Raw genomic sequence first — 114,389 nt, 5'->3', positions numbered from 1 at the left:
CGTTGATGGCGTTGTCGTCAATTCGGGTCTGGGTCAGTAGCGCCAGCAGCAGGTCGAGGACCTTGCGCTGGTTTTTCGCCGGGGCTTCGATGACGAACGTCGTGTCGGCATTGCTGGTGTAGGCGTTCCACTCGCCACCCAGGACCTGCATGCGCTCTTCCAGGCCCCCTTCGCCGGTGGCGTCGATGCCGCTGAACAGCAAGTGTTCAAGCAGGTGCGGCAGCTCCTTGTCGGCGCAGCTGAAATCATCGATGCCGACGCCGACCACCAGACGAATCGCCACATGCCCGTGCTCGGTGCCGGGCTTGAGCAGCAATTGCAGACCGTTGGGCAGCGTGTAGCCCTCGACCTGAAAGCGATCCAGAGCAAATGAAGGGAATGAGCCAAGCAACAGACAGGCGAACAACAGACAGCGCATAACGGGTTTCCATACGGCCAGCGTAAGTTCAACAGACTTCAGGCAACTGTGGACGTTCAGGGTGAATGAGTGATGTCAACGAAATCGTCGACCGCCAGGGCGCCGGTGTCGGCAGTTTCCAGCACCACATAGGCGCTGCTGCAAAACAGCGAATTGAGACGCTTCATGTCGGCAATCAACTCCAGGTGCAACGAGCTGGTTTCGATACTCTGCACGATCTTACGTTGCAATCGACTGACGTGAGCATGGGCCAGACGGCGCTCCTGCGCGCGAAAGCGACGTTTCTCACGCAGTAACAGGCGGGCACTTTCCTTATCGGCACTGAGGAACACCGACAACCCCAGGCGCAGGTTGGAGATCAACTGACTGTGCAACCCCGCCAACTCTTCCAGGCCGACCTCGGAAAAAGACCGGCGCTGCGAGGTTTTCTGCTGCTGAACCTTGCGCAGCATGCGCTCGATGAGGTCGCTGGCCAGTTTAAGGTTGATCGCCAGCTCGATGATTTCCGCCCAGCGCCGGCTGTCCTGCTCGCTGAGGTCTTCGCGGGGCATTTGCGCCAGATAGAGCTTGATCGCACCGTAGAGCGATTCCACATCATCGGTCAGGCGCCGCATTTCCTGGGTAATGGCGGTTTGCTTGCCGTTCAGCACGTCGAGCATGGCCTCGAGCATAGTGTCGATCAGGTCACCGATGCGCAGGGTTTCCCGGGCGGCATTGGCCAGCGCCAGGCTGGGCGTGACCAGCGCTGTTGGATCAAGATGCCGCGGTTTGGCGGTGCCGTTGATCTCCGGCCGCTCCGGCAACAGCCACGCGCAGAGCCTGGCCATCGGTCCGACGCTGGGCAGCAGGATCAGGCAGCGCGCGGTGTTGTAGAGCAGGTGAAAGCCGATGACCATTTCCTGAGGGCTGAAGTCCAGGCTGTCGATCCAGTGCACCAACGGGTCGAGCACCGGAATGATCAGCAACAGGCCGATCAGTTTGTAGAGCAGGCTGCCCAATGCCACTTGGCGGCCGGCGGCGTTCTGCATGCTGGTGCTGAGGAAGGCAAGGATGCCGCTGCCGATGTTGGCGCCGATCACCAGCCCGATGGCCACGGGCAGGCTGATCATCGCGGCACCAGCCAGGGTCGCCGTCAGCAAGACGGCGGCCAGGCTGGAGTAGGAAACCATCGCAAACAACGCGCCGACCAGCGCATCCAGCAAGATGTCGCCGGTGAGCGAGGCGAAAATCACTTTCACGCCTTGGGCCTGGGTAATCGGCGCAGCAGCCTCAACGATCAGTTGCAGCGCCAGGATGATCAGCCCGAGGCCGAGACTGACGCGACCCATCTGCCCCAGTCGGGTCTGTTTGCGCGACAGGAAGAAAATCACCCCAAGAAAGATCAGCAGCGGTGACAACCATGACAGGTCGAAGGTCAGCACCCGCGCCATCAGCGCGGTACCGACGTCGGCCCCGAGCATGGTCGCCAGGGCCGGGGTCAGCGCCATCAGGCCCTGACCGACAAAGGAGGTGACGAGCATGGCGGTGGCGTTGCTGCTCTGGACCATCGCCGTGACGACGATCCCGGAGACGAACGCCAGCCAGCGCTTGGACATGTTCCGGCCAATCACATGGCGCAAGTTGGAACCGTAGACCCGCAGGATGCCGGTTCGGACGATGTGCGTGCCCCAAATCAACAAGGCCACGGCAGATAACAAATTGAGCAGGGTGAGCATGCAGACCCCCTGTGGTGGTAGCGCCCCAAAGGGGCAAGTTGACGGTGCCGCGCGTTCATCTACGTTCTGTACTTAAGCTGTAGTTGGCTAACGGCCTGCGCGCCAGCATCGCATAGCTAAAGAAGCGATTGAAACAAAACTGTCATGAAAACAGCTTGATGCAGAGGTGAAAAAGCCCCTGCCACTCAGGTGAAAAGGTGCACGAACACAAACCCTGTGGCGAGCTTGCTCCCGCGGGGCTGCGCAGCAGCCTCATTGAGGGAGAGTTCAAGCGCTGAAGTGATCCGCACCTACGCTAACATCGATCAGATACTTCGCTGTCTTCGGGTTGCGCTCGTCGCAACGTGCGTAGCATTTGACGTTTAGGGCAAGACTGTATTTTTGAGGGACGAGCAGCATCACGACTACAACTTGATCGAACAACAAATTCTGAAAATCACTTCTCTCGATCGCATCATTAAAACTGAGCCAGGCATGGCGTTCATTATCTCGCGGTATCCACCCTGAGCTTTTCAGCATCTCCTGTAAATGGATGAGTAAGGGGATCAACTGATCGAAAGACAGAATTTCCAACATCGGTGAAGTTGTAAGCGTCGATACTTTCCCTTTGTCGTACCCTACAGCGCCAAACTTCGTTGGCGGTAGGGTGAAGTCGTGTTGAGGGTCATCAAACTTGACAACCACCGGGCTGCTAATCCAGGTTGAGTCTACTTCTGGCGGTTCGCTTGGGTATATAGCGGTTTTTCGTTCGACTGGGAATGTGGAGTCTTTAACGAGTGCTGCGTACGGCTTACCGATATGAAGGGCCAACCTATCAATTGGGATGTGAAAAGAGGTCAGACAAATGAACAGCATAAAAAATGCTGCTCTTTGCAAACAGCGACGCCACCTTCTGGAGCGACATTTCATTCGCTGTAGTAATCCGAACCGACACTGACATCAATTAGATACTTCGCCGTTTTCGGGTCGCGCTCATTACAGCGGGCGTAGCATTTGACGTTAAGCGCAAGACTGTACTTGTGAGGTATAAGGAGCATCACAATAACAACCTGGTCGAACAATTTACTCTGAAGCGCATTTCTGTCAGTTTCATTTGTGGTTACCAACCAAGCATAATCACTGCCGTTTCGCGGTGTCCAACCCGCTTCTTTCAACGTGGTCTGCATTTTGTCTAGCAGGGGCAAGAGTTCCTCAAAAGCCAAAGTCTCGAGCATTGGAGAGGTGGTAACAGTTGCAACTTTACTCTTGTTGTACGTCACTGCACCAAATTTGGTTGGTGGCAAGGTGAAGCCATGCTCAGGATCATCAAACCGAATGACAACAGGACTGCTGATCCAGGTTGAGCTTGGATGGGGTGGTTCACTGGGGTAAACGGCTGTCTTTGCCTGTACTGAGAATGTTGAGTCTCGCACCACCTCCTCGTACGGTTTACCAACGTGAACGCTAAGCACATCTACGCTTCTACCGGAGTAGGCTGCATAAGCAACGAGAGCAGCAGCGGTGCCAACCACTAACAATCGAATACGCTTTGAGAGCATCCTCATCTGACGCCCCCGCCTTGGGATATCTCTCTTATCGATTGCTCCAACTGGTTATGTGTTAGGGGGTCTTTAAGCAAACGATCAAATTGCGTTGCAGCTCGAAGAACAAAAGCCATACGTTGGTCTTTGTCCGCCAAATCAGAGAACGGATTGCGACCAAATGTGACTTGACGATAGTCAGGAGTCTTACATTGACTGGCTAGAGTAAGTTGAATCTCTTCAGAAACTCCAGTGAACAAGCCAGTTACCACGGACACAACATCACCGGCTTGAGTGCCTTGCATAAGTCTTGCGAAGTGGTTCACGTCATACATGGCTGGCTGAAGAATGTTTAGCTGCTCATGAGCAGCCATAAGCTCGACGCTCGTAGCAATATCTCCGGCCTCGATTGCCTTGAATGTATCGGATACCTCCGTCCGGAATGCACCGAATTCAACTCTATCTGCAATAGGCCAAAGTACTTCATTTTTAAGGCTGCTGCGGTCAGGCAGGCATTTCTCCATTTCCTTGAACCCTCGCACCATGAAAAACCGGTGCAATGGATAAACATCCAGGAAAAGAGCAGTGTTTCCAAGCGCAAGCATTTCGTGAACGTATTGCAATTCTTCTTGAAGAAACGCAATCGCGTCGCCTGACAGTGGATCACTCGTCAGGGGGACCGAATTCTGCTGCTTGGCCTGATCCCATTGTGTCCAAAGCTCAGGATCCGAACGCAATTTGTTCACCACTACGCGTTCATACAAATCCTTTGACTGACTGTTTTTTAACTTTCGGTAAGCTTTTTTCTCCGCTTCGATTCTCTGGTCTAGCGTGGAGGCATGGATCAACCCACACCCCACCTGCTTCGAAGCAAACGCCGCCAACCCCGCCCACTGAAACCGGTTATCCGCCAGCCACAACTGCGCATAGGCCGCGTTGATCTTGCGGTTGCGCACTTGCGGGTCGGCAATCAGTACGCCACCCGGTGCGACCCATTCTTCGGCTTCTTTCTGAAACCTGCGCCAGAGGCAGTTACAGGTTAGCAACGGCACTTCGACGCGGGTTTTCGGGTTGGGGCCGCCCGTGGTGGTTTCGCGTTTGCAGGCGGGTAGTTCGCAGGTGCTGTCCCAGAGTTTTTTCATGTCCAGATCGTCTGGAGCGATGCATTGGCCGGTCATTTGATTCTTCCTTGAGGCTTCAGACGGTCCAGCGGACGACGGCGAGGTCGGGCTGTAAGGTGGCGACGCTTTGGGTCATGCCCAGGGCGTTGGTCTGGCCTTTGACGATGCGGCCTTCGGCGGTTTCGATTTCGTAGTCTTGTGCGGCGATCGGTTCGCTATTGCCGGCGCTGACGGCTTTGAATTCGACCAAGGGTTGGCCGATGATCGGCAGGGGCGGAATGAATGGCTCGGGGGTGTGACTGCTGCCGATGATGACGTTGCCGGAGCCGCCGACCACCACGCCGCCATGGCTGGCGGTGCTGTCGAGGGTCATGGCGTTCAGGCCGTTGATGAACACCGTTGAAGAGAATCCACCGCTGAGTGCCTGACCGCAGGTGCATTTGTCGCTGACCCGAGCGGCGGCGAGATCGTTGAAAAAGACATCGGGTGAGCCGCTGGCAATCGGGTTGGTGCCGTGGCCGGGGAGGGGCAGGTGGCCGGGTCCGTGAGGCGTGCAGCCGGTTTTCCAGACATATGCATTCCTTGTCATTGTCGTTTGAAGCGAGCGGGGGACGCTAACCACCCAAGCACGATGCGTCAACCTCTGGAATGGACTGTCGGCTAATTCTTCAATTTCTCCGGCCCGATTCACGCGTTCGTTTAGTGACACCCTGGGTTACTTCTCGGAGGCTACAACGCCTTGCGCCGTTGCCTACGGTTACGCCAGAATCCGCCGGCTTGTGCGCCTTGCCCTGGCCTCTATCGTTTCCCTGCCACTACCTATCAGTGGTCGGGTTTAGTGGCCTGAGGTGTTTTCAGTAAGGTGCAGAAGCGCTGTCAGTCAGATTTTTTGTCTGAACCTGATGGTGGCTGTGCGCAGGGCGCTTCGGCGCGCCGGCAATGCTGATTCTCCCCGGTCTACTAACCTGCGCACGGCCGCCACCCTTCTTTTAGTAGAGAACGGTAAGCGGCCCCATTTAGGAGTAAATCAGCTTATGTTCAAGGTAACGCCCAACCCACCGGACACCGATCCGGTCCCCCACGACTTCCCACCGCGCAAACCCAGCAGCATTTTCTTCATAGACCCCAAGGTCGATAACGAAACCTTGCTCGGGCACGCCTGCGAACCGTTGGCGTCAGCCAGCGTAATGGCCAGTGATTTCGCAGGGTTTCTGGATGGCCCACAGCGCAGCACTCTGCTGGGGATTCAGCAAAGCATCATGTTGGGGGAATTGGCGGTGAATCGAGTGCTGGATAACCTCGATCCGCCAGGGTAATCACAGAGCAAAAAAAATGTGGGAGCGAGCTTGCTCCCACAGGTTTTATGCTGACCGGGGTTACTGACCCGGAATGTCCTTGCGCAGCTTCACCGGATCCTGCTGTTTGCGCTTTTTCGCCATCGCGGTACGCATCTTGATGTTGATCGCTTCCACCGCCAGCGAGAACGCCATGGCGAAGTAGACGTAGCCTTTTGGCACGTGAACGTCGAGGGATTCAGCAATCAGCACGGTGCCGACGATCAACAGGAACGACAGCGCCAGCATTTTCAGCGACGGGTGCTTGTCGATGAACTCGCTGATGGTGCCGGAAGCCCACATCATCACCAGCACGGCAACGATGATCGCCGCGACCATGACGGGTACGTGGGACACCATGCCCACGGCGGTGATGACCGAGTCCAGCGAGAACACGATGTCGATGATCGCGATCTGAATGATGGTGTAGAGGAAGTTGCCGCCCTTGCCACCCGGCTCCTCGTTGGTTTCATCTTCACCTTCCAGCGCGTGATACATCTCTTGCGAGCTCTTCCACAGCAGGAACAGACCACCGAAGAACAGGATCAGGTCACGCCCGGAAATGCCTTGGCCGAACACTTCGAACAGGTCCGCAGTGAGGCGCATGACCCAGGTGATCGACAGCAACAACAGAATCCGCGTGACCATGGCCAGCGCCAAACCGAAAATCCGGGTGCGCTTTTGCATGTGCTTGGGCATGCGGCTGACCAGGATCGAAATCATGATGATGTTATCGATACCCAGGACGATTTCCAGGGCGGTCAGGGTAAAGAAGGCAACCCAGATTTCAGGGTTGGTCAGCCATTCCATGTGTATTCCTTTGTGGAAGTGTTAAACCACGAAGGGCCCGGCTTCAAACAACAAAGCCTGGACCCTTCATGGTGAGTCTTGGGCTTACAGAGTGCTGAACAACGGAAAAATCCCCATCAGCAAGGCGGCGATCAGTATGCATACGCAAACCAGCACCGCCCATTTCAGGGTGAAACGCTGGTGATCACCGAAGTCGATGCCGGCCAGGGCCACCAACAGGTAGGTCGATGGTACCAGCGGGCTCAACAGGTGAACGGGTTGACCGACGATCGAGGCACGCGCCATTTCAACCGCAGTTATACCGTAATGGCTGGCGGCTTCTGCCAGCACCGGTAACACGCCGTAATAAAATGCATCGTTCGACATGAAGAACGTGAACGGCATGCTCACCAGTGCGGTGATCACCGCCAGGTACGGGCCGAGGAAGTCCGGGATGACCGCCAACAGGCTTTTCGACATCGCATCGACCATGCCGGTGCCCGACAGGATACCGGTGAAGATACCGGCCGCGAAGATCAAACCGACCACTGCCAGCACGCTACCGGCGTGGGCCGCGACGCGGTCCTTCTGCTGTTGCAGGCACGGGTAGTTGACGATCATCGCGATACTGAACGCCACCATGAACAGCACCGGCAGCGGCAACAGACCGGCAACCAGGGTGCACATCAGGACCAGGGTCAGGGCGCCGTTGAACCAGATCAACTTCGGACGACGGGCATCCGGGAATTGCGAAACGCTGATTTCACTGTGGTCGATTTCATCGCCCACCAGATGCAACTCACCCAGGCGCGCACGCTCACGCTTGCCATAGAAGTAGGCAATCATGAGGATGGCCAGCACCCCGAAAGCCATCGCCGGAATCATGGGTACGAAGATGTCGGACGGGTCCACATGCAGTGCACTGGCCGCACGCGCGGTCGGGCCGCCCCATGGCGTCATGTTCATCACGCCGCCGGCGAGGATAATCAGGCCGGCCATGATCCGCGGGCTCATGCCGATGCGGCTGTAGAGCGGCAGCATGGCGGCCACGCAGATCATGTAAGTGGTCGCGCCGTCACCATCGAGGGAGACGACAAGCGCCAGTACGGCGGTGCCGATCGACACTTTCAACGGGTCGCCCTTGACCAGTTTGAGGATCTTGCGCACCGCCGGGTCGAACAGGCCGGAATCGATCATCAAGGCGAAGTACAAAATGGCGAACATCAGCATCACACCGGTCGGTGCGAGTTTGGTGATGCCTTCGAGCATCATCGGACCGATCTTCGGCGCAAAACCACCGAACAGCGCGAACAGGATCGGGATGATGATCAGAGCGATCAGCGCGGACAGGCGCTTGGTCATGATCAGGAACATGAACGTAATGACCATGGCAAAGCCAAGGAAAGTCAGCATGGGAATACTCCAGGCATAGCGCGGCTAGGGAATGGGCGAACCGGGTGGGTCAGCGCAGAACGGGAAGCACGAGACGTATGGGCGGAGTGACAGCGAAGCGGCGGGTAGCAGAGGACATCAGGATCACCATTGTTGTTGTTAATTGGGCTGTGCGAGCGATCAAACACTGGCATTGGCCGACCGGTCTGTTGCCGGTAGTGGGGGCGATCCTAATCGGGGAAGCTTTCACCCAGCTTTCGCGGATGAACGCATTGACCAGATGTGTAACCGGTCGTGCGCTATCAATTCAGAGGGCCTTTGCATGACATCGCCCACTGTCATTGTTCGATTTGCCGACGGGTCAGCAGCGGGATCGTGACCCCATGGGTCCATCTGGATGAACATTTGCCCGGCGAAGCCGAGGAACAATTGCGCCGCCTGCTCACACAAGGCACGCGCCTGAGCAAGGGGGCTGGCGTCGAAGTAGCCCTGGGCGTGGTAGCCCTTGATCCGCTGCCTTTGAAACCCTCTGAACCGAGTCGAACCGACGTTGCTTCCCACAGGTCACACACCCTATGGATAGGAAGAATGGAGCACGGCCATGAAAAATGCCGAAACCCCGGTGGTGAAAGTGGTGCTTTATGGCGCCATGAGTAGCCTGGGCAGTGCGCTGATGGCTGAAATGCTGCGGCGCCAACATGAAGTAATCGCAATTCTCGATGACCTGACGGCGCTCGCGCCGCGCCCCGGATTGCGCACCAAGACCGGCGATGTGTTCGATGCCAAGCGAGTCAAGCAGAGCGTCGCCGGGTGTTCGGCGGTGATCTGTCTGCTGAATGCACCCGGGTTGCCGATGAACAGCGAGCACGTGGAAAAATCCATCGTGCCCGGCCCGGTCGAGCAAGTGCTGGCGGTGGATGCTCTGATCGATGGCATGCAAGCCACGGGGATTGCCCGACTGTTTCTGGTGGGCGATTTCGAGGTACTGGACGATCCGGAAATAGAAGATCGACTGCAACGCCACGCCGCCGAAGAAATCCGTGAGGCCCTGCAAAGTAGCACCTTGCACTGGACGCTGGTGAATGCGCCGCGCGGAGTGGCCGGGCTGACCATCGAGCATTTCAGCCACGTCAGCAGCAGCCTGGAGCCGGGCCTGGCCGAACCGCTTGACCGGTTGAGCCGGGTGGCCGTGGGGATTGCCGATGAGTTGCGGTTGAACCTGCATGTCGGTGAACACGTGACCTTCGTCGCGACTGAGGCTATACAGCGATAGGCGGCAACGGCAGGCCGTTCAATGATTGCGCACTGCTGGCCTGCTCAGCCATCAGCCAGTCCACAAACTGTTGAATCAGCGCACCACGCCGTTTCCGCTGGGGCAGGACCGCGTAATAGCCGAGCCTGGAAATGACCGTTTCCGCAATCGGTCGACACAACAAACCCTGCGCCAGCAAGTTATCCACAAGGTGCCTCCATCCAATCGCCACACCTTGGCCGCCAATCGCAGCCTGGATCAGCAACGTGTAATTGTCGAAGCGCAATTGCCCGGGCGCGGGTGCCGAAGCGATCCCCAGCTCACGAAACATACCGCTCCAGTCGAACCAGTTGCTGCTGTTTTCGCCTCGAAGGTGCAGCAGCGGGAACTCAAGCAATGACTGAGGGGGCAAGGGCAGGGGACGATCCTTAAGCAGCAGCGGGCTGCACACCGGAAAGACTTCTTCACTGAACAGCCAATAGCTTTCGCCCTGCTTGAATCGCCCATCACCAAACAACACCGCCACATCAATATCGGTGCGCAGCATATTGAGGCTGCGTTCGCTGGTGACCAGGCTGACATCCACTTGAGGATTGGCGGCATGAAAGCGGTGCAACCGCGGCATCAGCCAATACGCGGCGAAGGCGAAATCGGTGGCGACCTGCAACACTTCATGTTGGTGCTGGGCACTGATCGCGCTTAATCCTGCGTCGATGTTCTGCAATCCGAGCTGAACCTGCTCAAACAGGATCGTCCCGGCCTCGGTCAGTTCGATGCCGCGATAGATCCGGTCGAACAGCCGCGTCCCGAGTTGTTCTTCCAACCGCTTGATCTGCTGGCTGATGGCCGGTTGCGTGGTGCCGAGCTCCACTGCTGCAGCCGTGAAACTGCGCTGACGGGCCGCCGCTTCAAAGGCGCGAAGCAAATCCAGAGACAAATCACCCAGGGCGTCATACATAAGCTGTGCTTATCCTAGTCATTGCCGCGTGTGGGCTTTACCACAAGTTGCATGGGCTACATGCTCGATCACAGCACTCTCGCATAAATATTCACTATGGAATGCCGCGATCACATGAAGCGCAAGAATATTCTTTTCATCATGGCCGATCAGATGGCCGCGCCAATGTTGCCGTTTTACGGTCCTTCGCCCATCAAACTGCCCAATCTCAGCCGCCTCGCCGCCGAAGGCGTGGTGTTCGACGCCGCTTATTGCAACAGCCCACTGTGCGCACCGTCGCGTTTTACCCTGGTCAGCGGTCAGTTGCCGAGCAAGATTGGCGCCTACGACAACGCGGCCGATTTCCCCGCCGATGTACCGACTTATGCCCATTACCTGCGCCGACTCGGCTACCGCACCGCGCTGTCGGGCAAAATGCATTTCTGCGGCCCGGATCAGTTGCACGGCTATGAAGAACGCCTGACCAGCGACATCTACCCGGCCGATTACGGCTGGTCGGTGAACTGGGACGAGCCGGACGTGCGTCCAACCTGGTTTCATAACATGTCTTCGGTACTGCAGGCCGGGCCATGTGTACGCACCAATCAGCTGGATTTCGACGAAGAAGTGGTGTTCAAGGCCCAACAATATTTGTTCGATCACATCCGTGAGGATGGCGATCAGCCGTTCTGCCTGACCGTGTCGATGACCCACCCACACGACCCGTACACCATTCCCAAGGCTTTCTGGGATATGTACGACGACGCCGACATCCCATTGCCTGAGACGCCGGCTCAGTCCGAACTCGATCCGCACTCCCAGCGTTTGCTCAAAGTTTATGACCTGTGGGACAAACCACTGCCTGTGGATAAGATTCGCGATGCACGCCGGGCGTACTTCGGTGCATGCAGCTATATCGACAGCAACGTCGGCAAACTCCTGCAAACACTCGAAGAAACCGGCTTGATCGACGACACCATCATTGTGTTCTCCGGTGACCACGGCGACATGCTCGGCGAGCGTGGCCTCTGGTACAAAATGCACTGGTACGAAATGGCCGCCCGCGTGCCGCTGTTGATCAGTGCGCCGGGGCAATTCGGGGCTGGTCGGGTCAGCGCGGCGGTCTCCACTGCCGACCTGTTGCCGACCTTCGTCGAACTGGCCGGCGGGTCGCTGGAGCCTGGGTTGCCGCTGGATGGCCGCTCACTGGTCTCGCACCTGCAAGGGCAGGGCGGTCATGACGAGGTCTTCGGCGAGTACATGGCTGAAGGCACCATCAGTCCGTTGATGATGATTCGTCGCGGCGCCTACAAATTCATCTACAGCGAAGACGACCCTTGCCTACTCTTCGATGTACACAACGACCCGCGCGAACTGGAAGAACTCAGCCAATTGCCACAACATCGGTCGCTTTTCGATGAGTTTCTCGCCCAAGCCCGGGCCAAATGGGACATCCCGGCCATCCACCAACAGGTGCTCGCCAGCCAACGGCGCCGACGTTTTGTCGCCGAGGCATTAACCATCGGCAAGCTGAAGAGCTGGGATCACCAGCCGCTGGTGGACGCCAGTCAGCAGTACATGCGCAACCACATCGACCTCGACGATCTGGAGCGTAAAGCACGTTATCCACAACCCTGCCAAAACCAATAATGTTAAGGGGAATGCCATGCGTAGGTTATCCACAGCACTGACAGCCGGGCTTCTGGCTCTGGGCAGTGCATCGGCGTATGCCGATCAGAGTTGCGAGACGGTGAAAATGGCCGACCCTGGCTGGAGCGACATTGCCGCGACCAACGCCATCACCGGGTTTCTGCTGGACGGCATGGGCTACAAGGCCAAGGTCGACACGCTTGCCGTGCCGATCATCTTTGGCGGCTTGAAAGATGGCCAGGTCGACGTGTTTCTCGGCAACTGGATGCCGGCACAGCAGGGTTTCTACGACAAGTTCGTGGCCACCGGTGACGTCACTCAATTGGCGAAAAACCTCGAGGGCACCGAGTTCACCCTCGCGGTCCCGGATTACGTCTGGGATGCGGGTGTGCATAACTTTTCCGACCTGAACAAGTACGCCGACAAGTTCGACAAGAAAATCTACGGCATCGGCTCCGGCGCTCCCGCCAACATCTCCTTGCAGGACATCATCAAGAAGAACGACTTCGACATGGGCCAGTGGAAATTGGTCGAGTCCAGTGAGCAGGCGATGCTGGCGGAAGTGTCTCGCTCGGTGAAAAGACAGAAGTTCGTGACCTTCCTCGGCTGGACCCCGCACCCGATGAACGTGCAACTGAAAATGCATTACCTCAAGGGCGGCGAGAAGTACTTCGGCGACACCGGCAGCGTCCACACCCTGACTCGCAATGGTTATACACAGGCCTGCCCAAACGTCGGCAAACTGCTCACCAACCTGAGCTTCACCCAGGCCATGGAGAACAGCATCATGGCCGAGGTGGCGAACAAAAAGGTCAGCAATGCTGATGCGGCCAAGGCGTGGATCAAGGCTAATCCGGCGGTGCTGGATAAGTGGCTGGACGGGGTGAAGACCGTGGATGGGAAGGACGCGTTGGGGGCGGTGAAAGCCAAACTCTGAAGCTGCGCCGCCGATCGTTCCCACGCTCTGAAGTAGGAACGATCGGCGATCAGTGCCTCGTCCTGCTACCCTTGCGCAACATCCCACCCGAGAGGACCCATGGCCTTTCTAAACCGCCATTCGCTCTTGCCTTTCCTCAACTGGTTGCCTCGGCAAACCCGCGCCAGCGTCGGTCGAGACCTGATTGTCGGCCTCAGCGGCGCGATTCTTGCACTGCCACAATCCATTGCCTACGCGCTGATCGCCGGTCTCCCACCTGAATACGGTCTGTACGCAGCGATTATCCCGGTGCTGATCGCGTGTCTCTGGGGTTCTTCGTGGCACTTGATCTGCGGTCCTACGGCGGCGATTTCTATCGTCTTGTACGCCAGCGTCAGTCCTCTGGCCGTTCCTGCGTCAGAGGACTACGTCACCCTGATCCTGTTGCTGACGCTGCTTGCCGGCATTTTCCAGTGGCTGCTCGGTTTGCTGCGCTTCGGGGCCTTGGTCAATTTCGTCTCGCACTCGGTGGTGTTGGGTTTCACCCTCGGCGCGGCGGTGGTGATTGCCATCGGCCAACTGCCGAATCTGTTGGGGCTGGAATTGCCCAACCAGGCAACAGCGTTGAACAGTTTGCTGATGCTCTTCAGTCATCTTGGCGAAGTGGATAAACCGTCGCTAGTGCTGGGCCTGGCGACGGTCGTCGTGGGCGTGATCCTGAAATGGCTCCTGCCACGCTGGCCGACGCTGTTGATCACCCTGGTGCTGAGCGGGTTGCTGGTCTGGCTCTGGCCATCGATGTTCGGTCATGTGAAGTTGGTCAGCGCATTTGTCGGCCGACTGCCGCCCTTCAGCCCGCTGCCGCTGGATCTGGAGCTGATTCTGCGCTTGCTACCCAGCGCGGTGGCGGTGGGCATGCTCGGACTGGTCACCAGTCTGTCGATTGCCCGATCCTTGTCGGCTCGCTCCCAGCAGTTGCTCGACGCCAACCAAGAGGTCCGTGCCCAGGGTTTATCGAACATAGTCGGTGCGTTTTTTTCCGGATCGCTGTCAGCCGGTTCCTTCACCCGCTCGGGCTTGAGCTACGAAGCAGGCGCCTGCTCGCCGATGGCCGGCGTTTTTTCGGCGGTGTGGGTGGCGCTATTCGCCATCTTCGGCGCGAAATTGATTGCGCATATTCCAATCCCGGCCATGGCCGGCGGCATTTTGTTGATCGCCTGGGGGCTGGTGGATCATCGCGGCATTCGCGCGTTGTTACGGGTCAGCCGCGCCGAGTTCCTGGTCATGGCGCTGACCTGTGTCGCCACGCTGCTGCTGGAATTGCAGACGGCGATCTACGCCGGGGTGCTGGCTTCGCTGTTCTTCTACCTCAAACGCACCTCGCAACCGCGAGTCCAGCATTGGCGGGATGGGGATGAAGACGTTCTGCGGGTTGGCGGTTCGATCTTTTTCGGCGCCAGCCATTACCTGCAAGTACGCCTGCAACGGATGCACGGCGCGCGCGTGGTGATCGAAGCGCAGCAAATCAACTTCATCGACTATTCAGGCGTGGAGATGCTGCACCAGGAAGCGCGGCGACTATTGCGCCAGGATCGCAGCCTGACCCTGCGGCGTGCACGGCCGCAGGTGGTGGAAGAGTTGCGCAAGCTTGAAGGCGCGGAGAAATGCCCGATCCGGTTTGAGGATTAAAGCGCGAGTTGCCGACGCAACTCGGCCAGCACCGGCGCCGTGTCCGGGCGCACACCGCGCCAAAGGAAGAACGCCTCAGCCGCTTGTTCGGCGAGCATCCCCAAGCCATCCATCGACACCGCCGCGCCCTGTTCACTGGCCCAACGGCAGAACGACGTCGGCTCTTTGCCGTACATCATGTCGTAGCACACCGTTTTGCCCGGCTCGATCAAACTGCGGGCAATCGGCGGTACATCCCCTGACAGACTGGCGGACGTCGCGTTGATGATCAGGTCCACTGACTCCTTCAACCAATCGAAACCACTGGCCGACACCGGCCCCAGGTCTGCGAACAATTCCGCCAACAGTTCGGCTTTTTCTACCGTGCGGTTGGCGATAATGACCGACGCGGGTTGCTCGGCCAGCAACGGCTCCAGCGCACCGCGCACCGCGCCGCCAGCACCGAGCAGCAGGATGCGTTTGCCTTTGAGGCTGAAACCGGCATTGACCGTCAGGTCTCGCACCAGTCCGGCGCCATCGGTGTTGTCGCCCAGCAGGCTGCCATCCGCGAGTTTGCTCAGGGTGTTCACCGCACCGGCGCGTTGCGCCCGCGCCGTCAGACTGTTCGCCAGACGATAGGCCTCTTCCTTGAACGGCACCGTCACATTCGCCCCGCGACCTTCGAGAAAAAACGTCCGGGCGCACGTGGAAAAATCGTCGAGGGGCGCCAGCAACGTGCTGTAGTCGAGGTTTTGAGCCGTCTGCTCGGCGAACAGACGGTGGATCAGCGGCGACTTGCTGTGGCCAATCGGATTACCGAATACGACGTAACGGTCCATCAGGATTCCTCGTTCAGGCCTTGGCCAACCAATCGCGGTCTTGCAGGAAGTACTCGGTCAGCCGTGCTTCTTCGCTGCCCGGCTCGGCTTTCCAGTCGTAGCCCCAGCGTACTTGCGGCGGCAGGGACATCAGGATCGACTCGGTACGCCCGCCCGACTGCAGACCAAACAACGTGCCGCGATCGTAGACCAGGTTGAATTCAACATAGCGCCCACGGCGCAATTCCTGGAATTCACGCTGTTTGGCGGTAAACGCATCATTTTTGCGCCGCTGCATGATCGGCAGGTAGGCGTCGATGAACGCGTCACCGATGGCACGCATGAAGGCGAAACTGGTGTCAAAGCCCCACTCGTTCAAGTCATCGAAGAACAGGCCGCCGATGCCGCGCGGCTCGTGGCGATGCTTGATGTGGAAGTAGCTGTCGCACCAGGCCTTGTAACGCGAGTAGACGTCCGGGCCAAACGGCGCGCAGGCCTGCTCGGCGACGCGGTGCCAATGCACGCAGTCTTCTTCATTGCCGTAATAAGGGGTCAGGTCGAAACCACCGCCGAACCACCAGACCGGTTCTTCGCCTTCTTTTTCAGCGATGAAAAAGCGCACGTTGGCGTGGGACGTCGGCACATGCGGGTTGTGCGGGTGAATAACCAAAGAGACGCCAAGGGCTTCGAAGCCACGGCCGGCCAGTTCTGGCCGATGAGCGCTGGCGGACGGTGGGAGACCGCTGCCGAAGACGTGGGAAAAGTTCACGCCGCCCTTTTCGATGACCGCGCCGTTTTCGATCACCCGGGTGCGCCCGCCGCCACCGGCAGGCCGGGTCCAGGCGTCTTCGGCGAACTGCGTGCCGCCGTCTTCAGCTTCGAGGGCCGCGCAAATGCGGTCTTGCAGGTCGAGCAGATAGGCTTTTACGGCCTCGGTGCGGGTTGTCATGTCATCACCTTGAATCGGGCAAAGCTACACGGCGCTCCATCGGAGCGGGGGCCGGCGCAAATGGGCGCGTAGCATAACATTGCAGGTGCACCCGTCGCAGTTGACGAAGAGCACGCTTGGGAGTTCGATAGGGCGCTTCACGCTACAACTCAAGTAGCTAAGACCTAAGGAGAGTTCTGATGGCTAAGCGTATCCAGTTCCACGCCAATGGCGGCCCCGAAGTGCTCGAGTATGTTGACTACCAACCCGCCGAGCCCGGCCCGCAGCAGGTTCGCGTGACCAACAAGGCCATCGGCCTCAATTTTATCGACACCTATTACCGCAGCGGTCTCTATGCACCGCCAGCCCTGCCATCGGGCCTGGGCTCGGAAGGCGCGGGCGTGGTCGAGGCGGTGGGCAGTGAAGTCACCCGGTTCCAGGTCGGTGATCGCGTGGCGTACGGCAGCGGTCCATTGGGCGCCTACAGCGATGTTCACGTGTTGCCGGAGGCCAATCTGGTGCACCTGCCGGATGCGATCAGCTTCGAACAGGCCGCGGGCGTGATGCTCAAGGGCCTGACCGTGCAGTACCTGCTGCGTCAGACGTATGAACTCAAAGGTGGCGAAACCATCCTGTTTCACGCCGCGGCCGGTGGTGTCGGCTCCCTGGCTTGCCAATGGGCCAAGGCCTTGGGCGTGAAGTTGATCGGCACGGTCAGCTCACCAGAGAAAGCCGCACTGGCCAAGGCCAACGGCGCGTGGGCGACCATCGATTACAGCCATGAAAACGTCGCACAACGCGTACTGGAATTGACTGACGGGAAAAAAGTCCCGGTGGTGTACGACGGCGTGGGCAAGGACACTTGGCTGACTTCGCTTGATAGCGCGGCGCCTCGCGGTCTGGTGGTGAGCTTCGGCAATGCGTCGGGCGCGGTAGACGGGGTGAACCTGGGAGTTCTGTCGGCGAAGGGTTCGCTGTACGTGACCCGGCCCACACTCGCAACCTACGCCAACAATGCCGAGAACCTGCAACGTATGGCAGATGAGCTGTTCGAGATGATCATCAGCGGCAAGCTGAAAGTGGACATCAGCCAAAAATATCCATTGGCTGAAGCAGCGAAAGCGCAGACCGAGTTGTCGGCACGGCGTACGACGGGTTCGACTGTTCTGTTGCCTTGACGGACGCTTTCGCGAGCAGGCTCGCTCCCCCATTGGTTATGGGTCGATCACAAATACCCTGGGAGCGAGCTTGCTCGCGAATGGCCGCGCGGCGGTATCAATCCGGACGTAAAACCTTGCCGGTCGCCAGATCGCGGATCACGCTCGGGTTCTTGCGGCCCCCGAGGTTACCGCCCAGCACTAAATCAACCTGCCCACGGAAATATTGCTCCACGCGAATCCGTGTGCGCGCCGCCGGCCGGCCCTGTGGATTGGCCGAGGTCGACACCAGCGGCCCGATCAACGCACATAAATCGCGCACCTGCGGATGATCGCTGACCCGCAATGCCACCGTTTCATGCACCCCGGTAATCCACTCGGGCAACAGATTCTGATGCGGCACCAGCCAGGTGTTCGGTCCCGGCCAGGTGCTGGCCATCCGATCCATCCACAGCTCCGGGAAGTCTTCGAACAGGAAGTCGAACTGGCGAATGTTGTCGGCGACCAGAATCAGGCCTTTATCCACAGACCGTCCCTTGATCAGCAACAGACGATCCACCGCTTCTTCGTCCCACGGGTCGCACCCCAGGCCCCAGACAGCTTCGGTTGGGTAGGCAATCACCGCGCCTGCGCGAATGGCTCGTGCAGCTTGTTGCACACGCCAACTGTTAACCATGAAAAACTCTCCGGAATAAGGCTCTGCGCAGTTTACCGATCTTCCTTATAAAACCTAGCTCACGCGCGCAAACCAGCGCCCGCTTTCGCAGACCGCCCGGCCATCCATTTCCAGTTCCGTCAGTGCCGCCAGCACTTTCGGCAAGGCCCAACCGCTGGTGACGGACAACGCTTCACTGGTATGCGGCGCCGCGTGAAGCAACCTTAGCAAGGGATGAGTTGCCGCCACCGAGGGCGTCTCTGTGGATAACGGCAACCGTTGCCAGCCACGCAAGGCTTCGAGGATATGCTCGATGGTTTCTACCAGCACCGCACCGTCGCGGATCAGCTGATGACAACCCTTTGCGCCCGGGTGATGAATCGACCCTGGAATCGCATACACCTCGCGCCCTTGTTCCGCCGCCAGCCTCGCGGTGATCAATGAACCACTGGCGACACTCGCCTCGACCACCAGCACACCCAGGGATAAACCGCTGATGATCCGATTGCGCCGGGGAAAGTTACTGGCGGTCGGTCCGGTGTCGAGCGGGAACTCCGAAAGCACTGCGCTGCCCGAGGCGATCATGGCGTCTGCCAGTCGTCGATTACGCTGTGGATAAAAATTTTCAAGTCCCGTGCCAAGGACACCGACCGTTCGCCCGCCTACGTCTAAAGCGGCTTGATGCGCGGCGGCATCAATGCCCAAGGCCAGTCCGCTGGTAATGACAAATCCGGCGCCGGCCAGACTGCGGGAAAATGCGGCGGCGGTGTCCATACCCGGCCGCGAAGCGCGACGGCTGCCGACCATCGCCAACTGCGGTTTTTCCAGAATGCCGGGATCGCCCGCCACGAATAACAGCGGCGGCGCATCACTGATTTCCGCTAACAGTGCCGGATAGTCGGATTGGTCCCACATCAGTAGATGCTGGCCCGGACGCTCTAACCAGGCCAACGCATGGCTCGCGCCATCACGGATTTCACTGGAGCGCCTGGCCTGCGCGCAAGCGAGGGGCAAACCCAACGAACGCCAGGCACTGGCCGGCGCGCTGATAGCCTTGGACGCTGAGCCGAAGGCCTCAAGCAATTTCTTGAAACGCGCAGGACCGAGTTCCGGCAGGCGATGCAAACGTAAACGAGCTTCCAGTTCCGCAGGGGAAACCGGTGCAAAAGCAGGCAATGACATGGATCATCCTTGATCGTTATGAGCCCCGTTCAAACGGGAGTAAGCTGTGGATAACTCTGTTGGTAACTTGTGGAGCCTGCTTAAGGATTTCGCACCTTGTCCAGCACCGCCAGGGAGCGTGATGCATTGAGCACCAGCCCGTAGCTGAGCTTGTCATAGGTGCGGAAAACCATCAGCAAACCGGCGCGCTCATCCGGGATTTTCAGTGGCTGACCGGTGATCCGGTCACGCACGGTCTCGCCGGTTTTCATCACCACCAACACGTTGCCTTCGACCAGGCCATCGCGCTGGCCTTTGTTCAGCGTGACCACGTCCAGCGCGCCTATTTGGGTAACGCCGCGCGGCACGTCGATGATCAACCCGTTGATCTCGGTTTTTGGCGCACGGGGCATGAAGGTCGAGTTGATCGATCGCTCTTCTGCGCTGAACAAGCGGTCGCCGAGGCGAACTTCCTGCGTGGTGCGTTGCAGTGCCAGGGTGGCGACGTCGCCTTCGGTGGCCACAATCCCGCCGCTGCCGATGTCGTCGGCATTGATCCCCAAAAATTCTTTACTGACAGGATCGGTGTAGACCTTGCCCTGACGGAAGATGCCGTATACCGGCTGCGCCGGATTGAAGTGGCCGCGAGCGAAGATTCGGTCACCGGTGCCACTGAGCACGCGTTCGGCATCGCCGGCGACGATATAAGGTGCCTTGTCGAAGTCCTCAACCTTGTCGACGATGCGGTTGCTCAGCAGAAAGCTGTTGATCGAATGCAGCCCAATGCTCGGGATCGCATCGGCAACCGGGCTGCTGCGCACGCGTGGCGAAAGCCTGATAGTGCCCCGGGAAGCACCGCGATTGAGGGTCAGGCGCGGCTGCCCGTTGACGTAGACCAGCGACAGCGAATCGCCGGGATAGATGAGATTGGGGTTTTCGATCTGTGGATTGGCCTGCCAGAGCTCCAGCCATTTCCACGGTTCACGAAGGAATTTCCCCGATATGTCCCAGAGTGTGTCACCCGATACCACCGTGTATTGCTGTGGAAAACCTTCCCTGAGTTGCACTTGCCCGTGCGCCAAACCGGCCAAGGCCAGAAGCAGCAAGGCGAGTAGTGATTTCCTCATGCGGTGAATCCCTTTATTATGTGCATTCGCGTAGAACGCCAGAGCCCTCGTGGCTCGCTCCTGACTCTTTACCAAAAGAGAAGGAAGCTACGTTTTACAACGGTAGCCTGCATCTTCGGACCCGCCAGGCCATCGACCCGACATTACCTCACACGTGCAGCAATTAAGCTTATGGCCATTTTAGACATCCTCGAATTCCCCGATTCGCGCCTGCGCACTATCGCCAAACCCGTGGCCGTAGTGGACGACGAAGTGCGTCAGTTGGTCGATGACATGTTTGAAACAATGTATGAAGCGCCAGGCATCGGCCTCGCCGCGAGCCAGGTCAACGTGCACAAACGTATCGTCGTGATGGACCTCTCCGAAGACCGCAGCGAACCACGGGTGTTCATCAACCCCGAGTTCGAAACCCTGACCGACGAGATGGAGCAATATCAGGAAGGCTGCCTCTCGGTGCCGGGCTTCTACGAAAACGTGGACCGCCCACAGAAGATCAAGATCAAGGCACTGGACCGCGACGGCCAGCCTTACGAACTGATCGCCGAAGGCCTGCTCGCGGTGTGCATCCAGCATGAATGCGACCACCTGAACGGCAAATTGTTCGTCGACTACCTGTCCAATCTCAAACGCGACCGAATCAAGAAGAAACTGGAAAAGCTCCATCGCCAGAACGCTTGATGCCCTCCTTTCAAAGGCTTGCTGCGGCAAGCCTTTTTCTTTTGCGAGACCTTTTGAATGACTGAGCCCCTGCGCATCGTCTTTGCCGGCACCCCGGAGTTCGCCGCCGAACACCTCAAGGCCCTGCTCGACAGCCCTTACGAGATCGTCGCGGTCTACACCCAACCGGACCGTCCGGCGGGTCGCGGGCAAAAGTTGATGCCAGGTCCGGTCAAGCAATTGGCGCTCGAGAGCAACATCCCGGTGCTGCAACCGCCCACCCTGCGCAACGAAGACGCTCAGGCCGAACTGGCTGCGCTGAAGCCGGACTTGCTGGTGGTGGTTGCCTATGGCCTGATCCTGCCGCAAGTGGTGCTGGATATTCCGCGTTTGGGCTGCATCAACAGCCATGCCTCCTTGCTGCCACGCTGGCGCGGTGCGGCGCCGATTCAGCGCGCCGTCGAAGCGGGCGACAGCGAAAGCGGTGTGACCGTGATGCGTATGGAACTGGGCCTCGACACCGGGCCGATGCTGCTGAAAGTCACCACGCCGATCACCGGTGAAGACACCGGCGGCAGCCTCCACGACCGTCTGGCCGAAATGGGCCCACCGGCGGTGATTCAGGCAATCGCCGGCCTCGCTGCGGGCACTCTGGAAGGCGACGTGCAAAACGATGAGCTCGCCACTTACGCGCACAAATTGAACAAAGATGAAGCGCGCATCGACTGGAGCCGCCCGGCAGTTGAGCTGGAGCGCATGGTTCGCGCCTTCAACCCATGGCCGATCAGCCACAGCACGCTGAATGGCGAAGCATTGAAGGTGCTGGCCGCCGGCCACGCTGAAGGGCAAGGCGTTCCCGGTGAAATCCTCAGCGCCAGCAAGGACGGTTTGATCGTCGCCTGCGGTGAGCAAGCCCTGTGTCTGACTCGTCTGCAATTGCCCGGCGGCAAGGCGCTGAACTTCAGCGACTTGTTCAACAGCCGTCGTGAGAAATTCGCCGTCGGTACTGTTCTCGGTCAAGCGGCGGACGCTCAATGAATCCACGTCTGGCCGCCGCCAAGGCACTGGCTGCTGTTCTTAACGGAAAAGCCTCACTCAACAGTTCCCTGCCGACACAGATGGACAAGGTTGAAGACCGCGACCGCGGCTTCACCCAAGACCTGGCGTTCGGCACCGCTCGCTGGCAGCCACGTTTGTCGGCGCTGGCGGCCAAGTTGCTGCAGAAGCCGTTCAAGGCTGCCGACGCCGATGTCGAGGCGCTATTGCTGGTCGGCCTCTACCAGTTGCTCTACACCCGGGTTCCGGCCCATGCCGCCATCGGTGAAACCGTGGGCTGCGCCGACAAGCTGAAAAAGCCCTGGGCCAAGGCCTTGCTCAACGCCGTGCTGCGCCGCGCCCAGCGTGAAAGCGAAGCGCTGCTGGCCGAGCTGGAACACGACCCTGTGGTGCGCACGGCTCACCCGCGCTGGCTGCAAAAATCCCTGAAGGCTTTCTGGCCTGAACAGTGGGAAGCCATTTGCGCGGCGAACAACGCGCATCCGCCGATGATCCTGCGGGTCAACCGTCGTCATCACAGCCGCGATGCTTATCTCGGGTTGCTGACCGACGCCGGCATCGCCGCCACGCCGTGTGTTCACAGTCAGGACGGCATCATTCTCCAATCCCCTGCCGACGTGCGCAGCTTGCCGGGTTTCGTCGAAGGCTGGATCAGCGTGCAGGACGAAGCCGCGCAACTGGCCGCCGATCTGCTCGACCTGGCACCGGGCCAACGGGTGCTGGACGCCTGCTGCGCACCGGGCGGTAAGACCTGCCACATCCTGGAAGCCGAGCCGGCACTCGCCGGCGTGGTAGCGGTGGACCTGGAAGCCAAGCGTTTGGTGCGCGTGCGGGAAAACCTCGCACGCCTGGGCCTGAGCGCCGAACTGATCGCCGCCGACGGCCGCGACACCGCCGCCTGGTGGGACGGCAAGCCGTTCCAGCGTATTCTGCTGGACGCGCCATGCTCGGCCACTGGCGTCATCCGTCGTCATCCCGACATCAAGCTGACTCGCCAACCGGACGACATCGCTGCTCTGGCGGTGCTTCAAGGTGAACTGCTCGACGCCATGTGGATAACGTTGGAAGTCGGTGGGGTTCTGTTGTACGCCACCTGTTCGACGCTGCCGACCGAGAACACCGACGTCATTGAAGCCTTCCTCGCTCGCACGCCGGGCGCTCGTGAACTGGACCTCGCCACTGCGGCCGGTATCAAGCAACCTCATGGTCGCCAGTTGCTGGCCCAGGAAGGCGGTCACGACGGGTTCTACTATGCCAAGCTGATCAAGATCGCCGCCGCGCGCGGTTAATGGGTTTTAAGGGAGTGACTGGATGAAAATCATCATCCTCGGCGCAGGGCAAGTCGGCGGTTCGCTGGCAGAGCACTTGGCCAGCGAAGCCAACGACATCACCGTGGTCGACACCGACGGCGAACGCTTGCGCGACCTCGGCGATCGGCTGGACATCCGCACCGTGCAGGGCCGTGGCTCACTGCCGACGGTGCTGCGTCAGGCCGGCGCGGACGACGCCGACATGCTGGTGGCGGTGACCAACAGCGACGAAACCAACATGGTGGCCTGCCAGGTTGCCCACACTCTGTTCCACACGCCGACCAAAATCGCCCGGGTTCGCGAAGCCGCCTACCTGACTCGCTCCGAGCTGTTCGACAACGAAGCGATTCCGGTGGACGTGCTGATCAGCCCGGAGCAAGTGGTTACCAATTACATCAAGCGACTGATCCAGCACCCGGGCGCCTTGCAGGTGATCGACTTCGCCGAAGGCAAAGCCCAGTTGGTGGCGGTCAAGGCGTACTACGGCGGCCCGCTGGTCGGTCAGCAGTTGCGTCAGTTACGTGAGCACATGCCGAATGTCGAAACCCGCGTCGCGGCGATTTTTCGTCGCGATCGGCCAATATTGCCGCAGGGCGATACGGTGATCGAGGCAGACGACGAAGTCTTTTTCATCGCCGCCAAGGCGAATATTCGCGCAGTGATGAGCGAAATGCGCCGCCTCGATGAGAGCTACAAACGCATCGTCATCGCGGGCGGCGGGCAGATCGGTGAGCGTCTGGCCGAGGCCATCGAAAGCCGTTACCAAGTGAAGATCATCGAGATGAACCCGGCCCGCTGCCGCCATCTCTCGGACACCCTCGACAGCACCGTGGTACTGCAGGGCAGCGCTTCGGATCGGGATCTGCTGCTGGAAGAGAACATCGCCGACGCCGACCTTTTCCTGGCCCTGACCAACGACGACGAAGCCAATATCATGTCGTCGCTGCTGGCCAAGCGCCTGGGTGCAAAGAAGGTGATGACCATCATCAACAACCCGGCCTACGTCGACCTGATCCAGGGCGGCGACATCGACATCGCCATCAGCCCGCAACTGGCGACCATCGGCACCTTGCTGACCCACGTGCGCCGTGGCGATATCGTCAGCGTGCACTCATTGCGCCGGGGCGCGGCGGAAGCCATCGAGGCGATTGCCCACGGTGATGAGAAGTCGAGTAAGGTCATCGGCAAGTCCATTGAGAACATTGGCTTGCCGCCGGGCACCACCATCGGCGCAATCATCCGCGACGAAGAGGTGATCATTGCCCACGACGACACCGTGATCGCGGCGGGCGACCATGTGATCCTGTTCCTTGTGGATAAGAAGCATATTCGGGATGTGGAAAAGCTGTTCCATGTGGGACTCAGCTTTTTCTAAATGATCGTTCCCGCGCGAGTGGGAACGATCGCGGTCTAAAGAGGTGCGAAAGATGCTCGACTCTCTGGAAAAAATGCTCGCCAAGGGTGTGGATAACTCATTGCTGCGCTTCGGTCTGGGCAAGGGTTATCTGGACCTTGGCGAAAACGCCAAGGCCGCTGAGCATTTCCAGCGTTGCGTCGAATTTGATCCGAAGTATTCAGCGGCCTGGAAGCTATTGGGCAAGGCCCATCAAGGGCTGAATGATTTCGCATCCGCACGTCTGGCGTGGGAACAGGGCCTGGAAGCCGCTCGCGCCCATGGCGACAAGCAGGCCGAAAAGGAAATGACCGTGTTTCTGAAGAAGCTTGAGCGTCAGGCTCACTGATCAGAGGTATCGCAGGCCAATGCCCTCGGCATCCACCAGCACCACTTCCATGCGCACCCGCGGCGCGCCTGTGGGTAAGTCCTGCACCTGACCGTACACCACCGCGCCCTTGGGCAAGACCGACAAGCCCGGATGCTTGACGTAGACGCCTGTCGTCGAAAGGTTACGCGTCTGGCCCAGGCATTCGCCAAAGCTGTGGTGACTGATCTTGATGCGAAACGATTTGCGGTGTTCGGACATCTTCTGCGCCCTTTATTGAACGGTTGTGGATAACCCTGAATTTACGGTTATCCACAGATCATGCCAATCAACTCAGTACCAGCGTTCTTCACCCGGTGGACGCTTCTTGAAGCGCTTCATGCTCCACATATACTGACTCGGATACGCCCGCACATAGCGCTCGACCACCTGGCTCATGGCCGCGCAGGACGTCTCGGTATCGGTGCTGTACATGGCCTCTGGCGCGGCTTCGAGGATCACTTTGTAACCCGAACCGTCCGGCAGGCGTAGCGCATGCAGAAACACGCCGACCGCTTTGCCGCCCGCGAGCATGTTCGGTACGAACTTGCTGGTCAGGGCCTGAGTGGCGAAGAACGGCACGAAGATCCCGGCGGATTCGGCCGGTTCCGGGTCAGCGGGAATGCCCACGGCACCACCTTTGCGCACTTCCTTGATAACACTGAGGATGCCTTCCTTGGTGGAAGCGGCTACCCGATTGCCCAATTGCACCCGTTGCTTGCGCAGCAAATCATCCACAGCCTTCAGCTTTGGCGGACGATAAAAGATGATCGGTTTGCACTGGTTGCAATAGAAGTGGTTCAACACTTCCCAGTTGCCCAGGTGACTGGTGATGCCGACGACACCTTTGCCGGAGGCGAGGGCGTCCTTTAATACGTCCAGACCTTCGACTTCACGCACCAGGTCGATGGAGCGCTGGGCCGGCCAGATCCAGGCGCAGGCGCTTTCGGTCAGGGACTTGCCGATGTCTTTAAGGCTCTGGCCGACAAGACGCTCCCGTTCAGCCGCATCCATGTCGGGGAAGCACTTGGCGAGGTTGATCCGCACGACATCGCGGGAACGGTTGGGGGTTTTCCACATGACCCAGCCGATGGCCGAGCCCACTGCCTGCACTGCCCGCCACGGAAGCAGGGCAAACAGCCGCAGAGCGCCTACCAGCAAGGCGCCTTTCAACTTATCCACAGGTCACTCCTGATCTTGTGCTGTGCGCGAGGGGGCTATTCTAACCGCCGTTCGCCAGCGCCGCGTAGCGATCGCAATCCTGGGTGTGGTCCATGACCATGCCCGAGGCCTGCATCAGCGCGTAGCAAATGGTCGGGCCGACGAACGTGAAGCCAGCCTTTTTCAGGCCTTTGCTCATCTCCACAGCGGTCGGCGTCACGGCCGGCACTTCGCTGCGGTCCTTGAAATGATTGATCACAGGCACGCCGTCGACGAAGGACCAGAGAAACCCCACCGGATCCTCCAGCGCCAGCCAGGCCTGGGCATTGCGCCGGGCCGCATTGAGTTTCAAGCGATTGCGAATAATGCCCGGATCGAGCATCAATTCATCGATTTCGGTGTCGCTCATTTGCGCCACGCGTTGTACGTCGAAACCGAACATTACCTGACGATAGTGTTTACGTTTACGCAGCACGGTGATCCAGGAAAGGCCGGCCTGGAACCCTTCGAGCAAAAGCAACTCGAACAATCCCTGCGCATCGCGTAGCGGCGTGCCCCACTCCTGATCGTGATAAGCCATGTACAGCGGATCTTCGGAACACCAAAAGCAGCGTGGCATAAGGCTCCAGGGGGCGTGCGCAGGACCGAATCGGGTATACTCCCGCTCTTTAAATCGCAGCCCAAGAAACAGGTGAATTTCGTGAGCCAGCCTACGCCAGCCGTGCGTACCTTCCAAGACTTGATCCTCGCCCTCCAGCAATACTGGGCCGAGCAAGGTTGTGTGGTACTTCAGCCCTACGATATGGAAGTAGGCGCCGGGACTTTCCACACTGCCACGTTCCTGCGCGCCATTGGCCCGGAAACCTGGAACGCCGCTTATGTGCAGCCCAGTCGTCGCCCGACTGACGGCCGCTACGGTGAAAACCCGAACCGTCTGCAGCACTACTACCAGTTCCAGGTTGTGCTGAAGCCTAATCCGGACAACTTCCAGGAGCTGTACCTGGGCTCCCTCAAGCATGTCGGTCTGGACCCGTTGGTCCACGATATCCGCTTTGTCGAAGACAACTGGGAATCGCCAACACTGGGCGCCTGGGGTCTGGGCTGGGAAGTCTGGCTCAACGGTATGGAAGTGACGCAGTTCACTTACTTCCAGCAAGCGGGCGGCATCGAGTGCTACCCGGTGACCGGCGAGATCACTTACGGTCTTGAGCGCCTGGCCATGTACCTGCAAGGCGTGGATTCGGTCTACGACCTGGTCTGGGCTGACGGCCCGATGGGCAAAGTGACCTACGGCGACGTGTTCCACCAGAACGAAGTGGAGCAGTCGACCTACAACTTCGAACACGCCAACGTCGAGAAGCTGTTCGAACTGTTCGACTTCTACGAAAGCGAAGCCAAGCGCCTGATCGAACTCGACCAGCCGCTGCCGTTGCCGAGCTACGAAATGGTGTTGAAAGCCTCCCACACCTTCAACCTGCTGGATGCTCGCCGGGCAATCTCTGTGACCGCGCGTCAGCAATACATTCTGCGTGTCCGCACTCTGGCGCGTTCCGTTGCGCAAGCCTACCTGCTGACTCGCGCCAAGCTGGGCTTCCCGATGGCGACCCCGGACCTGCGTGACGAAGTACTGGCCAAGCTGGAGGCTGCACAATGAGTGCTCAAGATTTTCTGGTTGAACTGGGCACCGAAGAACTGCCACCCAAAGCCCTGAACACATTGGCCGACGCGTTCCTGGCCGGTATCGACAAGGGCCTGCAAGCCGCTGGCCTGAACTACGAAACCAAAACCGTCTACGCCGCGCCACGTCGTCTGGCTGTGCTGATCACCGATCTGGCGACTCAGCAGCCGGATCGCAGCATCAACCTCGACGGCCCGCCACGTCAGGCCGCGTTCGATGCCGAAGGCAACCCGACTCAAGCGGCATTGGGCTTCGCCAAGAAGTGCGGCGTCGACTTGAGTGAAATCGATCAAAGCGGCCCGAAACTGCGTTACAGCCAAAGCATCGCCGGCAAACCGACCGCGAGCCTGCTGCCAACCATCGTAGAAGATTCCCTGAACGACCTGCCGATCCCCAAGCGCATGCGCTGGGGTGCCCGCAAGGAAGAATTCGTTCGTCCGACCCAGTGGCTGGTGATGCTGCTCGGTGACCAGGTCATCGACTGCACCATCCTCGCTCAAAAATCTGGTCGCGATTCCCGTGGTCACCGCTTCCATCACCCGCAAAGCGTGCGCATCACCTCGCCGACCAACTACCTGAGCGACCTGCGTGCTGCTTACGTACTCGCCGACGCCAACGAGCGTCGCGAACTGATCAGCAACCGCGTCGAAGAGCTGGCGACGATGCAGGAAGGCACGGCGATCGTGCCGCCAGCGCTGCTCGACGAAGTGACCGCCCTGGTTGAATGGCCAGTGCCGCTGGTGTGCTCGTTCGAAGAGCGTTTCCTCGACGTGCCGCAAGAAGCCCTGATCACCACCATGCAGGACAACCAGAAGTACTTCTGCCTGCTGGATGCCGACGGCAAGTTACTGCCACGTTTCATCACCGTGGCCAACATCGAAAGCAAAGACCCGCAACAGATCATCGCCGGTAACGAGAAAGTGGTTCGCCCACGCCTGACCGACGCTGAGTTCTTCTTCAAGCAAGACAAGAAGCAGAAACTCGAAGAGTTCAACCTGCGTCTGCAGAACGTGGTGTTCCAGGAAAAACTCGGCAGCGTCTACGACAAGGCCGAGCGCGTGTCCAAACTCGCCGCATTCATCGCTCAACGCATTGGCGGTAACGCCGCGTGGGCTTCCCGTGCCGGCCTGCTGTCCAAGTGCGACCTGGCGACCGAGATGGTCGGTGAGTTCCCGGAGATGCAAGGTGTCGCCGGTTACTACTACGCCCTCAACGACGGCGAGCCGCAAGAAGTCGCTCTGGCGTTGAACGAGCAATACATGCCGCGCGGTGCCGGTGCCGAACTGCCGACCACCCTGACCGGTGCGGCCGTGGCCATCGCTGACAAGCTCGACACCCTGGTCGGCATCTTTGGCATCGGCATGCTGCCAACCGGTAGCAAAGACCCGTATGCCCTGCGCCGTGCTGCGCTGGGTGTGCTGCGGATCCTGATCGACAAGAAGCTCGACCTCGACCTGAACGACGCCGTGGCGTTCGCCGTGAATGCGTTCGGTACCAAGGTCAAGGTTGCCGGCCTCAACGATTCGGTGCTGGAGTTCATTTTTGACCGTCTGCGTGCCCGTTACGAAGACGAAGGCGTGGATGTCGGGACTTACCTGTCGGTGCGTGCCCTGAAGCCGGGTTCGGCGCTGGACTTCGATCAGCGCGTACAAGCGGTAGAAGCCTTCCGCAAATTGCCGGAAGCCGCTGCCCTGGCCGCGGTGAACAAGCGCGTTTCGAACTTGCTGAGCAAGGCCGAAGGCTCGATTCCATCGGTAGTGGAAGCCAAGTACTTCGACAACGCCAACGAGTTCTCCCTGTACTCGGCGATCCAGCAGGCTGACCAGGCTGTCCAGCCAATGGCTGCTGCCCGTCAATACAGCGAATCGCTGGCACGTCTGGCGGCCTTGCGCGAGCCAGTGGATGCCTTCTTCGAAGCCGTAATGGTCAACGCTGAAGATGCCAAGGTCCGCGCCAACCGTTATGCGTTGCTGTCGCGCCTGCGTGGGCTGTTCCTGGGCGTCGCCGACATTTCGCTGCTGGGTTGAGGGACTGCTGTTGAAACTGCTGATTCTCGATCGAGACGGGGTGATCAATTACGACTCCGACGCATACATCAAGTCGGTGGAGGAGTGGATTCCGCTCCCGGGTTCGATCGAAGCCATCGCGCAGTTGAGCAAGGCTGGCTGGACGGTAGCGGTGGCTACCAACCAGTCCGGCATCGCTCGCGGCTATTACGACATCGCCACCCTGGACGCCATGCACGAGCGCTTGCGCTCGTTGGTGGCGGAACAGGGCGGGGAAGTCGGGCTGATCGTCTATTGCCCGCACGGGCCGGACGATGGCTGCAATTGCCGCAAACCAAAACCCGGGATGTTGAAAACCATCGCCGCGCATTACAACGTATCGCTGACCAATCTTTGGTTCATCGGCGATACCCTTGGTGACCTGGAGGCCGCCAAAGCCGTCGATTCTCAACCAGTTTTGGTAAAGACCGGGAAAGGCGAAAAGACTTTTGGCAAGACCCTACCGGTAGGTACCTTGATTTTTGACGATCTGGCGGCGATTGCCGCAGAACTTATCCACAATTAGAGTGCTTTCGAATTTCCTGACCAAGGATTGATCGGGAGTGCGCTTTATATAGACGGGCAGAGCCCGCACGGTAAACGTCGCCATGTCGATACTGCAGGCCATCAGAACCTTCCTCTTTTACCTGCTGCTGGGCACCAGCTCCTTGCTCTGGTGCAGCCTGAGCTTTTTTATCGCGCCTTTTCTGCCGTTCAAGGCGCGCTATCGTTTTATCAATGTGTATTGGTGCCGCTGCGCATTGTGGCTGAGCAAAGTCTTTCTGGGCATCAGCTACGAAGTGAAGGGCGCCGAGAACGTGCCCGACCAGCCCTGCGTGATTCAGTCGAACCACCAGAGCACGTGGGAGACGTTCTTTCTCTCCGCCTACTTCGAGCCGTTGAGCCAAGTGCTCAAGCGCTCATTACTGTATGTGCCGTTCTTCGGCTGGGCCATGGCCATGCTGCGACCCATCGCCATCGACCGCGACAATCCGAAAGCCGCGCTCAAGCATGTGGCGAAGAAGGGCCATGAACTGCTGAAGGATGGCGTCTGGGTGCTGATCTTCCCAGAGGGAACGCGCGTTCCTTACGGCACCATCGGAAAGTTCTCTCGGGGTGGTACCGCTTTAGCCGTCAACGCCGCACTTCCCGTGCTGCCGATTGCGCACAATGCTGGCAAGTTCTGGCCGAAAACCGGTTGGGCGAAGAAGCAGGGGGTCATTACCGTGATGATCGGCGCCCCCATGTATGCCGAGGGTAGCGGGCCGCGAGCGATCGCCGAGCTGAATGATCGGGTCCAAGCCTGGAACGAGCAGATGCAACGTGAAATGGGCTCCCTGCCATCCGCCCCACAAACCCCGACGGCTAGCGATCAAATGGCGGTCTGATATTTTGTGGATAACCTGTGTACTGTTTGGTTGAAAAACGTTGAATTCTGTTATTAAGTTTATGATTTATATACACATTTTATAGAGCAGTAAAAAACCGAAAAAAGTGCATAAGTTTTTTAAAGACGTAAAAAAACCGGCTGCTATAGCCGGTTTTTTTATGCCTTCGATTCAGGTGTCTCCATCTTCGAACGACGGAAAATGGAGACTGAAGCAGGTGCCTTGGCCAACCACGCTGGATCAGAAGTCCAGGTTGGAAACCGCCAGGGCGTTGCTTTCGATGAAGTCACGACGAGGTTCGACCGCATCACCCATCAGGGTGTTGAAGATCTGGTCCGCGCCAATGGCGTCTTCGATGGTCACTTTGAGCATCCGGCGCTGACTTGGGTCCATGGTGGTTTCCCACAGTTGATCCGGGTTCATCTCACCCAGACCTTTGTATCGCTGGATGGTGTGACGCTTGGTGCTTTCTGCCATCAGCCATTCAAGGGCTTCCTTGAACTCGGTAACGGGCTTCTTGCGCTCGCCACGCTGGATATACGCGCCGTCGTCCAGCAAGGTGCTCAGTTGAGCGCCCAGAGAAACAACAGTCTTGTAATCGTTGCTGCCGAAGAAGTCGCGGTTGAAGGTGACGTAGTTCGACAAACCGTGGGAGATCAGTTCGACCTCAGGCAGCCAGACGTTCCGTTCACGGTCTTCACGCAGGCTGGCTTTGTAAACCAGGCCGGACTTCTCGACGGTGCGCAGGCGAACTTCGTATTGGGCCATCCAAGCCTGCATCGCAGCGTGATCGGACAGTTGCTCCAGGCTAACGGCAGGCAGGTAGATGAAGTGCTCGGTCAGCTCCAGTGGATACAGGCGCGACAGACGCTTGAGCGTCTTCATTACCAGACGGAAGTCATTCACCAGACGCTCGAGGGCATGTCCGGAAATACCCGGTGCTTCCTCGTTCAGGTGCAGGCTCGCATCTTCCAGGGCCGACTGCGTCATGTACTCTTCCATGGCGTCATCGTCTTTGATGTATTGCTCTTGCTTGCCTTTCTTAACCTTGTACAGCGGTGGCTGGGCGATGTAGATGTAGCCGCGCTCGATCAGCTCCGGTAACTGGCGGAAGAAGAAGGTCAGCAGCAGGGTACGGATGTGCGAACCGTCGACGTCAGCATCGGTCATGATGATGATGTTGTGGTAACGCAGCTTCGCGATGTTGTACTCATCGCGGCCAATGCCACAGCCTAGCGCGGTGATCAAGGTGCCCACTTCTTGCGAAGAGATCATCTTGTCGAAGCGCGCCTTCTCGACGTTCAGGATCTTGCCCTTTAGAGGCAGGATGGCTTGAGTCCGACGGTTGCGTCCCTGCTTGGCGGAGCCGCCAGCAGAGTCACCTTCCACGAGGTACAGTTCGGAAAGGGCAGGGTCTTTTTCCTGGCAGTCAGCCAGTTTGCCCGGCAGGCCGGCGATATCCAGAGCGCCTTTACGACGTGTCATCTCACGGGCTTTACGCGCCGCTTCACGAGCGCGAGCCGCATCGATCATCTTGCCGACGACCAGCTTGGCTTCGTTCGGATTTTCCAGCAGAAAGTCGGAGAAGTACTTGCCCATTTCCTGTTCGACCGCGGTCTTCACTTCGGAAGAAACCAGCTTGTCTTTGGTCTGGGAGCTGAACTTCGGATCAGGCACTTTTACCGAGATGATCGCGGTCAGGCCTTCACGGGCATCGTCACCGGTGGTCGCGACTTTGTGCTTCTTCGCCAGACCTTCGGCTTCGATGTAGGTGTTCAGGTTACGCGTCAGCGCGGAACGGAAACCCACCAGGTGAGTACCGCCATCGCGCTGCGGAATATTGTTGGTGAAGCACAACAGGTTCTCGTTGAAGCTGTCGTTCCATTGCAGCGCGATTTCCACGCCAATCCCGTCTTCACGCTGGACGTTGAAGTGGAACACCTGGTTGACCGGAGTCTTGTTGGTGTTCAGGTATTCAACAAACGCACGCAGGCCACCTTCGTACTTGAACAGCTCTTCCTTACCACTGCGCTCATCCTTGAGGACGATGCCGACACCGGAGTTGAGGAAGGAGAGTTCGCGAATCCGCTTGGCCAGGATGTCCCAGCTGAAGTGGATGTTCTTGAACGTCAGGTCGGACGGTTTGAAGTGGATCTGGGTGCCGGTGGTTTCACTCTCACCGACGATTTTCATCGGTTCTTTTGGAACACCGTGAATGTAGGTCTGTTCCCAGATTTTGCCACTGCGGCGAACGGTCAAGACCAGTTCTTCGGACAGGGCGTTCACAACCGACACGCCTACGCCGTGCAGGCCGCCGGATACTTTGTAGGAGTTGTCGTCGAATTTACCACCCGCGTGCAGCACGGTCATGATGACCTCGGCTGCCGAGACACCTTCTTCTTTGTGCACATCTACCGGGATACCACGACCGTTGTCGCGAACGGTGATGGATTCGTCCGGGTGGATGATGATGCTAATTTCGTCGCAGTGGCCGGCCAGAGCTTCGTCGATCGAGTTATCGACCACCTCGAACACCATGTGGTGCAGACCGCTGCCATCGTCGGTGTCACCAATGTACATACCGGGACGTTTGCGTACGGCATCCAGGCCTTTCAGCACTTTAATGCTCGTTGAGTCGTACGTATTTTCTTCGCTCAATGCCTTCACTCCCGATGGTCGTGGGTCTGGGTGATACGGCCCTGTTCCACGTGGAACAGAGCGACTGGCGTTTCCGTCTGCCAGCCTTCCCTCAATAATTCATGATCTACACAGGTGATAAACACCTGGCAGCGTAAGTCTTCCAGCAAGCGGCAAAGCGCGCGGCGGTGGTGCTCGTCCAGTTCGGACGGCAGGTCATCCACCAGATAAATACACTGGCCGCGTCGGGCCTGGCTTACCAAGTGCCCTTGGGCAATCCGCAATGCACAGACCACCAGCTTCTGCTGACCGCGAGACAAGATGTCTGCGGCGTTATGTGCGCCCAATCTAAGACGCAAATCAGCGCGCTGCGGTCCAGCCTGGGTATGGCCCATTTGCTGATCCCGCTGAAGGGACCCGGCGAGCACTGCACTCAGCTCTCGGTCTTTGTCCCAACCTCGGTAATAGCTGAGCGTTAAGCCCTCGAGTTCAACCAGTTCGCTCAAGGTCTGTTCAAAGACTGGTTTTAAGGCTTTGATATAAGCGCGGCGGTATTCATCAATTTCAGCACTGGACTGGCACAGTTCCCTGTCCCAAACCGCTTGCGAAACGGCGTCAAGTGTACCATGCCGCAGCCAAGAGTTTCTCTGGCGCAGGGCCTTCTGCAAGCGCTGCCAGGTGGACATGAATCGTGGTTCCACGTGGAACACACCCCAGTCGAGAAACTGCCGGCGAATCTTCGGTGCGCCTTCCAGCAATCGGAAACTATCAGGGTTGATCAACTGCAGCGGCAGGATCTCCGCCAGTTGCGCCGCGCTCCGAGCGTTCTGCCCATCGATGCGGATCTGGAACTCCCCTTGACGGTCTCGGGAGATCCCCAAGGCACTGTGTCCACCCTCGGCCAACTCCACCTGACCAAACACGGTACAGGCGAGCTGCTCGTACTGGATAACCGGTAACAGGCGGGTGCTACGAAACGAACGGGCAAGCCCCAGCAGATGAATGGCTTCCAGAACACTGGTTTTGCCGCTGCCGTTGGCGCCGTAAAGAATGTTGATTCGGGGGGAGGGGGAGAGGGTCACCGGGTGCAGATTGCGCACCGCGGTGACCGAGACGCGACTTAAGGACATCTAGCTTCTGCTGAGCATGATTACAGACGCATCGGCATGACAACGTAGGCCGAGTCGTCGTTGTCTGACTCTTGCACCAGCGCACTGCTGTTGGAGTCGGACAGGATCAGACGAACCTGCTCAGTCGTCATGACGCCCAACACGTCCAGTAGATAGCTCACATTGAAGCCGATTTCCAGGTTACCGCCGTTGTACTCGACGCCCACTTCTTCTTCCGCTTCTTCCTGTTCAGGGTTATTCGCCTGAATTTTCAGCTGACCGTTGGCCAGTTGCAGACGGATGCCGCGGTACTTCTCGTTGGACAGAATTGCGGTACGGCTGAAGGCTTCACGTAGGGCCTGACGATCACCGAGGACCAGCTTGTCACCACCTTTAGGCAGAACACGCTCGTAGTCCGGGAACTTGCCATCGACCAGTTTCGACGTGAAGGTAAACTCGCCAGTGGTTGCACGAATGTGGTGCTGACCCAGCACGATACTGACGATACCGTCAGGCTCAGTCAGCAGGCGCGCCAGCTCAAGGATACCTTTACGTGGCACGATGACCTGATGACGATCGGGTTGACCGATATCGGCCTTCATCGAGCACATGGCCAGACGGTGACCGTCGGTGGCCACGGCGCGGATGATACCTTCGGAAACTTCCAGCAGCATGCCGTTGAGGTAGTAACGCACGTCCTGTTGGGCCATGGCGAAGCTAGTGCGTTCGATCAGACGACGCAATTTGCTTTGCTCAAGGCTGCAAGTCAGCGAACCCGGACCTTCTTCGACGGTTGGGAAATCGTTAGACGGCAAGGTCGACAGGGTGAAGCGGCTACGGCCAGCCTTCACGACGAGCTTCTGCTCATCGACCTTGATGTCGATCAGTGCGTCGTTGGGCAGGCTCTTGCAGATGTCCATCAGCTTGCGCGCAGGCACGGTGATGGAACCCGGATCAGCCGGCTCTTCGAGTTGTACACGACCGACCAGTTCGACTTCCAGGTCGGTACCGGTCAGCGACAATTGCTGGCCTTCGACAACCAGCAGCACGTTGGAAAGCACCGGCAAGGTCTGTCGGCGCTCGACGACGCCTGCGACCAGTTGCAGGGGTTTCAACAGGGCTTCGCGTTGAATGGTGAAATGCATGGTCTAGTCCCTTGCCTTAATAAGCTGCGCTGGTGTTCATCAAGTGGTCAGTGTACGCAGCAGGTTCTTGTAGTCCTCGCGGATGTCCGCGTCGGATTCCTTAAGTTCGTTGATCTTGCGGCAGGCGTGCAAAACAGTCGTGTGGTCCCGGCCGCCAAACACATCACCGATTTCCGGCAAGCTATGGTTGGTCAGTTCTTTGGACAGAGCCATAGCGACCTGACGCGGACGGGCTACCGAACGCGAACGACGTTTGGACAACAAGTCGGAGATCTTGATCTTGTAGTACTCGGCGACAGTGCGCTGAATGTTATCCACAGAGACCAATTTGTCTTGCAGTGCCAACAGATCTTTCAGGGATTCGCGAATCAACTCGATGGTGATATCGCGCCCCATGAAGTGCGAGTGGGCGATCACGCGTTTGAGTGCGCCTTCCAGCTCACGAACGTTGGAACGAATACGCTGGGCAATGAAGAACGCCGCGTCATGGGGCAGATCGACCTTGGCCTGATCGGCCTTTTTCATCAGGATCGCCACGCGTGTTTCCAGCTCCGGCGGCTCGACGGCTACCGTCAAGCCCCAGCCGAAGCGGGATTTCAGGCGCTCTTCAAGACCTTCGATTTCTTTCGGGTAGCGGTCACTCGTGAGAATGACCTGCTGGCCACCTTCAAGCAGGGCGTTGAAGGTGTGGAAAAACTCTTCCTGGGAACGTTCCTTACGGGCGAAGAACTGAATGTCATCGATCAGCAACGCATCCACCGAACGGTAGAAGCGTTTAAATTCGTTGATGGCGTTCAACTGCAGGGCCTTGACCATATCGGCCACGAACCGCTCGGAATGCAAGTACACAACCTTGGCATTCGGATTCTTCTTTAATAGGTGGTTACCGACCGCGTGCATCAAGTGGGTTTTACCCAAGCCGACGCCACCATAAAGGAAGAGCGGGTTGTAACCGTGCTTGGGATTGTCTGCCACTTGCCAGGCCGCAGCCCGGGCCAGTTGGTTGGACTTGCCTTCGACGAAGTTTTCGAAGGTGAAGGTGCGGTTGAGGTAGCTGGTGTGCTTGAGCGCGCCTTCGACCTGCACCGTACGCTGTTCGGCGCGAATCGGGGCTTGTTGTGAACTGGCCCCGGCCATCGGGTCGAAGCTATCGCGCGATGGCTCTTCATTAACATCGGCAACTTTTTGCGTCGCACGCTTGGTCGGAGCGGTTACCTGGGCTGGCGCCGGTGCGTTGACAGGTGCTTGAGCGGCCTGCGCCTGTGAAGCAGCGGCGGCCAACGGAGCATTCGGGGCTGCACGTGGTGCCGAACTGCGTTTGCTGCCTATTAATAAGGACAGCGCCGGCGCCATGCCATTGCCATGCTCATCCAGCAGTTCAAGGACGCGGCCCAAGTACTTTTCGTTGACCCAGTCGAGAACAAAACGATTCGGTGCGTAGACACGCAACTCGTCGCCTTCGGCTTCGACCTGTAGTGGACGGATCCAAGTGTTGAATTGTTGGGCAGGCAGCTCATCGCGCAAAAGCTCCACGCACTGCTGCCAAAGTTCCACTGACACGGATATCCCCTAAGTTGAAAGCCGGTGAGGCAAAAACAAGCCGCCATTGTAGCCGACCAAGCCCCGACTTATCCACATGAAGGTTGTGCACCGCCCATGACGAATCAGTGATTTATACGGAAAAAAGACGACCAGTGGTCTGTGCATAAGCTCTGTGGATAACCGGACCTAAGGTCGTTGTACAAGTAGGGGGGAAACTCGGTGGATAACCACCCTGTGGATAACTACCTCTTTCACCCACAGCTTATCCGACAGCGCAGCACAGGCTTACCACTGTTTTCCACCGTAGTTGTCATTCTCTGTACATCACGATTTTAAAGGGCTGATGCCAGTTATCCACAGATATTCGTGCCCCTAGCTTTTATAAGCTTTATAGAAAAGCTTTAAATACTTTCTTTCTTAATTTCTATATCTAGCCAAGTGGCTCGGCAGGAAAAACGGCTGGAGATCTATTTGTACGGAAACGCTGGTTGGAAATTGACCTAGAGGCTTGCTTTCTCTAGAATCCCCGGTCTCTTAAAACGGGGGCCATTCCGGCCCGTTGTGGACGAACCAGGTAACACGACAATGAAACGTACTTTCCAACCAAGCACTATCAAACGCGCTCGTACTCACGGTTTCCGTGCTCGCATGGCTACCAAAAACGGTCGTGCCGTCCTGTCGCGTCGTCGCGCCAAAGGTCGTGCGCGTCTGGCAGTTTGATAATCCGGCACTGGAGGTGAGTCAGGACTTCAGTCGGGAAAAGCGTCTGCTTACTCCCCGGCATTTCAAGGCGGTCTTTGACTCCCCTACCGGCAAGGTTCCGGGGAAAAATCTCCTGCTCCTTGCGCGCAACAACGATCTCGATCACCCCCGTCTCGGGCTGGTTATCGGGAAAAAGAGCGTAAAGCTCTCCGTCGAGCGCAATCGCCTCAAACGTCTGATGCGCGAATCGTTCCGTCTGAACCAGGACTCACTGGCCGGCTGGGACATCGTTATCGTCGCGCGCAAAGGTTTGGGTGACGTAGAAAACCCCGAATTGATTCAGCATTTCGGCAAACTCTGGAAGCGTCTGGCACGTAGCACGCCGGTACCAGCAGTCAAAACCGAAACTGTAGGGGTAGACAGTCCCGATGCGTAAACTGGCACTCGTTCCGATCCAGTTTTATCGCTATGCCATTAGTCCTCTGATGGCCAGTCACTGTCGTTTCTACCCCAGTTGTTCCTGCTACGCGTATGAAGCCATAGAAAATCATGGCCTTCTGCGCGGTGGCTGGCTGGCCTTTCGTCGTTTAGGCCGCTGTCATCCGTGGAATCCCGGTGGTTATGACCCGGTTCCATCTATCCCTACCTCCCGTTCTTCTTCGATGGCCGAGTAATCATGGATATCAAACGCACGATCCTGATCGTCGCCCTGGCAATCGTGGCCTACGTTATGGTCCTTAAATGGAACCAGGACTATGGCCAGGCTGCCCTGCCGACTCAGAATGTTGCTTCCAGTACTGCCGCACCGGGCCTACCGGATACGGCGACTGGCAATAATGCTTCTGTCAGTGACGACATTCCACGCGCCGCAAGCGATACCAGCGCAACTGCACCTGCTGAAATACCAGTAGCGGCAAGCAAAGACCTCATCCAGATCAAAACGGATGTGCTCAACCTGGCAATCGATCCACAAGGCGGCGATGTTGCCCAGTTGACGCTGCCACTGTATCCACGTCGCCAGGACCATCCGGAAATTCCATTCCAGTTGTTCGATAACGGCAACGAGCGGACTTATCTGGCCCAGAGCGGTCTGATTGGTACCAACGGTCCGGACGCCAATCCTGCCGGTCGTCCGGTTTACTCCTCGGAGAAGAAGATTTACCAACTGGCTGACGGTCAGGACCAATTGGTCGCAGACCTGAAGTTCAGCAAGGACGGCGTCAACTACATCAAACGTTTCACCCTGAAACGTGGCCTGTATGACGTAACCGTTTCCTACCTGATCGATAACCAGAGTGCTCAGCCTTGGTCCGGCGCAATGTTTGCGCAATTGAAGCGTGACGCCAGCTCCGATCCTTCTTCCAGCACAGCCACCGGCACCGCGACTTACCTGGGCGCCGCGCTGTGGACAAGTAACGAGCCGTACAAGAAAGTGTCCATGAAGGACATGGACAAGGCTGCGCTGAAAGAAACCGTTAACGGTGGTTGGGTTGCATGGTTGCAGCACTACTTCGTGACCGCATGGATTCCGGCGAAAGGCGAGAACAACCTCGTCCAGACCCGTAAAGACAGCAAAGGCAACTACATCATCGGCTACACCGCACCGGCAATGACTGTCGCGCCAGGTGCAAACGCCGAGACCAGTGCCGTTCTGTATGCGGGTCCGAAAAGTCAGGATGTGCTGAAAGAGTTGTCCCCAGGTCTGGAACTGACCGTCGACTACGGCATTCTGTGGTTCATTGCCCAGCCAATCTTCTGGCTGCTGCAACACATCCACGCGCTGGTCGGTAACTGGGGCTGGTCGATCATCTTCCTGACCATGCTGATCAAGGGGATCTTCTTCCCGCTGTCGGCTGCCAGCTACAAATCCATGGCGCGCATGCGTGCAGTGGCACCGAAACTGGCCGCACTGAAAGAGCAACACGGCGACGACCGGCAGAAAATGTCGCAATCCATGATGGAGCTGTACAAGAAAGAGAAGATCAATCCGCTGGGGGGTTGCTTGCCAATCCTCGTGCAGATGCCGGTTTTCCTTTCGCTGTACTGGGTTCTGCTGGAAAGCGTTGAAATGCGCCAAGCGCCGTTCATGCTGTGGATTACTGACCTGTCGATCAAGGATCCGTTCTTCATTCTGCCGATCATCATGGGTGCAACCATGTTCATCCAGCAGCAGTTGAACCCGACTCCACCGGACCCAATGCAGGCCAAGGTGATGAAGTTGATGCCAATCATCTTCACCTTCTTCTTCCTGTGGTTCCCGGCTGGTCTGGTGCTGTACTGGGTAGTGAACAACTGCCTGTCGATCGCCCAACAGTGGTACATCACTCGTAAGATCGAAGCAGCTACCAAAGCAGCTGCCTGATTTACACTGTGAATAACCACTCAAAACGCCCCCTAGTGGGGCGTTTTGCTATCTGTCACTTTTGTCTGGATAACGGTTTATGAGCATTCCTCGTGAAACCATCGCTGCCGTCGCCACCGCTCAAGGTCGCGGCGGTGTGGGCATCGTCCGTATTTCCGGGCCGCTGGCGAGTATTGCGGCCAAGGCCTTCAGCGGCCGTGAACTCAAACCGCGATTCGCCCACTACGGCCCGTTCCTCAGTAAAAACGATGAGGTACTGGATCAAGGTATCGCCCTGTATTTTCCCGGCCCGAACTCGTTCACCGGTGAAGATGTGCTGGAACTCCAGGGCCATGGTGGTCCGATAGTTCTGGATATGCTGCTCAAGCGTTGCCTGGAACTGGGCTGTCGGTTGGCCCGGCCGGGTGAATTCAGCGAGCGCGCCTTCCTCAATGACAAACTCGACCTAGCTCAGGCCGAGGCGATTGCCGACTTGATCGAGGCGAGTTCTGCACAGGCTGCACGAAATGCCCTGCGTTCCTTGCAGGGCGCATTTTCCGAGCGTGTGCATAACCTTACCGAGCAATTGATTGGCCTGCGCATCTATGTCGAAGCGGCGATCGACTTCCCTGAAGAAGAAATCGACTTCCTCGCCGACGGTCACGTACTGAGCATGCTCGACAAAGTGCGTGACGAGTTATCCACCGTACTACGCGAAGCCGGGCAGGGTGCCTTGCTGCGTGACGGGATGACTGTGGTGATCGCCGGCCGGCCGAATGCCGGTAAATCCAGCCTGTTGAATGCATTGGCCGGTCGTGAAGCCGCTATCGTCACCGAGATTGCCGGCACCACCCGGGACATTCTTCGTGAACATATCCACATCGATGGTATGCCCCTGCACGTGGTCGACACCGCAGGCCTGCGAGATACCGACGACCAGGTAGAAAAAATCGGTGTCGAACGGGCGCTGAAAGCAATCGGCGAGGCTGATCGCGTGTTGTTGGTGGTTGATGCTACGGCTCCTGAGGCACTTGATCCGTTCGCGTTATGGCCAGAATTTCTGGAAATCCGTCCCGATCCGGCAAAAGTCACGCTGATCCGAAACAAGGCTGACCTCACTGGGGAAGCCATTGCTCTGGAAGTCAGCGAGGATGGCCACGTCACCATCAGCCTGAGCGCCAAATCTGCCGGTGAAGGGCTGGAATTGCTGCGCGACCACCTCAAGGCCTGCATGGGCTACGAACAGACCTCGGAAAGCAGCTTCAGTGCTCGCAGGCGTCACCTTGAAGCGTTGCGTCACGCCAGTGCTTCCCTTGAGCACGGCCGGGCACAGCTGACCTTGGCGGGTGCCGGTGAACTGTTAGCCGAGGATTTGCGGCACGCCCAACACGCTTTGGGTGAGATCACGGGCGCATTCAGCTCCGATGACCTGCTGGGACGGATCTTTTCCAGTTTTTGTATCGGCAAATAATCTTCCCGGTTGTCCACAGACAGGCCATTCGTGCCTGTCTGCCCCCACCTTTTCTTGAATTCTCTTTCAGTGCTGAGCAGATTCTTTCTGCTTGAGCGGATTTCCCGCGTCTCGGATTTACGTATTTAGCCGTTTTCTGTGGATTGAGCCCTGTGAATAACTGCCTCTAAGGGCAGTTGATAACAGGGCCTCAAAACTGGAGATAACTGCCACTGTGGATAAACACCCCTTTCATCCACAGGCTTAAACCGGTTATCCAAGGGCCTCCTTGCCACATGACCACAGGGTTTTGAATCTCTGTACATATTGAATATAAAGGCCTATAGCAATCTATCCACAGAAATGTGCCTCAGTAGAAATAAACATAAAAACAAAGATTTAATAAATCTCTCTCTTTTTAATTTCTATAACAGCGACTTCTCCACAGCTGGTTAAATTTTGTGCAAAGGGTTCTTTAGGAAGGGCGAAGTCCCTATACTTGCCGACCAGGTCCAGAAACCTGAGCTCAAACTATTCCTGATTACCTAACTGAAGCAGGCACGAGGTGCGTGGTGGATTTCCCTTCCCGTTTTGAAGTGATCGTCATCGGCGGCGGTCATGCCGGTACCGAGGCAGCACTGGCCTCAGCACGCATGGGTGCAAAAACCCTGTTGCTGACGCATAACGTGGAAACCCTCGGGGCCATGAGTTGTAACCCCGCTATCGGTGGGATCGGCAAAAGCCATCTGGTCAAGGAAATTGATGCCCTTGGCGGCGCGATGGCCATCGCTACCGATAAAGGTGGTATTCAATTTCGCGTATTGAACAGCCGTAAAGGCCCGGCCGTGCGTGCAACCCGCGCTCAGGCTGATCGGGTTCTGTACAAGGCGGCTGTCCGCGAGATCCTCGAAAACCAGCCGAACCTGTGGATATTTCAACAGGCTGCCGACGACCTGATCGTCGAGCAGGATCAAGTGCGCGGTGTTGTCACCCAAATGGGCCTGCGTTTCTTCGCGGACTCCGTGGTGTTGACCACTGGCACCTTCCTTGGTGGACTTATCCACATCGGCATGCAGAATTTTTCCGGTGGCCGTGCCGGTGACCCGCCGTCGATCGCCCTGGCTCACCGTCTGCGTGAATTGCCATTGCGCGTTGGCCGCCTGAAAACCGGCACACCACCGCGTATCGACGGTCGTTCTGTGGATTTCTCGGTGATGACCGAGCAAGCCGGCGATACACCGATACCGGTGATGTCGTTCATGGGTTCCAAAGAGCAGCATCCGAAACAGGTCAGCTGCTGGATTACCCACACGAACGCTCGCACCCATGAAATCATTGCCGCCAACCTTGATCGTTCGCCGATGTATTGCGGTGTGATCGAAGGTGTCGGCCCGCGTTACTGCCCGTCGATCGAAGACAAGATCCATCGCTTTGCCGACAAGGAAAGCCATCAGGTGTTCATCGAACCGGAAGGCCTGACGACCAACGAGCTGTACCCGAACGGTATATCCACATCCTTGCCATTCGACGTGCAACTGCAGATCGTGCAATCGATCCGCGGCATGGAAAATGCGCACATCGTTCGTCCGGGTTACGCCATCGAGTACGACTACTTCGACCCGCGTGACCTGAAGTACAACCTGGAAACCAAAGTCATTGGCGGTCTGTTCTTCGCCGGGCAAATCAACGGCACCACCGGTTACGAAGAAGCCGGCGCCCAAGGTTTGCTGGCCGGGGCCAACGCTGCACTGCGTGCTCAAGGCAAAGATGCCTGGTGTCCGCGTCGCGACGAGGCGTACATCGGAGTGTTGGTCGACGACCTGATTACCTTGGGTACCCAGGAACCGTACCGGATGTTCACGTCCCGCGCCGAATACCGCCTGATCCTGCGCGAGGACAACGCCGACCTGCGCTTGACCGAAAAAGGGCGCGAACTGGGTCTGGTGGATGACGCGCGTTGGGCTGCGTTCTGCATCAAACGCGAAAGCATTACGCTGGAAGAACAGCGCTTGAAAAGTACTTGGGTTCGCCCGGGCACCGAGCAAGGCGATGCGATTTCCGAGAAATTTGGCACGCCGCTGACCCACGAATACAACTTGCTCAACCTGCTGAGCCGTCCGGAAATCGATTACGCTGGTTTGATCGCCGTGACCGGTGGCGGCGCAGAAGATCCACAAGTCGCCGAGCAGGTCGAAATCAAGACCAAATACGCCGGTTACATCGATCGTCAGCAAGATGAAATCGCGCGGCTGCGGGCCAGCGAAGACACAAAACTGCCTGTGGATATCGATTACACGAATATTTCCGGTCTCTCCAAAGAGATCCAGGGCAAGCTCGGCGCGACTCGTCCAGAGACTTTGGGCCAGGCGTCGCGTATTCCGGGTGTGACGCCGGCAGCGATTTCGCTGTTGATGATTCATTTGAAAAAACGCGGCGCGGGCCGTCAGTTGGAGCAAAGCGCTTGAGTTCGTTGGTCACCTCGCAACACGCAGAAGAGTTATCCACAGGTGCTCGCCAACTCGGTGTCGCGCTGACAGAAACCCAGCATGCTCAGTTGCTGGGTTATCTGGCCCTGTTGATCAAATGGAACAAGGCTTACAACCTGACCGCCGTACGCGATCCGGATGAAATGGTTTCCCGTCACTTGCTCGATAGTTTGAGCGTGATGTCGTTCGTCGAAAATGGCCGCTGGCTTGACGTTGGCAGCGGCGGTGGCATGCCGGGTATTCCGTTGGCCATTCTGTTTCCAGAGTCCCAAGTGACCTGCCTGGACAGCAACGGCAAGAAAACCCGCTTCCTGACCCAGGTCAAACTCGAACTCAAACTGGATAACCTGCAAGTTATCCACAGTCGCGTCGAAGCTTTTCAGCCTGATCAGCCATTCAACGGGATCATTTCCCGGGCGTTCAGCAGCATGGAGAACTTCAGCAACTGGACTCGCCACCTCGGCGACACCGAAACACGTTGGCTGGCAATGAAGGGCGTTCATCCCGCCGATGAGCTGGTAGCATTGCCGGCAGACTTCCACCTCGATAGCGAACACGCCCTGGCCGTACCCGGTTGCCAAGGCCAACGCCATCTGCTGATACTGCGCCGCACGGCATGATTGGGAACACAAGCAAGAATGGCTAAGGTATTCGCGATAGCGAACCAAAAGGGTGGTGTGGGCAAGACCACCACCTGTATCAACCTCGCAGCGTCCCTGGTCGCTACCAAGCGTCGGGTGCTGTTGATCGATCTCGATCCACAGGGCAACGCCACCATGGGTAGCGGTGTGGATAAACACAGCCTGGAGAACTCGGTCTACGACCTGTTGATCGGCGAATGCGATCTGGCCCAGGCTATGCACTATTCCGAGCACGGTGGTTACCAACTGCTGCCGGCCAACCGCGACCTGACTGCAGCCGAAGTGGTTCTGCTGGAAATGCAGATGAAGGAAAGTCGCCTGCGCAGTGCGCTGGCGCCAATCCGTGAAAACTACGATTACATTTTGATCGACTGCCCGCCGTCGTTGTCGATGCTCACGCTTAACGCACTGGTTGCGGCTGACGGGGTGATTATCCCCATGCAGTGCGAGTATTTCGCGCTCGAAGGTTTGAGCGACCTTGTGGATAACATCAAGCGCATCGCTGAGTTACTGAACCCGAACCTGAAAGTCGAAGGCCTGTTGCGGACGATGTATGACCCGCGCCTGAGCCTGATGAACGATGTTTCGGCGCAGCTCAAGGAACACTTCGGCGAGCAGCTCTACGACACGGTGATTCCGCGCAACATCCGCCTGGCTGAAGCACCAAGCTATGGCATGCCGGCGCTGGCATACGACAAATCATCGCGGGGCGCCATTGCCTATCTGGCATTGGCGGGCGAGATGGTTCGTCGTCAACGCAAAAACTCACGCACTGCCGCTGCTCAGGCAACTTAAGGAATCCCCATGGCCGTCAAGAAACGAGGTCTCGGACGCGGACTGGATGCATTGCTGAGTGGTCCGACTGTCAGCTCGCTGGAAGAACAGGCGGTACAGGCTGATCAGCGTGAGCTGCAGCACCTGCCCCTGGACCTGATCCAGCGCGGTAAGTACCAGCCGCGCCGGGACATGGATCCTCAGGCGCTGGAAGAGCTGGCGCAGTCGATCAAGGCTCAGGGCGTGATGCAGCCGATCGTGGTTCGTCCGATTGGCAGCGGTCGCTTCGAAATCATCGCCGGTGAACGCCGTTGGCGCGCGAGTCAGCAAGCTGGGCAGGAAACCATCCCGGCAATGGTTCGCGATGTCCCGGATGAAACCGCGATCGCCATGGCGCTGATCGAGAACATCCAGCGCGAAGACCTCAACCCAATCGAAGAAGCGGTGGCTTTGCAGCGTTTGCAGCAGGAATTCCAGCTGACGCAGCAACAAGTGGCCGAAGCGGTGGGCAAGTCCCGCGTAACCGTGGCCAACCTGCTACGCTTGATCGCGTTGCCGGAAGTCATCAAAACCATGCTGTCCCACGGCGACCTGGAAATGGGTCATGCCCGTGCTTTGCTCGGTTTGCCGGAAAATCAACAGGTTGAAGGGGCGCGACACGTTGTCGCACGGGGGCTGACTGTACGCCAGACTGAAGCACTGGTCCGCCAGTGGTTGAGTGGTAAACAGGAACCTGCTGAACCGGTAAAGCCGGACCCGGATATCGCCCGACTCGAACAGCGTCTGGCTGAGCGCCTAGGCTCTGCGGTGCAGATCCGCCACGGGAAAAAGGGGAAGGGGCAGTTGGTGATCGGTTACAACTCCCTCGATGAGCTTCAAGGTGTGCTTGCACACATTCGTTGAAACATTTCCTCATGTAGTGTGCAGTCGGAAATCACTACCTGACAGTTGAATAGGGGCAGAACCGCCCCTATACTCTGCGCGCATTTTGTCGGCACAAATTATGCCAAGTTATTGAATTCTGGCAGCCGATCATTGGGGAGCAAAAACGATGGAAAGCCGCACGCCCAACCGCTTGCCGTTCCATCGACTGGCAGTTTTTCCGGTGTTAATGGCTCAATTTGTCGTTTTGGTACTGGCCGCTTTGGCGCTCTGGTACTGGCACGGAGTCGTTGCCGGGTACTCAGGACTTTGCGGAGGCCTGATAGCCTTGCTGCCTAATGTTTATTTCGCTCACAGGGCATTTCGGTTTTCCGGCGCCCGAGCAGCTCAAGCCATCGTCCGGTCTTTTTATGCCGGCGAGGCGGGCAAACTGATTTTGACGGCAGTGCTCTTTGCATTGACGTTTGCAGGTGTGAAGCCATTGGCGCCGCTAGCTGTATTCGGCGTCTTCGTGTTGACCCAACTGGTCAGCTGGTTCGCGCCCCTGCTGATGAGAACAAGACTTTCGAGACCTTAGGGCGTTTGAGGCAACCATGGCAGAGACAACCGCTTCGGGCTATATCCAGCACCACTTGCAGAACCTGACCTTCGGTCAGCTCCCAACCGGCGGATGGGGTTTTGCCCATACCGCAGCAGAAGCCAAAGAAATGGGCTTTTGGGCTTTCCACGTCGATACTCTCGGCTGGTCGGTCGCGTTGGGTCTGATCTTCGTTCTTCTTTTCCGCATGGCGGCAAAGAAGGCGACTTCCGGTCAGCCTGGTGCTTTGCAGAACTTCGTTGAAGTATTGGTCGAATTCGTCGATGGCAGCGTGAGAGACAGCTTCCATGGCCGTAGCCCGGTGATTGCACCGTTGGCACTGACTATCTTCGTTTGGGTCTTCCTGATGAACGCTGTCGACCTGATTCCGGTCGACTGGATTCCTCAACTGGCCATCCTGATCACTGGCGATTCGCACATTCCGTTCCGTGCCGTATCGACCACCGACCCGAACGCTACCCTGGGCATGGCCCTGTCGGTGTTCGCGCTGATCATTTTCTACAGCATCAAGGTCAAGGGCATCGGCGGCTTCATCGGCGAACTGACCCTGCACCCGTTTGGCAGCAAGAACATTTTCCTGCAAGCGCTGCTGATCCCGGTGAACTTCCTGCTGGAATTCGTCACCCTGATCGCCAAGCCAATCTCTCTGGCGCTGCGTCTGTTCGGCAACATGTACGCCGGCGAACTGGTCTTCATTCTGATCGCTGTGATGTTCGGCAGTGGTCTGCTCTGGCTTAGCGGCCTGGGCGTAGTTCTGCAGTGGGCGTGGGCTGTGTTCCACATCCTGATCATCACCCTGCAGGCGTTTATCTTCATGATGTTGACCATCGTTTACCTTTCGATGGCGCACGAAGAGAACCATTAAGGCCAGTCTCGACTAGTCTGATGTCCCACTCGGTCAAACGAGTGGGGGCCCGAACAGGGCTATGAAACGATTTGTTTTACCGCTTTAAAATCTAAAAAACCTAAACCATACGACTTAAAAGTCGGGAGGAAAGATGGAAACTGTAGTTGGTCTAACCGCTATCGCTGTTGCACTGTTGATCGGCCTGGGCGCACTGGGTACCGCAATTGGTTTCGGCCTGTTGGGTGGCAAGTTCCTGGAAGGCGCAGCGCGCCAGCCAGAGATGGTTCCAATGCTGCAAGTCAAAATGTTCATCGTTGCCGGTCTGCTCGACGCCGTCACCATGATCGGTGTTGGTATCGCTCTGTTCTTCACCTTTGCGAACCCATTCGTTGGTCAACTCGCTGGCTAATTACTCGAACCTTCGAGTAATTGGTGTGATGTGCAACGAACGAGCGAGGTGTTGGCGTGAACATTAATGCAACCCTGATTGGCCAGTCCGTTGCGTTCTTCATTTTTGTACTGTTTTGCATGAAGTTCGTGTGGCCTCCGGTCATCGCGGCTTTGCACGAACGTCAGAAGAAGATCGCGGATGGACTGGACGCTGCCGCCCGAGCAGCTCGCGACCTGGAGTTGGCCCAAGATAAAGCGGGTCAACAACTGCGCGAAGCAAAAGCTCAGGCAGCCGAGATCATTGAGCAAGCCAAGAAACGCGGTAACCAGATCGTTGAAGAGGCTGTTGAAAAAGCCCGTATCGACGCTGACCGTGTGAAGGTTCAGGCTCAGGCCGAGATCGAACAGGAACTGAACAGTGTCAAAGACGCGCTGCGTGCCCAATTGGGTGCTCTGGCCGTTGGCGGCGCCGAGAAGATCCTGGGTGCCACAATCGATCAAAACGCGCACGCGGAGCTGGTAAACAAACTGGCTGCTGAAATTTAAGCGAGGGCGATCATGGCAGAATTGACCACGTTGGCCCGACCTTACGCTAAGGCAGCCTTCGAGCACGCCCAGGCCCACCAGCAACTGGCCTCTTGGTCAGCCATGCTCGGCCTGGCTGCAGCAGTGTCGCAAGACGACACCATGCAGCGCGTGCTCAAGGCCCCGCGACTGACGAGCGCAAACAAGGCCGCCACGTTTATTGACGTGTGCGGCGACAAGTTTGATGTGAAGGTACAGAACTTCATTAACGTCGTTGCCGAAAACGACCGTCTCCCGCTGTTGCCGGAGATCGCCGCTCTGTTTGACCTGTACAAGGCCGAACAAGAGAAATCGGTAGACGTTGAAGTCACCAGTGCTTTTGCATTGAACCAAGAACAGCAAGACAAACTCGCCAAGGTTCTCAGTGCACGACTCAACCGGGAAGTGCGCCTGCAAGTCGAGGAAGACAAATCCCTTATTGGGGGCATTGTCATCCGCGCCGGCGACCTGGTAATCGATGGCTCGGTTCGCGGCAAACTCGCGAACCTTGCCGAAGCATTGAAATCTTGAGTTTGAAGGGGCAGCAGAGCAATGCAGCAACTCAATCCTTCCGAAATAAGTGAAATTATCAAGGGCCGCATCGACAAGCTCGATGTGACCTCCCAAGCCCGTAACGAAGGCACTGTCGTCAGCGTATCTGACGGTATCGTGCGGATTCACGGTCTGGCCGACGTAATGTACGGCGAGATGATCGAGTTTCCGGGCGGCGTCTTCGGTATGGCTCTCAACCTGGAGCAAGACTCTGTAGGTGCCGTTGTATTGGGCTCTTACCAGTCTCTGGCTGAAGGCATGAGCGCCAAGTGCACAGGCCGCATCCTCGAAGTTCCGGTGGGTAAGGAACTGCTGGGTCGCGTAGTCGACGCACTGGGTAACCCAGTTGACGGCAAAGGTCCGCTGAACAACACCGAGACCGATGCGGTCGAGAAAGTTGCTCCAGGCGTGATCTGGCGTAAGTCGGTAGACCAGCCTGTACAGACTGGCTACAAGGCTGTCGATGCCATGATCCCTGTCGGCCGTGGCCAGCGTGAGCTGATCATCGGTGACCGTCAGATCGGTAAAACCGCTCTGGCGATCGACGCGATCATCAACCAGAAAGACAGCGGCATTTTCTGCGTCTACGTAGCGATCGGTCAGAAACAATCGACCATCGCCAACGTTGTTCGCAAGCTGGAAGAAAACGGCGCACTGGCTAACACCATCGTCGTTGCCGCGAGCGCTTCGGAATCTGCAGCACTGCAGTTCCTGGCACCGTACTCCGGTTGCACCATGGGTGAATTCTTCCGCGACCGCGGTGAAGACGCGCTGATCGTTTATGACGATCTGTCCAAGCAAGCAGTGGCTTACCGCCAGATTTCCCTGCTGCTGCGCCGTCCACCAGGCCGTGAAGCTTACCCAGGCGACGTGTTCTATCTCCACTCCCGTCTGCTGGAGCGCGCATCCCGCGTTTCGGAAGAGTACGTAGAGAAGTTCACCAACGGCGCAGTGACCGGCAAAACCGGTTCCCTGACCGCACTGCCGATCATCGAAACCCAGGCTGGCGACGTTTCCGCGTTCGTTCCGACCAACGTGATTTCCATCACTGACGGTCAGATCTTCTTGGAATCGGCCATGTTCAACTCCGGGATCCGTCCTGCTGTGAACGCCGGTGTTTCGGTATCCCGTGTGGGTGGTGCCGCTCAGACCAAGATCATCAAGAAGCTCTCCGGTGGTATCCGTACCGCTCTGGCTCAGTACCGTGAACTGGCGGCATTCGCCCAGTTCGCTTCTGACCTGGACGAAGCAACCCGTAAGCAACTTGAGCATGGTCAGCGCGTTACCGAGCTGATGAAGCAGAAGCAATACGCACCAATGTCTATCGCTGACATGGCGCTGTCGCTGTATGCCGCTGAGCGCGGGTTCCTGACTGACGTCGAAATCACCAAGGTTGGCAGCTTTGAACAAGCGCTGATTGCTTTCTTCAACCGCGATCACGCCGATTTGATGGCGAAGATCAACGTGAAGGGTGACTTCAATGACGAAATCGACGCTGGCATGAAAGCCGGTATCGAGAAGTTCAAGGCCACCCAAACCTGGTAAGCCGCAGCGGGAGCCGCAAGGCTCCCGCTTGCTAACCTGATAGGTGTTACATGGCAGGCGCAAAAGAGATTCGCAGTAAGATTGCGAGCATCAAAAGCACGCAAAAGATTACCAGCGCCATGGAAAAAGTGGCGGTCAGTAAAATGCGCAAAGCACAAATGCGTATGGCTGCTAGCCGTCCTTATGCGGAGCGCATCCGCCAGGTTATTGGTCATTTGGCCAACGCCAACCCGGAATATCGCCACCCTTTCATGATCGAGCGTGAAATCAAGCGCGTCGGTTATGTCGTAGTGAGCAGTGACCGTGGTCTGTGTGGTGGTTTGAACACCAACCTGTTCAAGGCCCTGGTCAAGGACATGGCGAAAAACCGTGAAAACGGCGTCGAGATCGATCTGTGTGTTGTTGGTAGCAAGGGTGCGGCTTTCTTCCGCAACTTCGGCGGTAACGTCGTTGCAGCTATCAGCCACCTGGGTGAAGAGCCATCGATCAATGATCTGATTGGCAGCGTCAAGGTGATGCTGGATGCCTACCTGGACGGCCGTATTGATCGCCTGTCCGTGGTGTCCAACAAGTTCATCAACACCATGACGCAACAGCCTACTGTGGAGCAGTTGATTCCACTGGAGGCAACCCCGGATCAATCGCTCAAGCACCACTGGGACTATCTCTACGAACCGGATGCCAAAGAGCTGCTTGACGGCTTGATGGTCCGTTACGTCGAGTCGCAGGTCTACCAGGCGGTGGTCGAGAACAACGCGGCTGAACAAGCTGCGCGGATGATCGCGATGAAGAACGCTACCGACAACGCCGGTGATTTGATCAGCGATTTGCAGCTGGTCTACAACAAGGCGCGTCAGGCTGCGATCACCCAAGAGATCTCGGAAATCGTCGGCGGCGCTGCCGCGGTTTAACGGTTCAAATATTCAGAGGATCCAGCTATGAGTAGCGGACGTATCGTTCAAATCATCGGCGCCGTTATCGACGTGGAATTCCCACGCGACAGCGTACCGAGCATCTATAACGCGCTGTTGGTACAAAGCGCGGCAGGGACCACTCTGGAAGTTCAGCAACAGCTGGGCGACGGCGTGGTTCGTACCATTGCGATGGGTTCCACCGAAGGCTTGAAGCGCGGTCTGGAAGTCAAAGACTCCGGCGCAGCCATCTCCGTACCGGTCGGTAAAGCGACCCTGGGCCGGATCATGGACGTACTGGGCAACCCGATCGACGAAGCTGGCCCGATTGACACCGAAGAGCGCTGGGGCATTCACCGTCCTGCGCCAAGCTTCGCTGAACAAGCTGGCGGCAACGACCTGCTGGAAACCGGCATCAAGGTTATCGACCTGGTTTGCCCGTTCGCCAAGGGTGGTAAAGTCGGTCTGTTCGGTGGTGCCGGTGTAGGCAAAACCGTAAACATGATGGAACTGATCCGTAACATCGCCATCGAGCACAGCGGTTATTCCGTGTTCGCCGGTGTGGGTGAGCGTACTCGTGAGGGTAACGACTTCTACCACGAGATGAAGGATTCCAACGTTCTGGACAAAGTGGCACTGGTTTACGGTCAGATGAACGAGCCGCCGGGTAACCGTCTGCGCGTAGCACTGACCGGCCTGACCATGGCCGAGAAGTTCCGTGACGAAGGTAACGACGTTCTGCTGTTCGTCGACAACATCTATCGTTACACCCTGGCCGGTACTGAAGTATCCGCACTGCTGGGCCGTATGCCTTCCGCAGTAGGTTACCAGCCGACCCTGGCCGAAGAGATGGGTACTCTGCAAGAGCGTATCACTTCGACCAAAAACGGTTCGATCACTTCGATCCAAGCGGTATACGTACCTGCGGATGACTTGACTGACCCGTCGCCAGCGACCACTTTCGCCCACTTGGACGCCACCGTCGTTCTGTCCCGTGACATCGCTTCCCTGGGTATCTACCCAGCGGTCGATCCACTCGACTCGACTTCGCGCCAGCTGGACCCGAACGTAATCGGCCAGGACCACTACGACACCGCTCGCGGCGTACAGTATGTTCTGCAACGTTACAAAGAACTGAAGGACATCATTGCGATCCTGGGTATGGACGAGCTGTCGGAAACCGACAAGCAGTTGGTAAACCGTGCTCGTAAGATCCAGCGTTTCTTGTCGCAGCCGTTCTTCGTGGCTGAAGTCTTCACCGGTGCTTCGGGTAAATACGTTTCCCTGAAAGACACCATTGCTGGCTTCAAAGGCATCCTCAACGGTGACTACGACCACTTGCCAGAACAAGCGTTCTACATGGTCGGCGGCATCGAAGAAGCGATCGAGAAAGCCAAGAAACTGTAATCCCGGCGCCCGGCAACGGGCGCTAATTTAGGTTGAGGCAATCAGATGGCTATGACAGTCCATTGCGATATCGTCAGCGCGGAAGGGGAAATCTTCTCCGGCCTGGTCGAGATGGTGGTTGCGCACGGTGCACTGGGTGATCTTGGTATCGCCCTGGGTCACGCGCCGCTGATCACTAATCTCAAGCCGGGCCCGATCCGCCTGGTCAAGCAGGGCGGGGAAGAGGAGGTGTATTACATCTCTGGCGGTTTCCTCGAGGTTCAGCCGAACATGGTCAAGGTACTTGCCGACACTGTGCAACGTGCTGCCGACTTGGACGAAGCCTCCGCTCAGGAAGCCGTTAAGGCTGCCGAGAAGGCCTTGAATGACCGTGGTGCAGAATTCGATTACGGTTCTGCTGCTGCACGTCTGGCAGAGGCTACAGCTCAGCTGCGCACCGTCCAGCAGATCCGCAAGAAGTTTGGCCACTAATAGGCCACTGCTTGTTGTGTGATTGATTAAAAAGGGTAGCCTCGGCTACCCTTTTTTCATTTTAGATATTCATAACCTGGTCGCAGCCGCTGACCACCCAGGATTGGTAGCAGTCATGTCTTTAGAAATCGTTATCCTCGCTGCTGGTCAGGGCACTCGCATGCGTTCGGCACTGCCGAAAGTTCTGCATCCAATTGCCGGTAACTCGATGCTCGGCCATGTTATCCACAGCGCCCGGCAACTTGATCCACAGCGCATCCACGTAGTGATCGGCCATGGTGCCGATGCCGTGCGCGAACGTCTGGCAGCTGATGATCTTAATTTCGTCCTGCAGGACAAACAGCTTGGAACTGGCCACGCGGTTGCTCAAGCGGTGCCTTTCATTGAGTCCGACACTGTCCTGATTCTTTATGGTGACGTGCCATTGATCGAGGTCGAGACCCTGCAGCGTCTGCTCAAACAAGTAGCGCCGCAGCAACTGGGTTTGTTGACAGTAGAACTTGACGACCCGACCGGCTATGGCCGCATCGTCCGCAACGCTGACGGCAAAGTGACAGCCATCGTCGAGCAGAAGGATGCCAATGAAGCCGAGCGAGCGATCACTGAAGGCAACACCGGCATTCTGGCGTTGCCGTTCGCGCAATTGGGTGGCTGGATGAATCGTCTTTCGAACAACAACGCCCAGGGCGAGTACTACCTGACCGACGTAATCGCCATGGCGGTCAGCGACGGTCTGGTGGTGGCCACCGAGCAACCTCACGACGCCATGGAAGTGCAGGGCGCCAACGACCGCAAGCAGCTTTCCGAGCTTGAACGTCACTATCAGCTGCGCGCCGGTCGGCGTTTGATGGCTCAAGGCGTGACCCTGCGTGACCCGGCTCGTTTTGATGTGCGCGGTGAAATCACCGTCGGCCGCGACGTGCTGATCGACATCAATGTGATCCTCGAAGGCAACGTCGTTATCGAAGACGATGTGGTGATCGGCCCGAACTGCGTGATCAAGGACAGCACCTTGCGTAAAGGTGTGGTGATCAAGGCCAACAGCCACATCGAAGGCGCGATCCTCGGCGAAGGTAGCGATGCCGGCCCGTTCGCACGTTTACGCCCGGGCACAGTGCTCGAAGCACGCGCCCATGTGGGTAACTTTGTTGAGTTGAAAAACGCTCATCTCGGCGAGGGCGCCAAAGCAGGTCATCTGACCTATCTTGGTGATGCCCAGATCGGTGCGCGTACCAACATCGGCGCGGGTACCATCACTTGCAACTACGACGGTGCCAATAAGTGGAAAACCGTGCTGGGTGAGGATGTGTTCATCGGTTCCAACAATTCGTTGGTAGCGCCTGTGGATATCTCTTCGGGTGCGACCACTGCTGCTGGTTCGACCATTACGCAGAATGTGGATAACGCGCAGTTGGCTGTGGGCCGTGCGCGGCAGAAGAATATCGATGGCTGGAAGCGGCCTGAGAAAATCAAGAAGGGATAAGTTACCCACAGGTCTTTTTATCGCCCCACGCTTGACGAAGTTTCGACAATAGGTTTTGATTGCTTCCGTTATCTTTCGAATCGAAACTTACCAAGCCATGTCGAAACGCAATACACCTCAACGCCGTCACAACATCCTCGCCTTGCTCAATGAGCAGGGCGAAGTCAGTGTGGATGAGCTGGCCAAGCGCTTCGAAACGTCGGAAGTTACGATCCGCAAAGATCTCGCGGCGCTTGAGACCAATGGTTTGCTGCTACGCCGTTATGGCGGAGCGATCACCCTGCCTCAAGAGCTGGTGGCCGACCTTGGTCAACCGGTGTCCAAATACAAACAGGCCATCGCTCGCGCCGCCGTTACGCGGATTCGCGAGCATGCGCGGATCATCATCGACAGCGGCAGCACCACGGCGGCGATGATTCCGGAGCTCGGCCAGCAGCCAGGTCTGGTCGTGATGACCAACTCGCTGCATGTCGCCAATGCCTTGAGCGAGCTTGAGCATGAGCCGGTATTGTTGATGACCGGCGGCACCTGGGACCCGCATTCCGAGTCCTTTCAGGGGCAAGTGGCCGAGCAGGTCCTGCGCTCTTACGATTTCGACCAGTTGTTCATCGGTGCCGATGGCATTGACCTGGTTCGCGGTACCACCACCTTCAACGAACTGCTGGGGCTGAGCCGGGTCATGGCGGAAGTCGCCCGGGAAGTGGTTGTCATGGTGGAGGCCGACAAGATCGGTCGCAAGATTCCCAACCTGGAGCTGCCCTGGAGCAGCGTCCATACCCTTATTACCGATGATCGCCTGCCGCTCGAGGCACGGGATCAGATTCAGGCTCGCGGAATCAACTTGATCCTCGCGGCTGTCAGTCAGGAGAAATAGCATGTGTGGAATTGTCGGCGCAGTCGCAGAACGTAATATCACCGCCATCCTGCTCGAAGGCCTGAAACGCCTGGAATACCGTGGCTATGACAGTGCCGGTGTAGCGGTCTACACCAATGACCAAAAGCTTGAGCGCCTGCGCCGCCCGGGCAAGGTCAGTGAATTGGAACTGGCGCTGGCCGAAGCACCACTGGTCGGCCGCCTGGGTATTGCCCACACCCGCTGGGCCACTCACGGTGCGCCGTGCGAGCGCAACGCTCACCCGCATTTCTCCGGTGATCTGGCGGTGGTGCACAACGGCATCATCGAGAACCACGAAGCCCTGCGCGAGCAACTGAAAGCCTTGGGTTACGTGTTCACCTCGGACACCGACACCGAAGTCATCGCTCATCTGTTGAACCATAAACTCAAGGATCTGCCTGATCTGACCGTGGCCCTGAAAGCGACTGTCAAAGAGTTGCACGGTGCTTACGGTCTGGCGGTCATCAGCGCTCAGCAACCGGATCGTCTGGTCGCCGCGCGCAGCGGCAGCCCGCTGGTCATCGGTCTGGGCATGGGTGAAAACTTCCTGGCGTCCGATCAGTTGGCCCTGCGCCAGGTCACTGACCGCTTCATGTACCTGGAAGAAGGCGATATCGCCGAGATCCGCCGCGACAGCGTGCAGATTTGGGACGTAAGCGGCGAAGTTGTCAAACGCGAATCCGTGCAATACAGCGATGGCGCCGAAGCCGCCGACAAGGGCGAATTCCGCCACTTCATGCTCAAAGAAATTCACGAGCAACCGGCTGTGGTACAGCGCACCCTGGAAGGTCGCATTAGCCAGAATCAAGTGCTGGTGCAAGCGTTCGGTCCACAGGCGGCCGAGCTGTTCGCCAAAGTGCGTAACGTGCAGATCGTTGCGTGCGGCACCAGTTACCACGCCGGCATGGTTGCCCGGTACTGGCTCGAAGAACTGGCCGGCATCCCGTGCCAGGTCGAAGTCGCCAGCGAATTCCGCTACCGCAAGGTGGTGGTGCAGGCCGACACCCTGTTCGTGACCATCTCCCAGTCCGGTGAAACCGCCGACACCCTGGCTGCGCTGCGTAATGCCAAAGAGCTGGGTTACCTCGCCAGCCTGGCGATTTGCAACGTCGGCATCAGCTCGTTGGTGCGTGAATCCGATCTGACGCTGCTGACCCAGGCCGGTCGCGAAATCGGCGTGGCCTCGACCAAAGCCTTTACCACTCAGTTGGTCGGTCTGCTGTTGCTGACCCTGTCCTTGGGCCAGGTTCACGGCACGTTGGCCAAAGGCGTCGAAGCCACATTGGTTGAAGAGCTGCGTCGCCTGCCGACCCGCCTTGGCGAAGCTCTGGCCATGGACGGTACCGTCGAAAAAATCGCCGAGCTGTTCGCCGATAAACACCACACGCTGTTCCTCGGTCGTGGCGCGCAATTCCCGGTGGCGATGGAAGGGGCCCTCAAGCTCAAGGAAATCTCCTACATCCACGCCGAAGCCTATCCGGCCGGGGAGCTGAAACATGGTCCGTTGGCGCTTGTGGATAACGACATGCCGGTGGTCACCGTGGCACCGAACAACGAACTGCTGGAGAAGTTGAAATCCAACCTCCAGGAAGTCCGCGCCCGTGGCGGCGAGCTGATCGTCTTCGCAGACGAGCAGGCCGGCATGACCAATGGCGAAGGCACGCACGTTGTGCAAATGCCGCACATCCACGACATCCTGTCGCCGATCCTCTACACCATACCGCTGCAGTTGCTCTCGTATTACGTCGCTGTGTTGAAAGGCACTGACGTTGACCAGCCGCGAAATCTGGCGAAGTCGGTGACGGTGGAGTAAGCGATTTACGCAGGAGCACGACGATGGTTTTAGAGAATTAAAACTGTCGCTAGAGAATTAAAACTGTCGCAGGGGCCGGTGAGGTCTGCCCAACCCCGTCTCCTGCGCTGATCTCCAGCCCTACGCCTGCTACCTCGCTTTCGTATAACCCGACGGACCGTTCCATGCAGTTGCGAATCCAACCTGATGAATCGCTTCGTTCGTATGTGGAACGAAATCTATTCCTCCACTTGAAAACCCCTACTTTAAATGTTTTTAGGGTGCCGGAACTCCGGTACTGTTTCTGGAAAAGTAGACAAGTAAAAACCATCGCTAATATCTTTGGGTGGCATGGCAGCTATGGATTTAATAAGTTAGTACATTTGCATACCGATTTCCCTATTCGCGGAGTTTTAAAGTCTAATAAAAGACTATCGTACTCGGAGTCAGAATTCTTGCTCGAGTCCTACATCTTTGATGACCTCACAAGAAACCGTTCTTATTGTCCATTATGCGTTCAGGAAGATATTCACGCCTTCCTTCGCCTAAAATGAGGGACTTCTACGAAAAGTCAGCTCGTCAGAGGCCGCGGCTACGCTTCAAAGCTTTTTTGTACAGAACTGAGATCTGGAAAGCTCGCGAAGCCACTCAGACCGGCGGGAGAGCTTCAGCGTTTGCTCTTGCAACCTGTCGGTTTCGCCTTAACTCAAAGATTTGGTCTAACGGTGCCTTTGCGCATCCATTGAGGTAGACCAAGCATCCATCTTCGTTATGGCAAGGGAACACAAGCGGCACGTTCCTGAGCATTACGGTGTAGTACTCCAGAAGCTCAACATGCTTCTGTACGGAGTTCCGATTATGGAGATGTATTGTTCTCGCGCCGATTCTGAAGCCGCGCTTCTCTAGCTCTTCCTGCACGTATTTGGCTTTGCTATCACTGGTGTGGGAAAAGCTGCCCATTCCTACTTTCTCTTCGCTCCAAGGATGGGTGCGGATCATTGCCCCAGCAATGTCAGTTAATGCAGTGGAGCGTTTAGTAAGAAATGCCTGGTAGCTCGGTGCAAGGCTGGGGAAATTAGCGAAAGTGGATCGGATCGTACGGGCATCACAGAGTTGCCACTTTGTGCTATCGATAGAGATGATGGAGTTCTTTAGCTTGGGGAGGTGTACCCGCTCCCCTACAGCATCTTCCCACTTGCTCATGGCCTCAATGGTGGGTGCATCCTTGGCCGTTGTGAGCCTCGAGTAGGTTTTCCTCACGATATCTTTTGAGCTGCAAGCGCCAACAAGATACTTTCGCAACGACTCAAACTGAATTAACAGTGCGGCCCGATAGGCTTGAGCTTGATAAGCAAGATCGGGGGCAATCGCGGGCGTCGAGTACTTTTGAGTACCTATCTCGATCACCCGCAAGGCTGCCAACCAACTGAACATGTCTATCGGCGCATCAGGATACTCAGCTGAAAAAGCTCGTTCAGAAAATCGCACACGACAGGCGGTGGAGGCTTGCTTCAGCTCGCCTGCTTCTCTCAGCGCCAATTCGCTCAAAGAATCAATCAGAGTTTCATTCTCTGCGCCGTTAATTCTGAGGATGCAGAGGTTCATTGCAGCCATGAAGCCACGAGTGGCATCGTTTAGCTTGATGTACTGCTCGGGAGTAATGCCTACCAACCCAAGATCCGGTTTTTGGTAGCGAAGCAGAGTCTCGGGATCATCCACAGCATGGATCTCAACCAGGCAGAGCCCCCAGTGGATGAAAGCCTCTGCCTCAAGGCCAAAGTATCCAGCCTCCTCAACCACCTGACGAAACTTTTTCGAAATGTCTTTCAGCATTTGGCGCTCACGTTCAGTGAGCCATGTGTGAACTAATAGATTGTTGCGGTAGAGGAGTTCGAGGAGGCCAAGACCCCCTCGCTCGTGTGCAGTCACTCTAGACATTGGTGTCACTTAGCCTTATTGGTGTCAGCCCTACGCTGTGCTGGGGTTCGATCTAGGCCGCGATTGTATCGGTGATCATGACCACCATCCCGCCGATTTTTGCCGTAGGGCATCAAGCCGCTGGTGTGATGGTCGTTGTCGCCGTTCGCCATGGACGCAGTTGTAATCATGATGATCTTCTCGAATCAGGTGCCCCGGCCACCCCGGAAGCATTCCTTAATCACCATGCTATTAAGGGGCGCAGCTTGAAGTAATGTTCGAAAAGGATGTACCGATTTCTACACTAAATTTGGCTGACTGAAAGTCCATTTCACGGTTCGCGCTTTCCGTCGACCTTTCCGAAGACTGAAAGGACCGGCCCGACAGGGCTTGCTGGCTCAACGCAGACAATTGCGCGATGAGCCGTGATGATGGGGCATTTAGGTTCGGGGCGCTCGCAATCACCGCGCGAACCCTCGTCATTGCTTACTGCGACAGTTTTAATTCTCTAGCGCTTGGCGCCCAAGCTGCATTTCTGCACCTTGCGACAGTTTTGCATTTCCTCTCCAAAAAGCTGAAGGCCGCGGAAAATGGGACACTCCCGCGACAGTTTTAATTCTCTAAATCCAACGAGTGCTCCTGCGTAGTTGTTCCAGTACTGGCTGTCGGAAAACACTCAAAAAATTGTCAGAAAATCCCCGGAAAAATTCCTCTTCAGTACAACTCACTTTGCACTCAACGCTAGGAATAGCGTGGCTTTGTTGAAACCTTGTAAGTGGCGTACGGTGGCGCGTCAGTGCGCAAACGCTTCAGGGTATTTGTCCAGGTAGGCATCATTGAGCCGCGTATCCGGGGAACGCATGAAAGTTTTGAAATCGGGTACCAGAAAGACCAGCAGAGACAACAGCAGCACCATGGCGCCCAGCAGCGTAATTGTCAGTGCGACCCCTAGATAGGCGATCAGGGTATTCATCGCAAAACTGCCCAAGGGGCTGGCCGCCGCAGACAGAAATGAAACCGTGGCAAAAATCCGGTTGCGATGGAGCTTGGGCGTCGCCAGCAACCTCACTGCGGAGGTGGGGATGTTGATCAACATCAGGCCTACGCCGCCGCAGAAAAAGGCTGCGGGTACGATGAACGGCGATGAAACGGTGCCGACCACCACCAGGTTGCACCCTAGTAATGCAAAACCTGCGGACACACACATGTCACGGGGAACCCGGTCGGATAACCAGCCAATGATCTTGTAACTGCCCGCCAGAATGCCCAGCCCGAAGCACGAATCCAGAAGACCAATGTATGTAACGGGGTACTGGATGACGTCCTTTACGTACAGTGGAATCAGAATGGTGAAGAACGGAAACAGTGCAAAGTTGATCAGCATTGCAATGATGGCCAGGTAAAACTCGACTTTCACTCCGTAAACCACTTTGAAACCGGAATAAATCATGCTGAAGCCGCTGGAACCCGGGGCTTTTTCGCCTTGGCCAGTGGCACCGATGTGGCTCGGGATGGTTGCGATCAACACCCCGGCGATAAGAATCGCAAAAAAATCGGCAGCAAAGGCGAACGTGATACCGAACCCGTAAATCAACCCGCTGGCCAGTACCGGCCCCAGCAGAATCGAAAAGGACGACATCACGCTTTTGGTCCGAAAGGCCAGTGAGACTTTATCGTCGTCTGCGAACAAAGGAATGATCGACGCCTGGAGAGGATCGCGCACGCCGACGATCGCACTGCTGATCATCATCAGTGCGCCCACCGTCCAGGGGTTGAACGACCCCGTGGCGGACAGCATCACCATCAACAGCGCTATCAGCAGGCTGATCCATGAGGCCAGCTTGATGATCAGGATTTTGTTGTACTTGTCCCCCAGCCATCCCAACAGGGGTTTGGCTAACACCTCCGCCGCGATGGAACAGGCAATCATGTTGGCGAAGTAGAGCGCAGAGCCCGTTTCCTGCAAGGTCCACCAGGCCACCGCCAGTTGATTGCACCGTCCACCCAGAACCATCAGCAAAAAGCTGAATTGCACCTTCAGCAAACGTCGGTCGATACCGGGAAAGCCCCACGTAATGCCTGAAAAATTTGCACTCATTGACGGACCTTTGATTCGGATAGGGCGATGAGATGTTTTTCGCTAGAAGCTTTGCGGTAGTAAATTTGTCTCCAGAACGCATGCATGTCCAAAACCTAAGTAACCTCCCGCTTTGGAATCAGGGCCAACATACAAGGAGTTGCCGCAGGCTGCGATCTTCTGATTTTTACTGAGGACACACATTTGGACCGATTCCAGGAAATGCAAGTCTTCGCTGCCGTCGCCCAAGACCAAGGCTTCTCGGCGGCGGCGCGGCGTTTGGGGCTGTCGGCAGCCAGCGTGACTCGCGCGGTGGCGGCGTTGGAGAAACGCATCGGCACGTTGCTGCTGACGCGCACTACCCGCAGTGTGCATTTGAGCGAGGCGGGTCAGCGTTACCTGGAAGACTGTCGGAGGATTCTCGCCGAGGTGCAGGAAGCTGAGGACTCGGCGGCGGGCAGCCACGCTCAACCGCGTGGGCAATTGACGATTACTGCGCCGGTGTTGTTCGGTGAGCTGTTTGTCACGCCAGTGATGGTGAATTATCTGACGCAGTTTCCTGAAGTCAGCATCAATGGATTGCTGGTCGACCGCGTCGTCAGCATGGTCGAGGAGGGCATCGATGTGGCTGTGCGGATCGGTGAGTTGCCTGACAGTAATCAGCACGCGATTCGCGTGGGAGAGGTTCGGCGGGTGATTTGCGGCTCGCCGCAATTCCTGACGGCCCATGGTCGACCTCGACATCCTCAGGATCTGGCTCAGGCGCCGGTTATTGCGACGTCCTCTATCGGTCAGTCGAGAACCTGGCCGTTCCTCGAAGGAGGAGAACCGCTGAGTGTTCGACCAGCACCGCGTCTGGTGGTGACGGCCAATCAGGCGGCCATTACCGCAGCATGCCTGGGATTGGGGTTGACCCGGGTTCTGTCTTATCAGGTCGCGAGCAAAGTCGCCTCGGGTGAGCTGGAAATCGTTCTGGCGGACTTCGAACTGCCGCCATTGCCTATCCATGTGGTCTATCAGGGCGGGCGCAAGGCCCCTGCGCGGATTCGCAGTTTTGTGGATTTTGCGGTGAGCGCGTTGCGTGAACACCCGTCCTTGAAGCGCGGGGTTTATTTCGTCGGGTGAAATAATGGATTGCGTTGGCTGGTTATTCTGTTGTTTTGGTTGCGGGTGGAAGATAGCTCCCCATCGGTGCTGAACACTGTTCAACAGCACCACCAACCAGCGGAGTCGACTATGCAAGCGATCAAACTCTACAACTTCCCTCGTTCCGGCCACGCTCACCGTGTGGAGCTGATGCTGTCCCTGCTGCAGCTACCGACCGAGCTGATTTTTGTCGATCTGGCCAAGGGCGCGCATAAACAGCCGGACTTCCTCGCGCTTAACGCTTTTGGTCAGGTTCCGGTCATCGATGATCAAGGCGTGATACTGGCCGATTCCAACGCGATCCTGGTTTATCTGGCGCAAAAATACGGTAACGGCCGTTGGTTGCCATCCGATCCGGTCGGCGCAGCGAAGGTTCAGCGCTGGTTGTCGATTGCCGCGGGGCCGATTGCCTTTGGCCCTGCCAGAGCAAGGCTGATCACGGTGTTTGGTGCGCCCTACAACGCTGAAGAGGTAATCGCTTATTCCCACACCGTGCTCAAAGTGATCGATCAGGAACTGGCGGCAACGCTTTATATGGCTGGCGCCGAGCCAACCATTGCCGACGTTTCGGCCTACAGTTACCTCGCTCATGCGCCTGAAGGCAATGTGTCGCTGGAGGACTACGCCAACATCCGCACCTGGCTGGCGCGGGTCGAAGCCTTGCCAGGGTTTGTCGGCATGCCGCGCACCGTTGCCGGTCTGCAAAAAACTGCCTGATGCCTACGGCCCGCCTCTGTCGGGGCGTTCACGCTGCGCCGCTGGCGCAGGGGAGAAGTCGTTGTGGACCGTTCACCCTGGCACGCCGGAGAGAAACAATTACAGGCTCATGTGGGCATTGCCGAGCGAATGGAGGCGCTCGGTCGTAAGGTGATTCGCCGCGAGATGCCGGATCAGCACCGCATGTTCTATGAGCAACTGCCGTTCATGCTGTACGGCGCGGTGGATGCCGATGGAAATCCTTGGGCCAGTATTCTTGAAGGGACTCCGGGTTTCGCTCACTCGCCCGCGCCGGGAGCTCTGCAATTTCGCAGCCTGCCGGGCGCTGATGACCCGGCGCAATTAACGGAGGGCGCGGCGATCGGCTTGCTGGGGATCGAACTGCATACCCGGCGTCGCAACCGCCTCAACGGCCGCGTCGGCGCGATGACGGCGAGCGGCTTCGATGTGGCGGTGCAACAGTCCTTCGGCAATTGCCCGCAATACATCCAATTGCGGCAGTTTCGCTCGGTGCCGTTGGCGGATCCGTCGACTCGCATTGCGCAACACCTCAACGGGCTGGATGAAGCGGCCAAAACCCTGATCGCGGGAGCCGATACGCTCTTTGTCGCCAGCTACGTGGACGTCGATGGCCAACGTTCGGTGGATGTTTCTCATCGCGGCGGCCAGTCCGGTTTCGTACAGGTAGAAGGCAATCGCCTGACCATTCCCGATTTTGCCGGCAACCTGTTTTTCAACACCTTGGGCAACCTGCTGCTTAACCCCCGGGCTGGTTTGCTGTTTATCGATTTCAGTTCGGGAGACCTGCTGCACCTCAGCGGTCGCACCGAAGTGATTCTTGAAGGCCCACAGGTCGAGGCGTTTCAAGGGGCCGAGCGCTTGTGGACATTTGAGGTGGAAAGCGTGGTGCGTCGGCCCGCCGCGCTTGCTCTGCGGTGGCGTTTCGACGGCGTGTCCCCCACCAGTTTGCTGACCGGCACCTGGGCGCAGGCCAATGCCCGTCTGCAAGCCCAGGCCATGGGCGATCGTTGGCGCCCGCTGCGGGTGGCGCGCATTAAAGAGGAAAGCCACAACATCCGGTCAATCTATCTGGAGTCTGCCGATGGCGCGGGGTTACCAGTGTTTCAGGCCGGCCAGCATTTGCCGCTGCGCTTCAACATTGCCGGCGAGGTGCATATCCGCACGTATAGCCTGTCGAGCGCGCCGTCCGATGACTTTTTCCGCATCAGTGTGAAGCGTGAAGGCGTGGTGTCTTCGCACTTGCATGAACAGGTGCGCGTGGGTGATCTGTTGGAGGCCCGTGCGCCTCAAGGACATTTCACTGTGGCGCCTAATGAACGTGGGCCGCTGGTGCTTCTAGCTGCCGGTGTCGGCATTACGCCGCTGCTGTCGATGCTGCGCGAGGTGGTTTATCAAGGCCTGCGCACCCGCCGCATCCGGCCGACCTGGTTCTTCCAGAGTTCGCGCACGCTGGCCGATCAAGCGTTTCGTCCTGAGCTTGACCGCTTGCTCGATGGCGCAGGTGATGCGGTACGAGTGCGGCGTCTGGTGAGTCAGCCGGAAGCCGGGGCCGTGGAGGGTGAGGATTTCGACCTGACGGGGAGGATTGACACCGCGCTGCTCAAGACCCTCCTTGAAGTGGAGGACTACGATCAGCTGGATTTTGTCCTCTGTGGTCCGGGCAGTTTCACCCAAGGGCTGTACGACGGCCTGAGGGAACTGAATATCCGTGATGCAAGGATTCACGCCGAAACCTTTGGTCCCTCGACCTTGCGCCGAGTACCGGACCCCGACGCGGTGGTCATCGAGCAACCCCCCGCAGCTACGACCTCGGTGCCGGTGGTGTTTCAACGCTCGGCTAAAGAGGCCCGCTGGCAACCGGACGGTGGCAGTTTGCTGGAGTTGGCGGAAAGCCGTGGGCTGCGCCCGGAATTCAGTTGCCGCGGCGGCTCCTGCGGCACCTGCAAGACTCGCCTGATCAGCGGCCAGGTGCATTATCCACAGCCGCCGGCCGAAGAGGCGGATGACGGACACGTGCTGATTTGTTGTGCGATTCCGGCTCAAGGGTCGCAACCTTTGGTCCTCGACCTGTAGCATCTGCCGAACGCAGCATCGGGCAGCGGCGATAAGGGATCAGATTCGGTTATGTATTTTTTTGCTCGTCTGTCGGCGTTGATTGTTGCGGTGGCGTTACTCAACGGTTGCGAACGGCAGGATGCGCCGCCGCTCGACCAACAACTCTACGTCTGGCAACGGCAATGGACGCCGTCCCACGAAGCGGCGCTGAGGGACAGCCGCGCTGACTTTTCCACCCTGCGGGTGCTGGCCTTGCAGGCATTCCCCGAGGCGGGTTGGAGCAGGGCGCGGATTGATCTGGCGCTGCTCAAACGTGATGGTCGGCCGCTGATCGCGGTGATTCGGCTCGACGGCCAACTCAAGTCGCTGGATCGGGACGAAGTCACCGCGCAGATCCTGCAGGTGCTCGGCGATTGGCAAGAGCAGGGGCTGAATCTCTCCGGCGTGGAAATCGACCACGATGCTGGTAATGCTCGGCTACCGGCCTACCGCGAATTTCTTACGCACTTGCGCGCAGTTCTGCCGGCTTCTATTCCGTTGAGTATCACCGCATTGCCGGCCTGGCTCGACAGTCCCGAATTGCCGGCGCTGTTATCCACAGTCGACAGCAGCGTGTTGCAGGTGCACGCGGTGAGCGATCCGCGTCTTGGCTTGTTTGACCCGGATCAGGCCCGTCAATGGACCAAGGCCTGGAGCCGCATCACTTCCAAACCTTTCTATCTGGCGCTGCCGGCCTACGGTGTGGCGTTGCTGCCGGGCCGTGGTGCGCCGGTAGTGGAAAGCGAAGTGCCGATCGACCGGCGCGGTAAACGCCGGGAATTGCTCGCTGATCCGCAGCAACTGAGCCGACTCGGGACCGAGTTGCGCAACGATCCTGCGGCGCATCTGGCGGGCCTGGTCTGGTTTCGTTTGCCGCTGGCCAGCGACCGCCGAGCCTGGAGTCTGACCACCCTGAGCGCGGTGGCTCGTGGCGATGCACTCGACAGTCGACTGGCGTTGAAACTCTTGGCGCAGAACGACCTCTATGACATCAGCCTCAGCAATCAGGGCAACCTCGACAGCGCCTGGCCAGAACGTCTGACACTGGCGGTGCAGGGCTGTGACGGTGCCGATGCGCTGGCCGGGTATACGTTGCAACAGCGTCCGGATCTGCTGACCTTCACCCGCCTGCGCGATGGTCGAATACCGGCCGGCGGGCAGCGCGCCATTGGTTGGGCTCGTTGCGCACATATTGATCAAGGAGGTTTGAATGTTTACCCGTAACTGGCCCCGCCATCTGCTTTGCCTGAGCTTCAGCCTGCCGCTGGGTTCGGCGCTGGCCTGCGGGCCGGATTTCCCGATGCGTCTGCTGGACAATCGCGGCCAGTCGCTGGCGGAGCTGCCGGAAGGTAACTTCAGATTTGAAATCAGTCGCTTCGGGCAGGCGGTCGACGGGCTGAATAGCGTCACCGAAACTGCCTATAACAGGAATGCACCCGACTACGCGGAACAACGGGAGAAGGCTGAGCAATCCGGTTTGACGGCTGAACAACAGGTGCTGGTCAAACAGTTACGCAGCTTGACCGACGAGCATCAGGTCGAGAGTCAGGGCGCGAGTCTGCCGGCTGAGCTCAAGCTTTATCTGGCCGGCGCGGTGGCATTCAAAGGCGGTGATCATCGACTGGCCGCTGAGTACTTCCAGAAGGTGCTGGCATTGCCAGCGGATCAACGGGCGTTGCGCAGCACTTGGGCTGCTTATTCGTTAGGCCGGACGCTGTTTGCCATGAGCTCGGAAGCGGACGCTGGCCCTGACCTGTTGGCTCAGTCTCGAAAGGCCTTCGAGCAGACCCGTCAACTAAGCATCGACGGCTTCAGTGACCCTTTGGAGCTGGGTGTTGCCAGTCTGGGCGAAGAGGCCCGCGTGGCCCGCACCGCCGGCGACTGGAACCGCGCCATCGAACTCTACGCCACGCAAAACCTTCAGGGTTCGGCGGTGGGTTACACCTCGCTGAAACTGTTGGTAGCCGACCTCGCGGCGATGCCTGACGATCAACTGGCGGTGTTGCTCAAGGGTAAACCGGTGCAGCAACTGCTGACGGCCTCGTTGATCAGCCGACTGGGCTGGTCATTCGGTGATCAACCGCCGAACGAATTGAAACTGATCAAACTGCTGCAAAACAGTACCCGAGGTAGCCTCGATAACGCTGATCGCTTGGCTGCGGTGAATTATCAACAGGGTGATTACGCCAGCGCCCAGGCGTTTCTCGAACACGCTGGAGATGGCGGATTGGCGTGGTGGCTGCGGGCCAAACTGGCCGTGCGCGATGGCGATAAAAACGCGGCGGCTGCTGCGTATGCCAAGGCTGCCCAGGCCTTCCCACAGAACGAGTCCTGGGGTGAGCGGCGCACGCCAGACTGGGACTTCGAAACGCTTCAGCCCAAGTGTCGGGTCGAGGGTGAAAGCGCGATCCTGGCGTTGCAACGCGGGGATTACCTGCAAGCGTTTGATCAGCTTTATCGCAGTAAAGATATCTACTGGTTCGACGCCGCCACGGTTGCCGAGCGGGTGTTGACCGTCGATGAACTCAAGCAATACGTCGATACTCAAGTGCCGGCGCCGCCACCTTTGACTCAACAGGATCGCGATCACTACGTACAGTTACCGGTGGCGGCGAAACTGCGCAATTTGCTCGGACGACGCTTGCTGCGCGAAGAACGGTACGACGAAGCGCCAGCCTACTTCGATAACACTGACTTGCTGGCCAAGGCCAAGTGGTACGGGCAGTTGCGCCAGGACGCTGAATCAAAATGGTGGCCGAGCAAACGGGCATTCGCTTATTACCATGCCGCTACACTGGCCCGTTTTGACGGCATGGAGTTGCTGGGCTACGAGCTGTCCCCGGATTACGCGACCTTCGGTGGCAATTACCGTTTCGAAAGCGCGGAACTCAAGGTCGGACCGCTGATGGCCGAGGGTGAAGTGCAGCGTCAGCAAGCCACCGTGGCGCAGCCTGATGAGCGTTTCCACTACCGTTTTGTCGCCACGGCGCTGGCGAGCAAGGCCGCTGATCATCTGCCCCACAGCAGTCAGGCGTTTGCTTCGGTGCTGTGCAAGGCTTCGTCGTGGGGCACCAGCCTGCAAGAGCAAAGCGCGTTCTACCGTCGTTATGTCGAGGAAGGCCCGTATGTGATCTGGGCCGGCGATTTTGGGCACCAATGCCAGGATCCGGACTTTCAGAGCGCCGATAAACGCTATGTGACTCAGGTCATCGAGGCCGCGCGTTCGCAATTGCGGCCCTATAAAACACCGTTGCAGATTGGCGGTGCGCTAGCGGTCACGGCAGCAGCACTGTTGTTGATCAACCGCCGCCGCAAGGTGCGGTAAGGCTCAAGCCTGTTGCACAAAAGTCAGCCGCACGGCGAAGCCGATCAACAGGCTACCAAACAGCCACTGCTGCAGGCGCTGGGCCGAGGGACTGCGTTGCAGCCAACGGCCTAGCGCTGCGCCGGTCAGTGCGTAGGCGCTGTCGAATAGCAAGCCGACACCGACCAGCACAATTCCGAGGGTCGCAAATTGCGCGAGCACTGGCCCGGCGTGTGGATCGATGAACTGCGGCAGCAGCACCGAGCAGAACAGCAAGGCTTTGGGGTTGAGCAGGTTGGTCAGCAAACCGCGCTGGATTGCTGCGCGCCAGCGAGGTTTCCCGGTGATGGCGTCTGCTCCGTTCAAGTTCGGCAGCATTGTGGTTCGCAGGCATTGAATGCCGATCCATAGCAGATACGCGGCCCCGACCAGGCGTACCACGTCGAACGTCCAGGGCGCAGCCTTGAACAGTGCTGCCAACCCCAACGCTGCCAACGCCACATGGCATCCCCGCGCCACACCCAAACCCACCGCAGTCGCCAGCGCCGCGCCTTTGCCCTGACGGGCACCGGTCTGCAACAACAGGATCATGTCCGGGCCCGGCAGCAGATAGACCACCGCCAGCGCCATGAAAAACACCCAGAGTCCTGCCACGTTGCACCCCATTCGTTGTCGATTCGGTACGGCCAGTCTAGGGTTGAAGGGCAGGGCAGGTGGTTGCGTAGTTCGCTTCTAAACTGCTTCGGGTTGGCATAACCTGCCACTTCATTGCATTTGAACCATCAGGATCTGCCAAACGATGAAACTGGATGCCTACGACCGCAAGATTCTCGCCGCCCTGCAGCGGGACGGTCGCCTTAGCAACGTGCAACTGGCTGACGAGATCGGCCTGTCCGCCTCGCCTTGTTTGCGCCGGGTTCGAATGCTCGAAGAAGCCGGGGTCATACGCGGTTACCAGGCCAATCTGGATCGCGACGAAGTAGGGCTCGGGCTGACGGTGTTTGTCGGGGTCAAGGTCGAACGGCATAACGACGAACAAGCCGAATCCTTTCGCCTGGCCGTGACCGCGTTACCCGAAGTGATTTCGGCGTTTCTGGTGTCAGGAGAATCGGATTTTCTGCTGCAAGTGGTGGTACCGGACCTGCGCGCCTATGACCGTTTTCTCACGGGACGGTTGCTGAAATTGCCGGGCGTGAGCGACATCCGCAGCAACTTTGCGATTCATACGGTGAAGACGCCGGGGGCGTTGCCGTTGGAGCATTTACCGGCCTCCTAGGATTGTAAGATCGTTCCCACGCTTACATCTGCGTCGCCATCCCCTCCACATTCATCGCCGCCTGGCGCAGGGCCTCCGAGCGGGTCGGGTGTGGATGACAGGTCAGGGCAATGTCTTCGGCGAAAGCGCTGAACTCCATGGCCACGCAATATTCGCCGATCATTTCACTGACACTTGGACCGACAAGGTGTACGCCGAGAATCTCGTCGGTGTGCTCATCGGCCAGCACTTTGGCGAAACCTTCGGTTTCGTGATTGATCTTTGCCCGGCTGTTGGCGGTGAAGGGAAATTTGCCGACCTTGTAGGCGCGACCTTCTGCCTTGTGGGCGAGCATCGGCCCGGACGTCACGTCGCCGATCACCACTAGATGCTTGGGCAATTCGGTCAGCGACAACGCATCCATCGAATCGAGGATGCGTGTGTTGTCGATGTCCACACCGGGTAGGGGAGTGAGCTCATAGCCGGTGGCGATGATGCCCTTGGTCAACCCGGCAATGCTTTCATCCTTTTGCTTCATCATCTGCGTGAGGTTGAGTGTGGGTTTGACGTCAATCCTTAGATTGGCGAATTCCGTGCTACGCAAACCGCTCGCAGACCCAACTGACCGGCGCGGATTGCCGCGTTATAACCGCCGGGGCCTCCGCCCAGAATCACGACGTCATAGTTGCTCATGATGGTACTCCTGGAGTGAACGGGGATCGGAATGGGTAAACCGTAGTTCTTGGTTAAAATTACGAACGCAATATGTGCGTTCCACAACCTTTCGGTCAAGGCTTCAGCCACGCGACAGGTTGAGCGCCTTTAGATACAGCATCTAAGAACGGAAATTTCACGGCTTTCGTTATATCGTAACGAAATGCGATTTGAGCAACGATAAACACTGGGGTGGTATGCAAGTCGATCTCGATGTCGATGGGACGCAAGTAGCCGGGCTACCGCGTTTTCAGCAGGCGGTTTTTCAAGGGCGACGATTGCGTCAGTTCGCAATCGGTCTGGGCGCTCTGGCGGCGGCGGGTGGATTGCTGGCATTTTTTGTCGGGCTGTTTGCACCGCAGTCGCTCTGGTCCGCGTTGCTGGTCAATCAGAGCGCCGGTTTGCTGGTACTGGTCACCGGTTTGCAATCGGCCTGGTGGGTGACGCAGTGGCGCGCGCGAGCGTTGAACCCGGTCGTGCAGGTCGTCGTCGCTGAGGAAGTCGTTGCTCCGGTGGGCGGGTACGAACGGCTGCTGGATCGGCTCAGCCAGCGATGGCGGCGAATGCTGGTGCAGATCGGCGTCCCGACGCTGTGGCTCGCGGGTTGGTCGCTGTTGACGTTGTTGAGCATCGACCAAGTCTGGAACCTTGCACTGCCGCCGTCCGCACTGGGAATATCGGCCAGTGTCGGTGCAGCGCTGTCGTTGTTGCTGGCCTTCGGTTTACTGGTGTTGGAGCGTCAACTGGCGCAGGAAAACGTCGCCCGATGGCCCGAAGCAGCGCCGTTGGCGCAACTGACACGGGTGGCGATCATTGGCCTGGTACTCAGCGCTTTGTGCCTGTTGCTGGGTGGCGAAACCTCGGTCTGGCCGGTGCGTCTGGCGGTGCTGATTGGCCTGCTGCCGGGGCTCGTCGCCGCCGAACTGCTGCTGCGCGCCCTGCTCTCGTTGTTCAGTGCGCAGCGCGAACAACTCGAACCCGCCTTGCTGGCGCGCAGCTTCGTTGCCGACATGCTGCGCTGGCCGCCGCAACCCTTGTTGGCGTTACAGCACGAATTGCACAACCGTTTAGGCATCGACTTGCGACAAATCTGGGCCTTCACGTACATGCGTCGGGCATTTCTGCCGGTGCTGGTCGTGGTCTCAATAGTGGGTTGGTCACTCACCGGCATTCACGAAATCCCCATTCAAGGGCGAGGCATCTACGAGCGATTCGGCAAACCAGTGGAGGTATTCGGTCCTGGTTTGCACGCGGGTTTGCCCTGGCCTCTGGGCCGAGTGTTGAGCGTCGAAAACGGTGTGGTCCATGAGTTGGCCACCAGTGTCGGCGACACACCGGCGCCGGTGATGGCCGAACCCGCCGAAGGCCCTGCGCCCGCGACTGCCAATCGCTTGTGGGACGCCAGTCATGTGAACGACAAATCCCAAGTCATTGCCAGCAGCCGAGCGGACAAACAGAGCTTCCAGATCGTCAACATGGACGTGCGTTTCGTCTACCGCATCGGCCTGAGCGATCAAGCGGCATTGGCCGCGATCTACAACAGCGCCGACGTCCCGACACTGATCCGCAGCACCGCCAGCCGGATTCTGGTCCACGATTTTGCTTCACGAACCCTCGACGGTTTGCTGGGCGAAGACAGGGCAGGGCTCGCCGAAGAGATTGGTCGGGCGGTACAAGCTGACCTGCACAAACTCGACAGCGGCGTGGAAATTCTCGCCACCGTGGTCGAGGCGATTCATCCGCCGGCCGGTGCCGCCAATGCTTATCACGGTGTTCAGGCTGCGCAAATTGGTGCCCAGGCATTGATTTCCCGCGAGCGTGGGGCAGCGGCGGAGGCTATCAACCAGGCGCAATTGCAGGCCAGCATCGCTCGCGATCATGCAACGGCCAGCGCTCGTGAAATCAACGCCACCGCCCAAGCGGCAGACCTGCGGTTCAGCGCCGAGCAAAAGGCCTACGCCAGCGCCGGCCAGGCCTTCGTGCTGGAGCAGTACTTCAGCCAACTGTCCCAAGGCCTGGCAAATGCCAGGTTACTGGTGCTCGATCATCGTCTGGGCGGCAGCAGCAACGCGCCGACCATCGACTTACGTACGTTCACGCTGCCGGTTGATCCTGCGCCGGCGCGTAAAATCGCTCAACCAGGAGCTGCCAATTGAGCCAGTCGCACACTCACGATCACGATGACCACACTGGCCACGATCACGGCCATGGCGGGCATCACCACGGCCATCACCACCACGGTGATCCGCAAGAAGCGGGTCCGTTCCCGTGGCGGCGAATGGGTTGGGCGGCGTTGTTGGTGGCGTTCGCCATCGCGGCAGCCAGCCTGGTTCAAGTGCGTTCGGGGGAGGCCACGGTGATCACGCGCTTTGGTAATCCCTCGCGGGTGCTGTTGGAACCCGGTCTCGGCTGGCGTTGGCCAGCTCCTTTTGAAGCGGCAATTCCTGTCGATCTGCGACTGCGCACCACCTCCAGTGGTTTACAGGACGTGGGTACGCGGGACGGTTTGCGCATCATCGTTCAGGCTTATGTGGCCTGGCAGGTTCAGGGCGATCCGGACAACGTGCAACGTTTCATGCGTGCCGTACAAAACCAGCCGGACGAAGCTGCGCGGCAGATTCGCACGTTTGTGGGGTCTGCGCTGGAGACCACGGCCAGCAGTTTTGATTTGGCTAACCTGGTGAACACCGACGCCAGCCAAGTACACATCGCTGACTTTGAAACGCAACTGCGTCAGCAAATCGATCAGCAGTTACTCACCACTTATGGTGTGCGGGTGCTGCAAGTCGGTATCGAGCGTCTGACTCTACCGTCGGTAACCCTCACCGCTACGGTCGATCGCATGCGTGCCGAGCGTGAAACAATTGCCACTGAACGCACGGCCATTGGTAAGCGCGAAGCGGCGCAAATCCGTTCCGCTGCCGAGCGTGACGCGCGCATCGTGCAGGCCGACGCCACGGTAAAAGCGGCGGACATCGAAGCACAATCCCGCGTCGAAGCCGCGCAGATTTATGGCCGCGCCTACGCCGGGTCGCCACAGCTTTACAACCTGCTGCGCTCCCTCGACACGCTAGGCACCATCGTCACGCCCGGAACAAAACTGATTCTGCGCACCGACGCCGCGCCTTTCCGGGTGTTGGTTGACGGTCCGCCGACGCTTGATAACAAGCCTGGGTCGCAGCCATGAAAGTAGTTCCACGTGGAACAAATGAGTTAAGCAGTCCATGGATTCAGGCGGGGCGATTGGCTTTTTTGGTTCTCTACGCCGTGACGGTCCTGGCCGCTTTGGCGTGGGCATTTTCCAATGTGCGGCAGATTGATCCGCAAAATCGCGCTGTGGTTTTGCATTTCGGCGCGCTGGATCGCATCCACAATGCCGGTCTGTTATTGGCTTGGCCACGTCCGTTTGAGCAGGTGATTGTGTTGCCTGCGGCGGAGCGGGTGATTGAGCGTCGGGTGGAAAACCTGCTGCGCACTGATGCCGCGTTGCAGGCAGACCGAGTGGCAAGCTTCGCCACTCCGATCAGCGATACACTCGCCGGCTCCGGTTATTTGCTTACCGGTGACGCCGGCGTGGTGCAACTGGATGTGCGTGTTTTCTACAAAGTCACCGAGCCGTATGCGTTCGTCCTTCAAGGCGAACATGTGTTGCCGGCACTGGATCGACTGGTAACCCGTAGCGCGGTGGCGCTGACGGCGGCGCGAGATCTGGACACTATTCTGGTCGCTCGACCGGAGCTGATCGGCGCCGATAGCCAGGCTGCCGAACGCCGTGAACGTCTACGCGGTGATCTGGTGCAAGGCATCAATCAGCGCCTGGCTGGCCTCACTGCGACCGGGCAGGGGTTAGGCATTGAAGTGGCTCGGGTCGACGTGCAATCGAGTCTGCCCGGCCCGGCGGTCAACGCCTTCAACGCTGTTCTGACCGCCAGTCAACAAGCCGACAAAGCGGTGGCCAATGCTCGCACTGAAGCCGAGAAACTGACTCAGACGGCCAACGAACAAGCTGATCGCGCACTGCAAGTCGCCCATGCTCAAGCGCGTGAACGCCTGGCCAAGGCCTCGGCTGACACGGCCACGGTGCTGAGCCTGGCCAAGGCGCAACAGCAGGGCACCGACCCGCAAATGCTGCTGCGCATCTACCGCGAGCGGATGCCGAAGATTCTCGGTCAGGCCGGTTCGGTGACCACGGTCAACCCGAAAGACGATTCCCGCCTGATCATTCAGGGAGCTGCACAATGACCCCCCCAACCGCCGCCGCACCGAGCATGTTGTCCTCGGCTGAACAACGCAGCGCTGCCCGGCAATTGACCCTGGCCATGCTCGCACTGGGCCTGCTTGCGCTTGGTCTGGCCTGGCGCTGGTTGTCGCCGGAGCAGACCGGCGTCAGTCAATTGCTGCTGGGCTTTGCTTCGTTATTAGTGGCCGTGCCCGTGATGCGTTCAGCCTGGTACAGCCTGCGTTATCCGAGCCTGCACGGGATCACTGATCAATTGATTGCCCTGGCCATGCTGGGGGCGTGGGCCACGGGGGATCTGCTGACCGCGGCGTTGCTGCCGATCATCATGATCTTCGGCCACGTGCTGGAGGAGCGCAGTGTGATCGGTTCCCAGGAAGCGATTCACGCCCTCGGCAAACTGACACGTAGCCATGCACGCAAAGTTCAGGCGGACGGCGCCATCGTCGAAGTCGACAACGGCACACTCAAGGCCGGCGACCTCGTCGAGGTGCGTGCGGGTGATCGAGTGCCGGCGGACGGTCGGGTGTTGTCCGGTCAGGCGAGCCTGGACACCGCTTCGATTACCGGCGAATCGGTTCCGATGGAAGCGGACGCCGGCATGCAAGTCTTCGGCGGCGCGATCAACCTCGACGGTCTGCTGCGCATCGAGGTCACCCGCACCGGCAATGAGTCGACCCTCGGCAAAGTCATCGCACTGATGCAAAGTGCCGAACGCTCCAAACCACCGATCACCCGTTTGCTGGAACGCTACGCTGGTAGCTACATGGTGTTGGTGTTGCTGCTGGCCGCCGTGACCTGGTTCGTCACTAACGATGCTCAGGCCATGCTCGCGGTGTTGGTGGCGGCCTGCCCTTGCGCGCTGGTGTTGTCGGCACCGGCCACGGCGATTGCCGGCGTGGCGGTGGCCGCGCGTCACGGGATTCTGATTCGCAGCTCGGCGTTCCTGGAAGAGTTGTCAGACCTGACTTCGCTGGTGGTCGACAAGACCGGAACCCTGACCTTTGGCACCTTGCGTTTGCAATCCATCGACAGCCCCCTTGAGGATCGCAGTCACGTCTTGAAACTCGCTGCCAGCCTCGGTTCTGCCAGCAGTCATCCGGTCAGCCGCGCGCTCGCCGGCTTGGTCACCCAGGAACATATTCTGCAGCTCTGCGATATCCACGAGCGTCAGGGGCTGGGTGTGGTGGCGATGACGGATCAGGGCGAGGCGGCGCTCGGTCGCCCGGAGCTGTTCAGCCAATTGGGCATCTCCACTTCAAGTGTTCCCGACCACGATGGCCCGATTGCCGGGCTGGCGGTCAACGGTGAATTCCTCGCCTGGCTGTTGCTGGCCGACAGCGTCAAACCTGAAGCTCGATTGGCGTTGAGCGAGCTACGTGAGTTGGGGTTGGGTCGCCAGTTGCTGCTGACAGGTGATCGGCAAAGCGTCGCACACACACTGGCGCGGGATGTCGGGATCAGCGACGTTGAAGCTCAAGCCTTGCCCGAGGACAAACTCAATCGCGTGCTGAAGGAAATCGGCAGCGGCTTCCGGCCGATGGTCGTGGGAGATGGGATCAACGATTCGCTGGCGCTCAAGGCCGGTGTGGTCGGCGTGGCGATGGGGGCGGGCGGGGCGGACATCGCCCTGGCTTCGGCCGACATTGTCCTGATCGGCAGTGACCTGCGTCGACTCGGCACCTGTGTGCGCTTGAGTCGCCAATGCCGGCACACGTTGCAGGTTAACGTGATCATTGGTCTGGGCTGGACGCTGGCGATTGTAGCCTTCGCCGCCTTCGGTTGGCTTGGCGCTGCGGGGGCGATGATTGCGGCGCTGTTGCACAACTTCAGCACGTTGCTGGTGTTGGGTAACGCCGGGCGTTTACTGCGTTTTCAGGAGCCATTGCTCAAGCTTAAGGATGAGGATTGAGTGCGCGTGGGGCGATTTCAAGTTTTCAGAACTGTACGAGGAATTGGTAGTCATCTAGGTGAGGGCAATCACTTTTGTGAATGTGCGGCGGTTGATTCGAGGATTACGAATCATAGAAAAGGGCTATTAATTCGGCAGCCAGCTATTTTTCAAGGATGGTCTACCCTCACATCAGACGTCTGAAACAAGAGGGTCTATCCATGGTCGCGCACCTTCCTCCGGCCTTACAGAATCTGCAGTTACCGCTACGCCTGCGACTCTGGGATGGCCATGAATTCAACCTGGGGCCGGCGCCGAGCGTCACAATTGTGGTCAAGGACCCGCAAATGGTTACCCAGTTCACTCATCCAAGCCTGGACGCGCTCGGAGCGGCGTTTGTCGAAGGCAAGCTTGAGCTGGAAGGCTCCATCAGCGAGGTGATCCGCGTTTGCGATGAGTGGAGCCAGGCATTGCTCGGTGATCAAGACAGTCAGCCGGTACGTACCCCTCATGATAAAGAAACCGACGCCATAGCGATTTCCTACCACTACGACCTTTCCAACGCGTTTTATCAGCTGTGGCTCGACAGTGACATGACGTATTCCTGCGCCTATTTCGAGACCGGCAGCGAAACGCTGGAGCAAGCCCAACAAGCCAAATTCCGCCACTTGTGCCGCAAACTGCGGCTGCAACCAGGCGAATACCTGCTGGATGTCGGTTGTGGTTGGGGCGGGTTGGCCCGGTATGCCGCCCGAGAGTGTGGTGCGAAGGTGTTCGGGATCACACTCAGTAAAGAGCAATTGGAACTTGCCCGTGAACGCGTGACGGCCGAAGGCCTGGACACTCTGGTCGAGCTGCAACTGCTCGACTACCGCGACCTGCCTCAGGACGGGCGCTTCGATAAAGTGGTCAGTGTCGGCATGTTCGAACACGTTGGCCACGCCAATCTGGCCGAGTACTGCAAAACCTTGTTCGGTGCAGTGAAAGAAGGCGGCCTGGTGATGAACCACGGGATCACTGCCAAGCACACCGATGGCCGTCCGGTGGGGCGTGGTGCCGGGGAGTTCATCGGGAAGTATGTGTTCCCCAATGGTGAGCTACCGCATCTGTCGATGATCTCTGCCCAGATCAGCGAAGCAGGGCTGGAGATCATCGACGTCGAGAGCCTGCGCCTGCATTACGCGCGTACGCTGGACCATTGGAGCGAACGGCTGGAAGACAATCTGGAAGCCGCTTCCAGGCGGGTGCCCGAGCAGGCCTTGCGGATCTGGCGGCTGTACCTGGCGGGATGCGCTTATGCGTTTGCCAAGGGCTGGATTAACCTGCACCAGATTCTCGCGGTGAAAGCCCACCCCGATGGCAGCCATGAACTGCCATGGACTCGCGACGATATCTACAACCCTTAAAGGATTGGTGAAATAAGCCGGGCGATCCGCATGCCAACCTGTTGCAAGCGGTGGGTCTCCCGGATTTCTTCTTTGGCGATCTCGTGAGCCTGGGCGAAGTCATCATTGAGCATCTGCTCTACTTCGGCGGCAAACGCGCTGTCGACCGTCAACAACATCACTTCAAAATTCAGCCGGAACGAGCGGTTGTCCAGATTGGCACTGCCAATGGCGCTGATTTCGCGGTCGACCAACACCACTTTCTGATGCAGGAATCCCGGCTCGTAGCGGAAAACCCGCACGCCGGCGCGCACGGCTTCGAAGGCATAAAGGCTGGAGGCGGCGTAAACGATCCGGTGGTCCGGTCGAGAGGGCAGTAGCAGCCGCACGTCCACGCCTCGCAGAACCGCCAGCCTTAACGCAGCGAACACGGCTTCGTCGGGGATGAAATACGGGCTGGTGATCCACACCCGCTCGGCTGCCGCATGGATGGCTTCGACGAAGAATAGCGAACAGGTTTCGTAGGAGTCCGCCGGACCGCTGGCGAGCAATTGGCAAAGCACGCCGTCATCCGGGTAAACGTCCGGCAGGATCAGCGGCGGCAATGAGCGGGCGGCCCAAAACCAGTCTTCAGCGAAAGATTCCTGCATGCAGGCAACCACCGGTCCGCGTACTTGCACATGGGTATCGCGCCAGGGCGCCAGGGGTGGTTTCTCGCCCATGTATTCGTCGCCGACGTTGTGTCCGCCAACGAAACCCAGTACCCCATCAACCACCACAATCTTGCGGTGGTTGCGGAAGTTGACCTGGAAGCGGTTGAGCCAGCCGCTGCGGGTCGCAAAGGCTTTGACCTTGACGCCGGCATCGCGCAGCGGCTGTACGTAACGGTGAGGCAGGGAGTGGCTACCGATGCGGTCGTACAACAAATAAATCGCCACACCTTCGGCGGCTTTCTGCAGCAGCAAAGTTTGCAGGCGTTGACCGAGGCGATCGTCGTGGATGATGAAAAACTGAATCAGTACCGCTTCCTTCGCGTGACTGATGGCTTCAAATATTGCGTTGAAGGTGGCCTGGCCGTTGATCAGCAAACGGACTTCGTTGTTCGCCAGGCACGGCATGCGTCCCAGTTTCGGCATGGCCCTCAAGGACGCGTACGCATTTGAGGCGCGAGCGGTCAGCGCCTCTTCTATCCAAGGGCGCCAGTTCAGCTCGGAGATAGCCTTGCGCATTTCTTCGTTGGCCTGGCGCCGAGCCTTGATGTAGCCATCGAAGGTACTGCGGCCGAAGACTAGATAGGGGATGAGCGTGAGGTAGGGAATAAACAGCAACGACAGGGCCCAGGCGATCGATCCCTGGGCGGTCCGGACGGTGAGCACGGCATGGATGGCAGCGATCAGGCCCAACGTGTGAAGCAGTGCAATCATGTAGCCGAAAATATGCGGTCCAAGGTAATCCATGGGGCAGCCTTGCTCCTGAAGATTCAGTGCTTAACAGACCATGTTCCGTGCAGAATGTCGCTATTTAATTGGCCCATGAACCGAAGCCAATGGTTGACGTCTAACGGCCACTACTGATCAGGAGTTACTCGATGAACGTTCGTCTGCTGGGTTTGGCCATGGCTGTTGGTTTGTCACTTCCTGTGGCTGCTCAGGCGCAGATGCTGCAGCCTGGTTTGTGGGAATTGACCACAAGTAACATGACGGTCGATGACCAGAATCTTCCGGATTTGCAACTGATCCTCGGTCAATTACAGGGCCAGCTGACCCCGGAACAGCGTGCGCAGCTGGAGAAGCAGGGCATCACCATGGGCGGGAAGGGGATTCGGGCATGTCTGACGAAGGAACAGGTGCAGTCCGACAATATTCCGCTGACGGATCCGCAATCGGGCTGCAAACAGGAAATCACTGACCGAAACGGTAATCAGTGGAAATTCCGCTTCAGCTGTCCGAAAGCGCAGGGCACTGGTGTCGCCACGTTCCTCAGTGATCGTGAGTTCACCACTAAGGTTAATGGCACGTTCAACGCCACCGGCATTCAGCAGAAGGGCAGCCTCGATAGCCGCGCCGTGTGGTTGGGGCAGAATTGTGGGACCGTCAAGCCAAGAGCTTAGAACTCCGTCAGCAGGCCCGCGCCTTAGATGACTATGGGGGAGCGGGCCTGATTCAACCACTCACACACCATATCAACACTCATCCTCCCGAAGTCTTCCCCTGTGCGGCTGCGCACACTGACAAACCCGCCTGCTTTTTCTTTCTCCCCGATCACCACGAGATACGGCACGTGCTGACTGTGCTCGCGAATCTTTTGGCGGACTTTCTCGTGACGTAGATCCGCACGGGCGCGCACGCCGCTTCGACGCAAAGCCTCGGTTACCGACTGCGCGTAATCCGCCTGACGTTGGTCCATGCTGACGATCATGACGTGTGGCGGTGTCCGCCAGCAGTCGAAGATTCAAAGTTCCCCAGGCGGTACAGCGATGTCTTTCCTTGACGGCGAATCGAATGATTGGTCGCCGCCAGCGTCTGCATGCGGGCTTCGATCAGTGGCAAGTCTGTCTGCGTTAAGGAGCGCTCGACAGAACACTCATGAAAGAACCCGCCGCCGCTTTTGCCAGCCCGGGTCCGATACTCGCGGCGAGCTCGTACACCGCCAGTGGCTGGTCGTATTCACGCAATGAACCATCGCTCAGGGTGATGTGAATCATGTCGGTGCTCTCGAGTGCTAGCGCATAAAACGTAGTGGTAAACCCTGACAGTTGTCATTAAGACGTTTGTCGTGCCAGGCAATTTGCCCGGACACGATCGTGGTGCTGACGCTGTGGCGAAAACGCTGCCGGGCAAAAGGCGTCCCACCGCATTGAGACAGAATCGGCTGCTGGGAAACGGCGACGCCGCCTACCCGGTGACTGGTGCAGGCAGACTTCGGCGGTGATGCGTTTCTGGGCCAGTGGCTTGTCTTCGAACAACGCCAGTTCGCGGGCGGTGGTCAGGTGCAGAACATGCAGTCGGGTGCCGTGACGCCTGGCCAGTTCTACGGCCTTCGAAGAGGAGCGAAAGCACGCCTCGGCGTTGCGGATCAGCGGGTGGGTCGCAGCTGGAAGGTGTTCGCAGTGGGCCAATAAAAGGGTCGGCACCTTTTGTCGGCCAGTGCACTGAGGGTCAGGGTCGCCGGATTGGTGTTGGGCATGTCCATGAAGCTGGTGATGCCACCGGCCACCGCAGCCCGCGATTCGGTGTAGACGCTGCCTTTGTCTGGCGAGCCTGGATCGCGGAAGTGCACTTGGTCGTCGATCATTCCGGGCAGCAGCCATTGCCCTTGTGCATCGAATTCGTCGTAGGCATTTTCACCGTGGATGCTGCTGGCGATCTTCACGATTCGCCCGTTGCTCACCAACAGATCACCGTCAAACTCTCGACCTTCGTTCACCCGCCGGGCATTGCGAATCAGTACGCTGCGCATGGTCAGAACTCGTTCTGCAGGGCTTTGTAGCCACGCACCAGGTCGACGTTGGTTCGCGCCACGTCCTCGGAAAACTCCGAGGCGCTGACGCTCACCGGTGGGAACTGCGACAGATCTGTCTTCGGGCCGATGCGGGTGGTGGAGGGCACATAGAAGTCTTCGGACAAGTCGCGACCATCGACCACCGAGTTGTGCCGTACCACGCAACCATCACCGACTACACAGTTGAACAGCACGCTGTTGAAGCCGATAAACACCCGGTCGCCAACCTTGCACGGACCATGAACGATCGAACGGTGGGCGATCGAACTGAACTCGCCGATGGTCACTGCCGCGCCGGATTTGGAGTGGATCACCACGCCATCCTGGATGTTCGAGTTGGCGCCGATGGTGATCGCCTCCATCTCGCCTGAGGCGTCCACTTCGTCGGCACGAATCACCGCGTAAGGACCGACGAAAACGTTCTCGCCGATCACCACTTTGCCGCAGATGATGGCGGTTTTGTCCACGTAGGCAGATTCCGCAATCACTGGCAGATCGCCCGAAGGGTTCTTGCGAATCATGGTTTGCTCAACGCGTCGTACAGGGTGTTGAGGTTGTACTCGAACAACCCGACAAAGGTGCTGGCTGGCCCGGTCGCCGCGAGCGCATCGGAGTACAACGTGCCACCGATGTGCGCGCCGCTTTCATCGGCAATCTGCTTGAGCAGGCGTCCATCTTTGATGTTTTCCATGAACACTGCTTTGATTTTTGCCTGGCGTATCTGGGTGATCAGTGCGGCGACTTCGGCGGCTGACGGTTCGCGTTCAGTGGACAAACCTTGAGGCGCCATGAAGTCGATGCCGTAAGCCTGACCCAGATAACCGAAGGCGTCATGGGAGGTCACGATTTTGTGCTTTCCTGGTGGCAGCGAACCGAGTTTGGCCTTCGCTTCGGCTAGCAGCGCGTAGATCTGTTTCAGGTAGGCCTGACTATTGCGTTCGTAGTCGTTTTTATTCGTCGGGTCAGCGGCGATCAGCGCCTTGGTGATGTTGCTGATATACAGCTCAGCGTTCGCCAGGTTGTGCCAGGCGTGCGGGTCGGGAATCGTCTCGCCATCTTCATCCAGGGCGCGCGGGATGACGCCGTGGCTCGCGCTGATCACGGGCGCTTTAGTCTCGGTGCTGGTTACCAGGCGGCCCAGCCAGGGCTCGAAACCCAACCCGTTTTTGATGATGAGTTTGGCTTTGAGCAACGCCTTGGCGTCGTCAGGTGTCGGCTCGTACGTGTGAGCATCGGCATTCGGGCCGACCATGTTGGTGATCTGGATATGGTCGCCGCCGACTTGATGGGTCATGTCGGCGAGGATGCTGAAACTGGTGACTACCTGAAGTTTTTCCGCAGCAGACAGTGACATCGACAGCAGCAAACTGAACAGCACGAGTAAAGCGCGCATCGGGTAACACCTCATTGGGATGTGAGCAAAGGCGGGCGGTGCAGCAAACCGTGCACCGGTCCGAACACCACAGACAGCAGATACAAACCGCCAGCCACCAGCACGATCGCCGGGCCACTGGGGAGCGAGTAGTAGAACGACAGCAACAGTCCGAGCCACACCGAGACGCAGCCGAGCAGGGCGGCGATGGCCATTAACCTCGGCAAGCGACGACTCCAGAAGCGAGAAGCAGCGGCGGGCAACATCATCAACCCGACTACCATCAGTGCGCCGATGGCTTGAAAACCGATCACCAGATTCAGCACCACCAGGGTTAGAAATACGCCGTGAGCCAAGGGACCGAGTCGGCTGACGGTTTGCAAAAAGAGTGGGTCGAGGGTGTCCAGCAATAGCGGTTTGTAGATGAACGCCATGGCGATCAGGCTGAAGCCGGAGACCCAGAGCATGCCGGTCAGCGTCGGGCCATCGACCGCCAGAGCCGAGCCAAACAACAGATGCAACAGGTCCAGACGTTTGCCCGCGATACCGAGGATCAGTACACCGCAAGCAAGGGATATCGGGTAGATGGCCGCGAGGCTGGCGTCCTCCCGCAGGCCGGTGCGACGGGTGATCCAGGCAGCGAGTCCGGCCATGCCGAGACCGGCACCGAGGCCGCCGACGGTCAGCGCCGGCAGACTCAATCCGGCGAACCAGAAGCCTAATGCGGCCCCCGGCAGAATACCGTGAGCCACCGCGTCGCCGATCAGGCTCATGCGTCGCAGGATCAAAAACACACCCAACGGTGCGGTGCTGCACGCCAGGACCAATCCACCGAGCAGTGCTCGACGCATGAACACGAACTCGTGGAACGGTTGCCAAAGATGAGCGGCCGCGAGCATCAGGCCACCCGTGTATGTGGTTGTTGGTGGATCAGATCAACGCTCGATCCGAGGACGCAACCAGTACTTTTGATCAGCAACGTTTGAGGAATGTGTTGGCGAACGGCGGCCAGGTCATGGCACACGATCAGCTGGGTTCGGCCTTCGGCATGCCAGGCGTGGATGTGTTTCCAGAGCAGCGCTTGGCCAAGTTCGTCGAGGGCGGCGTGGGGTTCGTCGAGCAATAGCAATGGTGCGGCGGCGAGGCTCAAACGGGCGAGCAGGGCGCGCTGTAATTCGCCGCCGGACAAGGCCATCAACGGGCGCTGGTCCAGTCCGCTCAGACACCAGTTTTCCAGCACGGCTTTGAGGCGGTGGCGGCGAATCTGCGGAGACTGCGTGCTACCCCAGAAACCAGCGGCCACTAGCTCTTGCAAACTGATGGGAAATTGGCGGTCCAGGTGTTGTTGCTGGGGCAGGAACGAAAGGCTGCCCTTGCGTGGGGCCTCAAGGATGACTTTGCCGGTCAGCGGTTTCTGCAACCCCGCGATGACTTTCAGCAAGCTGCTTTTACCCGAACCGTTGGCACCTATTACAGCGGTCAGACTTCCTTTGGCCAGTTTGAAATCCACGGATGGCGTCAGTGGCTGGCCAGGTGCGCCCCAACGCAAGGCTTGGCAATGAATCATGCGGCCTCCCAATTCCAGCGGCTTTCGGCGACGGCATCGTGAGCGTGGAGGCTTTCCGCGTGGACGACTCGTATGTGGAAAGCGTTGATGGTGGGGGAGCGTTTCAGGGCCAGGTTCAAACGTCGTGCAGCGTCTTCACAGAACATCAGGTTCTGACCGTTGGCCAATGCGAAGGCTTGTTCGTCGGCGCGTTTTACCGCGGTTTGTACGGCGGTGCCGAGGGCTGCTTCGGCGTCGTTGATGATCGCGATCAGCGGCAAGTCATCGAGATAGTCGTTCACTCGAAGCCGTAATCTTGCAGTGCTCCGTTGGCTATGAGGCGTTGCGACGATGCCTTTTGTGGAGCCGAGCCAAGTCAAAACGTCGGCGTGTTGCAGCGGCTTGTTGGCGAAGTCATCGACAAATTGTTGCTGAATCAGCTGCCGGGAAAGCGCGGCGGAGCACGGACAGGTCGAGGAATAAGGCACGTCGATTTTTAGTTCCACGTGGAACATTGCGTTTTTCAAACGTGCTTCGATGCTCACTGGATAGGTTTTCCAGCCGGCCAATGGGCTGACCAGCGCCGGTCTTTTGAGCAGTAAATCAGTGTGGATTTTTAAGTACGCGTTGTTGGACAGGCCTTCATGAGTATTGAGAAAACGTTGCAAAACTTGCCGCAACAAGGCCGGCGTCAGCTTTTCTTGCTCAAGCATTTCCAGCGCCAAGTACAGCCGTGACATATGAATTCCGCGCGCTGCTCCATCGTCGAGGCTAACGCCCGCGTCGGCCTTTGCGCTCAGTCGTTGGCCATCCAATAAAACAGGAAGTGCAATGCCGCACATGCCCACCCAGTCGAGTGGCAGGGCTTGGCGTGAGGCCTGCGCGGCAATATCCGGCAGAGTCAGCGCATTCATGAGCAGGTCCATCGTGGGAGTCGTTTCTGCATGTTATGTTATTACATTGATGCCGGCCATGCCTTTTTCATGAACAGGCTTTCATCAGGCGCAGACGTCACTTGTGGAACCCGAAAAGCTCATCAGCGTTAATTTCAGGGCTACACGCATAGGCGTTCTCACGGACCGAACGGGCTTGAGCATCGTGTCCTTTGTCATCGCGGGTAAGAGGGGAGTGGCTTGATTGTGTTGTTATACTATAACATTAAGCTAAGCCCGACACTGCGACCGGGCATCTTTGTGAGGAATACCTGATGTCCAATCGTCTCCCCGTGACCGTCCTTTCGGGCTTTCTTGGCGCTGGTAAAAGCACGCTGCTCAACTACGTGCTGCGCAATCGCGACAACCTGCGCGTCGCCGTGATCGTCAATGATATGAGCGAAATCAACATTGATGGCGGTGAAGTCCAACGCGATGTCAGCCTGAACCGTGCGGAAGAAAAACTGGTAGAGATGAGCAATGGCTGCATCTGCTGCACCTTGCGCGAAGACTTGCTGGAAGAGGTGAGCAAACTCGCGAAGGAGGGCCGCTTTGATTATTTATTGATCGAATCCACCGGCATTTCCGAGCCGCTGCCCGTGGCGGAAACCTTCACTTTCCGGGATGAAGAAGGGCAGAGCCTAGCCGACATCGCCCGGCTCGACACCATGGTCACCGTGGTCGATGGCATGAACTTCCTGCTCGACTATCAGGCCGCCGAAAGCCTCGCTTCCCGGGGTGAAACCTTGGGCGAGGAAGACGAACGCTCGATCACCGACCTGTTGATCGAGCAGATCGAATTCGCCGACGTGATTCTGATCAGCAAGATCGATTTGATCAGCAGCCGCGAGCGCCAGGAGCTGGTTGCGATCCTTGAGCGGCTTAACGCCCAGGCGGAAATCATTCCGATGGTCATGGGTCAAATCCCGCTGGCGAAGATCCTCAATACCGGTCGTTTCGACTTCGAGAAGGCCGCTCAGGCGCCAGGCTGGCTACAGGAATTACGTGGCGAACACGTGCCCGAAACCGAGGAGTACGGCATCGCCTCGACAGCCTACCGGGCACGCCGACCGTTTCATCCGCAGCGTTTCTTCAGCTTCATCGACCGCCCGTGGGTGAACGGCAAACTGTTGCGCTCCAAGGGCTTCTTCTGGCTGGCCAGCAAGCACATGGACGCCGGTAGCTGGTCCCAGGCCGGCGGATTGATGCGCCATGGTTTCGCCGGGCGCTGGTGGCGTTTCGTGCCGAAAACCCAGTGGCCGCAGGACGAAGAAAGCACCGCCGGAATCATGGAAAACTGGACCGCAACCACTGGCGATTGTCGCCAGGAACTGGTGTTCATCGGCCAGAACATCGACTTCGCGCAGCTCACCAACGAACTCGACAATTGCCTGTTGAGCGACGATGAAATGGCGCTAGGCGTTGAGGGCTGGCGATTGCTGCCCGATCCATTTGGCCCGTGGCATGAAGAGGCGACAGCCTGATGTCGGCACCCAGCCTGAAAATGCGGCCGATTATTTATCAGGTTCAAGGCGAGACGCCGCAAGCGTTGACCCGAGTACTGGAGGACGGCATAAACCTCGCCGTTTGGCAGCGCCAATTGCCGGCGCACATCGCTGATTTCGGGAGTTTGCTGCTGTCCCTGAACGAGCCGTTGGCGGAGTCGCGTGTCCTGGAACTGCCCAGCGATGACACCGAACCCAATCTTCACGGTTTAGCGTCAGGTTTGAGCGATCTCGAAGGTTACGAAGGTTTTATCGCCGACGTCTCCTGGTTGGTCAGCGCTTTCGCCTGTTTGATGGGCACCAAGCGTGTCGGCCTGCGCTTGCGGGTCCTGGACAAGGCCGTGTGCCCGCGTTTCCACGTCGATCACGTGCCGGTGCGGCTGATCACCACGTATTGCGGGATCGGCAGCCAGTGGCTGAAGGAAGGCGCGATGGAACGCCGACAACTGGGCAACGCCGAAGCGGAACCCCAGGACGATTCGCTGATCGAGCAGATCGCCAGCGGCGAAGTCGCGCTGCTTAAAGGCGAGAAATGGCATGGCAACGAAGGCTTTGGCCTTATTCACCGGTCTCCGCAGCTTGCGTCCGGTGAGCGGCGGCTGATTCTGACGCTCGACTGGCTGAGTTAGCGGTTCAGGGCTTGAGCCAGGTTCCCTGGCTCTGGGCTTCGCAAAACGGCTTCAAATACGCCATATCCTTGGCTTCGCCGTAATAGTGAATATCCTGCCGGTAAGGCATATTGGTCGACGTAATGGACCTCGACTTTCTGGCCAGGAAGGTTCTGTTGGCAGACTTTCACATCGAGTCGAGCCGCCGTGCTATGTACCACGCAGGCTTGAGCCAGCGCCTCACCTGATGTGAGCGCCAGGAGCAACGACAATCCCATCAACCGCATCCTTACCTCCTCAGAAAACGTCGACCATGTTGCAGAACATTCCTACTCACGTCATTGCTGGCCCCTTGGGTGCCGGCAAGACCAGCCTGATCAAGCACCTGCTGGCGCAGCGGCCGACGAATGAGCGTTGGGCGGTGTTGATCAATGAGTTCGGCCAGATCGGCCTCGATGCGGCGTTGCTGACCCGGGACGCCGATGGCATCGCACTGGGTGAAGTGGCCGGGGGCTGTTTGTGTTGTGTGAATGGTGCGCCGTTTCAGATCGGCCTCGGCCGTTTGCTGCGCAAGGCGCGGCCGGATCGGCTGTTCATCGAGCCGTCCGGGCTGGGGCATCCGGCGCAATTGCTCAGGCAATTGAGTGAGGCGCCATGGCAAGGCGTATTGGCTGTTCAACCCTGCGTGCTGGTGCTTGACGCCCAGGCACTTGCTGCCGGCAAACCGCTGCCGCTGGCGCAACAGGAAGCGCTGAACAGCGCCGGGTTGTTGCTGATGAATAAAGCCGAAAATATTGACGATGCTGATCGCCAGCGAATCGCCGCACTGTTACCGGCGCGTCCGTTGTACTGGGCGCAGCAAGCCGCGTTGCCATTGAGTGAATTACCAGGGCTTGACGCTCAAGCTGTAGCGGGTGTGGATAACTTCGTAGCGCCCAAAGGATTGGCGCAGTTGCCGGCCATCTGGACCGATCCCGCGCTGCCCATTTGCTTGAGCCAGGAACAGGAGGGCGGCTGGAGTGTTGGGTGGCGCTGGCATCCAAGTCAGGCTTTCGATGCGATGCTCCTTAGTCGTTGGCTTGAAAGCCTTGCCTGGCGGCGGGCGAAGCTGGTTATCCACAGCGTCGACGGTTGGGTTTCGGTGAATGCGCTGGAAAACTCGGTGCTGGCCTGGCAGCCCAGCGAATGGCGGCGTGATTCGCGCATCGAGCTGATTTTCAGTGAGCCGCAGGATGTTGAATCATTACAAAGTGATCTAGCCGACTGCCGGTCGAGCCCGACTTGAATCAAGGGCGCCATTTAGTGTGTTCTTGGCGCCACTGACTGATCTCGATCACCTCGGCGCGCGGCTTCACTACATCGGCCACCGCAGGTGTATCGTCGAACGGTATCGGGTAGGGCGCCAGCTCAATCTGCGCGCTGTGGGCGCCGAACTGGGTGATGGTGCCGTTGTGGCGGCTTTCACCGGTCACGGTGAATTCGAAGTTATACACACGGGCGAGGCGCCGCCGGCCATTGGCGTCTTTAATGAACGCGATCTTCCTCAAGGCCACGTTGCCGTCCAGCAGCTCGATTCCGAGCTTTACGCAATGCAGCTTGACCCGCTCCAGCGCGCGCTCGCGCAGGCCATGGTTGTGCCACAGCCACGCCCCACCGGTGGCAAGCAGCATCAAGACGAAGATATTTCCAAGGGTCAGCATCAACACGTTGCTCCAACAAGAGAGTGTCAGCTTAACTGCGTCGCCGGTCTGTCGTACAGGCTGCGTTTAGTCGCATACTGCGCGGCTTGAATTTCAATCGTTTGACGGAAAACCCACCGCATGAAACGTACACCCCATCTGCTCGCCATCCAGTCCCACGTGGTGTTCGGCCACGCTGGCAACAGCGCCGCGGTTTTCCCGATGCAGCGGGTCGGGGTGAATGTCTGGCCGCTCAACACCGTGCAGTTCTCCAACCACACCCAATACGGCCAATGGGCCGGTGAAGTGCTGGCGCCGCATCAGATTCCCGACCTGGTCGAAGGCATCGCAGCGATTGGCGAACTGGGCAACTGCGACGCCGTGCTGTCGGGCTATCTCGGCAGTGCTGCCCAGGGGCGGGCGATCCTGACGGGGGTGGCGCGGATCAAGTCGATGAATCCCAAGGCGCTGTATCTGTGCGACCCGGTGATGGGCCATCCGGAGAAGGGTTGCAGCGTGCCCGCGGAAGTCAGTGATTTTCTGCTGGAGGAGGCGGCTGCCGTGGCGGACTTCATGTGCCCGAACCAGCTGGAGCTGGACAGCTTTTCGGGGCGCAAGCCGCAATCGTTGTTCGATTGCCTGGCCATGGCGCGAACGCTGCTGGCACGTGGTCCGAAGGCTGTGCTGGTCAAGCATCTGGACTATCCCGGTAAACCGACGGATGTTTTCGAGATGTTGCTGGTGACGGCTGAAGACAGCTGGCATCTGCGCCGTCCGCTGCTGGCGTTCCCGCGTCAGCCGGTGGGCGTCGGTGACCTGACCTCTGGACTGTTTCTGGCTCGCGTACTGTTGGGCGATAGCCTGGTGGCGGCTTTTGAATTCGCGGCGTCGGCGGTGCATGAAGTGCTGCTGGAAACCCAGGCTTGCTCCAACTATGAGTTGGAGCTGGTGCGGGCTCAGGACCGGATTGCCCACCCGCGGGTGCGGTTCGAGGCGACGCTGATCAGTCTCTGAACGGCGTAGACTCCATCGCGAGCAAGCTTGCTCGCGATGACTCACTCAAGAACCCCATCAAACTGACTGAACAGTTCAGGCGTCGCTCTTGATGTCCTGATAACGCTTTTCCAGCTCCTGACGAATCTGCCGACGTTGCTGGGCCTGCATGAAGCGGCGTTTATCTTCGCTGTTCTGCGGTTGCAGTGGCGGAACAGTAGCCGGTTTGCGATCGTCATCCACTGCGACCATGGTGAAGAAGCAGCTGTTGGTGTGGCGCACCGAGCGTTCGCGGATGTTTTCGGTCACCACCTTGATGCCCACCTCCATGGAGGTGTTGCCGGTGTAATTGACCGAGGCTAGAAAGGTCACCAGTTCGCCGACATGAATCGGCTCGCGGAAAATCACCTGGTCCACCGACAGGGTCACCACGTAGCGGCCGGCATAACGGCTGGCGCACGCGTAGGACACTTCATCGAGGTATTTGAGCAAGGTACCGCCGTGCACATTGCCAGAGAAGTTGGCCATGTCGGGGGTCATCAATACCGTCATCGACAGCTGTGCGTTTCCGGGTTCCATAGCGTTCTCACGGTTCAAGGCAGAATTTCGGGAGGGTGGCACCTCTGCGGGGGCCTTGTCAGCTTTTTCAAACCAACAGCTATCGGGACGCCGGGCGGGTGGCTGCCGTCACGCCCCAATCGATCTGTTTCCATATATTGCACCGCCTTTCTGCCAAAAAACGCGGTGTGGCCTTTCGAAAGCCCCCTCTCAATGTCGATTGAGCAATGCCACCCAAAGAGTCCCACACCATCGACGTGATATTGCGATCTTCTTCTCGGGTGCTGTTTTTGCGGCCGGGCATTAACCCTGTGGTGCGTCAGGCGTCTTAGCTTTCCAGCCAGACGTCTCGCGCCCAGTGCCACACCGATTCCCAGGTTTCTTCGGCGACCAGCTCTTCTTCGGCCAACCACAGCACCACGGTGCCGTCTTCTTCGACCAGGTAGTAGTTGTCACCGTCCTGGCAGATCGGAATCATGCTGCGATCAACACCCGCGTCCCAGGCGTTGGCGGCAACGTCCGGCAGGTAGGTGTGGGATTGCGGGTCGGTAACGGTCACCGGCTCCAGGCTGCCGTAGACGACGTCGCTGACGGTCAGCAAAAACTCTCTGAAGACAAACGGAATGTCGATGAACAGTTGTTCTTCGATTTCCACGAGTTGATCTTCGTCGGGTAACTCCAAGGGGACCGGTACCGGTTCGTTGGCTTCACGCAGTTGTTCGATGATTTCTTCCACGTCCGGGATCCTCTTGCTTGATGGCGCGATTTAGTTGGGGCGGTTTATACAGTAGCTCGCTATAGATGCAACCGCGAAATAGAAAACCCCAGCCAGGGCTGGGGTTTTCATTACCGCATGCTTAACGCAGGAGGGATCAGCCGTTCTGGCGGATACCGGCGACCAGCCAAGGCTGGTTCTCGCCCTGCGGACGTTCCATGTTCCAGCTTTCGCTGAACACTTCGCCCTGGTCGAAACGCGAGGTCTTCGACACGCCGTTGAAGGTCAGGGTGGCGATGGTCTTGTCGGCACGGTCATCCACGCCGTCCAGTTGAACATTGAGGTTATCAATGTAGGTGGACTGGAAGCCGTCGCCCAGATCGGCACGTTCGCGTTTGAGGAACTCCAGCATTTGCGGGGTCACGAACTCGGCGATCTTGTCCATTTCGTTGGCGTCCCAGTGCTGTTGCAGGGACTGGAAGTGGTTGCGGGCCGCTTCAATGAAGTTCTTCTCATTGAACCAGGCCGGAGCATTGATTACCGGACGAGCGGCAGCCTGTGCTGGCGAACCGCCGAAGATCGAACCGCCTGCAGGCTTCTGTTCGAACACTTCACGCTGCATCGGTGCGCCAGCTGGAGCCATGTGCTCCTGCTGCTTGCGACGACGAGCGGCGATGAAACGGAAGACCAGAAAGGCGATGACGGCCATGATCAGGATGTCGAAGATCTGCATGCCCTGAAAGCCGTCGCCCATGAACATGGAGGCCAGCAGGCCACCGGCCGCGATACCGGCCAGAGGGCCGAGCCAGCGCGAAGCACCGCCAGCCTTGGCGGCAGCACCCGCACCGGCGGTGGCTGCAGCGCCACCTGCAGCAGAAGAAGGCGCCATTTGGCTGGTCTGGTGGGTCGGGGCCGCGCCGACGCTTTTGCCGCCACCAAAGCGTTTGGCGTTGGCGTCTAGGCTCATCGTCAGGCCGATGCACAACGCCATGGCGATGCTAAGAAAACGTTTCATAAAGGGAATTCTCATTTGTGGATGGCACGCGCGCCATGTTGCACAGCTGAAGTGTTACTGGCTAGCGGCAGAGTGTTTCGGGCTTTTGCTTTACAGGTTGCGTTCAGCTTCAGTCCGCGCAATAAGGCCTGTTAACTTTGGTCCCTAGAATAAGTGGATAAGTTCTAGGGTTGCGTAGATCGTGCCCACGCTCTGCGTCCACGGTGACGCTGAGCGTCACGGGATGCATTCCTTTGCTGCGCGTGGGAGCGATCAGGACTGGTGGGCTTTAAATAGCTTCCAGCTTTGCGTAACCCAGCATCAGCCACTTGCTGCCTTCGTTGAAGTTCACCTGCACCCGAGCCTGAGCCCCGGCGCCTTCGAAGTTCAGGATCACGCCGTCGCCAAACACCGTATGCCGTACTGCCTGGCCAAGGCTGAACCCGGTGTCCGGGATCTCGCTACCGCCAAACAGGCTGCTGGAGCTCTGCTGCTGGCCACCGCCGAACGGACGGCTGACACTGTTGGACAGCCGCACTTCCTGGATCAGGCCTTTCGGCACTTCACGTACGAAACGCGACACCTTGTTGTAGGTCTCGCTTCCGTACAGGCGTCGGGTTTCAGCATAGGTCATCACCAGGTTCTGCATGGCCCGGGTGATACCGACATAGGCCAAACGGCGCTCCTCTTCAAGACGACCCGGTTCTTCAAGGCTCATCTTGTGCGGGAACAGGCCTTCTTCCATACCCACCAGGAACACGTAAGGGAATTCCAGGCCCTTGGCGCTATGCAAAGTCATCAACTGAACGCTGTCTTCGTGCTCGTCGGCCTGAGTATCTCCGGCCTCCAGTGACGCGTGACCGAGGAACGCCGCCAGTGGCGACAGGTCTTCGTCTTCTTCAGCGTTTTCGAAGTTGCGCGCGGCGCTGACCAGCTCCTCAAGGTTTTCTACCCGTGCCTGACCTTTCTCGCCTTTTTCCGCTTCGTGATAGGCGATCAGTCCGGACTGCTCGATGACGGTCTGGGTCATCAGATGTAGCGGCATTTCCATGCACTTGGCGGCGAGGTTCTCGATCAGCTCGATAAACGCCCCAAGAGCACCGGCAGCACGGCCGGTCAGGCCTTTGTTAGCCACCAGCAGGCGCATGGCTTCCCACATCGACACATCGCTGTGACGGGCATGGTCGCGGATCGCTTCAACGGTTTTCTCGCCGATACCGCGGGCCGGAACGTTGATCACCCGCTCCAGCGCTGCATCGTTGCCGCGACCTTCCAGCAAGCGCAGGTAGGCCATGGCGTTTTTGATTTCTGCCCGTTCGAAGAAGCGCTGGCCGCCATAGATGCGGTACGGAATGCGCTCACGCAGCAAGGCTTCTTCCAAAACGCGTGATTGGGCGTTGGAACGGTACAAAATCGCGATATCACTGCGAGCCAAGCCGGTTTTGAGCGCGCTTTCGATGGTTTCCACCACGTAGCGTGCTTCATCGTGTTCGTTGAACGCGGCGTACAGGTTGATCGCCTCGCCTTCGCCGCCGTCGGTCCACAGCTCTTTGCCCATGCGCCCCGTGTTGTTGGCGATCAGGGCATTGGCTGCTTTAAGGATACCGGCGGTGGAGCGGTAGTTCTGCTCCAGACGAATGGTTTCAGCATCCGGAAAATCGTCGGAATACTGATAAATGTTTTCGATTTTTGCGCCGCGCCAGCCGTAGATCGACTGATCGTCGTCGCCGACCACCATCAGGCTGTCGCCGCCCTTGGCCAGCAGTCGCAACCAGGCGTACTGCACGGCGTTGGTGTCCTGGAACTCGTCCACCAAAATGTGCCGGAAGCGCTTCTGATAGTGCGCCAGCAGGCCCGGATGATCGCGCCACAGATCGAGGGCACGCAGCAGCAGTTCGGAGAAATCGATTACGCCAGCGCGCAGGCATGCAGCCTCATAGGCCTCATAAATGCTGCGCATGGTCGCCAGGAACAGATCGCCGCTGGCTTGAATGTGTTGTGGACGCAGACCTTCGTCTTTCTGCCCGTTGATGAACCATTGGGCTTGACGGACCGGCCAGCGTTGCTCGTCCAGGCCCAGCTCGCGGATCACCCGTTTGACCAGTCGTTGCTGGTCGTCGCTGTCGAGAATCTGGAAAGTCTGGCTCAGGCCGGCTTCCTGCCAGTGCGCCCGCAACAAGCGGTGCGCCAGGCCGTGGAAGGTGCCGACCCACATGCCGGCCGGGTTGATACCCATCAGCTGCTCGATGCGATGGCGCATCTCGGCAGCGGCCTTATTGGTGAAGGTCACCGACAGGATTGAGTGGGGTGAGGCGTTTTCGACCTGGATCAACCAGGCGATACGGTGCACCAGCACTCGGGTTTTACCGGAACCAGCACCGGCCAGGACCAACTGACGACCCACGCGGGCAGCTACGGCCTGGCGTTGGGCATCGTTGAGGGAGTTCAGCAGAAGGGAGAGATCATCGCGCATCGGGGCATTCTAGGGTGCGCCGTCACACCGGGCAAACCGAGCTTTGCATTAGCCGATGAAATAAGCACGGATGACGACCGGTCGGTCACTGGCTGCAGGCGTTGGCGGGACTCGCCCCGAGGCTTTTCAGCGGGTATGGGGGGGTGCAGTTTTTGTCGGTTTTATGATCTGGGGCAGTTTGGTCCGGGCATTTGCTTGTGTATGCTCCGTCGACGTTTCGGGCTCATGCTCACCATTATAAGAACAAGAACATTGCCTATGACCCTCAGCACCGACCTGTCGGGCCCCGTTGTGGAGCCCCGGGTTATCCGCAAGCAGTACGCCATGGAAATGGCGGTCGAACGCACGCGTCTGCTTTATCAGGGCTCATTGCTGCCCACGTTACTCATGTTGATCAATGGTCTGGTCTGCGCTGGTTTGCTGTGGAGTCCGCAGCGCTACTTCCTGGTCAGCGTCTGGCTGGTGTGGCTGTTGTCGCTGGTGGCGTTGCGGGTGATTCAAGTCGCGGCCTTCGATTCGGCGATACCCCATCGTCAGGCCCATCCAATCTGGCGTCGCATGTTTTTACTGGGTTCAGCCATGACCGGCCTGACCCTGGCCGGCGCCGGCATTGCGCTGGTACCCGCTGATAACTTCATGCAACAAGCCTGGGTGTTCGGCCTGATCGGCGCCGCCGCGCTTTCGGCCAGTGTTGCCTACGCGGTCAGCCTGCCGGCGTTCCTGTCCTTTACCTTGCCCTGTCTGTTGCCGGCCATCGGTTATCTGTTCTGGGGCGGCGACGAACAAGATCAGGGCTGGGGCTGGTTCGGGCTCATATTGCTGGGCGCGTTGAGTGTGGTCGCCTGGCAGGTCAAGCGGCTCATCGATAGCGCACTGTTGCGGCGATTCCAGAATCAGGCGCTGATCGAGCATTTACAGCAGGCCCAAAGTGGCAGCGACCAGCTTAATCACAAGCTGGCTAAGGAAATCGTCCAGCGCCGTCGTGCTGAAGACGAGCTGCGGAAAATTCAGATCGAGCTGGAAAGCCGCGTCACCCAGCGCAGTCTGGAGCTGGACGCTGCCAATCAGGCTCTGAGCAAGAGCGAAGCGCGTCTGGCGCTGGCGTTGAAGGCCAGTGAATTGGGCTTGTGGGACTGGAACCTGCAAACCGACGAAGTCCATCACAGCCATCTTCAAGAGCTGTTCGGCCTGGAGCCGGAATTCGTGACGGCGATGCTTCGCCACCTCAAGCCGCGGCTGCACCCCGATGACTTGCCGTCGCTCAAGCGGGCGCTGGTCGAGCATTTGAAGGGGCGCAGCGAGGACTACCAAATTGAGTACCGCGTGCGCCACGGCGAAGGCCATTGGGTCTGGATTGAGGACCGTGGTCGAGCTGTTGAGCGCGGCGAAAATGGTCGGGTGATCCGCATGGTCGGCACCCGTCGCGATATCAGCGTCAGCAAAGCTCTGGAAGAGCAACGGCAACTGGCGGCGACGGTGTTCGAAGCCGCCAGCGAAGGCATCGTGATTTTCGATCCGGATTACGCGTTGATCGCGGTCAATCAGGCCTTCAGCCGAGTCACTGGCTATGACATTGAAGACATGATCGGACGCAACGTGGTCGAGTTGGCATGCAGTCGCGATGCCCGTCGACACTACGGGGCGATTCATCAGGCGTTGGAGCAGCACGGCAGTTGGCAGGGCGAGCTGGTAGAAACCCGCAAGAATGGCGAGTTGTATCCGCAATGGTTGCAACTGAACGCTGTGCGCGATGCTCGGGGAAATGTGAGCCATATCGTCGGCTTCTTCGCCGATTTATCGGCCCGGCGCGAATCTGAAGAGCGTATGCGTTACCTGACGCATTACGACGAATTAACGGGTCTGGCTAACCGTTCACTATTCCGAGAACGGCTAAGTGAGGCTCATCAGCGGGTGCGCCAGGGCGGCTATCGCAGTCTGGCGTTGCTGCACATCAATCTGGATCGTTTCAAGCTGCTCAATGACAGCCTTGGCCATGAAATCGCCGACCAGCTTTTGCAGAAGATGGCCCGGCGGCTGGTCAATGCGTTGCCTGAAGCAGACACCATCGCTCGCTTATCCGGCGATGAGTTTGCCGTGCTGTTCAATGCCTACGGCAACCTGTCGAGCCTGGCGCGGGTGGCGACCCGGCTGTCGGCCAAGTTGCGCTTGCCGATCACGGTCGAGGGCCATGAGCTGGTGGTTAGCGCGTCCATGGGCATCAGTATGTTGCCGGACAACGCGCGAGAAATTTCCGCGTTGGTCCATCAGTCAAATATGGCCATGCAGCACGCCAAGCACTTGGGCGGAAATAACTTCCAGTTCTACACCGACAGCCTGCAAGCCAGTACGCTGGAGCGCTTGCAGCTGGAAAATCAGCTGCGTAAGGCCATCGAAGAGAAGCAGCTGAAGGTGTTTTACCAACCGAAGCTGTGCCTCTCCACGGGCCGGTTGAATGCCGCCGAGGCGCTGGTGCGCTGGGATCACCCGACCATGGGCCGTGTGCCGCCAGGGGACTTCATCGGTCTGGCCGAGGAAACCGGGTTGATCGGCCCGATCGGCGAGTTCGTGTTGCGTCAGGCCTGCTGGCAAGCCTGTGAGTGGCAGCGTCAGGGGCTTGCGCCGATTCGGGTGTCGGTCAATCTGTCGGTGCATCAATTGCGTCAGGGCAAACTGGTCAGCCTGGTGCGTCAGGTGCTGGAAGAAACCGGTCTGGCGCCGCATAACCTTGAGTTGGAACTCACCGAAAGTCAGTTACTGGACAGCGTCGAGCACATCATCGCGACCTTCCAGCAATTGCGTGATTTGGGGGTTAAGTTGGCGATTGATGACTTCGGCACCGGGTATTCGTCCTTGAGCTACCTCAAGCGCATCCCCGTGGATTACGTGAAGATCGACCAGGCGTTTATTCGCGGGCTGGGGGAGGGCAGCGAGGATGCAGCGATCACTCGGGCAATTATTGCCATGGCGCACGGCTTGTCGCTCAAAGTGGTGGCCGAAGGTGTGGAGCGGGCAGAGCAGTTGGCGTTTTTGAAAGCCGAGCACTGCGATGAAGTGCAGGGGTATTTGATTAGCCGCCCTGTCGAGGCCGATGGCCTGGCGGCGCTGTTGCGTGCGGACGTGAAACCCTTGTAGGGGCTACATGGAGCGCATGTGGCGTGAAATGGGGATGTCGAGTTACGCATTGGGCAGGCAAAAAGCCGATTCATGTAGTATAACTACAAGCGTGCTACATCCCCGGCACCTGCCAATAACAAAGAGTCCAGCCCTTTGAATCTGCTGCAACACATCGCCCAGTCACGCCATCTCTTACGCAAGTCGGAGCTCAAGGTCGCCGACCACGTGCTGCTTGATCCTGCGGCGGTGATGCACAGTTCCATGGCCGACCTGGCCCACAACGTGGGCATCAGCGAACCGACTATCGTGCGGTTCTGTCGCGCCATCGGTTGCTCCGGATTCCAGGACTTGAAGCTGAAACTGGCGCAAAGCCTGGCTGCCGGCGCGAGCTTCGGACAATTCGCGATTCATGAAGACGACTCGGTTGCTGACTACAGCCTGAAAATCTTCGACACCACGCTGCACACCCTGATGGAGGTTCGCGAGAAGCTCGATCCAGTGGAGTTGCAGCGTGCTGTGTCGCTCATGTCGCAGGCCCAGCGGGTAGAGTTCTATGGCTTTGGCGCATCGGGGGCGGTGGCGGCGGATGCCCAGCACAAGTTCTTCCGTTTGTTGCTGACGGCGGCGGCGTACTCTGACCCGCACATGCAGGCGATGTCCGCGGTAACGTTGAAACCGACCGATGTGGCGATCTGTATTTCCCAGTCCGGGCGTTCCAAGGACCTGTTGATCACCGCCAATCTGGTGCGCGAAAGCGGCGCTTCGCTGATTACCTTGTGTCCGAGCCAGACGCCGTTGGCTGAACTGTCGACCGTTAACCTGGCGATCGATGTGCACGAAGACACTGAGATCTATACGCCGCTGACCTCGCGCATTGCCCACCTGGTGGTGATCGACGTGTTGGCGATGGGCGTGGCCATGGCGCGCGGGCCGAGCCTGGTCAATCACCTCAAGAGCGTCAAGCGCAGCCTGCGCAGCTTGCGGCTGTCGCCTAAATCGGTAAAAGCGCTGGACGATTGATGCAAGACGACACGGACCCTGTGGCGAGCGGGTACATCCCCTCGCCACAGAACAACATTCATCTCTCTGTAATCCTCCCGCCGCCAAACCGTCATCCCTCGCGCCTATCTTGAAACTCCCGTAATCGCCTTGGGAGACTCGAAATGGCCCAGCCCTACGAAGAACGCAACAGCGCTGTCAGAACCCGACGTCAGCAGGAAGACCAGCGCCGCATGGAATTTCGCCGCGCTATCGAAGATCGCTGCGAACGTCGCCAACTGCTGGCCGATATCGGTGATTGCCCTGGGCTGGAGCTCAATTACTGGCAGGCGGTACCGGCAACTTCCCGTCGAAACGCTCAACCAGCGCACTGATCTGCACCCGCTCACTGCGAATAAACGCAAGGAACGCGTGCGCCACCGGTGACAGCCGTTTCGCCTTGGCTTGCACCAGGCACCAGCTGCGGTACAACGGCAGCTCTTCGACTGGCAGCTCTATGAGTGCGCCGGTCGCCAACTCAAGGTTCAGGGCGTGGCGCGTCAACAGCGCCAGGCCCAGACCTGCCCGTACGCATTCACGCTGGGCTTCGGCCGACGCCACCTCTTGGATCTGCGTGAAGTGCACGCGCTTCTCCTTGAAATACTCCTCGCAAGCCAGTCGCGTACCGGAGCCCGGCTCGCGCAACAGCAGCGTATAAGGCTCCAGATCCTGCAAGCGCAGCGGCCCCATGTGGGACAGCGGATGATCCGGCGGCGCCACGGCCACGATTGGATTGTTGAGAAACGGCAGAAACTCCAGCCCCATGTCTTGCGGCACCATCGACATGATCACCAAGTCATCGCGGTTGTCCGAAAGGCGTCGAATCACTTGTCCGCGGTTAACCACCGTCAGATGCAGGTTCACTTCCGGGTGCTGGCGCTTGAACGCGGCAAACAGATGCGGCACGAAATACTTGGCGCTGGATTCCACCGCCAGTTTCAGCTGTCCTTGCAGCGATCCCTGCATGTCTGAAAGCTGCATGTCGAGGTTTTCCAGGCGGCCGAAAATGTCCCGGCTGGCGCGCTGAAGGGCTTCGGCAGCCTCGGTCATATAGAGCTTTTTGCCGACGTAATCGAACAAAGGCTGACCAATCAGCTCTTCAAGTTGACGAATCTGTAGGCTCACGGCAGGTTGTGTGAGCGACATTTCATCGGCTGCGCGGCTGTAGGAGCGCAAATCACAAACCTCATTAAAGATCTGTAATTGACGTAATGTCATACGCATCAAGGACTTACGCATTGTATAGGCGCTCTCGCCGAAGGCTGATGCGCCAACTATAAGTCTTTACTTATGGCTGACCCAATAATTAATCATTTTTGTTAATCCCTTGTGGGGGCTAGTGTGGTGCTGCGACTGAATCGAAACATTTGGTCACGCGTCGACCTGGTCTAGCAGGTCGTGGGTACCACCGGCTCAAGGGAACCTCCAAGTGATAAAAAAGATCCTGATCGCCAACCGTGGTGAGATTGCCGTACGAATCGTGCGTGCCTGCGCCGAGATGGACATTCGCTCGGTTGCGATCTATTCCGACGCCGACCGTCATGCCTTGCATGTGAAACGCGCGGACGAAGCCCACAGCATCGGTGCCGAGCCGCTGGCCGGTTACCTGAATGCGCGCAAGCTAGTGAATCTGGCGGTAGAAACCGGTTGCGATGCGCTGCACCCCGGCTACGGGTTCCTCTCGGAAAACGCTGAACTGGCAGATATCTGCGCCGAGCGTGGCATCAAGTTCATCGGCCCATCGGCTGAAGTGATTCGCCGCATGGGCGACAAGACTGAGGCCCGTCGCAGCATGATCAAGGCTGGCGTACCCGTCACCCCGGGGACCGAAGGCAACGTCGCGGATATCGCGGAAGCTTTGATCGAAGGCGACCGTATCGGTTATCCGGTGATGCTCAAGGCGACTTCCGGTGGCGGTGGCCGTGGTATCCGTCGCTGCGATAGCCGCGAAGAGCTTGAACAGGCGTTCCCTCGGGTCATTTCCGAAGCGACCAAGGCTTTTGGTTCTGCGGAAGTGTTCCTGGAAAAGTGCATCGTTAATCCCAAACACATCGAAGCGCAGATCCTCGGCGACAGTTTTGGCAACGTGGTGCACCTGTTCGAGCGTGACTGCTCGATCCAGCGTCGCAACCAGAAGCTCATCGAGATCGCCCCGAGCCCGCAACTGACCCCTGAACAGCGCGCCTACATCGGCGACCTGTCGGTGCGTGCGGCCAAGGCTGTGGGTTACGAGAACGCCGGCACCGTGGAGTTCCTGCTCGCCGAGGGCGAGGTGTACTTCATGGAGATGAACACCCGGGTGCAGGTGGAACACACCATCACCGAAGAGATCACTGGCATCGACATCGTTCGTGAGCAGATCCGCATCGCGTCCGGCCTGCCGCTTTCGGTGAAACAGGAAGACATCCAGCATCGCGGTTTCGCGCTGCAATTCCGGATCAACGCCGAAGACCCGAAAAACAACTTCCTGCCCAGCTTTGGCAAGATCACCCGTTACTACGCACCCGGTGGTCCCGGCGTGCGTACCGACACGGCGATCTACACCGGCTACACCATTCCGCCGTTCTACGACTCCATGTGCCTGAAACTGGTGGTGTGGGCGTTGACCTGGGAAGAGGCCATGGACCGTGGCTTACGCGCCCTGGACGACATGCGTCTGCAAGGGGTCAAGACCACTGCCGCGTACTACCAGGAAATCCTGCGTAACCCGGAATTCCGTAGCGGCCAGTTCAACACCAGCTTCGTTGAAGCCCACCCTGAACTGACCAACTACTCGATCAAGCGCAAACCCGAAGAGCTGGCCCTGGCCATCGCCGCCGCCATCGCCGCCCACGCAGGCCTGTGAGGAATAAAACAATGTCCAAGAAGATCCATGTAACCGACACCATCCTGCGCGACGCCCACCAATCGCTGCTCGCTACCCGCATGCGCACCGAAGACATGCTGCCGATTTGCGACAAGCTCGACAAAGTCGGCTATTGGTCGCTGGAATGCTGGGGCGGCGCGACCTTCGACGCCTGCGTGCGTTTTCTCAAAGAAGACCCGTGGGAGCGCTTGCGCCAACTGCGCGCGGCGCTGCCTAACACGCGCCTGCAAATGCTGCTGCGGGGCCAGAACCTGCTGGGCTACCGCCACTACAGCGACGACGTGGTCAAAGCCTTCGTCGCCAAGGCCGCGGTCAACGGCATCGACGTGTTCCGCATCTTCGATGCGATGAACGACGTGCGTAACCTGCGAGTCGCCATCGAAGCGGTGAAAGCCGCCGGCAAACACGCCCAAGGCACCATCGCTTACACCACCAGCCCGGTGCACACCATCGACGCGTTCGTGGCGCAAGCCAAGCAAATGGAAGCCATGGGTTGCGACTCGGTGGCGATCAAGGACATGGCTGGCCTGCTGACCCCGTACGCCACTGGCGAACTGGTCAGGGCGTTGAAATCCGAGCAGTCGCTGCCGGTGTTCATCCATTCCCACGACACCGCCGGCATGGCCACCATGTGCCAACTCAAGGCCATCGAAAACGGCGCCGACCACATCGATACCGCGATCTCCAGCTTCGCTTCGGGCACCAGCCACCCAGGCACCGAGTCGATGGTCGCGGCCCTTAAAGGCACCGAGTTCGACACCGGCCTGAACCTGGAACTGCTGCAAGAGATCGGTTTGTACTTCTATGCCGTGCGCAAGAAGTACCACCAATTTGAAAGCGAATTCACTGCCGTCGACACTCGCGTTCAAGTCAACCAGGTACCGGGCGGGATGATTTCCAACCTGGCCAACCAGTTGAAAGAGCAGGGCGCCCTGAACCGCATGAGCGAAGTGCTGGCCGAAATCCCGCGCGTTCGTGAAGACCTCGGCTTCCCGCCGCTGGTGACTCCGACCTCGCAGATCGTTGGCACCCAGGCGTTCTTCAACGTGCTGGCCGGCGAGCGCTACAAGACCATCACCAACGAAGTGAAGCTTTACCTGCAAGGCGGCTATGGCAAAGCGCCGGGTACGGTCAACGAAAAACTGCGTCGCCAGGCGATCGGCAGCGAAGAAGTGATCGATGTGCGTCCGGCGGATCTGCTCAAGCCGGAAATGACCAAGCTGCGTGCTGAAATCGGTACGGTGGCCAAGTCTGAAGAAGACGTGCTGACCTACGCCATGTTCCCGGACATCGGGCGCAAGTTCCTCGAAGAGCGCGCGGCCGGCACCCTGACACCTGAAGTGCTGCTACCGATTCCTGAAGCGGGCGGTGTGACCTCGGCCGGTGGCGAAGGCGTGCCGACCGAGTTCGTCATCGACGTCCACGGCGAGACCTACCGCGTCGACATCACCGGTGTCGGCGTCAAGGCTGAAGGCAAGCGTCACTTCTACCTGTCTATCGACGGCATGCCGGAAGAAGTGGTGTTCGAACCGCTCAACGAATTCGTCAGCGGCGGCAGCAGCAAGCGCAAGCAAGCCACTGAACCGGGCCACGTCAGCACCACCATGCCGGGCAACATCGTCGACGTGCTGGTCAAGGAAGGCGATACCGTGAAAGCCGGCCAGGCCGTGCTGATCACCGAAGCGATGAAGATGGAAACCGAAGTCCAATCGGCCATCGCCGGCAAAGTCACCGCCATCCACGTGGCCAAGGGCGACCGAGTGAACCCGGGCGAAATCCTGATCGAGATCGAAGGCTGAGTTAACAGCCTCGATATACCGCTTTAAACCTCGGGGGGGCATGTGCTCCCCTTTTTTTTCGCCCCGGGTTTGTGGCTGTTAGAAACTCATTCGCCACTGACCCGTCACGCCGTGGTTTCGGCTGTCGGTGCCGATCTCGCCAGAGAGACCGACGCCCAAGGTGTGTTTTGCTGACAATCCTAGGTCCAGCCCTGCATCGACCAGCAGACTGTCACGGTCCAGCGGCGCACCGGAAACGGTGAAGTTTTTTCCGCCCGTAACCAATCGTTGGCGGGTATCGCTGTAGACGTCCCCGTAAGTGTGTTTCCAGCCGGCACTGAACCGTGGCGTCAGTTGCATGCCGTTATCCAGAGTGTTGAGCTTCGCCAGCCGCAGGCCGAATGTGCTGTTCAAATTGTTGTGCGTTTGACCGTGTACCTTCAGCGCCGCTGTGCCTCCTTTTTCCGTGTAGGTGTCGCGCTGATAGCGTTGGTAGCCCAGGCTGGCAAACGGTTCGATGCTGACGTTCGTTCGCCCCAGGTTGTAACCCACTTCCGCAAAGGCCTGCTGGGTGTTGGCATCGTAACGGCCTTCGGGGCGGTCGCTGAAACCTTTGAAGGCAACCCGGCGTTTAGTGCTGCCGTTGTGGCTGCTATAGGTCGCACCCAGGCGCAGGGACATGGGCCCGTTTTGACGTAGGGCATAAGCGCCCAAATGCCAGCTGTCGAGATCGCCGTCGAGGCCGCGGCTGTCCAGGCGCGTTTCAGATTTTCCGCTCATCACCCCGATGCGCCATTCCTCATCGATGCCCCAATCAGCTCCCAGTACCAGGCCGTGGGTTGTGTGTGTCAGAGCGTCGTAGTCGCGATCCAGTGTCCCGCCGTGACCCAATGCTTGAAGCCAGACTCGGCCATTGTCTTCGCTGCCGGCGGCCAGGCGTGGTGCCTTGCGCTTGTAGGCGTTGCTGTAGCTACTGGCGCTGTCCAGCTGACGCATGGCCGAGAGCATGGTCGCGCTGATTGGGCTGTCACTGTTCAGGGTCGCTTTCGCAAGGTTGGCGTTGTTGCCGCCGGCCAGCTGTTCGATGGCAACAGATGCCGTCTGTTTGTCAGCGCTGAGCAGGGCTGCGACAGCAACGTTTGTGGGGCTGGATGCCTTTGGCACGGTGGCGGCCGGAACGGATGTGTCGGTACTTGCAGGTGGATTCGGGGCTTCAGCGATAGAGGGCGCTTGAGATATGCCCGCTGGTTCTTCAATGCTTTGGGCGACTTCCCTCCCGTTGTCCGTGATGGCGACACTCTCGATCGCCACATCGTTACGGAGGAGGATCAGGTCGACTCTCTTTTCTTCGTAGGCGAGCTTGGGCGTTAGAAAGGCAAGGTTGTTGATGACTGTCCCAAATTTCCCTTCGATTTTATTGGCGGCAAGGAGGGTGTTTTCGCTGATTAGCGGGTAATCACCCGGTGCTGCAACGATGTTCAGGGTGGCGCCGCCGAGGTTGGCGGTGCCACTGATTAACATCGTTTCACTTTTGCGGTCGGCATTGACCGCATAGGTTAGCTCGGCCGTTTTGGAGAGGTTCAAGTCACCTTTAACTTTTGGAGCCCCGTGCAAACCGTCGACAGCAAGCTTTCCGTTTACCCTCAGGGAGCCGATTAAACCGTTGCCCGCAAAAGCGCCTTTTTCATGGATAACGACGTCGCCTTCGATAGTTCCCGGGTTGTTCAGGGTACCTCCTGATTGCACGGTCGCTCCGCCGCCAATCTTTCCGTTGTTGACAAGCGTTCCTTGGGTCAACGCCCCACCCTGGATATGCCCATTATTGATTAGCGTTGCTTTTGAACCTATCAAGACACCGGTACTGAAATCGCCGGAACCCTTAATGGTCCAAGTGCTTCGTTTGAGCTCCAGGCCTTCAAAACGACGGCTGTCGCTTATCGTGCCACCGCTCGCGGTATCGAGTTGCAGGAAGTTGATACCGTCACCACCGTCAATCAATCCGGCAAGGGCTCCGCGGCCAGACACAATGACCAGATCATCTCCATTGCCGAATGTCCGATCAATACCCTCCGTTGCTTTGCTGATGGTGGTTTTGTGGGTGGCGGGATCATTTATAAATGCGTCCAGCGCCGCGATGAGCTGCTCTGGCGATTCCATCGGTGGTGCGGTGGTGTCCGAGGAGGTCTGCTGAGCCATCGAAAATTCAGCGCAACCCAGCGCAAGCGTAATGGCCAGCGCCAGGTGTTGTGGTCGGTATTTGTGTTGAGCGGACATCGAGTACGGCCTCTGTTGACAGGAGGCCAAACTCTAAGAGGGAGGCTATAGGTGCCGATGTCAGCTGCTTCCGGTGAGCGTGCGGGGGTTGTCAGAAGGTTGTGTAGAAAATTGCCGGCCTCCGAAGGAAGGTTGTTTCTACCTGTTCGGGCTGACGCTTTTTCTTACAGAAAATCAAGAAACGGCCGGCTATCGCAAACGCTGAAAGTCATATGCCGACGACCGACCCAGTAGTGAACTTGCCACCTAATGCGGACCGCCCTGAGATAAAGAAACCGGGTTTTACATCGGTTGAGGGCTCGCTTATGGTTCGCCCGTCGCCGACGAATCGGTGGGCGCCAAGTGCAGGCCGATCAGGTGCGGCACTGCGCCAGGTTGTTCACCTGCCCCGAGTCCGTCTGGTTCTCATCGGCCAGCCAGCGCTCAAACCCCGCCCCGATCGCCGGCCACTCCGAGTCCAGAATCGAATACCACGCGGTATCCCGGTTCTGACCCTTGACCACCATGTGCTGGCGGAACACGCCTTCAAAACTGAACCCCAGCCGCTCGGCCGCGTATTTGGAGCGGGCGTTGCCGTTGTTGCACTTCCACTCCAGGCGCCGGTAACCCAAGGCAAACGACTCTTTGGCGAGCAGATAAACCGCCTCGGTACTCTTCGGCGAACGCTGCATCGGCGCGCCAAATGTGACATGGCCGATCTCGATCCGACCTTGTGACGGGACAATCGACATCAAACTGAGGATGCCCTGCACATCGCCGCTGGCTCGGTCGATCACGCTGAAGAAATACGGGTCGCTATTGGCCGCATGATTGTTCAGCCAATCGTTGAACGCGCTGCGCTCCGGGAAAGGACCGTAAGGCAAATAGTCCCAGAGTTTCGGGTCGGAGCCCGGGCCTTGCAGGGCCTTCCACAAACCGTCGGCGTGACGCGCCGGGTCGAGTTTTTCCAGGCGGATGAAACGCCCTTCAATGGTTTGGACTGTGGGCGTCGGAACGCCTTTCCAGTCGGCGAGTGAAGTCGACATGCTGTTCTCCTTGAACCTTACAGGGCTTTGCGAAACTGGATGAAACCGGGGCGTTCGGCGATGCGCTCGTAGAGCTGGATCGCGGTGGCGTTGGTCTCGTGGGTCAGCCAGTGGACCTTGCAGCAACCGTCCTCTTTGGCTGTCGCGTAAACGAATTCGATCAACTGTCGGCCGACGCCAGTGCCACGGGTTTCCGGCGTTACCAACAGGTCTTGCAGGTAGCAGGAGTTTTCGATGCTCCAGTTCGAGCGATGATAAATGAAGTGCACCATGCCCACCGCTTTGTCATCGGCCCAGGCCAACGCTGCATGGGTCGGTTCGCTCGGGTCGAGCATGCGCTGCCAAGTGCTTTGGGTGACGGCCTCAGGCAGTTCGGTGTTGTAGAAACGCAGGTACGCTTGCCACAACGGCAACCAGGCGGCGTGGTCGTCGGCGGTGACCTGGCGGATGTCGATCTGACTCATGTTCATTCCTTAACGCATCAGGTGGGCGAGGGCCTGGTCGTGCACATCAGGGCTGGCGGCAAGCCCCTCGCGCACACCGGTAATGTCTGCGGCGCTGCGGTTCTGGCTGAGTTTGCGTTTGCCTTCCAGGCGCTGGATCGGCAGGGCAAACCCGACGATGGCCTTGAGCATCCCGTCAATGTAGTCGGCGGGGGCATCGGCGACTTTCCATGGACTGGCGCGACCCGCTTCATGACGACCAGTCAGCGCGCTGACCAGCGTGCGCAGGCGATCGGCGTCGGTGAACACTTCGGCCGTGCCGTACGCATGCACGGCGACGTAGTTCCAGGTCGGCACCACTTTGCCGTGCTCGGCTTTGCTCGGGTAAAACCCCGGGCTGACGTAAGCGTCGGCACCGGCAAAAATGACCAGGGCTTCGGCGCCGTTCTGCAGTTCCTTCCATTGCGGATTGGCCTTGGCAAAGTGTCCATAAAGGGTGCCATTCGGGCCCTGGTCTGAGCTCAACAGCAGCGGCAAATGGCTGGCTTGCAGGCCTTGTTCCCCGTGTGTGACCAACACAGCAAGGCGGGTGCCGAGGATCTGCTGGTGCAGTTCATGCAAATCATCTATGGCAAAGCTGCTTGGCGTGTACATGGAGATTTTCCTTGGCGAATGCCTGCATCCTAGGCAGGCTATTGGTCTGTTGTAAGAGCCATTAATGACCAATTTAATAGGTCCATTGCCATGACCAGCGAGCCACTGTCCTTGTCATTCAACCCGGCCGGTATCGAACTCGATCGCCGCCAGGGTTTGAGTCGTCAGCTCTATCAAGCCTTGCGGGTGCGAGTGCTCGACGGTCGGCTGACCAGCGGTATGCGATTACCGGCCAGTCGCGATCTGGCGGCGGCGCTGTCGATTTCCCGAAACAGCGTGGTCCGGGCCTACGATCAGCTCTACGCCGAGGGCTTTATTGAAGGGCGTGTGGGTGACGGGACGTATGTCGCGCAATTACCTCAATCAGTGTTGCCGGTGAAAAAACTATCCACAAAAGTATCCACAGGGTTGTCAACAGGGTTACCCACAGCTTTATCCACAAATTGCTTGGATTTACCTGTGGTTTCATCCAGCAAAGTTATCCACAGCGGCGCATTGGGGCGGGTTGAAAGGAACCATTTGGCCCTGCCTCCCGTCGGTCCGCCCCGTGCCTTTCGCGTGGGAGTTCCGGCTTTCGACCTGTTCCCTTTCGAGGTCTGGGCCAAGCTGAATGCGGCTTTCTGGCGCAAACCGGATCTTCAGCAGTTGTGTTACGGCGATCCGGCAGGCGACGCGCGCTTGCGCGGCCTGATTGCCGCGTATTTACGCAGCTCCCGGGGGATGCAGTGTACGGCTGAGCAAATAGTGATCACCAGTGGCGCACAGCAGGGGATTAGCCTTTGTGCACAGCTGCTGGTAGAGCCGGGCGATGGCGTGGCGATCGAGAATCCGGGGTATCGGGCGGCGGGTCATGCGTTCGCCGTGGCCGGTGCGCGATTGCACGGGGTGGCGGTGGACAGCGAGGGCATCGACTGCACCGAATTGAATGCGCTCAAGGATTGTCGACTGGCCTATGTCACGCCGTCGCATCAGTACCCGACCGGGGTGGTGATGAGTCTGGCGCGGCGGCTGGAGTTGTTGGCCTGGGCCGAGCGATCCGGGGGTTGGATCGTCGAGGATGATTACGACGGCGAGTATCGTTACAGCGGCGCGCCACTGGCACCGTTGGCTGCGCTTGATCGTCACGGGCGGGTGCTCTACGTCGGCACGTTCGGCAAAGTGGCTTTCCCGGCATTGCGCCTGGGCTATCTGGTGCTGCCACCGGCATTGGTAGACGCTTTCGCCCAGCGTCGCGCGGTCGATGTGCGCCATTCCGAGGTGAGCACCCAGGCGGTCATGGCCGAGTTTATGGCGGCCGGGCATTTCCAGCGGCACATCCGCCGCATGCGCCGCGCGGCGTTGAGTCGTCGCAATACGCTTCTGGCCAACTGGCCCTCGGACATTCCCGGGGTTGGCAGCCTGCCGAGCGTGGCGGCAGGGCTGCACCTGACGGTGGCGGTCGACACTCAGGCCCGCGAACGCGAACTGATTGAAGCCGCCGCCAGCGTCGATGTCGAGATCAATGGCCTGAGCAGTTACTGGTTACCTGATTCGAGAAACGGTGTGGATCAGCGCGCCGGGTTGGTGCTGGGCTTTGCGGCGGTGCCCGAGGCGGCGATCAGCGCAGCGCTCGGGCGATTGCAAAAGGCTTGGCGCCCCTGAGGTCGAGGACTTCCGTCAGGTCTCAGGTCCCGGACTTGATCTTGGTCCAGGCCCGGGTCCGCGCCCGTTCGGCTTTACGGGGCAGTGGTTGCAGGGTGTAAAGCGTGCTCATCGCCGTTTCGGTCGGGTACAGATTCGGGTTGTTGCGGATCGCCGGATCGACCATTTCGGTGGCGTCCTTGTTCGGATTCGGGTAACCAACGAAGTCGCTGACCGGTGCAATCACCTGCGGCTGCAACAAGTAGTTGATGAAGGTGTAGGCGTCTTCCGGGTTCCTCGCGCCTTTGGGGATCGAAAGCATGTCGAACCAGATTGGCGCGCCTTCTTTCGGCAGGCGCATGTCGACGATCACGCCGTTCTTGGCTTCCTTGGCGCGGTTCGCTGCCTGGGAGAAGCTGCCGGAGTAACCGACTGCGACGCAGATGTTACCGTTGGCAATGTCGGCCATGTACTTCGAGGAGTGGAAGTAGGTGACATACGGGCGGATCTTCATCAACAGCGCTTCAGCCTTTTCGTAGTCCGCCGGTTTCTTGCTGTTGGGGTCCAGCCCCAGGTGTTGCAAGGCCAGTGGCAGGATCTCCGACGGCGAGTCGAGCAGAGCGACGCCGCACTGCTTGAGCTTGCTGATGTTCTCTTCCTTGAAAATCAGGTCCCAGCTGTCCACTGGTGCGTTGTCACCCAAGGCCGCCTTGATTTTGTCCGGGTTGAAGCCGATCAGAATGGTCCCGTACATGTACGGCACGGCAAATTTGTTGCCCGGATCGTTGGCTTCGATCAGCTTCATCAGCTTGGGATCGAGGTGGTTCCAGTTCGGCAGCTTGCTGCGGTCCAGTGGCTGGAACACGCCGGCTTCGATTTGCTTGGCCAGGAATACGTTGGACGGCACCACTACGTCGTAACCGGAGTTGCCGGTCAGCAACTTGGCCTCCAGTGCTTCGTTGGTGTCGAAGATGTCGTAGACCAGTTTGGTCTGGGTGTTCTGGGCCTTGAAGTCTTCCAGCGCTTTGGGGGTGATGTAGTCGAACCAGTTGTAGACGCGCAACGTTCGCTCTTCAGCATGAACGGCACCACTGAGCACTGTGGCGCACAGGGCGGGAGCGATAAAACGCTTAAGACTTTTCATTCTTCTAATTCCTCATTGGCGCTTTCAAAACCTTCAAGAACGTTCACGGCATTGATGCCGATTTCTTCGACCGCGTAGCCACCCTCCATCACGAACAGCGTCGGCTTGCCGAGGCCGGCGATGCGTGCGCCCATGGCCAGGTAGTCTGGGCTGTCGAGCTTGAATTGGGAGATCGGATCGTCCTTGAACGTATCGACACCCAGGGATACGACGACGATATCGGCGCCGTACTTTTCGATCTCTTTGCAGGCGTGTTCCAGCGTGGCACTCCAACTGTCCCAACCGCTGCCCGCCGGCAAAGGGTAGTTGAAGTTGAAGCCTGCGCCGGCGCCTTCGCCCCGTTCATCTTCGTAGCCGAGGAAGAACGGGAACTCCGCTTCCGGATGACCATGGATCGAGGTGAACAGCACGTCGCTGCGCTCATAGAAAATCGATTGAGTGCCGTTGCCGTGGTGGTAATCGACGTCGAGGATCGCGACTTTTTTGTGGCCCTGGTCGAGGAAGGCCTGAGCAGCGATGGCGGCGTTGTTGAGGTAGCAATAACCGCCCATCAAGTCGCTGGCCGCGTGGTGTCCCGGTGGCCGGCATAGCGCGAAGGCACTACGGGCGCCGCGTTGAATGACAGCTTGAGCGGTCAACGCGACTTGCGCCGCGCTGTACGCCGCTTGCCAGGTCCCGGCAGTAATCGGTGCGCCGCCGTCGAAGCTGTAATAGCCGAGTTGGCCGTGCAGGCTGGTGGGCATGATCCGGCGCAGGGTGCGGGCCGGCCAGGTGTAGGGCAGCAAGTCGCCGTCGGTACCGAATTCGGCCCAGCGCGCCCAGGCACCTTTGAAGAAGTCGAGGTAGTCGCGGCTGTGGACGCGCGCGATCGGGTCGAGGCCGAAATCCTGCGGCGCTTCGACCGGACCGAGGTCGCGGTACTGCACGCGCTGCAGAACATGGTCGGCTCGCGAAGGCATTTCGAAGCAGGGCATCAGTTGCCCGTCCATCAATTCGCAACGGCCGTGGTGCAGGTGGTGATCGTCCGAGTAGATCGTCAGCATTTCTTGTTCTCCGCAGGCTGATTCGGTTGAACACAGTCTTGCGGCGCGCGGCGTTTGAGAGAACGGCAGGAGAGGCCAAAAGGGGATCGATATGGCCAAAAAAATTGACCGGAATTCGCCCCTTATTGACGCGGCAGTGCCCCAGCTCAGGGCATGGCGAATTTAGACAATAAAAACCGTCTGAGAACGGCGGCCGCGAAAACTGAGTGCAACACCTCACCCTTCGGTAAGGTGCAGCCATGTCCTATACAGAACTCAGCATCGAAGAACGCGCGACCATTCAAGTCGGGCAATACAAGAAACTCAGCCAGCGCGAAATAGCCCGGTTGCTGGGGCGTAGCCCGTCCACGATCAGTCGTGAGCTTCGTCGAAATCAACTTCCTGGCAGTTATTCGGCCCACGAGGCTCAAGCGTTTACTCGTGGTCGGCGCATAGGCAGTCGACCGCTCAAGAAACTGATCATGGGTAATGAGCGCTTTGAGCTGGTTATCCACTTGCTTCGAGAACGCTTTTCTCCCGACCAAATCGCGGGCAAGCTGCGCCTTATGAAAATCAATTTTGAAGAAGCCTACGTCTGCCGCGAAACGATCTACAACGCCATCTATGCGTTGCCTGTCGGGGGGTTGCGCAAAGAACTGATCCAGTGCCTTCGTCAGGGAAAAAGTACCCGTAGGCCATGTTCTGGTGGGGTTGATCGTCGTGGACAGATCCCGGAGATGGTCAGTATTCACGTGCGCCCTCCGGAAATCGAAGACCGTTTGATGCCCGGTCACTGGGAAGGCGACCTGATTAAGGGCAAAGATAATGGGTCGTCTGTCGGTACTCTTGTGGAACGCACGAGTGGCTATTTGATGTTGGTAAAAATGAACGATGCTACGGTTACTTCTGCTGTTCAAGGCTTCAGTGCAGCACTGAACAGCATGCCGCTGGCGGTGCGTAAAAGCATGACGTATGACCAAGGCCGCGAAATGGCAAAACA

At 58.4% G+C, this 114,389-nt stretch carries 100 protein-coding genes and 6 pseudogenes (1 of these 106 running past the window's edge); 60 read left to right on the top strand and 46 right to left on the bottom strand.

Features of this window, described 5'->3' with window-relative positions; translation table 11 throughout:
- The 6 genes and pseudogenes from ACXPVS_RS15410 to ACXPVS_RS15385 form a co-directional block, all read right to left on the bottom strand.
- Positions 1-418, bottom strand: partial view of a M16 family metallopeptidase gene (locus tag ACXPVS_RS15410; protein ID WP_458510698.1) — the 5' end (the start) only. Its footprint begins 959 nt before the window's first position; the window shows 418 of its 1,377 coding nt (coding positions 1-418); the start codon lies at positions 416-418; its stop codon lies beyond the left edge, outside the window.
- 56 nt (positions 419-474) lie between these two features.
- Positions 475-2,133: a Na/Pi cotransporter family protein gene (locus tag ACXPVS_RS15405; RefSeq protein WP_458510697.1), complete on the bottom strand. Its 1,659-nt coding sequence runs from the start codon at positions 2,131-2,133 to the stop codon at positions 475-477.
- Between the two features lie 267 nt (positions 2,134-2,400).
- On the bottom strand, positions 2,401-2,988 hold the full coding sequence (locus ACXPVS_RS15400) for a hypothetical protein (RefSeq protein WP_458510696.1): 588 nt from the start codon (positions 2,986-2,988) through the stop codon (positions 2,401-2,403).
- Positions 2,989-3,038: 50 nt separating this feature from the next.
- Positions 3,039-3,677, bottom strand: a complete 639-nt coding sequence (locus ACXPVS_RS15395; RefSeq protein WP_458510695.1) for a hypothetical protein — start codon at positions 3,675-3,677, stop codon at positions 3,039-3,041.
- Positions 3,674-4,831 carry a DUF2515 family protein gene (locus tag ACXPVS_RS15390; protein ID WP_458510694.1) on the bottom strand — a complete coding sequence of 386 codons (1,158 nt, stop codon included), beginning with the start codon at positions 4,829-4,831 and terminating at the stop codon, positions 3,674-3,676. Before ACXPVS_RS15390 ends, ACXPVS_RS15395 begins: the two co-directional genes overlap by 4 nt.
- Positions 4,832-4,850: 19 nt before the next feature.
- Positions 4,851-5,347, bottom strand: a pseudogene (locus tag ACXPVS_RS15385) (PAAR domain-containing protein).
- A gap of 461 nt (positions 5,348-5,808) precedes the next feature.
- Between ACXPVS_RS15385 and ACXPVS_RS15380 the strand changes: the two are divergent.
- Entirely contained in the window at positions 5,809-6,090 is a 282-nt protein-coding gene (locus ACXPVS_RS15380; protein WP_458510693.1) for a DUF6124 family protein, read from the top strand.
- A gap of 60 nt (positions 6,091-6,150) precedes the next feature.
- Here ACXPVS_RS15380 and ACXPVS_RS15375 read toward each other — a convergent pair whose 3' ends face one another.
- Together ACXPVS_RS15375 and ACXPVS_RS15370 are read right to left on the bottom strand one after the other, a co-directional pair.
- Positions 6,151-6,918, bottom strand: coding sequence for a TerC family protein (locus tag ACXPVS_RS15375; protein ID WP_458510692.1), 768 nt, complete (start codon positions 6,916-6,918; stop codon positions 6,151-6,153).
- A gap of 84 nt (positions 6,919-7,002) precedes the next feature.
- Positions 7,003-8,310 (bottom strand): CitMHS family transporter, encoded by a 1,308-nt coding sequence (locus tag ACXPVS_RS15370; protein WP_458510691.1) that lies wholly within the window; start codon positions 8,308-8,310, stop codon positions 7,003-7,005.
- Between the two features lie 273 nt (positions 8,311-8,583).
- Here ACXPVS_RS15370 and ACXPVS_RS15365 point away from each other — a divergent pair.
- Positions 8,584-8,679 (top strand): annotated as a pseudogene (locus tag ACXPVS_RS15365) (GFA family protein); the annotation flags it as partial.
- 211 nt (positions 8,680-8,890) lie between these two features.
- Entirely contained in the window at positions 8,891-9,562 is a 672-nt protein-coding gene (locus tag ACXPVS_RS15360) for an NAD(P)-dependent oxidoreductase (protein WP_458510690.1), read from the top strand.
- Here the strand turns inward: ACXPVS_RS15360 and ACXPVS_RS15355 are convergent.
- The gene (locus ACXPVS_RS15355) at positions 9,549-10,499 is read right to left on the bottom strand and encodes a choline sulfate utilization transcriptional regulator (RefSeq protein ID WP_458510689.1); all 951 of its coding nucleotides are present in this window, start codon (positions 10,497-10,499) and stop codon (positions 9,549-9,551) included. The two genes, ACXPVS_RS15360 and ACXPVS_RS15355, sit on opposite strands and share 14 nt — an antisense overlap.
- A 114-nt stretch (positions 10,500-10,613) precedes the next feature.
- Between ACXPVS_RS15355 and betC the strand changes: the two genes are divergently transcribed.
- The 3 genes from betC to ACXPVS_RS15340 all read left to right on the top strand — a co-directional run bounded on the left by betC (position 10,614) and on the right by ACXPVS_RS15340 (position 14,733).
- Positions 10,614-12,128, top strand: a complete 1,515-nt coding sequence (gene betC, locus ACXPVS_RS15350) for a choline-sulfatase (protein ID WP_458510688.1) — start codon at positions 10,614-10,616, stop codon at positions 12,126-12,128.
- Between the two features lie 16 nt (positions 12,129-12,144).
- Entirely contained in the window at positions 12,145-13,065 is a 921-nt protein-coding gene (gene choX, locus ACXPVS_RS15345; RefSeq protein WP_458510687.1) for a choline ABC transporter substrate-binding protein, read from the top strand.
- A 99-nt stretch (positions 13,066-13,164) separates the two neighbouring features.
- Positions 13,165-14,733: a SulP family inorganic anion transporter gene (locus tag ACXPVS_RS15340; protein WP_458510686.1), complete on the top strand. Its 1,569-nt coding sequence runs from the start codon at positions 13,165-13,167 to the stop codon at positions 14,731-14,733.
- Here the strand turns inward: ACXPVS_RS15340 and aroE are convergent.
- Together aroE and hemF are read right to left on the bottom strand one after the other, a co-directional pair.
- The gene (gene aroE / locus ACXPVS_RS15335) at positions 14,730-15,551 is read right to left on the bottom strand and encodes a shikimate dehydrogenase (RefSeq protein WP_458510685.1); all 822 of its coding nucleotides are present in this window, start codon (positions 15,549-15,551) and stop codon (positions 14,730-14,732) included. The two genes, ACXPVS_RS15340 and aroE, sit on opposite strands and share 4 nt — an antisense overlap.
- Before the next feature lie 13 nt (positions 15,552-15,564).
- A complete protein-coding gene (hemF, locus tag ACXPVS_RS15330; RefSeq protein ID WP_458510684.1) occupies positions 15,565-16,479 on the bottom strand; it encodes an oxygen-dependent coproporphyrinogen oxidase in 915 nt (304 codons plus the stop codon).
- A gap of 179 nt (positions 16,480-16,658) precedes the next feature.
- On the opposite strand from hemF, the gene ACXPVS_RS15325 reads away from it, so the two are divergent.
- A complete protein-coding gene (locus tag ACXPVS_RS15325; RefSeq protein WP_458510683.1) occupies positions 16,659-17,636 on the top strand; it encodes an NADPH:quinone reductase in 978 nt (325 codons plus the stop codon).
- A 97-nt stretch (positions 17,637-17,733) separates the two neighbouring features.
- Here ACXPVS_RS15325 and ACXPVS_RS15320 read toward each other — a convergent pair whose 3' ends face one another.
- From ACXPVS_RS15320 to ACXPVS_RS15310, 3 genes are all read right to left on the bottom strand, one after another.
- Positions 17,734-18,291 carry an L-threonylcarbamoyladenylate synthase gene (locus ACXPVS_RS15320; RefSeq protein WP_458510682.1) on the bottom strand — a complete coding sequence of 186 codons (558 nt, stop codon included), beginning with the start codon at positions 18,289-18,291 and terminating at the stop codon, positions 17,734-17,736.
- A gap of 54 nt (positions 18,292-18,345) precedes the next feature.
- Entirely contained in the window at positions 18,346-19,452 is a 1,107-nt protein-coding gene (dprA, locus tag ACXPVS_RS15315) for a DNA-processing protein DprA (protein WP_458510681.1), read from the bottom strand.
- A gap of 80 nt (positions 19,453-19,532) precedes the next feature.
- The gene (locus ACXPVS_RS15310; RefSeq protein WP_458510680.1) at positions 19,533-20,558 is read right to left on the bottom strand and encodes a LysM peptidoglycan-binding domain-containing protein; all 1,026 of its coding nucleotides are present in this window, start codon (positions 20,556-20,558) and stop codon (positions 19,533-19,535) included.
- A gap of 171 nt (positions 20,559-20,729) precedes the next feature.
- On the opposite strand from ACXPVS_RS15310, the gene def reads away from it, so the two are divergent.
- From def to ACXPVS_RS15285, 5 genes are read left to right on the top strand one after another with little or no spacing between them, the layout of a single operon-like run.
- Positions 20,730-21,236, top strand: a complete 507-nt coding sequence (gene def / locus ACXPVS_RS15305; protein ID WP_458510679.1) for a peptide deformylase — start codon at positions 20,730-20,732, stop codon at positions 21,234-21,236.
- Between the two features lie 57 nt (positions 21,237-21,293).
- Complete coding sequence (gene fmt, locus ACXPVS_RS15300; protein ID WP_458510678.1) at positions 21,294-22,253, top strand: methionyl-tRNA formyltransferase; 960 nt, start codon at positions 21,294-21,296, stop codon at positions 22,251-22,253.
- Positions 22,250-23,560 carry a 16S rRNA (cytosine(967)-C(5))-methyltransferase RsmB gene (gene rsmB / locus ACXPVS_RS15295; RefSeq protein ID WP_458510677.1) on the top strand — a complete coding sequence of 437 codons (1,311 nt, stop codon included), beginning with the start codon at positions 22,250-22,252 and terminating at the stop codon, positions 23,558-23,560. Before fmt ends, rsmB begins: the two co-directional genes overlap by 4 nt.
- Before the next feature lie 22 nt (positions 23,561-23,582).
- Positions 23,583-24,956, top strand: a complete 1,374-nt coding sequence (gene trkA, locus ACXPVS_RS15290) for a Trk system potassium transporter TrkA (protein WP_458510676.1) — start codon at positions 23,583-23,585, stop codon at positions 24,954-24,956.
- A gap of 52 nt (positions 24,957-25,008) precedes the next feature.
- Positions 25,009-25,323: a tetratricopeptide repeat protein gene (locus ACXPVS_RS15285; RefSeq protein WP_458510675.1), complete on the top strand. Its 315-nt coding sequence runs from the start codon at positions 25,009-25,011 to the stop codon at positions 25,321-25,323.
- Here ACXPVS_RS15285 and ACXPVS_RS15280 read toward each other — a convergent pair whose 3' ends face one another.
- From ACXPVS_RS15280 to ACXPVS_RS15270, 3 genes are all read right to left on the bottom strand, one after another.
- Positions 25,324-25,563: a PilZ domain-containing protein gene (locus ACXPVS_RS15280; RefSeq protein WP_458510674.1), complete on the bottom strand. Its 240-nt coding sequence runs from the start codon at positions 25,561-25,563 to the stop codon at positions 25,324-25,326.
- Positions 25,564-25,635: 72 nt separating this feature from the next.
- Positions 25,636-26,523 (bottom strand): lysophospholipid acyltransferase, encoded by an 888-nt coding sequence (locus ACXPVS_RS15275; protein WP_458510673.1) that lies wholly within the window; start codon positions 26,521-26,523, stop codon positions 25,636-25,638.
- A gap of 40 nt (positions 26,524-26,563) precedes the next feature.
- Positions 26,564-27,121, bottom strand: coding sequence for a DNA-3-methyladenine glycosylase I (locus ACXPVS_RS15270; RefSeq protein WP_458510672.1), 558 nt, complete (start codon positions 27,119-27,121; stop codon positions 26,564-26,566).
- 81 nt (positions 27,122-27,202) lie between these two features.
- Between ACXPVS_RS15270 and glyQ the strand changes: the two genes are divergently transcribed.
- The 4 genes from glyQ to ACXPVS_RS15250 all read left to right on the top strand — a co-directional run bounded on the left by glyQ (position 27,203) and on the right by ACXPVS_RS15250 (position 31,613).
- Positions 27,203-28,156: a glycine--tRNA ligase subunit alpha gene (gene glyQ, locus ACXPVS_RS15265; protein WP_458510671.1), complete on the top strand. Its 954-nt coding sequence runs from the start codon at positions 27,203-27,205 to the stop codon at positions 28,154-28,156.
- Positions 28,153-30,207, top strand: coding sequence for a glycine--tRNA ligase subunit beta (glyS, locus tag ACXPVS_RS15260; RefSeq protein ID WP_458510670.1), 2,055 nt, complete (start codon positions 28,153-28,155; stop codon positions 30,205-30,207). Before glyQ ends, glyS begins: the two co-directional genes overlap by 4 nt.
- Before the next feature lie 4 nt (positions 30,208-30,211).
- The gene (gene gmhB, locus ACXPVS_RS15255) at positions 30,212-30,751 is read left to right on the top strand and encodes a D-glycero-beta-D-manno-heptose 1,7-bisphosphate 7-phosphatase (protein ID WP_458510762.1); all 540 of its coding nucleotides are present in this window, start codon (positions 30,212-30,214) and stop codon (positions 30,749-30,751) included.
- Between the two features lie 82 nt (positions 30,752-30,833).
- The gene (locus ACXPVS_RS15250) at positions 30,834-31,613 is read left to right on the top strand and encodes a lysophospholipid acyltransferase family protein (protein ID WP_458510669.1); all 780 of its coding nucleotides are present in this window, start codon (positions 30,834-30,836) and stop codon (positions 31,611-31,613) included.
- A gap of 240 nt (positions 31,614-31,853) precedes the next feature.
- On the opposite strand, the gene gyrB is transcribed toward ACXPVS_RS15250, so the two are convergent.
- The 4 genes from gyrB to dnaA are packed head-to-tail and all read right to left on the bottom strand — an operon-like array spanning position 31,854 to position 38,064.
- On the bottom strand, positions 31,854-34,271 hold the full coding sequence (gyrB, locus tag ACXPVS_RS15245) for a DNA topoisomerase (ATP-hydrolyzing) subunit B (RefSeq protein ID WP_458510668.1): 2,418 nt from the start codon (positions 34,269-34,271) through the stop codon (positions 31,854-31,856).
- A gap of 5 nt (positions 34,272-34,276) precedes the next feature.
- Complete coding sequence (recF, locus tag ACXPVS_RS15240) at positions 34,277-35,380, bottom strand: DNA replication/repair protein RecF (RefSeq protein ID WP_458510667.1); 1,104 nt, start codon at positions 35,378-35,380, stop codon at positions 34,277-34,279.
- A gap of 20 nt (positions 35,381-35,400) precedes the next feature.
- Positions 35,401-36,504: a DNA polymerase III subunit beta gene (gene dnaN, locus ACXPVS_RS15235; protein WP_458510666.1), complete on the bottom strand. Its 1,104-nt coding sequence runs from the start codon at positions 36,502-36,504 to the stop codon at positions 35,401-35,403.
- 39 nt (positions 36,505-36,543) lie between these two features.
- The gene (dnaA, locus tag ACXPVS_RS15230; RefSeq protein WP_458510665.1) at positions 36,544-38,064 is read right to left on the bottom strand and encodes a chromosomal replication initiator protein DnaA; all 1,521 of its coding nucleotides are present in this window, start codon (positions 38,062-38,064) and stop codon (positions 36,544-36,546) included.
- A 567-nt stretch (positions 38,065-38,631) separates the two neighbouring features.
- On the opposite strand from dnaA, the gene rpmH reads away from it, so the two are divergent.
- The 21 genes from rpmH (at position 38,632) to glmS (ending at position 58,798) form a co-directional block, all read left to right on the top strand.
- Complete coding sequence (gene rpmH, locus ACXPVS_RS15225) at positions 38,632-38,766, top strand: 50S ribosomal protein L34 (RefSeq protein ID WP_003213577.1); 135 nt, start codon at positions 38,632-38,634, stop codon at positions 38,764-38,766.
- Between the two features lie 16 nt (positions 38,767-38,782).
- On the top strand, positions 38,783-39,184 hold the full coding sequence (rnpA, locus tag ACXPVS_RS15220; RefSeq protein ID WP_031319201.1) for a ribonuclease P protein component: 402 nt from the start codon (positions 38,783-38,785) through the stop codon (positions 39,182-39,184).
- On the top strand, positions 39,177-39,422 hold the full coding sequence (yidD, locus tag ACXPVS_RS15215; protein ID WP_074872215.1) for a membrane protein insertion efficiency factor YidD: 246 nt from the start codon (positions 39,177-39,179) through the stop codon (positions 39,420-39,422). Before rnpA ends, yidD begins: the two co-directional genes overlap by 8 nt.
- A gap of 2 nt (positions 39,423-39,424) precedes the next feature.
- Entirely contained in the window at positions 39,425-41,110 is a 1,686-nt protein-coding gene (yidC, locus tag ACXPVS_RS15210) for a membrane protein insertase YidC (RefSeq protein ID WP_458510664.1), read from the top strand.
- A 79-nt stretch (positions 41,111-41,189) separates the two neighbouring features.
- Positions 41,190-42,560: a tRNA uridine-5-carboxymethylaminomethyl(34) synthesis GTPase MnmE gene (gene mnmE / locus ACXPVS_RS15205; protein ID WP_458510663.1), complete on the top strand. Its 1,371-nt coding sequence runs from the start codon at positions 41,190-41,192 to the stop codon at positions 42,558-42,560.
- Positions 42,561-43,111: 551 nt separating this feature from the next.
- Positions 43,112-45,004, top strand: coding sequence for a tRNA uridine-5-carboxymethylaminomethyl(34) synthesis enzyme MnmG (mnmG, locus tag ACXPVS_RS15200; protein ID WP_458510662.1), 1,893 nt, complete (start codon positions 43,112-43,114; stop codon positions 45,002-45,004).
- Positions 45,001-45,645, top strand: coding sequence for a 16S rRNA (guanine(527)-N(7))-methyltransferase RsmG (gene rsmG, locus ACXPVS_RS15195; RefSeq protein WP_458510661.1), 645 nt, complete (start codon positions 45,001-45,003; stop codon positions 45,643-45,645). The genes mnmG and rsmG overlap by 4 nt, the downstream gene beginning before the upstream one ends.
- A gap of 18 nt (positions 45,646-45,663) precedes the next feature.
- On the top strand, positions 45,664-46,461 hold the full coding sequence (locus ACXPVS_RS15190; RefSeq protein ID WP_282379780.1) for a ParA family protein: 798 nt from the start codon (positions 45,664-45,666) through the stop codon (positions 46,459-46,461).
- A gap of 9 nt (positions 46,462-46,470) precedes the next feature.
- The gene (locus ACXPVS_RS15185; RefSeq protein ID WP_008027541.1) at positions 46,471-47,343 is read left to right on the top strand and encodes a ParB/RepB/Spo0J family partition protein; all 873 of its coding nucleotides are present in this window, start codon (positions 46,471-46,473) and stop codon (positions 47,341-47,343) included.
- A 148-nt stretch (positions 47,344-47,491) separates the two neighbouring features.
- Complete coding sequence (locus ACXPVS_RS15180; protein WP_150630636.1) at positions 47,492-47,899, top strand: F0F1 ATP synthase subunit I; 408 nt, start codon at positions 47,492-47,494, stop codon at positions 47,897-47,899.
- A 16-nt stretch (positions 47,900-47,915) separates the two neighbouring features.
- Positions 47,916-48,785: a F0F1 ATP synthase subunit A gene (gene atpB / locus ACXPVS_RS15175; protein WP_458510660.1), complete on the top strand. Its 870-nt coding sequence runs from the start codon at positions 47,916-47,918 to the stop codon at positions 48,783-48,785.
- Positions 48,786-48,918: 133 nt separating this feature from the next.
- On the top strand, positions 48,919-49,176 hold the full coding sequence (gene atpE / locus ACXPVS_RS15170; protein ID WP_002555987.1) for a F0F1 ATP synthase subunit C: 258 nt from the start codon (positions 48,919-48,921) through the stop codon (positions 49,174-49,176).
- 56 nt (positions 49,177-49,232) lie between these two features.
- Positions 49,233-49,703 carry a F0F1 ATP synthase subunit B gene (locus ACXPVS_RS15165; RefSeq protein WP_008027535.1) on the top strand — a complete coding sequence of 157 codons (471 nt, stop codon included), beginning with the start codon at positions 49,233-49,235 and terminating at the stop codon, positions 49,701-49,703.
- 12 nt (positions 49,704-49,715) lie between these two features.
- Positions 49,716-50,252, top strand: a complete 537-nt coding sequence (locus ACXPVS_RS15160; RefSeq protein ID WP_458510659.1) for a F0F1 ATP synthase subunit delta — start codon at positions 49,716-49,718, stop codon at positions 50,250-50,252.
- A 21-nt stretch (positions 50,253-50,273) separates the two neighbouring features.
- Positions 50,274-51,818, top strand: coding sequence for a F0F1 ATP synthase subunit alpha (gene atpA / locus ACXPVS_RS15155; protein WP_458510658.1), 1,545 nt, complete (start codon positions 50,274-50,276; stop codon positions 51,816-51,818).
- Between the two features lie 50 nt (positions 51,819-51,868).
- Positions 51,869-52,729, top strand: a complete 861-nt coding sequence (gene atpG / locus ACXPVS_RS15150; protein ID WP_458510657.1) for a F0F1 ATP synthase subunit gamma — start codon at positions 51,869-51,871, stop codon at positions 52,727-52,729.
- Positions 52,730-52,756: 27 nt separating this feature from the next.
- Positions 52,757-54,136 carry a F0F1 ATP synthase subunit beta gene (gene atpD, locus ACXPVS_RS15145; RefSeq protein WP_458510656.1) on the top strand — a complete coding sequence of 460 codons (1,380 nt, stop codon included), beginning with the start codon at positions 52,757-52,759 and terminating at the stop codon, positions 54,134-54,136.
- A gap of 45 nt (positions 54,137-54,181) precedes the next feature.
- The gene (locus ACXPVS_RS15140; protein WP_458510655.1) at positions 54,182-54,607 is read left to right on the top strand and encodes a F0F1 ATP synthase subunit epsilon; all 426 of its coding nucleotides are present in this window, start codon (positions 54,182-54,184) and stop codon (positions 54,605-54,607) included.
- Between the two features lie 115 nt (positions 54,608-54,722).
- Positions 54,723-56,090, top strand: a complete 1,368-nt coding sequence (gene glmU, locus ACXPVS_RS15135) for a bifunctional UDP-N-acetylglucosamine diphosphorylase/glucosamine-1-phosphate N-acetyltransferase GlmU (RefSeq protein WP_458510654.1) — start codon at positions 54,723-54,725, stop codon at positions 56,088-56,090.
- A 97-nt stretch (positions 56,091-56,187) separates the two neighbouring features.
- Positions 56,188-56,964 (top strand): DeoR/GlpR family DNA-binding transcription regulator, encoded by a 777-nt coding sequence (locus tag ACXPVS_RS15130; RefSeq protein WP_415758534.1) that lies wholly within the window; start codon positions 56,188-56,190, stop codon positions 56,962-56,964.
- Position 56,965: 1 nt separating this feature from the next.
- Positions 56,966-58,798 carry a glutamine--fructose-6-phosphate transaminase (isomerizing) gene (glmS, locus tag ACXPVS_RS15125; RefSeq protein WP_458510653.1) on the top strand — a complete coding sequence of 611 codons (1,833 nt, stop codon included), beginning with the start codon at positions 56,966-56,968 and terminating at the stop codon, positions 58,796-58,798.
- Positions 58,799-59,425: 627 nt separating this feature from the next.
- Here the strand turns inward: glmS and ACXPVS_RS15120 are convergent.
- Positions 59,426-60,610, bottom strand: coding sequence for a hypothetical protein (locus ACXPVS_RS15120; RefSeq protein WP_458510652.1), 1,185 nt, complete (start codon positions 60,608-60,610; stop codon positions 59,426-59,428).
- 877 nt (positions 60,611-61,487) lie between these two features.
- The gene (locus ACXPVS_RS15115; RefSeq protein WP_458510651.1) at positions 61,488-62,792 is read right to left on the bottom strand and encodes an MFS transporter; all 1,305 of its coding nucleotides are present in this window, start codon (positions 62,790-62,792) and stop codon (positions 61,488-61,490) included.
- 183 nt (positions 62,793-62,975) lie between these two features.
- On the opposite strand from ACXPVS_RS15115, the gene ACXPVS_RS15110 reads away from it, so the two are divergent.
- The 5 genes from ACXPVS_RS15110 (at position 62,976) to ACXPVS_RS15090 (ending at position 70,074) form a co-directional block, all read left to right on the top strand.
- Positions 62,976-63,896: a LysR family transcriptional regulator gene (locus ACXPVS_RS15110; protein ID WP_458510650.1), complete on the top strand. Its 921-nt coding sequence runs from the start codon at positions 62,976-62,978 to the stop codon at positions 63,894-63,896.
- A 111-nt stretch (positions 63,897-64,007) separates the two neighbouring features.
- Positions 64,008-64,634 (top strand): glutathione S-transferase family protein, encoded by a 627-nt coding sequence (locus ACXPVS_RS15105; protein WP_458510649.1) that lies wholly within the window; start codon positions 64,008-64,010, stop codon positions 64,632-64,634.
- A 63-nt stretch (positions 64,635-64,697) separates the two neighbouring features.
- On the top strand, positions 64,698-66,728 hold the full coding sequence (locus tag ACXPVS_RS15100) for a 2Fe-2S iron-sulfur cluster-binding protein (RefSeq protein WP_458510648.1): 2,031 nt from the start codon (positions 64,698-64,700) through the stop codon (positions 66,726-66,728).
- A 51-nt stretch (positions 66,729-66,779) separates the two neighbouring features.
- Complete coding sequence (locus ACXPVS_RS15095; RefSeq protein WP_458510647.1) at positions 66,780-67,973, top strand: DUF3142 domain-containing protein; 1,194 nt, start codon at positions 66,780-66,782, stop codon at positions 67,971-67,973.
- Entirely contained in the window at positions 67,960-70,074 is a 2,115-nt protein-coding gene (locus tag ACXPVS_RS15090) for a hypothetical protein (RefSeq protein ID WP_458510646.1), read from the top strand. Before ACXPVS_RS15095 ends, ACXPVS_RS15090 begins: the two co-directional genes overlap by 14 nt.
- Before the next feature lie 3 nt (positions 70,075-70,077).
- On the opposite strand, the gene ACXPVS_RS15085 is transcribed toward ACXPVS_RS15090, so the two are convergent.
- A complete protein-coding gene (locus ACXPVS_RS15085; protein WP_458510645.1) occupies positions 70,078-70,707 on the bottom strand; it encodes a LysE family translocator in 630 nt (209 codons plus the stop codon).
- 145 nt (positions 70,708-70,852) lie between these two features.
- On the opposite strand from ACXPVS_RS15085, the gene ACXPVS_RS15080 reads away from it, so the two are divergent.
- Positions 70,853-71,329 carry an Lrp/AsnC family transcriptional regulator gene (locus ACXPVS_RS15080; RefSeq protein ID WP_458510644.1) on the top strand — a complete coding sequence of 159 codons (477 nt, stop codon included), beginning with the start codon at positions 70,853-70,855 and terminating at the stop codon, positions 71,327-71,329.
- 22 nt (positions 71,330-71,351) lie between these two features.
- On the opposite strand, the pseudogene ACXPVS_RS15075 reads toward ACXPVS_RS15080, so the two are convergent.
- A pseudogene (locus ACXPVS_RS15075) lies at positions 71,352-72,001 on the bottom strand (hypothetical protein).
- 218 nt (positions 72,002-72,219) lie between these two features.
- Between ACXPVS_RS15075 and hflK (ACXPVS_RS15070) the strand changes: the two are divergent.
- The 5 genes from hflK (ACXPVS_RS15070) to cfaB all read left to right on the top strand — a co-directional run bounded on the left by hflK (ACXPVS_RS15070) (position 72,220) and on the right by cfaB (position 79,556).
- Positions 72,220-74,178, top strand: coding sequence for a protease modulator HflK (gene hflK / locus ACXPVS_RS15070; protein ID WP_458510761.1), 1,959 nt, complete (start codon positions 72,220-72,222; stop codon positions 74,176-74,178).
- On the top strand, positions 74,175-75,209 hold the full coding sequence (hflC, locus tag ACXPVS_RS15065) for a protease modulator HflC (protein ID WP_458510643.1): 1,035 nt from the start codon (positions 74,175-74,177) through the stop codon (positions 75,207-75,209). The genes hflK (ACXPVS_RS15070) and hflC overlap by 4 nt, the downstream gene beginning before the upstream one ends.
- Entirely contained in the window at positions 75,206-76,264 is a 1,059-nt protein-coding gene (gene hflK / locus ACXPVS_RS15060) for a protease modulator HflK (protein ID WP_458510642.1), read from the top strand. Before hflC ends, hflK (ACXPVS_RS15060) begins: the two co-directional genes overlap by 4 nt.
- Entirely contained in the window at positions 76,261-78,171 is a 1,911-nt protein-coding gene (locus ACXPVS_RS15055; protein WP_458510641.1) for a cation-translocating P-type ATPase, read from the top strand. Before hflK (ACXPVS_RS15060) ends, ACXPVS_RS15055 begins: the two co-directional genes overlap by 4 nt.
- A gap of 200 nt (positions 78,172-78,371) precedes the next feature.
- On the top strand, positions 78,372-79,556 hold the full coding sequence (cfaB, locus tag ACXPVS_RS15050) for a C17 cyclopropane fatty acid synthase CfaB (protein WP_458510640.1): 1,185 nt from the start codon (positions 78,372-78,374) through the stop codon (positions 79,554-79,556).
- Here the strand turns inward: cfaB and cls are convergent.
- Positions 79,553-80,992 (bottom strand): cardiolipin synthase, encoded by a 1,440-nt coding sequence (cls, locus tag ACXPVS_RS15045; RefSeq protein ID WP_458510639.1) that lies wholly within the window; start codon positions 80,990-80,992, stop codon positions 79,553-79,555. The genes cfaB and cls overlap by 4 nt on opposite strands.
- Positions 80,993-81,123: 131 nt before the next feature.
- Here cls and ACXPVS_RS15040 point away from each other — a divergent pair, with 131 nt between their 5' ends.
- A complete protein-coding gene (locus ACXPVS_RS15040; protein WP_458510638.1) occupies positions 81,124-81,645 on the top strand; it encodes a DUF3617 domain-containing protein in 522 nt (173 codons plus the stop codon).
- Between the two features lie 23 nt (positions 81,646-81,668).
- Here ACXPVS_RS15040 and ACXPVS_RS15035 read toward each other — a convergent pair.
- From ACXPVS_RS15035 to folE2, 7 genes and pseudogenes are all read right to left on the bottom strand, one after another.
- Positions 81,669-82,239: pseudogene (locus tag ACXPVS_RS15035) on the bottom strand (His/Gly/Thr/Pro-type tRNA ligase C-terminal domain-containing protein).
- Positions 82,240-82,256: 17 nt separating this feature from the next.
- Positions 82,257-82,994: pseudogene (locus ACXPVS_RS15030) on the bottom strand (hypothetical protein).
- A gap of 2 nt (positions 82,995-82,996) precedes the next feature.
- Positions 82,997-83,557 carry a gamma carbonic anhydrase family protein gene (locus ACXPVS_RS15025; RefSeq protein WP_458510637.1) on the bottom strand — a complete coding sequence of 187 codons (561 nt, stop codon included), beginning with the start codon at positions 83,555-83,557 and terminating at the stop codon, positions 82,997-82,999.
- Entirely contained in the window at positions 83,554-84,429 is an 876-nt protein-coding gene (locus ACXPVS_RS15020; protein ID WP_458510636.1) for a metal ABC transporter substrate-binding protein, read from the bottom strand. Before ACXPVS_RS15020 ends, ACXPVS_RS15025 begins: the two co-directional genes overlap by 4 nt.
- Before the next feature lie 11 nt (positions 84,430-84,440).
- Positions 84,441-85,307, bottom strand: coding sequence for a metal ABC transporter permease (locus tag ACXPVS_RS15015; RefSeq protein WP_458510635.1), 867 nt, complete (start codon positions 85,305-85,307; stop codon positions 84,441-84,443).
- Positions 85,307-85,975 carry an ATP-binding cassette domain-containing protein gene (locus ACXPVS_RS15010; RefSeq protein WP_458510634.1) on the bottom strand — a complete coding sequence of 223 codons (669 nt, stop codon included), beginning with the start codon at positions 85,973-85,975 and terminating at the stop codon, positions 85,307-85,309. Before ACXPVS_RS15010 ends, ACXPVS_RS15015 begins: the two co-directional genes overlap by 1 nt.
- The gene (gene folE2, locus ACXPVS_RS15005) at positions 85,972-86,868 is read right to left on the bottom strand and encodes a GTP cyclohydrolase FolE2 (RefSeq protein ID WP_458510633.1); all 897 of its coding nucleotides are present in this window, start codon (positions 86,866-86,868) and stop codon (positions 85,972-85,974) included. Before folE2 ends, ACXPVS_RS15010 begins: the two co-directional genes overlap by 4 nt.
- Before the next feature lie 293 nt (positions 86,869-87,161).
- On the opposite strand from folE2, the gene zigA reads away from it, so the two are divergent.
- Both zigA and ACXPVS_RS14995 read left to right on the top strand, forming a co-directional pair.
- Positions 87,162-88,370: a zinc metallochaperone GTPase ZigA gene (gene zigA / locus ACXPVS_RS15000; RefSeq protein ID WP_458510632.1), complete on the top strand. Its 1,209-nt coding sequence runs from the start codon at positions 87,162-87,164 to the stop codon at positions 88,368-88,370.
- Positions 88,370-89,020: a DUF1826 domain-containing protein gene (locus ACXPVS_RS14995; RefSeq protein ID WP_458510631.1), complete on the top strand. Its 651-nt coding sequence runs from the start codon at positions 88,370-88,372 to the stop codon at positions 89,018-89,020. Before zigA ends, ACXPVS_RS14995 begins: the two co-directional genes overlap by 1 nt.
- A gap of 4 nt (positions 89,021-89,024) precedes the next feature.
- Here the strand turns inward: ACXPVS_RS14995 and ACXPVS_RS14990 are convergent.
- Positions 89,025-89,286, bottom strand: a pseudogene (locus ACXPVS_RS14990) (NADH:ubiquinone oxidoreductase).
- Positions 89,287-89,312: 26 nt separating this feature from the next.
- Between ACXPVS_RS14990 and ACXPVS_RS14985 the strand changes: the two are divergent.
- Positions 89,313-90,284, top strand: a complete 972-nt coding sequence (locus ACXPVS_RS14985) for a CobW family GTP-binding protein (protein ID WP_458510630.1) — start codon at positions 89,313-89,315, stop codon at positions 90,282-90,284.
- Between the two features lies 1 nt (position 90,285).
- Here ACXPVS_RS14985 and ACXPVS_RS14980 read toward each other — a convergent pair whose 3' ends face one another.
- A complete protein-coding gene (locus tag ACXPVS_RS14980) occupies positions 90,286-90,699 on the bottom strand; it encodes a DUF3301 domain-containing protein (RefSeq protein WP_458510760.1) in 414 nt (137 codons plus the stop codon).
- Between the two features lie 120 nt (positions 90,700-90,819).
- On the opposite strand from ACXPVS_RS14980, the gene pdxY reads away from it, so the two are divergent.
- Positions 90,820-91,692, top strand: coding sequence for a pyridoxal kinase PdxY (gene pdxY, locus ACXPVS_RS14975; RefSeq protein WP_458510629.1), 873 nt, complete (start codon positions 90,820-90,822; stop codon positions 91,690-91,692).
- 75 nt (positions 91,693-91,767) lie between these two features.
- Here the strand turns inward: pdxY and ACXPVS_RS14970 are convergent, their stop codons facing one another.
- The 4 genes from ACXPVS_RS14970 to uvrD all read right to left on the bottom strand — a co-directional run bounded on the left by ACXPVS_RS14970 (position 91,768) and on the right by uvrD (position 96,411).
- Positions 91,768-92,250 carry an acyl-CoA thioesterase gene (locus ACXPVS_RS14970; RefSeq protein ID WP_458510628.1) on the bottom strand — a complete coding sequence of 161 codons (483 nt, stop codon included), beginning with the start codon at positions 92,248-92,250 and terminating at the stop codon, positions 91,768-91,770.
- 307 nt (positions 92,251-92,557) lie between these two features.
- Complete coding sequence (locus tag ACXPVS_RS14965) at positions 92,558-92,965, bottom strand: SMI1/KNR4 family protein (RefSeq protein ID WP_149419544.1); 408 nt, start codon at positions 92,963-92,965, stop codon at positions 92,558-92,560.
- A 136-nt stretch (positions 92,966-93,101) separates the two neighbouring features.
- On the bottom strand, positions 93,102-93,959 hold the full coding sequence (locus ACXPVS_RS14960) for a Tim44 domain-containing protein (protein WP_458510627.1): 858 nt from the start codon (positions 93,957-93,959) through the stop codon (positions 93,102-93,104).
- Positions 93,960-94,227: 268 nt separating this feature from the next.
- The gene (uvrD, locus tag ACXPVS_RS14955; protein ID WP_458510626.1) at positions 94,228-96,411 is read right to left on the bottom strand and encodes a DNA helicase II; all 2,184 of its coding nucleotides are present in this window, start codon (positions 96,409-96,411) and stop codon (positions 94,228-94,230) included.
- Between the two features lie 258 nt (positions 96,412-96,669).
- Here uvrD and ACXPVS_RS14950 point away from each other — a divergent pair, with 258 nt between their 5' ends.
- The 3 genes from ACXPVS_RS14950 to ACXPVS_RS14940 all read left to right on the top strand — a co-directional run bounded on the left by ACXPVS_RS14950 (position 96,670) and on the right by ACXPVS_RS14940 (position 100,898).
- Positions 96,670-99,543, top strand: a complete 2,874-nt coding sequence (locus tag ACXPVS_RS14950) for an EAL domain-containing protein (RefSeq protein ID WP_458510625.1) — start codon at positions 96,670-96,672, stop codon at positions 99,541-99,543.
- Between the two features lie 135 nt (positions 99,544-99,678).
- On the top strand, positions 99,679-100,545 hold the full coding sequence (hexR, locus tag ACXPVS_RS14945; RefSeq protein WP_008156648.1) for a transcriptional regulator HexR: 867 nt from the start codon (positions 99,679-99,681) through the stop codon (positions 100,543-100,545).
- Between the two features lie 143 nt (positions 100,546-100,688).
- On the top strand, positions 100,689-100,898 hold the full coding sequence (locus ACXPVS_RS14940; protein ID WP_458510624.1) for a PA3496 family putative envelope integrity protein: 210 nt from the start codon (positions 100,689-100,691) through the stop codon (positions 100,896-100,898).
- On the opposite strand, the gene ACXPVS_RS14935 is transcribed toward ACXPVS_RS14940, so the two are convergent.
- Positions 100,840-101,802: a LysR family transcriptional regulator gene (locus ACXPVS_RS14935; protein WP_458510623.1), complete on the bottom strand. Its 963-nt coding sequence runs from the start codon at positions 101,800-101,802 to the stop codon at positions 100,840-100,842. The genes ACXPVS_RS14940 and ACXPVS_RS14935 overlap by 59 nt on opposite strands.
- Positions 101,803-101,992: 190 nt before the next feature.
- On the opposite strand from ACXPVS_RS14935, the gene ACXPVS_RS14930 reads away from it, so the two are divergent.
- Both ACXPVS_RS14930 and oadA read left to right on the top strand, forming a co-directional pair.
- The gene (locus ACXPVS_RS14930) at positions 101,993-103,408 is read left to right on the top strand and encodes an acetyl-CoA carboxylase biotin carboxylase subunit (protein WP_458510622.1); all 1,416 of its coding nucleotides are present in this window, start codon (positions 101,993-101,995) and stop codon (positions 103,406-103,408) included.
- Between the two features lie 11 nt (positions 103,409-103,419).
- Positions 103,420-105,228, top strand: a complete 1,809-nt coding sequence (gene oadA / locus ACXPVS_RS14925) for a sodium-extruding oxaloacetate decarboxylase subunit alpha (protein WP_458510621.1) — start codon at positions 103,420-103,422, stop codon at positions 105,226-105,228.
- A 78-nt stretch (positions 105,229-105,306) separates the two neighbouring features.
- Here oadA and ACXPVS_RS14920 read toward each other — a convergent pair whose 3' ends face one another.
- From ACXPVS_RS14920 to ACXPVS_RS14905, 4 genes are all read right to left on the bottom strand, one after another.
- The gene (locus ACXPVS_RS14920) at positions 105,307-107,481 is read right to left on the bottom strand and encodes an autotransporter outer membrane beta-barrel domain-containing protein (RefSeq protein WP_458510620.1); all 2,175 of its coding nucleotides are present in this window, start codon (positions 107,479-107,481) and stop codon (positions 105,307-105,309) included.
- Between the two features lie 353 nt (positions 107,482-107,834).
- On the bottom strand, positions 107,835-108,506 hold the full coding sequence (locus tag ACXPVS_RS14915; protein WP_458510619.1) for a GNAT family N-acetyltransferase: 672 nt from the start codon (positions 108,504-108,506) through the stop codon (positions 107,835-107,837).
- Positions 108,507-108,523: 17 nt separating this feature from the next.
- A complete protein-coding gene (locus tag ACXPVS_RS14910; protein WP_348129319.1) occupies positions 108,524-108,970 on the bottom strand; it encodes a GNAT family N-acetyltransferase in 447 nt (148 codons plus the stop codon).
- Positions 108,971-108,979: 9 nt separating this feature from the next.
- Positions 108,980-109,603 (bottom strand): FMN-binding negative transcriptional regulator, encoded by a 624-nt coding sequence (locus ACXPVS_RS14905; RefSeq protein WP_458510618.1) that lies wholly within the window; start codon positions 109,601-109,603, stop codon positions 108,980-108,982.
- A 90-nt stretch (positions 109,604-109,693) separates the two neighbouring features.
- On the opposite strand from ACXPVS_RS14905, the gene pdxR reads away from it, so the two are divergent.
- Positions 109,694-111,244, top strand: coding sequence for a MocR-like pyridoxine biosynthesis transcription factor PdxR (gene pdxR / locus ACXPVS_RS14900; RefSeq protein ID WP_458510617.1), 1,551 nt, complete (start codon positions 109,694-109,696; stop codon positions 111,242-111,244).
- A 22-nt stretch (positions 111,245-111,266) separates the two neighbouring features.
- Here pdxR and ACXPVS_RS14895 read toward each other — a convergent pair whose 3' ends face one another.
- Together ACXPVS_RS14895 and ACXPVS_RS14890 are read right to left on the bottom strand one after the other, a co-directional pair.
- Positions 111,267-112,367 carry a polyamine ABC transporter substrate-binding protein gene (locus ACXPVS_RS14895; RefSeq protein WP_458510616.1) on the bottom strand — a complete coding sequence of 367 codons (1,101 nt, stop codon included), beginning with the start codon at positions 112,365-112,367 and terminating at the stop codon, positions 111,267-111,269.
- A complete protein-coding gene (locus ACXPVS_RS14890) occupies positions 112,364-113,410 on the bottom strand; it encodes a histone deacetylase family protein (protein ID WP_458510615.1) in 1,047 nt (348 codons plus the stop codon). The genes ACXPVS_RS14895 and ACXPVS_RS14890 overlap by 4 nt, the downstream gene beginning before the upstream one ends.
- A gap of 239 nt (positions 113,411-113,649) precedes the next feature.
- Between ACXPVS_RS14890 and ACXPVS_RS14885 the strand changes: the two genes are divergently transcribed.
- Positions 113,650-114,389, top strand: a 740-nt coding sequence (locus tag ACXPVS_RS14885; protein ID WP_458510614.1) for an IS30 family transposase, incomplete at its 3' end; no start/stop codon positions are given.

This window comes from Pseudomonas sp. Ma2-10 (genome assembly GCF_054330215.1).
Note: the sequence above shows the minus strand (reverse complement) of the source record. Positions and strands in the feature narration are given on the sequence as shown.

Bases quoted from the DNA above. Each gene is read 5' to 3' on its own strand.
- ACXPVS_RS15080 (WP_458510644.1), top strand. From the start codon at position 70,853: ATGAAACTGGATGCCTACGACCGCAAGATTCTCGCCGCCCTGCAGCGG.
- ACXPVS_RS15390 (WP_458510694.1), bottom strand. From the start codon at position 4,831: ATGACCGGCCAATGCATCGCTCCAGACGATCTGGACATGAAAAAACTC.
- ACXPVS_RS15320 (WP_458510682.1), bottom strand. From the start codon at position 18,291: ATGGTTAACAGTTGGCGTGTGCAACAAGCTGCACGAGCCATTCGCGCA.
- mnmE (WP_458510663.1), top strand. From the start codon at position 41,190: ATGAGCATTCCTCGTGAAACCATCGCTGCCGTCGCCACCGCTCAAGGT.
- ACXPVS_RS14920 (WP_458510620.1), bottom strand. From the start codon at position 107,481: ATGTCCGCTCAACACAAATACCGACCACAACACCTGGCGCTGGCCATT.
- trkA (WP_458510676.1), top strand. From the start codon at position 23,583: ATGAAAATCATCATCCTCGGCGCAGGGCAAGTCGGCGGTTCGCTGGCA.
- uvrD (WP_458510626.1), bottom strand. From the start codon at position 96,411: ATGCGCGATGATCTCTCCCTTCTGCTGAACTCCCTCAACGATGCCCAA.
- ACXPVS_RS14960 (WP_458510627.1), bottom strand. From the start codon at position 93,959: ATGAAACGTTTTCTTAGCATCGCCATGGCGTTGTGCATCGGCCTGACG.
- ACXPVS_RS14915 (WP_458510619.1), bottom strand. From the start codon at position 108,506: ATGTCGACTTCACTCGCCGACTGGAAAGGCGTTCCGACGCCCACAGTC.
- ACXPVS_RS15020 (WP_458510636.1), bottom strand. From the start codon at position 84,429: ATGCGCGCTTTACTCGTGCTGTTCAGTTTGCTGCTGTCGATGTCACTG.
- choX (WP_458510687.1), top strand. From the start codon at position 12,145: ATGCGTAGGTTATCCACAGCACTGACAGCCGGGCTTCTGGCTCTGGGC.
- ACXPVS_RS14895 (WP_458510616.1), bottom strand. From the start codon at position 112,367: ATGAAAAGTCTTAAGCGTTTTATCGCTCCCGCCCTGTGCGCCACAGTG.
- ACXPVS_RS15270 (WP_458510672.1), bottom strand. From the start codon at position 27,121: ATGCCACGCTGCTTTTGGTGTTCCGAAGATCCGCTGTACATGGCTTAT.
- ACXPVS_RS15280 (WP_458510674.1), bottom strand. From the start codon at position 25,563: ATGTCCGAACACCGCAAATCGTTTCGCATCAAGATCAGTCACCACAGC.
- ACXPVS_RS15285 (WP_458510675.1), top strand. From the start codon at position 25,009: ATGCTCGACTCTCTGGAAAAAATGCTCGCCAAGGGTGTGGATAACTCA.
- ACXPVS_RS15130 (WP_415758534.1), top strand. From the start codon at position 56,188: ATGTCGAAACGCAATACACCTCAACGCCGTCACAACATCCTCGCCTTG.
- ACXPVS_RS15040 (WP_458510638.1), top strand. From the start codon at position 81,124: ATGAACGTTCGTCTGCTGGGTTTGGCCATGGCTGTTGGTTTGTCACTT.
- ACXPVS_RS15375 (WP_458510692.1), bottom strand. From the start codon at position 6,918: ATGGAATGGCTGACCAACCCTGAAATCTGGGTTGCCTTCTTTACCCTG.
- ACXPVS_RS15025 (WP_458510637.1), bottom strand. From the start codon at position 83,557: ATGATTCGCAAGAACCCTTCGGGCGATCTGCCAGTGATTGCGGAATCT.
- ACXPVS_RS15160 (WP_458510659.1), top strand. From the start codon at position 49,716: ATGGCAGAATTGACCACGTTGGCCCGACCTTACGCTAAGGCAGCCTTC.
- ACXPVS_RS14995 (WP_458510631.1), top strand. From the start codon at position 88,370: ATGTCGGCACCCAGCCTGAAAATGCGGCCGATTATTTATCAGGTTCAA.
- ACXPVS_RS14970 (WP_458510628.1), bottom strand. From the start codon at position 92,250: ATGGAACCCGGAAACGCACAGCTGTCGATGACGGTATTGATGACCCCC.
- ACXPVS_RS15310 (WP_458510680.1), bottom strand. From the start codon at position 20,558: ATGAGGAAATCACTACTCGCCTTGCTGCTTCTGGCCTTGGCCGGTTTG.
- hflK (WP_458510761.1), top strand. From the start codon at position 72,220: ATGCAAGTCGATCTCGATGTCGATGGGACGCAAGTAGCCGGGCTACCG.
- glmS (WP_458510653.1), top strand. From the start codon at position 56,966: ATGTGTGGAATTGTCGGCGCAGTCGCAGAACGTAATATCACCGCCATC.
- ACXPVS_RS15120 (WP_458510652.1), bottom strand. From the start codon at position 60,610: ATGCTGAAAGACATTTCGAAAAAGTTTCGTCAGGTGGTTGAGGAGGCT.
- ACXPVS_RS15095 (WP_458510647.1), top strand. From the start codon at position 66,780: ATGTATTTTTTTGCTCGTCTGTCGGCGTTGATTGTTGCGGTGGCGTTA.
- ACXPVS_RS15105 (WP_458510649.1), top strand. From the start codon at position 64,008: ATGCAAGCGATCAAACTCTACAACTTCCCTCGTTCCGGCCACGCTCAC.
- zigA (WP_458510632.1), top strand. From the start codon at position 87,162: ATGTCCAATCGTCTCCCCGTGACCGTCCTTTCGGGCTTTCTTGGCGCT.
- ACXPVS_RS15340 (WP_458510686.1), top strand. From the start codon at position 13,165: ATGGCCTTTCTAAACCGCCATTCGCTCTTGCCTTTCCTCAACTGGTTG.
- fmt (WP_458510678.1), top strand. From the start codon at position 21,294: ATGACTGAGCCCCTGCGCATCGTCTTTGCCGGCACCCCGGAGTTCGCC.
- hflK (WP_458510642.1), top strand. From the start codon at position 75,206: ATGAAAGTAGTTCCACGTGGAACAAATGAGTTAAGCAGTCCATGGATT.
- ACXPVS_RS14890 (WP_458510615.1), bottom strand. From the start codon at position 113,410: ATGCTGACGATCTACTCGGACGATCACCACCTGCACCACGGCCGTTGC.
- ACXPVS_RS15400 (WP_458510696.1), bottom strand. From the start codon at position 2,988: ATGCTGTTCATTTGTCTGACCTCTTTTCACATCCCAATTGATAGGTTG.
- ACXPVS_RS15140 (WP_458510655.1), top strand. From the start codon at position 54,182: ATGGCTATGACAGTCCATTGCGATATCGTCAGCGCGGAAGGGGAAATC.
- ACXPVS_RS14950 (WP_458510625.1), top strand. From the start codon at position 96,670: ATGACCCTCAGCACCGACCTGTCGGGCCCCGTTGTGGAGCCCCGGGTT.
- ACXPVS_RS14980 (WP_458510760.1), bottom strand. From the start codon at position 90,699: ATGCTGACCCTTGGAAATATCTTCGTCTTGATGCTGCTTGCCACCGGT.
- pdxY (WP_458510629.1), top strand. From the start codon at position 90,820: ATGAAACGTACACCCCATCTGCTCGCCATCCAGTCCCACGTGGTGTTC.
- ACXPVS_RS14985 (WP_458510630.1), top strand. From the start codon at position 89,313: ATGTTGCAGAACATTCCTACTCACGTCATTGCTGGCCCCTTGGGTGCC.
- ACXPVS_RS15250 (WP_458510669.1), top strand. From the start codon at position 30,834: ATGTCGATACTGCAGGCCATCAGAACCTTCCTCTTTTACCTGCTGCTG.
- oadA (WP_458510621.1), top strand. From the start codon at position 103,420: ATGTCCAAGAAGATCCATGTAACCGACACCATCCTGCGCGACGCCCAC.
- ACXPVS_RS15015 (WP_458510635.1), bottom strand. From the start codon at position 85,307: ATGCTCGCGGCCGCTCATCTTTGGCAACCGTTCCACGAGTTCGTGTTC.
- hemF (WP_458510684.1), bottom strand. From the start codon at position 16,479: ATGACAACCCGCACCGAGGCCGTAAAAGCCTATCTGCTCGACCTGCAA.
- yidD (WP_074872215.1), top strand. From the start codon at position 39,177: ATGCGTAAACTGGCACTCGTTCCGATCCAGTTTTATCGCTATGCCATT.
- ACXPVS_RS15185 (WP_008027541.1), top strand. From the start codon at position 46,471: ATGGCCGTCAAGAAACGAGGTCTCGGACGCGGACTGGATGCATTGCTG.
- ACXPVS_RS15360 (WP_458510690.1), top strand. From the start codon at position 8,891: ATGAAAAATGCCGAAACCCCGGTGGTGAAAGTGGTGCTTTATGGCGCC.
- atpG (WP_458510657.1), top strand. From the start codon at position 51,869: ATGGCAGGCGCAAAAGAGATTCGCAGTAAGATTGCGAGCATCAAAAGC.
- ACXPVS_RS15010 (WP_458510634.1), bottom strand. From the start codon at position 85,975: ATGATTCATTGCCAAGCCTTGCGTTGGGGCGCACCTGGCCAGCCACTG.
- rsmB (WP_458510677.1), top strand. From the start codon at position 22,250: ATGAATCCACGTCTGGCCGCCGCCAAGGCACTGGCTGCTGTTCTTAAC.
- ACXPVS_RS15115 (WP_458510651.1), bottom strand. From the start codon at position 62,792: ATGAGTGCAAATTTTTCAGGCATTACGTGGGGCTTTCCCGGTATCGAC.
- ACXPVS_RS14940 (WP_458510624.1), top strand. From the start codon at position 100,689: ATGGCCCAGCCCTACGAAGAACGCAACAGCGCTGTCAGAACCCGACGT.
- ACXPVS_RS15180 (WP_150630636.1), top strand. From the start codon at position 47,492: ATGGAAAGCCGCACGCCCAACCGCTTGCCGTTCCATCGACTGGCAGTT.
- ACXPVS_RS15090 (WP_458510646.1), top strand. From the start codon at position 67,960: ATGTTTACCCGTAACTGGCCCCGCCATCTGCTTTGCCTGAGCTTCAGC.
- atpA (WP_458510658.1), top strand. From the start codon at position 50,274: ATGCAGCAACTCAATCCTTCCGAAATAAGTGAAATTATCAAGGGCCGC.
- atpB (WP_458510660.1), top strand. From the start codon at position 47,916: ATGGCAGAGACAACCGCTTCGGGCTATATCCAGCACCACTTGCAGAAC.
- folE2 (WP_458510633.1), bottom strand. From the start codon at position 86,868: ATGAATGCGCTGACTCTGCCGGATATTGCCGCGCAGGCCTCACGCCAA.
- ACXPVS_RS14910 (WP_348129319.1), bottom strand. From the start codon at position 108,970: ATGAGTCAGATCGACATCCGCCAGGTCACCGCCGACGACCACGCCGCC.
- ACXPVS_RS15325 (WP_458510683.1), top strand. From the start codon at position 16,659: ATGGCTAAGCGTATCCAGTTCCACGCCAATGGCGGCCCCGAAGTGCTC.
- glyS (WP_458510670.1), top strand. From the start codon at position 28,153: ATGAGTGCTCAAGATTTTCTGGTTGAACTGGGCACCGAAGAACTGCCA.
- aroE (WP_458510685.1), bottom strand. From the start codon at position 15,551: ATGGACCGTTACGTCGTATTCGGTAATCCGATTGGCCACAGCAAGTCG.
- def (WP_458510679.1), top strand. From the start codon at position 20,730: ATGGCCATTTTAGACATCCTCGAATTCCCCGATTCGCGCCTGCGCACT.
- ACXPVS_RS15190 (WP_282379780.1), top strand. From the start codon at position 45,664: ATGGCTAAGGTATTCGCGATAGCGAACCAAAAGGGTGGTGTGGGCAAG.
- ACXPVS_RS15370 (WP_458510691.1), bottom strand. From the start codon at position 8,310: ATGCTGACTTTCCTTGGCTTTGCCATGGTCATTACGTTCATGTTCCTG.
- cls (WP_458510639.1), bottom strand. From the start codon at position 80,992: ATGGATTACCTTGGACCGCATATTTTCGGCTACATGATTGCACTGCTT.
- betC (WP_458510688.1), top strand. From the start codon at position 10,614: ATGAAGCGCAAGAATATTCTTTTCATCATGGCCGATCAGATGGCCGCG.
- ACXPVS_RS15355 (WP_458510689.1), bottom strand. From the start codon at position 10,499: ATGTATGACGCCCTGGGTGATTTGTCTCTGGATTTGCTTCGCGCCTTT.
- dprA (WP_458510681.1), bottom strand. From the start codon at position 19,452: ATGTCATTGCCTGCTTTTGCACCGGTTTCCCCTGCGGAACTGGAAGCT.
- rpmH (WP_003213577.1), top strand. From the start codon at position 38,632: ATGAAACGTACTTTCCAACCAAGCACTATCAAACGCGCTCGTACTCAC.
- ACXPVS_RS15055 (WP_458510641.1), top strand. From the start codon at position 76,261: ATGACCCCCCCAACCGCCGCCGCACCGAGCATGTTGTCCTCGGCTGAA.
- cfaB (WP_458510640.1), top strand. From the start codon at position 78,372: ATGGTCGCGCACCTTCCTCCGGCCTTACAGAATCTGCAGTTACCGCTA.
- yidC (WP_458510664.1), top strand. From the start codon at position 39,425: ATGGATATCAAACGCACGATCCTGATCGTCGCCCTGGCAATCGTGGCC.
- ACXPVS_RS15395 (WP_458510695.1), bottom strand. From the start codon at position 3,677: ATGAGGATGCTCTCAAAGCGTATTCGATTGTTAGTGGTTGGCACCGCT.
- dnaN (WP_458510666.1), bottom strand. From the start codon at position 36,504: ATGCATTTCACCATTCAACGCGAAGCCCTGTTGAAACCCCTGCAACTG.
- pdxR (WP_458510617.1), top strand. From the start codon at position 109,694: ATGACCAGCGAGCCACTGTCCTTGTCATTCAACCCGGCCGGTATCGAA.
- ACXPVS_RS15380 (WP_458510693.1), top strand. From the start codon at position 5,809: ATGTTCAAGGTAACGCCCAACCCACCGGACACCGATCCGGTCCCCCAC.
- ACXPVS_RS14935 (WP_458510623.1), bottom strand. From the start codon at position 101,802: ATGCGTAAGTCCTTGATGCGTATGACATTACGTCAATTACAGATCTTT.
- glmU (WP_458510654.1), top strand. From the start codon at position 54,723: ATGTCTTTAGAAATCGTTATCCTCGCTGCTGGTCAGGGCACTCGCATG.
- atpE (WP_002555987.1), top strand. From the start codon at position 48,919: ATGGAAACTGTAGTTGGTCTAACCGCTATCGCTGTTGCACTGTTGATC.
- ACXPVS_RS14905 (WP_458510618.1), bottom strand. From the start codon at position 109,603: ATGTACACGCCAAGCAGCTTTGCCATAGATGATTTGCATGAACTGCAC.
- ACXPVS_RS15405 (WP_458510697.1), bottom strand. From the start codon at position 2,133: ATGCTCACCCTGCTCAATTTGTTATCTGCCGTGGCCTTGTTGATTTGG.
- recF (WP_458510667.1), bottom strand. From the start codon at position 35,380: ATGTCCTTAAGTCGCGTCTCGGTCACCGCGGTGCGCAATCTGCACCCG.
- atpD (WP_458510656.1), top strand. From the start codon at position 52,757: ATGAGTAGCGGACGTATCGTTCAAATCATCGGCGCCGTTATCGACGTG.